The sequence below is a fragment of the Oceanicella sp. SM1341 genome, from assembly GCF_003448965.1.
In the GTDB taxonomy this organism is placed as follows: Bacteria; Pseudomonadota; Alphaproteobacteria; order Rhodobacterales; family Rhodobacteraceae; genus Paroceanicella.
Genome location: NZ_QRGC01000002.1, coordinates 115,344 through 226,932, shown reverse-complemented (window position 1 = coordinate 226,932; position 111,589 = coordinate 115,344). Strand labels below are relative to the sequence as shown.

Annotated in this window: 103 protein-coding genes, 2 tRNA genes and 3 pseudogenes (2 of these 108 only partly in view); 46 read left to right on the top strand and 62 right to left on the bottom strand. The window is 71.1% G+C overall.

The features are described from left to right. From D3P35_RS03010 to D3P35_RS03000, 3 genes are all read left to right on the top strand, one after another. Positions 1–1,981, top strand: the 3' portion of a protein-coding gene (locus D3P35_RS03010; protein ID WP_118132973.1) for an arylsulfatase. It extends 371 nt beyond the left edge of the window; 1,981 of the gene's 2,352 nt are visible here — the last part of the coding sequence; its start codon lies off the left edge, out of view; the stop codon is at positions 1,979–1,981. Between the two features lie 437 nt (positions 1,982–2,418). After that, entirely contained in the window at positions 2,419–2,946 is a 528-nt protein-coding gene (locus D3P35_RS03005) for a cytochrome c (protein WP_118132972.1), read from the top strand. Positions 2,947–2,969: 23 nt separating this feature from the next. Then, the gene (locus D3P35_RS03000) at positions 2,970–3,830 is read left to right on the top strand and encodes a DUF305 domain-containing protein (protein ID WP_118132971.1); all 861 of its coding nucleotides are present in this window, start codon (positions 2,970–2,972) and stop codon (positions 3,828–3,830) included. A 76-nt stretch (positions 3,831–3,906) separates the two neighbouring features. On the opposite strand, the gene D3P35_RS02995 is transcribed toward D3P35_RS03000, so the two are convergent. After that, complete coding sequence (locus tag D3P35_RS02995; protein ID WP_370029939.1) at positions 3,907–4,356, bottom strand: cytochrome c; 450 nt, start codon at positions 4,354–4,356, stop codon at positions 3,907–3,909. A 116-nt stretch (positions 4,357–4,472) separates the two neighbouring features. On the opposite strand from D3P35_RS02995, the gene D3P35_RS02990 reads away from it, so the two are divergent. The 3 genes from D3P35_RS02990 (at position 4,473) to D3P35_RS26035 (ending at position 6,800) form a co-directional block, all read left to right on the top strand. Beyond that, positions 4,473–4,832, top strand: a complete 360-nt coding sequence (locus tag D3P35_RS02990; RefSeq protein WP_118132970.1) for a hypothetical protein — start codon at positions 4,473–4,475, stop codon at positions 4,830–4,832. Between the two features lie 73 nt (positions 4,833–4,905). Beyond that, entirely contained in the window at positions 4,906–6,399 is a 1,494-nt protein-coding gene (locus D3P35_RS02985) for a multicopper oxidase family protein (protein WP_118132969.1), read from the top strand. Positions 6,400–6,509: 110 nt separating this feature from the next. Continuing rightward, positions 6,510–6,800 (top strand): hypothetical protein, encoded by a 291-nt coding sequence (locus D3P35_RS26035; protein WP_157982016.1) that lies wholly within the window; start codon positions 6,510–6,512, stop codon positions 6,798–6,800. An 89-nt stretch (positions 6,801–6,889) separates the two neighbouring features. Here the strand turns inward: D3P35_RS26035 and D3P35_RS02980 are convergent, their stop codons facing one another. The 3 genes from D3P35_RS02980 to D3P35_RS02970 all read right to left on the bottom strand — a co-directional run bounded on the left by D3P35_RS02980 (position 6,890) and on the right by D3P35_RS02970 (position 7,826). Continuing rightward, positions 6,890–7,201, bottom strand: coding sequence for a type II toxin-antitoxin system RelE/ParE family toxin (locus tag D3P35_RS02980; RefSeq protein WP_118132968.1), 312 nt, complete (start codon positions 7,199–7,201; stop codon positions 6,890–6,892). A 4-nt stretch (positions 7,202–7,205) separates the two neighbouring features. Further along, positions 7,206–7,460 (bottom strand): addiction module antitoxin, encoded by a 255-nt coding sequence (locus D3P35_RS02975; RefSeq protein ID WP_114511840.1) that lies wholly within the window; start codon positions 7,458–7,460, stop codon positions 7,206–7,208. Positions 7,461–7,535: 75 nt separating this feature from the next. After that, positions 7,536–7,826 (bottom strand): XRE family transcriptional regulator, encoded by a 291-nt coding sequence (locus tag D3P35_RS02970; protein ID WP_118132967.1) that lies wholly within the window; start codon positions 7,824–7,826, stop codon positions 7,536–7,538. Between the two features lie 173 nt (positions 7,827–7,999). Here D3P35_RS02970 and D3P35_RS26955 point away from each other — a divergent pair. Continuing rightward, positions 8,000–8,998: pseudogene (locus D3P35_RS26955) on the top strand (recombinase family protein); the annotation flags it as partial. Here the strand turns inward: D3P35_RS26955 and D3P35_RS02960 are convergent. After that, a pseudogene (locus D3P35_RS02960) lies at positions 8,987–9,342 on the bottom strand (transposase); the annotation flags it as partial. The pseudogenes D3P35_RS26955 and D3P35_RS02960 overlap by 12 nt on opposite strands. A 64-nt stretch (positions 9,343–9,406) precedes the next feature. Between D3P35_RS02960 and D3P35_RS26670 the strand changes: the two are divergent. The 4 genes and pseudogenes from D3P35_RS26670 to D3P35_RS26665 all read left to right on the top strand — a co-directional run. Beyond that, positions 9,407–9,616, top strand: a pseudogene (locus tag D3P35_RS26670) (recombinase family protein); the annotation flags it as partial. Between the two features lie 6 nt (positions 9,617–9,622). After that, complete coding sequence (locus tag D3P35_RS02955; protein WP_370030015.1) at positions 9,623–10,450, top strand: recombinase family protein; 828 nt, start codon at positions 9,623–9,625, stop codon at positions 10,448–10,450. Next, complete coding sequence (locus D3P35_RS02950) at positions 10,450–10,833, top strand: hypothetical protein (RefSeq protein ID WP_118132966.1); 384 nt, start codon at positions 10,450–10,452, stop codon at positions 10,831–10,833. Before D3P35_RS02955 ends, D3P35_RS02950 begins: the two co-directional genes overlap by 1 nt. Before the next feature lie 311 nt (positions 10,834–11,144). Continuing rightward, positions 11,145–11,372, top strand: coding sequence for a hypothetical protein (locus D3P35_RS26665; protein WP_232830349.1), 228 nt, complete (start codon positions 11,145–11,147; stop codon positions 11,370–11,372). On the opposite strand, the gene D3P35_RS26660 is transcribed toward D3P35_RS26665, so the two are convergent. Both D3P35_RS26660 and D3P35_RS02940 read right to left on the bottom strand, forming a co-directional pair. Next, positions 11,369–11,773 (bottom strand): metallophosphoesterase, encoded by a 405-nt coding sequence (locus D3P35_RS26660; protein WP_232830348.1) that lies wholly within the window; start codon positions 11,771–11,773, stop codon positions 11,369–11,371. The two genes, D3P35_RS26665 and D3P35_RS26660, sit on opposite strands and share 4 nt — an antisense overlap. 457 nt (positions 11,774–12,230) lie before the next feature. After that, positions 12,231–12,320, bottom strand: a tRNA-Ser gene (locus D3P35_RS02940). Between the two features lie 267 nt (positions 12,321–12,587). Here D3P35_RS02940 and D3P35_RS02935 point away from each other — a divergent pair. From D3P35_RS02935 to D3P35_RS26495, 5 genes are all read left to right on the top strand, one after another. Then, positions 12,588–13,721, top strand: coding sequence for a TRAP transporter substrate-binding protein (locus D3P35_RS02935; RefSeq protein WP_118132965.1), 1,134 nt, complete (start codon positions 12,588–12,590; stop codon positions 13,719–13,721). Between the two features lie 128 nt (positions 13,722–13,849). Continuing rightward, positions 13,850–14,416, top strand: a complete 567-nt coding sequence (locus D3P35_RS02930) for a TRAP transporter small permease subunit (protein WP_118132964.1) — start codon at positions 13,850–13,852, stop codon at positions 14,414–14,416. 39 nt (positions 14,417–14,455) lie between these two features. Beyond that, positions 14,456–15,874: a TRAP transporter large permease subunit gene (locus D3P35_RS02925; RefSeq protein ID WP_118132963.1), complete on the top strand. Its 1,419-nt coding sequence runs from the start codon at positions 14,456–14,458 to the stop codon at positions 15,872–15,874. Further along, positions 15,864–17,213 carry an amidase gene (locus tag D3P35_RS02920; RefSeq protein WP_118132962.1) on the top strand — a complete coding sequence of 450 codons (1,350 nt, stop codon included), beginning with the start codon at positions 15,864–15,866 and terminating at the stop codon, positions 17,211–17,213. Before D3P35_RS02925 ends, D3P35_RS02920 begins: the two co-directional genes overlap by 11 nt. Then, on the top strand, positions 17,210–17,371 hold the full coding sequence (locus D3P35_RS26495) for a hypothetical protein (RefSeq protein WP_198670442.1): 162 nt from the start codon (positions 17,210–17,212) through the stop codon (positions 17,369–17,371). Before D3P35_RS02920 ends, D3P35_RS26495 begins: the two co-directional genes overlap by 4 nt. A 4-nt stretch (positions 17,372–17,375) precedes the next feature. Here the strand turns inward: D3P35_RS26495 and D3P35_RS02915 are convergent, their stop codons facing one another. Continuing rightward, positions 17,376–18,614 (bottom strand): FAD-binding oxidoreductase, encoded by a 1,239-nt coding sequence (locus D3P35_RS02915; protein WP_118132961.1) that lies wholly within the window; start codon positions 18,612–18,614, stop codon positions 17,376–17,378. A 215-nt stretch (positions 18,615–18,829) separates the two neighbouring features. Between D3P35_RS02915 and D3P35_RS02910 the strand changes: the two genes are divergently transcribed. From D3P35_RS02910 to D3P35_RS02895, 4 genes are all read left to right on the top strand, one after another. Continuing rightward, positions 18,830–19,291, top strand: a complete 462-nt coding sequence (locus D3P35_RS02910; RefSeq protein ID WP_157982015.1) for a MarR family winged helix-turn-helix transcriptional regulator — start codon at positions 18,830–18,832, stop codon at positions 19,289–19,291. Continuing rightward, positions 19,284–20,960, top strand: coding sequence for an MFS transporter (locus tag D3P35_RS02905; RefSeq protein ID WP_198670441.1), 1,677 nt, complete (start codon positions 19,284–19,286; stop codon positions 20,958–20,960). Before D3P35_RS02910 ends, D3P35_RS02905 begins: the two co-directional genes overlap by 8 nt. A gap of 18 nt (positions 20,961–20,978) precedes the next feature. Further along, positions 20,979–22,079, top strand: a complete 1,101-nt coding sequence (locus D3P35_RS02900; protein WP_118132959.1) for an HlyD family secretion protein — start codon at positions 20,979–20,981, stop codon at positions 22,077–22,079. Positions 22,080–22,191: 112 nt separating this feature from the next. After that, positions 22,192–22,650: a MaoC family dehydratase gene (locus D3P35_RS02895; RefSeq protein ID WP_118132958.1), complete on the top strand. Its 459-nt coding sequence runs from the start codon at positions 22,192–22,194 to the stop codon at positions 22,648–22,650. A gap of 90 nt (positions 22,651–22,740) precedes the next feature. Here D3P35_RS02895 and D3P35_RS02890 read toward each other — a convergent pair whose 3' ends face one another. After that, complete coding sequence (locus D3P35_RS02890; RefSeq protein ID WP_118132957.1) at positions 22,741–23,442, bottom strand: response regulator; 702 nt, start codon at positions 23,440–23,442, stop codon at positions 22,741–22,743. Positions 23,443–23,743: 301 nt separating this feature from the next. Between D3P35_RS02890 and D3P35_RS02885 the strand changes: the two genes are divergently transcribed. Beyond that, positions 23,744–24,805 carry a hybrid sensor histidine kinase/response regulator gene (locus tag D3P35_RS02885; protein ID WP_118132956.1) on the top strand — a complete coding sequence of 354 codons (1,062 nt, stop codon included), beginning with the start codon at positions 23,744–23,746 and terminating at the stop codon, positions 24,803–24,805. Here D3P35_RS02885 and D3P35_RS02880 read toward each other — a convergent pair. From D3P35_RS02880 to D3P35_RS02850, 7 genes are all read right to left on the bottom strand, one after another. Beyond that, positions 24,798–25,889, bottom strand: coding sequence for a DUF1513 domain-containing protein (locus tag D3P35_RS02880; protein WP_118132955.1), 1,092 nt, complete (start codon positions 25,887–25,889; stop codon positions 24,798–24,800). The genes D3P35_RS02885 and D3P35_RS02880 overlap by 8 nt on opposite strands. A 1-nt stretch (position 25,890) precedes the next feature. Next, positions 25,891–26,925 carry an imelysin family protein gene (locus tag D3P35_RS02875; protein WP_118132954.1) on the bottom strand — a complete coding sequence of 345 codons (1,035 nt, stop codon included), beginning with the start codon at positions 26,923–26,925 and terminating at the stop codon, positions 25,891–25,893. Further along, entirely contained in the window at positions 26,925–28,433 is a 1,509-nt protein-coding gene (locus D3P35_RS02870; RefSeq protein WP_118132953.1) for a di-heme oxidoredictase family protein, read from the bottom strand. The genes D3P35_RS02875 and D3P35_RS02870 overlap by 1 nt, the downstream gene beginning before the upstream one ends. 27 nt (positions 28,434–28,460) lie before the next feature. Next, positions 28,461–28,946, bottom strand: a complete 486-nt coding sequence (gene bfr / locus D3P35_RS02865) for a bacterioferritin (protein WP_118132952.1) — start codon at positions 28,944–28,946, stop codon at positions 28,461–28,463. Further along, positions 28,846–29,187, bottom strand: a complete 342-nt coding sequence (locus D3P35_RS02860; RefSeq protein WP_118132951.1) for a bacterioferritin-associated ferredoxin — start codon at positions 29,185–29,187, stop codon at positions 28,846–28,848. Before D3P35_RS02860 ends, bfr begins: the two co-directional genes overlap by 101 nt. 30 nt (positions 29,188–29,217) lie before the next feature. Continuing rightward, positions 29,218–30,462: an imelysin family protein gene (locus D3P35_RS02855; RefSeq protein ID WP_118132950.1), complete on the bottom strand. Its 1,245-nt coding sequence runs from the start codon at positions 30,460–30,462 to the stop codon at positions 29,218–29,220. Between the two features lie 146 nt (positions 30,463–30,608). Next, positions 30,609–31,214, bottom strand: coding sequence for a histidine phosphatase family protein (locus D3P35_RS02850; protein ID WP_118132949.1), 606 nt, complete (start codon positions 31,212–31,214; stop codon positions 30,609–30,611). Positions 31,215–31,363: 149 nt separating this feature from the next. On the opposite strand from D3P35_RS02850, the gene glpK reads away from it, so the two are divergent. Continuing rightward, on the top strand, positions 31,364–32,866 hold the full coding sequence (glpK, locus tag D3P35_RS02845) for a glycerol kinase GlpK (RefSeq protein WP_118132948.1): 1,503 nt from the start codon (positions 31,364–31,366) through the stop codon (positions 32,864–32,866). A gap of 467 nt (positions 32,867–33,333) precedes the next feature. Here glpK and putA read toward each other — a convergent pair whose 3' ends face one another. Then, positions 33,334–36,897, bottom strand: a complete 3,564-nt coding sequence (putA, locus tag D3P35_RS02840) for a bifunctional proline dehydrogenase/L-glutamate gamma-semialdehyde dehydrogenase PutA (protein WP_118132947.1) — start codon at positions 36,895–36,897, stop codon at positions 33,334–33,336. A 135-nt stretch (positions 36,898–37,032) separates the two neighbouring features. Between putA and D3P35_RS02835 the strand changes: the two genes are divergently transcribed. After that, positions 37,033–37,488, top strand: coding sequence for an Lrp/AsnC family transcriptional regulator (locus D3P35_RS02835; RefSeq protein ID WP_118132946.1), 456 nt, complete (start codon positions 37,033–37,035; stop codon positions 37,486–37,488). Here D3P35_RS02835 and D3P35_RS02830 read toward each other — a convergent pair. After that, positions 37,485–39,158 carry an iron ABC transporter permease gene (locus D3P35_RS02830; protein WP_118132945.1) on the bottom strand — a complete coding sequence of 558 codons (1,674 nt, stop codon included), beginning with the start codon at positions 39,156–39,158 and terminating at the stop codon, positions 37,485–37,487. The genes D3P35_RS02835 and D3P35_RS02830 overlap by 4 nt on opposite strands. Before the next feature lie 94 nt (positions 39,159–39,252). Here D3P35_RS02830 and D3P35_RS02825 point away from each other — a divergent pair, with 94 nt between their 5' ends. After that, positions 39,253–39,795, top strand: coding sequence for a flavin reductase family protein (locus D3P35_RS02825; protein WP_118132944.1), 543 nt, complete (start codon positions 39,253–39,255; stop codon positions 39,793–39,795). 4 nt (positions 39,796–39,799) lie between these two features. Here D3P35_RS02825 and D3P35_RS02820 read toward each other — a convergent pair whose 3' ends face one another. The 5 genes from D3P35_RS02820 to D3P35_RS02800 all read right to left on the bottom strand — a co-directional run bounded on the left by D3P35_RS02820 (position 39,800) and on the right by D3P35_RS02800 (position 43,514). Next, complete coding sequence (locus D3P35_RS02820) at positions 39,800–40,099, bottom strand: putative quinol monooxygenase (protein WP_118132943.1); 300 nt, start codon at positions 40,097–40,099, stop codon at positions 39,800–39,802. 7 nt (positions 40,100–40,106) lie between these two features. After that, on the bottom strand, positions 40,107–40,868 hold the full coding sequence (locus D3P35_RS02815; protein ID WP_118132942.1) for an SDR family NAD(P)-dependent oxidoreductase: 762 nt from the start codon (positions 40,866–40,868) through the stop codon (positions 40,107–40,109). 13 nt (positions 40,869–40,881) lie between these two features. Continuing rightward, complete coding sequence (locus tag D3P35_RS02810; protein ID WP_118132941.1) at positions 40,882–41,871, bottom strand: acetamidase/formamidase family protein; 990 nt, start codon at positions 41,869–41,871, stop codon at positions 40,882–40,884. A 37-nt stretch (positions 41,872–41,908) separates the two neighbouring features. Continuing rightward, positions 41,909–42,331 carry a MarR family winged helix-turn-helix transcriptional regulator gene (locus D3P35_RS02805; protein WP_118132940.1) on the bottom strand — a complete coding sequence of 141 codons (423 nt, stop codon included), beginning with the start codon at positions 42,329–42,331 and terminating at the stop codon, positions 41,909–41,911. A gap of 142 nt (positions 42,332–42,473) precedes the next feature. Then, positions 42,474–43,514 carry a substrate-binding domain-containing protein gene (locus D3P35_RS02800; protein WP_232830347.1) on the bottom strand — a complete coding sequence of 347 codons (1,041 nt, stop codon included), beginning with the start codon at positions 43,512–43,514 and terminating at the stop codon, positions 42,474–42,476. A gap of 264 nt (positions 43,515–43,778) precedes the next feature. Between D3P35_RS02800 and D3P35_RS02795 the strand changes: the two genes are divergently transcribed. Then, the gene (locus D3P35_RS02795; protein ID WP_232830346.1) at positions 43,779–45,230 is read left to right on the top strand and encodes an amidase; all 1,452 of its coding nucleotides are present in this window, start codon (positions 43,779–43,781) and stop codon (positions 45,228–45,230) included. 18 nt (positions 45,231–45,248) lie between these two features. Next, positions 45,249–45,950, top strand: coding sequence for a cysteine hydrolase family protein (locus tag D3P35_RS02790; protein ID WP_118132939.1), 702 nt, complete (start codon positions 45,249–45,251; stop codon positions 45,948–45,950). A 222-nt stretch (positions 45,951–46,172) separates the two neighbouring features. On the opposite strand, the gene D3P35_RS02785 is transcribed toward D3P35_RS02790, so the two are convergent. The 23 genes from D3P35_RS02785 to D3P35_RS02675 all read right to left on the bottom strand — a co-directional run bounded on the left by D3P35_RS02785 (position 46,173) and on the right by D3P35_RS02675 (position 70,209). Next, positions 46,173–47,012 (bottom strand): urease accessory protein UreD, encoded by an 840-nt coding sequence (locus D3P35_RS02785; protein WP_118132938.1) that lies wholly within the window; start codon positions 47,010–47,012, stop codon positions 46,173–46,175. Positions 47,013–47,398: 386 nt separating this feature from the next. Then, on the bottom strand, positions 47,399–48,019 hold the full coding sequence (ureG, locus tag D3P35_RS02780; RefSeq protein WP_118132937.1) for an urease accessory protein UreG: 621 nt from the start codon (positions 48,017–48,019) through the stop codon (positions 47,399–47,401). Then, entirely contained in the window at positions 48,016–49,716 is a 1,701-nt protein-coding gene (gene ureC, locus D3P35_RS02775) for an urease subunit alpha (RefSeq protein ID WP_118132936.1), read from the bottom strand. The genes ureG and ureC overlap by 4 nt, the downstream gene beginning before the upstream one ends. After that, positions 49,713–50,390 carry an urease subunit beta gene (gene ureB, locus D3P35_RS02770; protein WP_118132935.1) on the bottom strand — a complete coding sequence of 226 codons (678 nt, stop codon included), beginning with the start codon at positions 50,388–50,390 and terminating at the stop codon, positions 49,713–49,715. Before ureB ends, ureC begins: the two co-directional genes overlap by 4 nt. 11 nt (positions 50,391–50,401) lie before the next feature. After that, positions 50,402–51,082, bottom strand: a complete 681-nt coding sequence (locus D3P35_RS02765) for an urease accessory protein UreF (RefSeq protein WP_118132934.1) — start codon at positions 51,080–51,082, stop codon at positions 50,402–50,404. Then, positions 51,079–51,552, bottom strand: coding sequence for an urease accessory protein UreE (locus D3P35_RS02760; protein ID WP_118132933.1), 474 nt, complete (start codon positions 51,550–51,552; stop codon positions 51,079–51,081). The genes D3P35_RS02765 and D3P35_RS02760 overlap by 4 nt, the downstream gene beginning before the upstream one ends. Then, entirely contained in the window at positions 51,533–53,053 is a 1,521-nt protein-coding gene (locus D3P35_RS02755; protein ID WP_232830345.1) for an amidase, read from the bottom strand. The genes D3P35_RS02760 and D3P35_RS02755 overlap by 20 nt, the downstream gene beginning before the upstream one ends. Before the next feature lie 11 nt (positions 53,054–53,064). Then, positions 53,065–54,579, bottom strand: coding sequence for an amidase (locus D3P35_RS02750; RefSeq protein WP_118132932.1), 1,515 nt, complete (start codon positions 54,577–54,579; stop codon positions 53,065–53,067). A gap of 95 nt (positions 54,580–54,674) precedes the next feature. Then, the gene (locus tag D3P35_RS02745) at positions 54,675–55,385 is read right to left on the bottom strand and encodes an ABC transporter ATP-binding protein (RefSeq protein ID WP_118132931.1); all 711 of its coding nucleotides are present in this window, start codon (positions 55,383–55,385) and stop codon (positions 54,675–54,677) included. Then, positions 55,372–56,112: an ABC transporter ATP-binding protein gene (locus D3P35_RS02740; protein ID WP_118132930.1), complete on the bottom strand. Its 741-nt coding sequence runs from the start codon at positions 56,110–56,112 to the stop codon at positions 55,372–55,374. The genes D3P35_RS02745 and D3P35_RS02740 overlap by 14 nt, the downstream gene beginning before the upstream one ends. Beyond that, on the bottom strand, positions 56,105–57,151 hold the full coding sequence (locus D3P35_RS02735; protein ID WP_118132929.1) for an urea ABC transporter: 1,047 nt from the start codon (positions 57,149–57,151) through the stop codon (positions 56,105–56,107). The genes D3P35_RS02740 and D3P35_RS02735 overlap by 8 nt, the downstream gene beginning before the upstream one ends. 12 nt (positions 57,152–57,163) lie before the next feature. Continuing rightward, on the bottom strand, positions 57,164–58,030 hold the full coding sequence (locus D3P35_RS02730; RefSeq protein ID WP_118132928.1) for a branched-chain amino acid ABC transporter permease: 867 nt from the start codon (positions 58,028–58,030) through the stop codon (positions 57,164–57,166). Positions 58,031–58,041: 11 nt separating this feature from the next. After that, complete coding sequence (locus D3P35_RS02725) at positions 58,042–59,280, bottom strand: transporter substrate-binding protein (protein ID WP_118132927.1); 1,239 nt, start codon at positions 59,278–59,280, stop codon at positions 58,042–58,044. 326 nt (positions 59,281–59,606) lie between these two features. Continuing rightward, positions 59,607–61,184 carry a sodium:alanine symporter family protein gene (locus D3P35_RS02720; RefSeq protein WP_118132926.1) on the bottom strand — a complete coding sequence of 526 codons (1,578 nt, stop codon included), beginning with the start codon at positions 61,182–61,184 and terminating at the stop codon, positions 59,607–59,609. A 26-nt stretch (positions 61,185–61,210) separates the two neighbouring features. Next, positions 61,211–61,642, bottom strand: coding sequence for a universal stress protein (locus D3P35_RS02715; RefSeq protein ID WP_118132925.1), 432 nt, complete (start codon positions 61,640–61,642; stop codon positions 61,211–61,213). Between the two features lie 327 nt (positions 61,643–61,969). After that, on the bottom strand, positions 61,970–62,815 hold the full coding sequence (locus D3P35_RS02710; RefSeq protein ID WP_118132924.1) for a hypothetical protein: 846 nt from the start codon (positions 62,813–62,815) through the stop codon (positions 61,970–61,972). A 100-nt stretch (positions 62,816–62,915) separates the two neighbouring features. Continuing rightward, a complete protein-coding gene (locus D3P35_RS02705; RefSeq protein WP_118132923.1) occupies positions 62,916–63,860 on the bottom strand; it encodes an RDD family protein in 945 nt (314 codons plus the stop codon). Continuing rightward, complete coding sequence (locus tag D3P35_RS02700; RefSeq protein WP_118132922.1) at positions 63,857–64,876, bottom strand: stage II sporulation protein M; 1,020 nt, start codon at positions 64,874–64,876, stop codon at positions 63,857–63,859. Before D3P35_RS02700 ends, D3P35_RS02705 begins: the two co-directional genes overlap by 4 nt. Next, positions 64,873–66,405, bottom strand: a complete 1,533-nt coding sequence (locus D3P35_RS02695) for a DUF58 domain-containing protein (RefSeq protein ID WP_118132921.1) — start codon at positions 66,403–66,405, stop codon at positions 64,873–64,875. Before D3P35_RS02695 ends, D3P35_RS02700 begins: the two co-directional genes overlap by 4 nt. Continuing rightward, positions 66,402–67,358, bottom strand: coding sequence for a MoxR family ATPase (locus tag D3P35_RS02690; protein ID WP_118132920.1), 957 nt, complete (start codon positions 67,356–67,358; stop codon positions 66,402–66,404). The genes D3P35_RS02695 and D3P35_RS02690 overlap by 4 nt, the downstream gene beginning before the upstream one ends. Continuing rightward, positions 67,327–68,607, bottom strand: coding sequence for a hypothetical protein (locus D3P35_RS02685; RefSeq protein WP_118132919.1), 1,281 nt, complete (start codon positions 68,605–68,607; stop codon positions 67,327–67,329). Before D3P35_RS02685 ends, D3P35_RS02690 begins: the two co-directional genes overlap by 32 nt. Next, positions 68,604–69,332, bottom strand: a complete 729-nt coding sequence (locus D3P35_RS02680) for a DUF4129 domain-containing protein (protein WP_157982014.1) — start codon at positions 69,330–69,332, stop codon at positions 68,604–68,606. The genes D3P35_RS02685 and D3P35_RS02680 overlap by 4 nt, the downstream gene beginning before the upstream one ends. A 178-nt stretch (positions 69,333–69,510) precedes the next feature. After that, on the bottom strand, positions 69,511–70,209 hold the full coding sequence (locus tag D3P35_RS02675) for a fumarylacetoacetate hydrolase family protein (protein ID WP_118132917.1): 699 nt from the start codon (positions 70,207–70,209) through the stop codon (positions 69,511–69,513). A gap of 133 nt (positions 70,210–70,342) precedes the next feature. Between D3P35_RS02675 and D3P35_RS02670 the strand changes: the two genes are divergently transcribed. From D3P35_RS02670 to D3P35_RS02640, 7 genes are all read left to right on the top strand, one after another. Beyond that, entirely contained in the window at positions 70,343–71,980 is a 1,638-nt protein-coding gene (locus D3P35_RS02670; RefSeq protein ID WP_118133144.1) for a thiamine pyrophosphate-binding protein, read from the top strand. Between the two features lie 62 nt (positions 71,981–72,042). After that, complete coding sequence (locus tag D3P35_RS02665) at positions 72,043–72,738, top strand: DUF1045 domain-containing protein (RefSeq protein ID WP_118132916.1); 696 nt, start codon at positions 72,043–72,045, stop codon at positions 72,736–72,738. A 55-nt stretch (positions 72,739–72,793) separates the two neighbouring features. Further along, positions 72,794–72,870 (top strand) — tRNA-Arg (locus D3P35_RS02660). Positions 72,871–73,802: 932 nt separating this feature from the next. Continuing rightward, positions 73,803–74,546, top strand: coding sequence for a 2-dehydro-3-deoxy-D-gluconate 5-dehydrogenase KduD (gene kduD / locus D3P35_RS02655; protein ID WP_118132915.1), 744 nt, complete (start codon positions 73,803–73,805; stop codon positions 74,544–74,546). A 120-nt stretch (positions 74,547–74,666) separates the two neighbouring features. Further along, positions 74,667–75,335, top strand: a complete 669-nt coding sequence (locus D3P35_RS02650; protein WP_118132914.1) for a GntR family transcriptional regulator — start codon at positions 74,667–74,669, stop codon at positions 75,333–75,335. Positions 75,336–75,793: 458 nt separating this feature from the next. Continuing rightward, the gene (locus tag D3P35_RS02645) at positions 75,794–77,116 is read left to right on the top strand and encodes an NtaA/DmoA family FMN-dependent monooxygenase (RefSeq protein ID WP_118132913.1); all 1,323 of its coding nucleotides are present in this window, start codon (positions 75,794–75,796) and stop codon (positions 77,114–77,116) included. A 36-nt stretch (positions 77,117–77,152) separates the two neighbouring features. Next, positions 77,153–77,944, top strand: coding sequence for a class II aldolase/adducin family protein (locus tag D3P35_RS02640; protein WP_232830344.1), 792 nt, complete (start codon positions 77,153–77,155; stop codon positions 77,942–77,944). A 179-nt stretch (positions 77,945–78,123) separates the two neighbouring features. On the opposite strand, the gene D3P35_RS02635 is transcribed toward D3P35_RS02640, so the two are convergent. Then, the gene (locus D3P35_RS02635; protein ID WP_118132912.1) at positions 78,124–78,663 is read right to left on the bottom strand and encodes a flavin reductase; all 540 of its coding nucleotides are present in this window, start codon (positions 78,661–78,663) and stop codon (positions 78,124–78,126) included. 126 nt (positions 78,664–78,789) lie between these two features. Between D3P35_RS02635 and D3P35_RS02630 the strand changes: the two genes are divergently transcribed. Beyond that, positions 78,790–80,280, top strand: coding sequence for a 4-hydroxyphenylacetate 3-hydroxylase family protein (locus D3P35_RS02630; RefSeq protein WP_198670440.1), 1,491 nt, complete (start codon positions 78,790–78,792; stop codon positions 80,278–80,280). A gap of 2 nt (positions 80,281–80,282) precedes the next feature. Then, positions 80,283–81,542, top strand: a complete 1,260-nt coding sequence (locus D3P35_RS02625) for a M20/M25/M40 family metallo-hydrolase (protein ID WP_118132910.1) — start codon at positions 80,283–80,285, stop codon at positions 81,540–81,542. 82 nt (positions 81,543–81,624) lie between these two features. On the opposite strand, the gene D3P35_RS02620 is transcribed toward D3P35_RS02625, so the two are convergent. From D3P35_RS02620 to D3P35_RS02595, 6 genes are all read right to left on the bottom strand, one after another. Then, a complete protein-coding gene (locus D3P35_RS02620; protein ID WP_118132909.1) occupies positions 81,625–82,275 on the bottom strand; it encodes a DUF1028 domain-containing protein in 651 nt (216 codons plus the stop codon). A 23-nt stretch (positions 82,276–82,298) separates the two neighbouring features. Next, positions 82,299–83,096: an ABC transporter permease gene (locus D3P35_RS02615; protein WP_118132908.1), complete on the bottom strand. Its 798-nt coding sequence runs from the start codon at positions 83,094–83,096 to the stop codon at positions 82,299–82,301. After that, positions 83,093–83,950: an ABC transporter permease gene (locus D3P35_RS02610; protein ID WP_118132907.1), complete on the bottom strand. Its 858-nt coding sequence runs from the start codon at positions 83,948–83,950 to the stop codon at positions 83,093–83,095. Before D3P35_RS02610 ends, D3P35_RS02615 begins: the two co-directional genes overlap by 4 nt. Continuing rightward, positions 83,947–85,050: an ABC transporter ATP-binding protein gene (locus tag D3P35_RS02605; protein ID WP_198670439.1), complete on the bottom strand. Its 1,104-nt coding sequence runs from the start codon at positions 85,048–85,050 to the stop codon at positions 83,947–83,949. The genes D3P35_RS02610 and D3P35_RS02605 overlap by 4 nt, the downstream gene beginning before the upstream one ends. A gap of 13 nt (positions 85,051–85,063) precedes the next feature. Continuing rightward, a complete protein-coding gene (locus D3P35_RS02600) occupies positions 85,064–86,080 on the bottom strand; it encodes an extracellular solute-binding protein (protein WP_157982013.1) in 1,017 nt (338 codons plus the stop codon). A gap of 246 nt (positions 86,081–86,326) precedes the next feature. Further along, entirely contained in the window at positions 86,327–87,328 is a 1,002-nt protein-coding gene (locus D3P35_RS02595; protein WP_198670438.1) for an aromatic ring-hydroxylating dioxygenase subunit alpha, read from the bottom strand. 157 nt (positions 87,329–87,485) lie between these two features. On the opposite strand from D3P35_RS02595, the gene D3P35_RS02590 reads away from it, so the two are divergent. After that, positions 87,486–89,198: a dihydroxy-acid dehydratase gene (locus tag D3P35_RS02590; RefSeq protein ID WP_118132904.1), complete on the top strand. Its 1,713-nt coding sequence runs from the start codon at positions 87,486–87,488 to the stop codon at positions 89,196–89,198. 71 nt (positions 89,199–89,269) lie between these two features. Here D3P35_RS02590 and D3P35_RS02585 read toward each other — a convergent pair whose 3' ends face one another. Continuing rightward, the gene (locus D3P35_RS02585; protein ID WP_157982012.1) at positions 89,270–90,037 is read right to left on the bottom strand and encodes a LuxR family transcriptional regulator; all 768 of its coding nucleotides are present in this window, start codon (positions 90,035–90,037) and stop codon (positions 89,270–89,272) included. A gap of 340 nt (positions 90,038–90,377) precedes the next feature. Here D3P35_RS02585 and D3P35_RS02580 point away from each other — a divergent pair, with 340 nt between their 5' ends. The 4 genes from D3P35_RS02580 (at position 90,378) to D3P35_RS02560 (ending at position 94,831) form a co-directional block, all read left to right on the top strand. Next, entirely contained in the window at positions 90,378–91,601 is a 1,224-nt protein-coding gene (locus D3P35_RS02580; protein ID WP_198670437.1) for an acyl-CoA dehydrogenase family protein, read from the top strand. Between the two features lie 31 nt (positions 91,602–91,632). Then, complete coding sequence (locus D3P35_RS02575) at positions 91,633–92,439, top strand: alpha/beta fold hydrolase (RefSeq protein WP_118132902.1); 807 nt, start codon at positions 91,633–91,635, stop codon at positions 92,437–92,439. A 121-nt stretch (positions 92,440–92,560) separates the two neighbouring features. Continuing rightward, entirely contained in the window at positions 92,561–93,007 is a 447-nt protein-coding gene (locus D3P35_RS02570) for a cupin domain-containing protein (RefSeq protein WP_118132901.1), read from the top strand. A 540-nt stretch (positions 93,008–93,547) separates the two neighbouring features. Next, positions 93,548–94,831: a nitrate/nitrite transporter gene (locus D3P35_RS02560; RefSeq protein WP_118132900.1), complete on the top strand. Its 1,284-nt coding sequence runs from the start codon at positions 93,548–93,550 to the stop codon at positions 94,829–94,831. A gap of 58 nt (positions 94,832–94,889) precedes the next feature. On the opposite strand, the gene D3P35_RS02555 is transcribed toward D3P35_RS02560, so the two are convergent. Together D3P35_RS02555 and ggt are read right to left on the bottom strand one after the other, a co-directional pair. After that, positions 94,890–96,077 carry a CaiB/BaiF CoA-transferase family protein gene (locus D3P35_RS02555; protein ID WP_118132899.1) on the bottom strand — a complete coding sequence of 396 codons (1,188 nt, stop codon included), beginning with the start codon at positions 96,075–96,077 and terminating at the stop codon, positions 94,890–94,892. Position 96,078: 1 nt separating this feature from the next. Next, positions 96,079–97,788 carry a gamma-glutamyltransferase gene (ggt, locus tag D3P35_RS02550; RefSeq protein ID WP_118132898.1) on the bottom strand — a complete coding sequence of 570 codons (1,710 nt, stop codon included), beginning with the start codon at positions 97,786–97,788 and terminating at the stop codon, positions 96,079–96,081. Between the two features lie 217 nt (positions 97,789–98,005). Between ggt and D3P35_RS02545 the strand changes: the two genes are divergently transcribed. The 4 genes from D3P35_RS02545 (at position 98,006) to D3P35_RS02530 (ending at position 101,983) form a co-directional block, all read left to right on the top strand. After that, positions 98,006–99,121, top strand: coding sequence for a C4-dicarboxylate TRAP transporter substrate-binding protein (locus D3P35_RS02545; RefSeq protein ID WP_157982011.1), 1,116 nt, complete (start codon positions 98,006–98,008; stop codon positions 99,119–99,121). Positions 99,122–99,192: 71 nt separating this feature from the next. Continuing rightward, positions 99,193–99,711, top strand: a complete 519-nt coding sequence (locus D3P35_RS02540) for a TRAP transporter small permease (protein WP_157982010.1) — start codon at positions 99,193–99,195, stop codon at positions 99,709–99,711. A 12-nt stretch (positions 99,712–99,723) separates the two neighbouring features. Continuing rightward, positions 99,724–101,016 carry a TRAP transporter large permease gene (locus D3P35_RS02535; protein WP_118132895.1) on the top strand — a complete coding sequence of 431 codons (1,293 nt, stop codon included), beginning with the start codon at positions 99,724–99,726 and terminating at the stop codon, positions 101,014–101,016. A gap of 115 nt (positions 101,017–101,131) precedes the next feature. Then, entirely contained in the window at positions 101,132–101,983 is an 852-nt protein-coding gene (locus tag D3P35_RS02530; RefSeq protein ID WP_198670436.1) for a helix-turn-helix domain-containing protein, read from the top strand. 10 nt (positions 101,984–101,993) lie between these two features. Here the strand turns inward: D3P35_RS02530 and D3P35_RS26925 are convergent, their stop codons facing one another. The 3 genes from D3P35_RS26925 to D3P35_RS02515 form a co-directional block, all read right to left on the bottom strand. Beyond that, on the bottom strand, positions 101,994–103,694 hold the full coding sequence (locus tag D3P35_RS26925) for a GMC oxidoreductase (RefSeq protein ID WP_157982009.1): 1,701 nt from the start codon (positions 103,692–103,694) through the stop codon (positions 101,994–101,996). Positions 103,695–104,048: 354 nt separating this feature from the next. After that, the gene (locus D3P35_RS02520; protein ID WP_118132892.1) at positions 104,049–105,539 is read right to left on the bottom strand and encodes an efflux transporter outer membrane subunit; all 1,491 of its coding nucleotides are present in this window, start codon (positions 105,537–105,539) and stop codon (positions 104,049–104,051) included. Further along, positions 105,539–105,976, bottom strand: a complete 438-nt coding sequence (locus tag D3P35_RS02515; RefSeq protein ID WP_118132891.1) for an efflux RND transporter permease subunit — start codon at positions 105,974–105,976, stop codon at positions 105,539–105,541. The genes D3P35_RS02520 and D3P35_RS02515 overlap by 1 nt, the downstream gene beginning before the upstream one ends. 565 nt (positions 105,977–106,541) lie before the next feature. Here D3P35_RS02515 and D3P35_RS02510 point away from each other — a divergent pair. Further along, a complete protein-coding gene (locus D3P35_RS02510) occupies positions 106,542–107,231 on the top strand; it encodes a TetR/AcrR family transcriptional regulator (RefSeq protein WP_118132890.1) in 690 nt (229 codons plus the stop codon). Positions 107,232–107,358: 127 nt separating this feature from the next. Here D3P35_RS02510 and ilvA read toward each other — a convergent pair whose 3' ends face one another. Next, on the bottom strand, positions 107,359–108,606 hold the full coding sequence (gene ilvA, locus D3P35_RS02505; RefSeq protein WP_118132889.1) for a threonine ammonia-lyase IlvA: 1,248 nt from the start codon (positions 108,604–108,606) through the stop codon (positions 107,359–107,361). Between the two features lie 371 nt (positions 108,607–108,977). Beyond that, positions 108,978–109,508 carry a DUF1697 domain-containing protein gene (locus D3P35_RS02500; protein ID WP_157982008.1) on the bottom strand — a complete coding sequence of 177 codons (531 nt, stop codon included), beginning with the start codon at positions 109,506–109,508 and terminating at the stop codon, positions 108,978–108,980. Positions 109,509–109,653: 145 nt separating this feature from the next. On the opposite strand from D3P35_RS02500, the gene D3P35_RS02495 reads away from it, so the two are divergent. Beyond that, positions 109,654–110,880 (top strand): argininosuccinate synthase, encoded by a 1,227-nt coding sequence (locus D3P35_RS02495; RefSeq protein ID WP_118133140.1) that lies wholly within the window; start codon positions 109,654–109,656, stop codon positions 110,878–110,880. 432 nt (positions 110,881–111,312) lie between these two features. Here the strand turns inward: D3P35_RS02495 and chrA are convergent, their stop codons facing one another. Beyond that, on the bottom strand, positions 111,313–111,589 hold the end of the coding sequence (gene chrA / locus D3P35_RS02490; RefSeq protein ID WP_232830343.1) for a chromate efflux transporter. It continues 1,070 nt past the right edge of the window; 277 of the gene's 1,347 nt are visible here — the last part of the coding sequence; its start codon lies beyond the right edge, outside the window; it ends in the stop codon at positions 111,313–111,315.

Below are 111,589 nucleotides of genomic sequence, written 5' to 3'. Positions count from 1 at the left end.
CAACCACAATGTCGCGGGCACCGGCGTGATCACCGAGCTCGCCACCGGCTACGACGGCTACACGGGCGTCATCCCGAAGGATACTGCCACCGTCTCGGAGATCCTGCGCCAGAACGGCTATGCCACCGCCTGGATCGGCAAGAACCACAACACGCCGATCTACGAGACCTCCGCCGCGGGCCCCTTCGATCACTGGCCGAACGGGCTGGGCTTCGACTACTTCTACGGCTTCATGGCCGGCGACACGAACCAGCTTCGGCCCTACCTCTTCGAGAACCAGACCCCGATCGGCACGCCGACGGCAGCGGACTACTACCTCAGCGTCGACCTGGCGGACCGCACGATCGACTGGCTGAAGACGCTCGAGGCGATCCAGCCGGCGAAACCCTGGTTTGCCTATCTCGCCCCGGCGGCCACCCACGCGCCTCACCAGGCGCCGAGGGAGCTGATCGAGAAATACGCCGGCAAGTTCGCCATGGGCTGGGACGCCTACCGCGAGCAGACCTTCGAGCGGCAGAAGGCGCAGGGGATCATCCCCGCGGATACCGAGCTGACGCCCCGCCCCGCGAGCCTGCCCGCCTGGGACAGCCTCGACGCTGACCAGAAGCGCCTCTACGAGCGGATGATGGAGGTGTTCGCCGCCTTCGGCGAACAGGTGGACCACGAGGTCGGCCGCGTGCTCGACTATGTCGGGAGCCTGCCCGACGCGGACAACACGCTGATCATCTACATCGTCGGCGACAACGGCGCCTCTGCCGAGGGCGGCTTCGACGGCACGCTCAACGAGAACGCGTTCTTCAACGCCTATCTGATGAAGACCGGGGAGATGATCGACCGGATCGACGAGATCGGGACGGAGATGCATTTCAATCACTTCCCCGCCGGCTGGGCCTGGGCGATGGACACGCCCTTCCAGTGGACCAAGCAGGTGGCGAGCCACCTGGGCGGCGTGCGCAACCCGATGGTGGTGCGCTGGCCGGCGAAACAGGGCCCGGGCGGCGAGACGCGCACCCAGTTCCTGCACGTGATCGACATCGCGCCGACGATCCTCGACGCGGCGGGCATCGCGCAGCCGCGCTCGGTCAACGGCACGACGCAGGTGCCGATCCAGGGCAGAAGCTTCCTCCCGACCCTCGCCGACCCGGAAGCGCCCGAGGTCCGCACCAGCCAGTATTTCGAGATGTTCGCCAATCGCGGCATGTACCAGGGCGGATGGTGGGCCGCCTCGCTCTCCTTCGAGCCCTGGCAGCCCGAGCGCGGCGAGTGGGACCCGTTCACCGCGAAATGGGAGCTCTACAACCTCGAGGAGGACTTTTCCCAGGCCAGGGACCTGGCCGGGGAGAACCCCGGGAAGCTCGAGCAGCTCAAGGCGCTGTGGTGGGCACAGGCGGCCGCCAACAAGGCCCTGCCGCTGGACTGGCGCGGGGCCGAGCGCTTCAGCGCCGAATTCACCGGCAAGCCGAACCTCGCCGGAGACCGCACCAGCTTCACCTATGCCGGGCCGCTGGCCGGCCTGCCGGAATCCTCGGCCCCCGATCTCAAGAACAAGTCCTTCTCCGTCAGCGCGAGGCTCGACATCGGCGAGGGGGCGAACGGGATGATCTTCACCCAGGGCGGCAACACCGGCGGCTGGGCCTTCTACCTCAGGGACGGGCTGCTGAAGGCCGCGCACAACTTCATCGACGTCGAGCTCTACACGGTCGAGGCCGGGGCCCCGCTGGCAGCCGGCACCCATGAGGTGGCGATGACCTTCGCCTATGCGGGCGGCGAGGAGATGGGCGGGGGCGGCACGCTGACCCTCTCCGTGGATGGCCAGGAGGTCGGCAGGGGCGAGATCGGGCGCACGACCCCGTTCAAGTACTCGCTTTCCGAGAACCAGGACATCGGCTCCGACACCGGAACGCCGGTCACCTACGACTACCGGACGCCGCTGACCTTCGAGGGCCGGCTCGAGGAGGTGGTGGTCGATCTCCGGCCCTGAGACCGGCGAGGGCAGGCCGCCGGTCCCGGTCGCCGGCCTGCCCCCCGGGGGGACCGGGAGCCCGATGTCGAGTATCGGCCCCGGCCAGCGCCCCGGGCCCGGTCTCGCGAAGGCCCGATCGGCACGAGGCAGGCGAGCCGGTGCCGGGCAGGCTCCCCGGGGGTGCGGCCGGCGGAGGGGGCGATGCCGCGTTGCGCACCGAGAGCGGCGATGCGCCCGCCCGGGGCGGCGCGGATCGCCGTGCAGGAACTCGCGCCCGCCGCACGCCGAGCGGCCCCGGGCCCCATCCGTCACCGCCCCCCGGCCGCTTCCCGAGGTTTCGGGGAACCCTCAGCGCAATTGATTGTTCGCCAGAGACACCCCCGAAGACGAGGGCGCCCTCCCGAAGGCGCGTCCGGACGTCAGCCAGTGCCGACGGGCGGAAGAGAGAGGGATGCATGACGAAGACATTCGGAGCCGGCCTCGCGCTGGGGATCATCGGAACGATCCTTCTCGCTGTCGCCGGCTGGCTTACCGTGGCCTACAGCGGCGCCTACAATGTCGCTGCCTCGGACCGGCACGCCGATGCGGTCCGCTGGACGCTCGACACGACGATGCACCGCTCGGTCGCGAGCCGCGCCGATGGCGCCGGGCTTCCGGAGAGCTTCCCGGAGGATCTCGTCGCGGAAGGGGCGCAGCACTACGCGCACAGCTGCGCGCATTGCCACGGCACCCCGGGGGGCGATCCGGCGGACTGGTCACGCGGCATGCGCCCCGAGCCGCCGCAACTGACCGAGGCGGCCGGCGGGTGGAGCCCCGCGGAGATCCGGTGGATCATCACCAACGGGATCGGGATGAGCGGCATGCCGGCGTTCGGTCCGACCCATGCCCCGGGGGAAATCGTCGCGCTGACGGCGTTCGTGACGTCGCTTCCCGGACTGACGGCGGAGGATTACGCGAGACTTTCCGACGCCGCCGACCCATAGACAAAGAACAGGAATTCCGAGACATGTCCTATGTGCGCTTCGGCCTGATGATCCTCACCTCGACCGTGGTGATGTTCATCCTCATGTATCTCAACACCTACGCTTGGGAGCACGTCTTCTTCTCCGAGACGCGAACCTACATGGCGATCATGATGGGGGCGACGATGGCCGTCGTCATGCTCGCCTTCATGCTCGGCATGTACTCGAACAAGCGCCTCAACATCGCGATCTTCCTCGGTTCGATCATCGTTTTCGCCGGGTCGCTCTGGCTGGTCCGCAGCCAGGTCACGGTCTCCGGCCCCAGCTACATGAGCGCGATGATCCCGCACCACTCGATCGCGATCATGACCTCCGAACGGGCGCAGATCCGCGACCCGCGCGTGCGCAAGCTGGCCGACGAGATCATCGCGGCGCAGCGGCGCGAGATCGCCGAGATGCGCTACCTGATCGACGACACCTCCGAGGGCCAGGTGGCGCAGAGCGTGTACCAGGACCCGCCGGCCGAACCCGGCAGCGTGCAGGATGCGCTTTCGAACACCCTCATCAGCCGGCTCGACCTGGCGCCGATCCCCGCGGCCGAAGCCGACCGGGTGCTGGAAACCGCCGCCCCCTGCACCTTCAACCGCAGCCCGGAGACCGACCCGATCCTCCGGGCCGGCGAAAGCGGCGCGGGCGCGGTGAAGCTCAACGGCGTCCTCGTGGCCCTCGATGCGGCCGGTGAGCCGCAGGGGGGCGGGGCCGCGTTCTCGGCTCCCGGCACCACCGTCACCGTCCGACCGCTCGGCGACGACGCCACCTGGCGCCGGAACGCGGAGCTGGTGTTCGAGCTCGATGAGGGGCTCCGCGTGGGCTACAGCGGCTTCTACTCCTGCGGAGCGGGATGACGACCGGGGGAGCGGGTCTTCCCCGGTCGCCGGTGCGGCGCCCCGGCTTTGGCCTGCCGATCTCCCGGCGGGGTGGTCAGTCCGCCCGCGACACGCTCTCCTGGTAGCGGCGCTCGCGCTCCGGCCAGGTGCTCCTGATATAGGCGAGGACGGCGCGGATCTCCGCATCGCTCAGCACGTCTCCGAAGCCCGGCATGTCGCTTTCGTACCCGCCGCCCACGATGGCGGCCGTGCCCTCCCTGACGATCCGGAACAGGACCTCGTCGGGATGGTGCCAGGTGTGGCCGCTCGCGTCATGCGGTGGCGCGGGCAGCCGGCCCGAGGGCAGGGGCGAGCGCCAGTCGGGCTGCCCCTCGAGCTCGGCTCCGTGGCAGGCGGCGCACTGATCCGCATAGATCTGCCGGCCCTGCGCAATGACGTCTTCGGAGGCCGCGGCGGTGGCGGCAAGCCATCCCGCGATGATCGCGAGGATCAGGGCTCCGGCGAACACTCCGCTCCGGCGCGTGCTGGCGAGGATGTCCGGCAATGCGCAGATCTCCTTTGCTGAACGAGGCCCGACCGCTTCGCGCCGGGGTGACGTCTTGCCCGAGGCGCCCGCCGCGGACAATGGACATTCTCGTGAGCAGCACCTAACCTTGGGGCATGCTCGCGCGCATCCTCAACATCCTTGCCGCACTCGCGATCGCCGTGGTCACGACGATCGGCGCGGCGCATGCTGCGCGCATGGGTGGCCTGCAGGCGGATCACGCGTTCCATCACGGCGAGACGATGCACGCGTCGCCCGGAGGTCATCCGCCCTGTGACGGCGGCGAGGACCATGGATCGACCGATGCCGGACTCTGCGAGTTCGCCTGCGCGGGCCTCTCGTTCCTGCTGACGATGCCGGCTGTCGAGGCCGGCCGCGCGTTCCGACCCGCCGGCCACGGCCTTCCGCCCGGGGCTGCCCGTTCCGGCCGCTCGCCCGGACTGAACGAGCGCCCTCCCCAGCTCCGTCTCCTCTGAGCGCGCCCGGGCAGACGCCCGCGGCGTCCCGTCGGCATTGATGAGCGGGACTGCATGTCCCCAGGAGACGACCATGGATACCCTTTCGCGACGCGGCTTTCTTGCCGCAGGTGCCGCAGCCATCGCTGCGGCCCGGATGCCCGGCCCTGCCTTCGCGCAGGGCGGGGCCCCGATATCCCTTTCGGCTTCGACCCGCACCCTCGACATCGACGGGCGCGCCGCGACCGTCTTCGGTCTTGCGGGTCCCGGCGGACAGGGACTGGTGCTCGACCCCGGCCAGCGGTTCCGGATCGACCTTGCCAACGATCTCGACATCGAGACGATCATCCACTGGCATGGACAGGTTCCCCCCAACGCGCAGGACGGCGTGCCGGACATGCCGATGCCACTGCTCGCACCGGGCGAGACCCGGTCCTACGACTTCGAGCCGCGGCAGGGCACCCACTGGATGCACAGCCACGTGCCGTTTCAGGAGATGCAGCTTCTCGCCGCGCCCCTGATCGTGCGCTCGCCGGAAGACCTGGTCGCCGACCGGCAGGAGGTCGTGATGTTCCTGCACGACTTCTCGTTCAGCCCCCCGGAGGAGGTCATGGCCGGGATCACCGGAGGGCACGGCAGCGCAGGGCATGGCGCGAGCCCGCATCATGGCGGCACAGCGCCCGCGCAGGCGATGCCCATGCAGGGCATGAACCACGGGGCGATGGATCACGGGGCGATGGGTCACGGGGCCACGGGCGGCATGGCCATGGACCTGAACGACCACGACTGGGACGCCTATCTGGCCAACGACCGCACGCTTTCGGACCCGGAGGTGATCACGGTCGATCGTGGCGGCCGCATCCGGCTCCGGGTCATCAACGCCGCGGCGGCCACGGTGTTCTGGATCGACAGCGGGGCGGTCGGGGCGCGGCTCGTCGCCGTGGACGGCAATGCGGTGCGGCCGCTTCCGGGCCGGCGGTTCGGTCTCGCGATGGGACAGCGGCTGGACCTCGAGATCGACCTGCCGAACGAAGGCGGCGCCTGGCCGATCCTGGCCCTGCGCGAAGGCGCCCGGGAGCGCACCGGCCTGATCCTCGCGACGCGGGGGGCCGAGATCCGGCGCCTCGATGCCGTGGCGGAGGCCGAGGCGCCCGCTTTCGACACCGATCTGGCACAGGAGGCGCGCCTCGTCGCGCCGGACGCCCTGCCCGAACGGCCGGTGGATCGCAGCCGGATGCTGATGCTGGGCGGCTCGATGCAGCCCTATCTCTGGACGATCGACGGGGCCGTCTGGGGCCGGCACCAGCCGGTCACGGCGCGCAGCGGCGAGCGCGTCGTGCTGTCGTTTCACAACATGTCGATGATGGCCCATCCGATGCACCTGCACGGCCATGTGTTCCGGGTCGTCGGCCTGAACGGGCGACGCATCGCCGGTGCGCTGCGCGACACGGTGCATGTTCCGCCGATGTCGATGGTCGACGTGGCCCTCGACGCCGGCGAGGCGGCGCGCTGGATGCTGCACTGCCATCACATGCCACATCTTTCGACCGGCATGATGACCGAGTTCCTCGTCACGGCATCGGCCTGACCCTGCTCGGGGCGTCCCCTCCGGCCGCCCCGACGCAGCGGCAGTGCGCGCCCCGGCCGTCTCGCGGGAGCCGGTGGGGACGCGCCCTGAAAGAACGGGAGGCCGACAGGATGAACCGGAAGGACACCGGCCCGGAGCGGGATCCGGCGAGAGAACGCGGGCGTGACATGCCCGCGCAGGCCGGTGTGGAGCCGCTGCCGTACAACCCACGAGACCAACGGAAAAATCCGGCCGGATCGGCAGTGCGTTTTCGCGGGGGGGAAGTGGCGGAGGGAACGGAGCGCCTGAAAACTCTGCTGGAAGTAGCGGCCAGGATCTATTCTGAACTCGGCGAATCCAAGAAGGTTCTGTTCAACACCCGTGCCTACGCTTGCTTACGCTGCTTGAAAAGCAGAGCATGATCAAAACGGATACAAACCAAGAGCATTGTGTCCGCCGTTGCCGGTTCAAGGCCTTGGAGACTGGTCTGCACGACACTGTCTGCCGAACGTTATCCGAAGAAGTCCTCCTTGAAACGATCAATCTGATGCATCCGCTCGTGAAGGATTGTGACGATGCCGATATCGCCATTCGACAGGTGCCGCCAGTACACGAAATGCCGCTCGTACCGGAAGAAATATCCCTCCACTCCGAATTCGGCCGGCACAGCCCGCGAATGGACACCGCGCGTTTCGATCTGCTCGAATGCGGAAAACAAGCCGGTGATATAGGTCTCGGCCTGCGCCTCGCCCCACGTGTCACGGGTGTATCGATAGATCTCGTCGAGCCGAATGGACGCCGCCTCCTGGATCCGGATCGCCATGCGATCAGGTCCGGTTCCGGGCGATCACCTCGGCGGCGGTCAGCGGCTTGTAGCTCTCCTCGGGCGCAGCAAAGGCGCGGTTAAGCTCAGCCTTCAGCCGATCGAACGCCTCACGCTCGACGCGCTCTTTGTCGCGACGGATCAGATCTCGGATGTACTCGCTGACGTTCTCGTAGGCGCCGTCCTCGCCGACATTGGTCGCGACGAACTCGCTGAGCGCGCCGCTGACGCGCACGGTCATGGTGGTGGTCCGAGACATGGCGCTCTCCCTCAATCGTTTGTGTTCAAGATAACCAATAACGAACACAAAGCAAGGGCCCGCTCGCTGTGCCGCCTATCCGTCGCCGTCTTCCAGAACCAGACGATCCGTCATTGTCAGCAGCAAAACCAGCACAGCATCCGAATGTCGCGCAAGTGACACCAGCTGCTCCCCGCTCGGCCCGCGCTCGCCCGCGAACCAGTACTTCACCGTCCGCTCGCTGGCCCCCGTCCACCTCATGGCGGACTTGATCGCCCGGTGGGTCGATCCGAGCTCCGCATGCAATGCCATGGCGACGGCGGCGCGGTAATCGGCCGGAACGTCCTCTGGGGGCACAAATGTGCCCATCTTCGCCCGCAACTTCATATGTTTCTCCGCTAAATGTCTGGGGAGACATGAAAAGCGGCAGTCGGAGCTTTGGCATGGGCGGGAGTTAGGAAGCCAGACGCCTTGGGCAGCGCGCGTGGAGTTTTCGGGAGGCGGGCGTGGCTCGGACAAGAACACCGATATCCGGAGGGCCGGCCGAGGCGCCCGAGCGCATCCTGGCGGCGCAATACGTCAGGATGTCCACCGAGCATCAGCAGTACCCGACACAGAACCAGTCAAAGACCATCCGCGAATACGCCGAACGGCGCGGCATCGAGATCATCAAGACCTACTCGGACGATGCGAAAAGCGGTCTGATCATCGGCGGCCGAAGGGCATTGCAGCAGATGATCTCCGACGTCGAGTCGGGCGCGGCCGAGTACCGCGTGATCCTGGTTTACGACGTCACCCGCTGGGGACGATTTCAGGACGCGGACGAGGCGGCCTACTACGAGTATCGATGTCGCAAGGCCGGGATGCAGGTCGCCTATTGCGCCGAGCAGTTCGAGAACGACGGATCGCCGACCTCCACAATCGTGAGCAGCGTCAAGCGGGCCATGGCTGGCGAATACAGTCGGGAGCTCTCGGTCAAGGTCTTTGCGGGCAATGCCGCCTGATCGAGCTCGGCTACCGTCAGGGCGGCCCCGCCGGTTTCGGGTTGCGCGGAGCGCTGCTGAACGAGCGTGGCGAGGTGAAGGCCGAACTCAAGCGCGGTCAACACATAAGCCTTCAGACCGACCGCGTGATCCTGGTCCCCGGCCCCGAAGAGGAACAGCGGGTCGTCCAGCGCATATACGAGATGTTCGTGAATGAGGGGCGGCCGGAGCGCGAGATCGCGGAGATCCTAAACGCCAAAGGACATCTCACGGATCTCGACCGGCCGTGGACCCGGGCGACTGTCCATCAGGTGCTGACCAACGAAAAGTACGTCGGCAACAACGTCTTCAACAAGGTGTCGTTCAAGCTGAAGCAGCGTCGTGTCGTGAACCTGCGGGATATGTGGATCCGTGCCGATGGCGCCTATCAGGCCATCGTCGACGAGGCGATGTTCCTACGCGCCCGGGAGATCGTGGATGCGCGCAGCCGCCTTTTCGGATGAGGAACTGCTCGACGCCCTGCGCGCGATCCTGAAACGGCAGGGCCAGCTGTCCGGTCTGATCATCGACGAGGAGAACCTGGCACGCCCGGCGCTGGCTCACCCCGTGCGTCGCGACGACGCGGGCCACCGCTTCCCGTCTCACGCCGGGCGCTACCATTTTTTTGCTGCGACATCCTTTAGAATGGCGTTGTCGAGCATCGCCTCAGCGAGCAGCCTCTTCAGCTTGCCGTTCTCGTCCTCCAGCGCCTTCAGCCGCCGGGCATCCGAGACCTCGAGCCCGCCATAGCGCGCCTTGAACTTGTAGAACGTCGCCGAGCTGACCCCGTGCTTGCGGCAGACATCGCCCGTCGCCATCCCGGCCTCCTGCTCCTTCAGCATCGCGATGATCTGCTCTTCCGTGAACCTTGATCGCTTCATCGTCTGTCTCCTTGATGGAGCGGACTCTACCCAAAAATGAAGGAAGAAGCGGGGCTCAGATCAGATCGACCGCCTCAGCCGCGCGCTGATGGATTTCTCCAAGCTGGTGGAGATCTTCGACCGCCACGGGGTGACCTTCGTCTCTGTCACGCAGTAGTTCAACACGACCACGTCGATGGGCCGGCTGACGCTGAACATCCTGCTCAGTTTCGCCCAGTTCGAGCGCGAGGTCATCGGCGAGCGGATCCGCGACAAGGTTGCCGCCTCGAAGAAGAAGGGCATGTGGATGGGCGGCTACGTGCCGCTCGGCTATGACGTGGTCGACCGCAAGCTGATCGTGAACGAGGCCGAGGCGACGCAGGTCCACACCATGTTCGAGCTCTTCGCGCAGTCCGATTCCACCGCCGCCGTGATCAGGGAGCTGAAGGCCCGCGGCATCCGATCCAAGCGCGGTCGGCCCATCGATCGCGGGGCGCTCTATAAGCTGCTGCACAACCGGATCTACCGCGGCGAGATTACCCACAAGGGCGAGACCTATCCCGGCATGCACGACGCGATCATCGATGCGGATTTGTGGGACGCCGTACATGCCGTGCCGTCCGGCAACCGCAACCAGCGCGCCGGGCGCACGCGGAGCACCGAACCGGCGCTGCTGCGCGGGCTGATCTTCACCGAGACCGGCGCCGCGATGACCCCGCATCACACCAAGAAGGGCGATAGGCGCTACTGCTACTATGTCTCGATGGACGTGATCCAGAAGCGGCCGACAGCCGAGTTGCGCGGGCCCCAGCGGCTCCCCGCGGCCATGGTGGAGGAAGCGGTCATCGGCGAGATCCGGCGGCTGCTGCGCACGCCGGAAATCATTGCGCGCACCGCGCGGGCCCTGAAGAGGGAGCGGCCCGACCTCGACGAGGGCGCCGTCACCGCGGCGCTCACGCAGTTCGACGATCTGTGGAAGGTGCTGATCCCGGCGGAGCAGGCCCGCGTCGTCCAGTTGCTCGTGACCCGCGTGACGGTGGGCGAGGGCGGCCTCGACATCGATCTGCGCCAGAACAGCCTCGGCGCGCTGGCGAGCCTGATGACGCCCGCGCGGGAGGACGTTGCCTGATGCCCGCGAACGACACACTCCGCGTCCACGTCCCGCTCACGGTCAGAAAACGCGGCGGCCGGCCGCGTATACTGCCGCCGCGGGACATTGAGGCGTCCGACCCGCCGCCGGGACAGCATCCCCCCGTGCTGCGCGCCATCAGCCGGGCATGGGCGTGGCGACAGCGGATGGAGCGCGGCGAGGTCACCACCATCGCCGATCTCGCCGCCGAGGAAGGCCTCTCCGACCGCTACGTCAGCCGCCTCCTGCGCTTGGCATGGCTGGCACCGAATGTTCTCGAGCGACTGGTCGTGCGCCGCGAACCCTGCGTGATCAGGCTCTTTGAGCTTTGCTTCGTCGCGTGCTTGCCGTGGGACGAGCAGCTGGTGCGGGTGTTCGACTGAGGCGAAGGATCAGTCAGGGATCTGGTGAAGCCGAACCCGGTCTGGAGAAAGCAACGTCTCATCCGGGTGCAGTTCGTATGTGACCAGCGGCCACCGGCGGAATAGTCGAGGCACAGCGCGTTCGGAGCCTGCAGGATCGGATCGCCGTTGAGCCAGTAGTGACCGAAGAAGACGGGGCGTTCGTGGGCGGGATAGGTCTGCGCCATCAAGGTTCCCGGTAGCGGGACATCGGGCAGATCATCCGGAACAGGCACCGAGATTGCGATGTCACGCCAGGTCCGGGCCCCTGCATTCCACCATTGCAGCCGAACGTGATCGCGGTGAGTGCCGTCCTTGTCGCGGAATGCAAACCCTTCGGGAAGCTTGTGCTCGGACCCTTTCGTGATTTCCTCGGCAAGGTGGAAAAGTTCTTCGGAAGGATCAGCCGCGCGTATCAACTGCTCTTCGGACAGGAAGCCATTGTCGGTGAGCGCCCGCACGCGGTCGATCGTGGGGTCTACCCAGCAGGCATGCACGGCGCGGAATCCCTTAGCTTCTAGAAACAGTGGGAGGCTGCGCATCCACGCCGCGCCTCGTCGGTCTCGCCGGCGCCGACGGGAAGCTCCGCCAGGAAGCTTGCGTGCTGGCGCAGGTTCTTCTCCGAATGAGCGCGGAGGGGCTGCCCGGTCTCGGGGTGGGCCGTGTGGAAGTGAAGGGCATTCAGCTCGTGGTTGCCCATGATCGCGCGGGCCTTGCCGCTGTCGATCAGGTCTCGCACCAGGTGAATGACGGCCCGGTTCTCCGGTCCGCGGTCGATGAAGTCGCCCAGAAAGACGATGATCCGCTCCGGGTCGGGATGGATCCAGCCCGCCGGTCTCCGCCGCCATCCGAGGGCATCGAGCGCCCCCCGTAGTTTGGCGATCTGCCCGTGGATGTCGGGAAAGATATCGACTGTTCCCATGCACTCTCCTGAAAATCGTTTCATATGCTGATGGCGGGTTCGCAAATGCCGTTAGTCACCGCCCCGCGCTGTGTAACGCTAACGAACTCAAGTCCTTTTGTCGTCGGGGTTTTCCGGTTGTCGCCATGTGCGGATGCCGCCACCGCTATGTGCCATTCGGCCACCAACCCCATCGGCTACGCCTCCCCCACGTTCGGTCTCCGTTCCGCTCGATAGGGATGGAAACAGGGCGCGCAGTTTTGGCGGCGTCGCGAGTCATGCCTTTGGAAAGGCGAAGAAAATTTCGACCGAACCGAAATCGGCGCGGTTCGCCCAACAAGAGACGAGAGGCCATTCAGAGATGAAAATCGTTCTGCGCCCGCGTCTCAGCGGCTCGCACCCACACGGCAAACCCTTTTGAAAACAGGAGAAATTCCGCCTCGATCGGGCAGCATGAACGGGTTCGCAACGGTGACGGTGGCGGACAGGAAGGGATTCGAACCCTCGAGACGGTTCCCCGCCTACTCCCTTAGCAGGGGAGCGCCTTCGACCACTCGGCCACCTGTCCGCGGACGGCTCTACTTGGTGAACGCCCGCGATGCAACCGGAAATTCCGTCGCGCCGCCGCATGGCGCGTGCGCCCGCCGGAGCGACTGCGCGTCACACGCGTAAAACGACTCACCCGCCGCGCCGCAAAAATAAAAAGTAAGACCTTATGACCATAAATCGGGACGATTTTCTGACACAAACCGGCTTGCCCGAATGAAGTCATTGAATGATACTGGGTTATGTCGCTCCGGGTGCGTAGATGCCCGAGCCAATATGGGAGGATAGCATGAACAAACACGAGACTTCCGTCTCGCGCAGGTCTTTCCTGCGCAAGGGCGCAGCGGCCGGCGGCATCGCGGCCACCGGAGCGCTCGCGGCACCTGCCGTGCTCGCCCAGGCACCCATGGTGGTGAAGATGCAGACGTCCTGGCCCGCCTCGGACATCTGGATGGATTTCGCCCGACAGTACACCGAGCGCGTGGAGGCCATGTCCGGCGGGCGGCTGAAGGTCGACCTGCTGCCGGCGGGCGCCGTTGTCGCCGCCTTCCAGGTGCTCGATGCCTGCAACGACGGCGTGATCGACGCGGCGCATTCCGTGCCCGTCTACTGGTACGGCAAGCACAAGGCCGCCTCGCTCTTCGGCACCGGGCCGGTGTTCGGCGGCTCGGCCACCACCATGCTGGCATGGTTCAACGCCGGCGGCGGGGCGGAGTATTACCGCGAGCTCACCCAGGACATCCTCGGGCTCAACGTGATCGGCTTCCTCGGCTTCCCGATGTTCGCCCAGCCGCTGGGCTGGTTCAAGAACGAGGTCAACACCGTCGACGACATCAAGGGGCTGAAGTACCGCACCGTGGGCCTCGCGGCGGACCTCATGCAGAGCATGGGCATGTCGGTGGCCCAGCTTCCCGGCGGCGAGATCGTGCCGGCGATGGAGCGCGGCGTGATCGACGCCTTCGAGTTCAACAACCCCTCCTCGGACATGCGCTTCGGCGCGCAGGACGTGGCGAAGAACTACTACCTCTCCTCCTACCACCAGGCCTCGGAGAGCTTCGAGTTCATCTTCAACCGCGACTTCTTCGAGGACCTCGACCCCGACCTGCAGGCCATCCTGAAATACGGCGTCGAGGCGGCCTCCACCGCCAACACCGCCATCGCGATGGACAATTACTCCGCCGACCTGCGCAAGCTGCAGGAAGACAGCGGCGTGACCGTGCACCGCACCTCCAAGGACATCCTCGACGCGCAGATCACCGCCTGGGACGGGCTGATCACCCAGCTCGAGGAGGACGAGTTCATGAAGAAGGTGCTCGACAGCCAGCGCGAATGGGTGGAGCGGGTGACCTATTACGAGCTGATGAACGCGCCCGACTACGCCCTCGCCTACAACCATCACTTCCCCGGCAAGCTCGCGATGTGAGCCCTCCGGCCCGCGGGGCCGGAGAGGGAAGGGATTTCCGGCGGCCGGGGCATTGCTTGCCCCCCGGCCGCCGGGCCGCCGCGCCCGGTTTCCGGCGCGTTCCACGCAAGGGAGGGAGCGGTTCTCGCATGGTGGGTTTCATCCGTTTTGCCGACAAGCTTTCGGCCTGGTTCGGCCGGACCTTCGCCTGGCTGATCATCCTGATGACCTTCGGGGTGAGCTACGAAGTGGTGGTGCGCTATGTCTTCAACGCCCCCACCACCTGGGCGCTCGACGTCTCCTTCATCATGTACGGCACGCTGTTCATGATGGGCGGGGCCTATACCCTGTCGCGCGGCGGCCATGTGCGGGGCGATTTCATCTACCGGCTCTGGCCGGTGCGGGTGCAGGCCGGCGTGGACCTCGTGCTCTACATCCTGTTCTTCTTCCCGGGTGTCACGGCGCTGATCCTCTCGGGGTGGAAGTACTCCTCCCGCTCCTGGGGCTACACCGAGGTGAGCGTGAACAGCCCCGCCGGCATCCCGATCTTCCAGTTCAAGACCGTGATCGTGGCCGCGGGCCTGCTGCTGTTCATCCAGGGCATCGCGCAGGTGTGCCGCTGCATTCTCGCGATGCGCACCGGCGCCTGGATGCCCGCCGAGGCGGACGTGCAGGAGACAGAGGAACTGCTCCTGCACCAGGGCGATGCCGCCTGACCCCCCTTCCAGATCACTAGCCCCGGACGGAGCCCCGACGTGACCAACCCCGAAATCGCCCTCCTGATGCTGGGCCTGTTCATCCTGCTGGTATTCCTGGGCTTTCCCATCGCCTTCACGCTGATGGCCATGGGCATAGGCTTCGGCTACTACGCCTATTACGACGCCGGGCGCATGTGGCGCAGCTTCAACCGCCTCACCGAGGATGCCGGCACCTGGGACCAGTGGTCGCTATGGCTCGAGGGGTTCTACAACAACCGCATCTTCGATCTGTTCATCAACCAGACCTACACGGTGATGTCGAACGAGGTGCTCACCGCCGTGCCGCTGTTCCTGTTCATGGGCTACATCGTGGAGCGCGCGAACATCGTGGACCGGCTGTTCACCACGCTCAACATCGCGGCGAAGAACGCGCCGGGCTCGATGGGGGTGGCGGCGCTGATCACCTGCGCGCTCTTCGCCACCGCCACCGGCATCGTGGGCGCGGTGGTGACGCTGATGGGGCTGCTCGCGCTGCCGGCGATGCTGAAGGCGCGCTACGAGCCCTCCTTCGCCTCCGGCATCATCTGCGCCGGCGGCACGCTGGGCATCCTCATCCCGCCCTCGATCATGCTCATCGTCTATGCCGCGGCCTCCGGCGTGTCGATCGTGCGGCTCTACGCGGGCGCGCTGCTGCCGGGGCTGGTGCTGGTGGGGCTCTACCTTCTCTATGTGATCGGCCGGTCGATCCTGCAGCCCTCCGTGGCGCCGCGGCCCACGAAGGAGGAAGTGCCGGACGTGCCCTTCGGCAAGCTCGTGTTCATGCTGGTCACCTCCTTCTTCCCGCTCGCGGTGCTGATCCTCGCGGTGCTCGGCTCCATCCTCTTCGGCCTCGCCACGCCCACCGAGGCTGCGGCCATCGGCGCGCTCGGCGGCATGGTGCTCGCGGTGCTCTACCGGGCGATGACCTTCCAGCGCCTGCGCGAGAGCGTCTACCTCACGGTGCGTACCACGGCGATGGTGTGCTGGCTGTTCGTGGGCTCCTACACCTTCTCCTCGGTGTTCTCCTACCTCGGCGGCGAGCAGGTGATCTCGGAGTTCGTGGAGGGGCTCGACCTCACGCCGCTGCAGTTCCTGCTCATGGCGCAGCTGATCATCTTCCTGCTCGGCTGGCCGCTGGAATGGTCGGAGATCATCATCATCTTCGTGCCGATCTTCCTGCCGCTGCTGGCGATGTTCGACATCGACCCGCTGTTCTTCGGCATCCTCGTGGCCCTGAACCTGCAGACCTCCTTCCTCACCCCGCCGATGGCGATGTCGGCCTATTACCTCAAGGGCATCGCCCCGCCGGAGGTGCAGCTCACCCAGATCTTCAAGGGCGTGATGCCCTTCCTGCTGATGGTGTTCATCTCGATGGCCGTGGTCTACATCTTCCCCGCCGTGGTGTTCCACCTGCCGGAGGTGTTCTATGGACGGTGACGCGATGCCGGCGCCCGACCTGTTCACCCTGCGCGAGCGCCTCGCCTCCGGCGCGCTCGAGGCCGCGGCCCTCACCCGCGCCTGCCTCGACGAGATCGCGGCGCGCGACGGGGCGCTGCGCGCCTTCGCCCGGGTCGACCCCGCCCATGCCCTCGCCCAGGCCGAGACGCTCGACCGCAGGCGCCGCGCCGGCCTGCCCCTCGGGCCGCTGCACGGCCTGCCGGTGGCGGTGAAGGACGTGATCGACACCGCCGGGATGGAGACCACGAACGGCACCGGGCTCGACGCCGGGCGCATGCCCGGGCGCGACGCCTTCGTGGTGGCGCGGCTGAAGGCCGCCGGCGCGGTGATCCTCGGCAAGACGGTGACGGCCGAGCTCGCCTTCCGCCACCCCGGCGAGACGCGCAACCCCGCAGCCCCCGGCCGCACGCCCGGCGGCTCCTCCTCCGGCTCGGCGGCGGCGGTGGCGGCAGGCATGGTGCCGCTCGCCCTCGGCACCCAGACCGCGGGCTCGGTGCTGCGCCCGGCCTCCTACTGCGGGGTGACCGGGTTCAAGCCCAGCTTCGGCGCCATCCCCCGCACGGGCGTGCTGGCCCAGGCGCCCAGCCTCGACACCATCGGCGTCTTCGCGCGCAGCACGGCGGAGGCGGCGCTGCTGGCCGAGGCGCTCTTCGGCCATGACCCGGACGACCCCGCCACCGCGCCCGCCCCCTTCCCCCGCCTGCTGGAAGGCGCGCTGAGCCGGCCGCCGCTGGCCCCGGTCTTCGCCTGCATCGGCGCGCCGCTCATCGCCGGGGCCGACCCGGAGATGCGCGCCGCCATCTCCGAGCTCGCGACAGCCCTGGGCGACCAGGCCTTCGCCGTGGACCTGCCGGACGAGTTCGCCGAAGGGATCGTGGCGCGCGAGCGCATCAACCTCGCCGAGATGGCGAAATGCTACCACCGCTACGAGCAGCGCGGCGGCGCCATCCTCTCGCTGCAGATGCGCGAGGCGCTGGCCGCCGGCGCGCGCATGCCGGCGCGGGACTATCTCGCCGCGCTCGACTGGCGACAGGTGCTGAACGCCGGGCTGGAGAAGCTGTTCGAGCGCTGCGACGCGCTGCTGCTGCCCGCCGCCCCGGGCCCGGCGCCGGAGGGGCTGAACCACACCGGCTCGGCCGAGTTCAACGCGCTCTGGACGCTGTGCGGCCTGCCGGCCATCAGCCTGCCGCTGCTCGAGACGGCGGAGGGTCTGCCGCTGGGGGTGCAGCTCGTGGGCCGGCGCGGCGAGGACGCGCGCCTGCTGCGCACCGCCCGCTGGCTGGAAAGCTTCGTCCTGACCGGGGAGACCGAGAGATGACCGACCGCCTTCTGGCCAGTTTCGCCTTCGCCGTGTTCCTCGGCTTCCTCGGCATCCTGTTCTGGTTCGTCCCGCAATGGGACCTCGGAATCGTGCTGGCCCTCACCCTGGCGCTGGCCTTCTGGGACCTGTTCTTCCACGACCGCGGAAAGGGCTGAGCCCTCAGCCCAGCCGGGCGGGGGAGAAGGGCAAGGGGTCGGTGAAGGGCGTCTCGCCGCCGATCAGCTCGGCCAGCAGCCGGCCGGTGGTGGGGCCCAGGGTGAAGCCCTGGTGGCCGTGGCCGAAGTGGAACCACAGGCCGTCGTGGCGGGGGGCTGCCCCCACCACGGGCAGCATGTCGGGCATGCAGGGGCGGGTGCCCATCCAAGCGGCGTTCTCCACCGGGGCGCCGAGGGTGAGCAGCTCGCCCGCCAGCCGCTCGGCCCGGCGCAGCTGCACCGGGTTCGCCGAGGGCTCCGAGCCTGCCAGCTCGGCTCCGGTGGTGATGCGCAGCCCCTTGGCCATCGGGGCCATCACGTAGCCGTGGGCGGCGTCGAGCAGCGGCAGGTTGAGCCGAATCGGCGCGCGGTAATGCATGTGGTAGCCGCGCTTGCGCAGCATCGGCACCCGGTAGCCCATCGGCCCCAGCAGCGCGGGCGACCAGGGCCCCAGCGCCACCACGGCGAGCTTCGCCTGCAGCGGGCCGTCGATGGTCTCCACCTTCCAGCCGCCGCCCGGCGCGGGCGCGAGGCTGGAGGCGTCGCCTTCCGCGAAATGGCCGCGGCGGGCGGCGAAGAGCCCGGCATAGGCCGCCACCAGCCCGCCGGGGTCGGACACTGTCCAGGGGTCGCGCCAGTGCACCGCCCCTACCCCGCCGGAGCGCAGCGCCGGCTCGGCCGCGCGCAGCCCTTCCGCGTCGAGCACCGAGACATGCAGGCCGAAGCGCGCCGCCAGCCCCTCGGCCAGCCCGGCGGCGGCGGTGAAGGCGGACTCGTCGCGGTAGAGCTCGCGGAAGCCCTCGCGGGTCACCAGCGCCTCGGCGCCGGCCTCCGCGATCAGCGCGCCATGCTCGGCCGTGGCCCGGGAGATCAGGCCGGAATAGGCATCGGTGGCGCGGGCGTGGCGCGCCGGGCCCGAGTGCCACCAGTAGCGCAGCAGCGGCCCGAGATGCCCGGGCAGCGCGCCGGCGTCGTAATGCACGGAATTGTCGCGCCCGCGCGCGATGCGCAGCAGCGCCGCCATGCCGCGCGGCATGGCGTAGGGCTCCATCGCCTCGGCCTGGATGATGCCGGCATTGCCGTAACTCGTCTCGCGCCCGGGGGGCCGCCGGTCCACGATGGCCACGTCATGCCCGCGCCTCTGCAACTGCAGTGCCGCGCCGAGCCCGGCCATCCCGGCGCCCAGAACAAGGATGTCAGCCATCACGGTCTCCCCTTCGTGTGCGAGGGCCAGAGGACCCCAAACCGGCCCCCCTTGCAAGCGCCGGCTGCGCCCCGGGGGCCCGCTGCGCGCCATGCATGGCCGGCATGCGATCGGTCAGCCATGCTGACACTTGTCAGGTTCGCGATATTGCCCTATCTATTCGTGCCGACATAGTTAGCACACTACCTTATTCCATCACGCACCGGACCCGCCCCATGAGCACGCAGCGCAACGAGATCTCGTCGGACTTCCTCGAGGCCCTCACCCGGCTGAGCCGGAAGCTGCGCACGCAGTTCAACGCGCGGGTGCTGGCGCACGGGCTCACCTATCCGCGGGCTCGGGCGCTGCTGCGCCTCGCGCGGCGGCCGGGCATGACCCAGAGCGAGCTCGCCTGCGAGCTGGAGCTGGAAAAGCCCACCCTGGTGCGCCTGCTCGACCGGATGGAGGAGCTCGACCTCATCCGCCGCGAGGCAGACCCGAAGGACCGCCGCGCCAAGCTCATCATCCTCACCGACCACGGGCAGGCCCAGGCCGAGCTGGTGAAGGGGCTGGGCGCCGAGCTGCGCCACGACTACTTCGCCGAAGCCGACATCCCGGCCCTGCGCGACGCCGTGCGCCTGATGGAGGCGGTCTCGGCGCGCATCGACACCCACGCCCAGGAGGCCTCCGATGAGTGAGGCCGCCACACGCCTGCCCGCCACGGAGCCGGAAGCTCCCGCGGCCGGGGCGCAGGCCGCCCGGGCGGAGCCCGGGCAGGACCCCGCCCCGCCTCCGGCCTCCGGCCTCACCAAGCCGCCGCTGACGGCGGTGGCCTACATGCTCGCCGCGGTGGTGATCGCGGTCACGCAGGGGCTGGGGCTGAGCCTGCTTTCCACCAACGTGCAGCAGATCGCCGGCCCGCTGGGCGCCACCACGCAGGAGGCGACCTGGCTTTCGGCCGCCTATCTCGCGCCCAACGTCAGCCTCACGCTGCTGCTGTTCAAGCTGCGCGCGCAATACGGCATCCGCAATTTCGCCGAGGTGGCGATCGCGGTGTATCTCGGCGTCAGCGTGGCGCACATGTGGGCCGACAGTTTCCAGTCCGCGCTGGTGCTGAGCTTCTTTGCCGGGGTCGCGGCCTCGCCGCTCTCCTCGCTCGCCTTCCTCTACATGCTCGAGCCGCTGGCGCCGGCCCGCAAGCTCAACATCGGGCTGTGCCTCGCGCTCACGGCGCTGTTCTGCTCCACGCCGGTGGCGGGGCTGATCTCGCCGCCGCTGCTCGACCGGTTCGGCGTGCAGGGCATCTACCTCGTCGAACTCGGGCTCGCCATGGTGAGCGCCGGGCTGATCTACCTGCTGCCGCTCGCCTCGCCGCCGCGGGCCAGGGTGCTGAGCTGGCTCGACTTCATCAGCTACGGCTTCGTCGCGGTGGCGCTCGGCTCCATCGCCGTGGTCTGCACCATGGGCCGGAGCTACTGGTGGGCCGAGGCGCCCTGGCTGGGCTGGCTGCTGGCGGCGGGCATCGCCTGCGCCACCGTCTGCGCCCTGATCGAACTGAACCGCCAGAACCCGCTGCTCGACATCCGCTGGCTGGCTTCGCCCGAGATGCTCCACTTCGCCGGGGTGCTGCTGCTGTTCCGGCTCATCCTCTCCGAGCAGTCCAGCGGCGCGGTGGCCTTCTTCCGCGCCATGGGGCTGCAGACCGGGCAGATGGCCGGCTTCTACTGGGTGGTGCTCGGCTCGATGGTGGCCGCCGGCATCGGCTGCGCGCTGATCCTGAAGCCGGAGCGCTACTCGCGCATCCATGCGCTCGCGCTGCTGCTGCTGGCGCTCGGCTCCTGGCTCGACAGCCATGCCACGGTGCAGACGCGGCCGGAGCAGATGTACCTCAGCCAGCTGCTGATCGGCTTCTCCTCAGGGCTCTACCTGCCGCCCTCCATGGCGGTGGGGCTGATGTCGGCGCTCAGGCGCGGGCCCAACTACCTGCTGAGCTTCATCATCGTGTTCCTCACCACGCAGAAGGTGGGCGCCACGGTGGGCTCTGCGTTGTTCGGCAGCTTCGTGACGCTGCGCGAACAATACCACTCGCATTCCCTCGTTCAGCACCTCACCTCGGGCGACCCGCTGGTCACGCAGCGCATCGGGCAATATGCCGCCGCCCTGCGCGCGGCCGTGCCGGACCCGGCGCTGCGCTCGGCGGAGGGGGTTTCGACCCTCGCCCGGCGCACCACCGAACAGGCCTATGCACTGGCCTACGGGGATGCCTTCCTTGCCACCGCCTGGCTCGCGAGTTTCGCGCTGGCCTGCCTGCTGCTGCACGAGGCCTGGCGCTTCGTGCAGCGCCGCAGCGCCGCGGCCATGGCCTGATCCGCAGATGTGAGACAGATGTCCAAGTTATTCCGCACCGCATCGACCTATGTCGCGCTCATCCTGGGCGTGGCGGGCGTGTTCGTCATCCTCTTCGCCTTCGGGCTTCCCCCCTTCGCGGGCTCCGTGGAGCGCACGGAAGACGCCTACGTGCGCGGCAAGGTGACCTTCATCAGCCCGCAGCTCGCCGGTTACATCGACGAGGTGCCGGTCCAGGATTACCAGCACGTGAAGAAGGGCGATCTCATCGCCCGGATCGACGACCGGATCTTCCGCCAGCGCGTGGCCCAGGCCCGGGCAACGCTGGAGAGCCAGGAGGCCGCGCTGGCCAATTCCGAGCAGTCCCGCCTCTCGGCCCAGGCTCAGGTGGAAGCGGCCCGGGCGCAGCTCGAGAGCTCGAAGCAGGATCGCGAGACCGCGGAGGCCGCCTGGAAGCGCTTCCAGGCCCTGCGGGACAAGGGCGTGGTGACCCAGACCACCGCCGATGACAGCCGCACCGCCTGGGTGCAGGCCCGTTCGGCCGAGCATCAGGCCGAAGCGGCGCTCGAGGTCGCCCGGCAGGACCTCGCCGCCATCGCGGTGAACAGGCAGTCGCTGCAGGCGGCGGTGGACGGGGCGCGCGCCTCGGTGAAGCTGGCCGAGATCGACCTGGAGAACACCCGCATCACCGCCCCGCAGGACGGCACCCTGGGCGAGATCAGCGCCCGGGTGGGGCAGTATGTCTCCGCCGGCTCGCAGATCGGCTCGCTGGTGCCCGAGGACATCTGGGTGGTGGCCGCCTTCAAGGAGACCCAGCTTGCCGGGATGACCGTGGGCCAGTCGGTCACCTTCACCGTCGACGCGCTGAACGATGCCGAGCTGCACGGGCGCATCGAGCGCTTCTCTCCGGCCACGGGATCGGAATTCAGCGTGCTCAGGGCCGACAACGCCACCGGCAACTTCACCAAGATCGCCCAGCGGCTGCCGGTGCGCATTGCCATCGACGCCGACCAGCCGCTGGCGCGGCGCCTGGTTCCCGGCATGTCCGTGGTGGCGCGGATCGACACGGCGGCGGCCGGCGCGGTCGCCGCGGCCGAGCAGCCGGCGGGGGCGATCAGCTTCGCGCCGCTGCCGCAGTAGGCCTCGGCCACGCGACGCGGCCTGTCGCCCGGCGGCCGGCAGCCGGCGCATTGACCGCGCCGCGCTGCGGGCGAAGATGGGGCGTCGATTCCCCCGAGCAAGGAGGCCGTCTATGCCGGACAATGCCCTCGCGCCGCTCTATCTCGACGATCTGTCGGTCGGTCAGCGGTTTCTCTCCGGAACCTTCACCCTGAGCGAGGACTGCCTGAAGGGCTTTGCGCGGGCCTACGACCCCCAGCCCTTTCATCTCGACGACATCGCCGCCCGGGCAACACTGTTCGGCGGGCTGGCGGCCAGCGGCTGGCAAACGGCGGCGATCACGATGAAACTGCTGGTGGAGGGGGCCTCGCAGCTGGCGGGCGGCATCATCGGGGCCGGCGCCGAGATCCGCTGGCCGAGGCCGACACGGGCCGGAGACACGCTGCAGGTGGAAAGCGAGGTGGTGAGGATCATCGCGCCACGCGCCCGCCCGCGCCAGGGCGTCGTCGTCATGCGGAACCGGACACGGAATCAGGACAGGGAAATCGTGCAGGTGATGACGGCGAGGCTGATCGTCTTCAGCAGATCCTGACCCCGGCCGCCGCAGGCCGGGCCCTGGCCCGGGGGCATTCTCTCCCAGCGGCTCCGCAGACCCGGCGTGAGGAGCGGACCATGCGCGAAGTCAGCGCCGTTCGGCCGGCCCGGCGCCGCTGTCCTGCGCCACGCTGCGGATCTCCTCCAGGTAGGCGAACAGTTCCCGGCAATTTTCCGACAGCAGGTCGAAATCGGCCGAGGCATGCGGATGGCGCTCGCTTGCGAGCGAGATGTGGCGGAGCATGCGCGACAGCGGTGCGCGCAATTCGCCCACGCATTCGTTTGCGAAGGGTTCCAGCACTTCGCGCAGTTTCACCGCCTGGTCCGGCTGATCGGGGCGCGGGGGTTCGAGGGCGCGGCTGAGCGCGCGCTCCACGGCCTCCCGGAAGGTGGTGCCGTCGAGCCCGTCCTTCTGCAGATAATCCGAACAGCCGGCGGCGATGGCGCGCTTCTGCATGCCGGAGCTGCTCTGCCCCGAGAGCAGGATGATCGGCACCGGTTCCTCGTGCGCGGGGCGGAAGGTCTCGATCGCGACGAGCCCCTCACCGTCGGGCAGGAAATTGTCGAGCAGCACGAGGTCGAACGCGTCCTGCGCCATGTGGCTGCGCGCCTCGCGCAGCGAGGTCGCCTCGGTGATCTCGAGGTCGAGCTGGGCGGATTGCGCCAGCGCGTGCAGGCGGCGCCGGTCGAAACGGCTGTCCTCCACCAGGAGGCAGCGCTTGCGGGGCAGCCGCGCTTCGGAACGCTCCCTGGCGGCGGCGAGCGCGCTGTCGAGGTCGGAATGCAGCATCGTTTTCTCCTCCTTCTCTGGGGCGCCCGACCCGCCCGGCCATCGGGGGCGGACCGACGCACCACGGGAGCGGGCGTCATCGGATAACCTGTCATGCTTTCGATTAAGAGGCGGTAAATGCTGACAATTTTCAGCAGTTCCGCGACGCCGGACATGGCGCCGTGCCGTCAACGCTTTGGAAACGAAAGCTGCGCACCCTCTGGGGCGGTTCGCATCGCAGGGGAGAGACGAACATGGACAGGATCATCGTCACGGGGCCGGCGGGGCCGAATCTCGGGCAGTCCGACCGCGGGTGCCGCGCATGACCCCGGCCACCGCGGCCGAAGCCTGTGCAGGCACCCTGCCTGCCGGCGCCCCGTCGATTCTGCTCGTCGATCCGCAGAGCGGCGAGAGCGGCCCGCAGCAGGGCGGCCTCGCGCTGGTTCCCGCCGGGCTCGAGCTTGCCGGCGGCGTGACGGAAGCGCTTCGCATCGCGGCAGAAACGCATCCGGACTGCATCCTGCTGCCGCCCGGCGCCTCTGCCATCGGGCTCGCGGAGACCCTGCGCCGCAGCTTCCCCGGCACGCCGGTCTTCGAGATGCTGCCCCTCGCAGCCGGGGACGGGGGCGATGCCGCCGCCGCGGCCGTCGCGGCCGAGCGGGCTGCCTGCCGCCGGGAGCTGGAGGAATTCATCCAGATCGCGGTGCACGACCTGCGCGCGCCGCTGCGTGCCTGCCTCACCATCCCCTCCTGGATCCGGGACGACCTGGAGGCCGCGAATCAGGACTTCGCGCCGATCGCCGATGACGTTGAGATGCTGCTCACGCAGGCCACGCGCATGTCGGCGTTGCTCGAGGCGCTCTCCACCTATGCGCGCGTGGGGCATGGCGAACGGCCGGACGATACGGTCGACCTCGCCACCCTCGCCGCCGCACTGGCGCGACAGCCCGGGGCGCCGGCCGACCTGCACCTGGACATCGCCCCCGGATTGCCGGCGCTCGCCCTGCGCCGGCAGGACATGGAGATCCTGCTGCGCCAGCTGTTGCTGAACGCGGAACGGCACAGCGGCCGGCCGGCGCCCAGGGTGGAACTCGCGGCACGCGCGCTGCCCGGAGGCGGGCTGGAACTGAGCGTGACGGACAACGGCCAGGGCGTGGCGGAGCAGTATCGCGAACGGGTGTTCCGGCCGGGCACCACCCTGAGGCCGCGCGACGAGGTGGAGGGCAGCGGAATGGGCCTCGCCATCGTGCGCCGCATCGCCCGCTACTGGGGAGGCGAGGCGGTGATGGATGCGGCGCCCGACGGCCAGGGCGCCCGCGTCACGGTGACCCTGCCGCGCGGATCACCGGTCTTCGCGGGGGGCGTGGCCGGCGTGGTCAGGTGAGCCGCACCACGTGATTGTCCCATTGCGCGGCGTGGGTGCGGCCTCCGTGCGGGCGGGCCTCGGCGTCGATCAGGCAGGTGCCGCCCTGCCCGTCGCTGAGCATGAAGCCGCCGGGTGCGGTGGCAAGGCCGCAGACATCCGGCTGGCGGTGCAGCCCGACCAGATCGCCGGAGGCACTGTCGAAGGCGATGAGCTGGCCGCCACGCGGCGAGGTGATGGCCACGATGCGCCCGGTGGCGTCGAAGGCGACACTGCCCGCATAGCCCTGCATCCGCCGCTGAACCGGGTCGGGGGCGGCGAGCAGGCGCAGGCTGTCGGCCCCGGGGTCGAGCAGGGCGAGCAGCGGCGGCACTTCGGTTACCGCGCCCTGCCATTGCATCGCCGCCGCCACCAGCCCCTCGGCGGTGAGGGCGAGGTGGCGCATGGAGTTGAGGTGCAGCGCCTCGGGCAGCGCCCAGTCCTGCAGCAGGCTGCCATCCTCGAGCGAGATCAGCGCGAGCGAGGAGCGCATGGTGGGCAGGTTGAGCTTGGCGCGGCCGGTGTCCGGGTGGGTCTGGATGCCACCGTTGGCGACGATCAGCAGCCGGCCGCCGGGCATGAGCATCGCGTCATGCGGGCCCACGCCGCCGGAGGAGAACTCGCCGAGCCGGGTGTAGCCGGCGGAAGCGTCCCAGATGCCGATGCGGCCCTCGCCGGCGTCGTAATCGTTTTCCGGGGTGTAGAGCAGGCCGCCATCGGCGGAAAACGTGCCGTGGCCGTAGAAATGCCGGCCCTCCGGCGCCTCGAGCCGCGCCAGGGTGCGGCCCTCGGCGCAGTCGATCACCAGGGCGAAGGTGCCGGGCCGGCGGGCGAAGGCGATGGCCTCGGGGCGGGAGGGGTGCGCCGCGCCGGCATGGCCGCGCCCGGGCAGCGGGACGTGGAACAGCGCCGCGCCCTCGGCCGAGAGACCGTAGAGGCCGTAGCTTCCATCCGGCTCCCGCGCGGCGGCGAGATAGGCGGGGCCCGCGGCGGCGGCCCAGCCGGTTGTGCCGGTGAGGGAGAGGGCGGCCGCCCCCGCGAGGAAGTGACGCCGTCCCAGTTCCATCTCAGTCTCCGTCCAGCGCGTTGAAGCCCTCACGCACTCCGAGCTCCGGCGCGATGGCCATGGAGAGGGCGATGTAGAGCTGGTTGTAGTCGGTCTGCAGCGCCTCCACCCGGAAGCGCGACATCGGGTCGGCCACCGCCTCGGTGAGCGGCGGGGCGATGCGGCTCAGGTCGTCGCGCACCCGGGCGAAGGCGGCGCGGGCGGCCTCGGCGTTTTCGGGCGGCAAGGCGGGCACGAAGACCGCCTCGGTCATCCGCTCCGCCGCGTCGAGCGACAGGCGGATGTTGCGCAGCGGCCGGTCAGAGCGCCAGGCCTCGGCGCGGGTGGGGCGCGGACGGTCGAAGCTGCCCAGCGGGTTGCCCAGCCGCAGGTCCCGCGTGAACTGCACGCCGCCGAGCAGCGCCTTGTAGAATTCCTGCACCGCGGAGAGCGGCTCGGGATAGGCGAGGTTGTCTGCCGCCCCGGCCTCCAGCAGCCAGCCGGACCAGGGGTCTTCCCAGCGGTCGACCAGCGCCGCGGCGAGCCGGTGCAGATCGATGCTCACCGCCTGCAGCAGCCGGCAGCGGTAGGGGCCGGCGCCGAGGGTGAGCCCGGTCTCGTCGTAGAGCAGGTAGTCGAGCGCGAAGAGGCCGCGCGCCGCGATGGAGACGTGTCCGAACGCCTCCGGGTCGTCCACCACCGGGTCCTCCGCCTCGGCGAGCCCGGCGAGGTTGCGCGCGGTGAAGCCCTTGCGGTCGGGCCAGAAGGCGATGGCGAAGGCACGCTCCTCCTCCTCCGTGGGGCCGAAGCGCAGGTGGCTCACGCCCTCCCACGCGTCGAAACTGGCCTGGTAGGCGGAGCGCATCGCCGCCTCGTCGCAGCCGCGCGCGGCGGCCTCCAGCCCGGCGGTCTCGGCCTCGAAGGCCCCGAACCCGGGCAGGATCACCTGGTCGAGCGCGCGCTCGGCGATGGCGCGGGGCGCCGCCTCCTGCGCGCCGGCGGCGAGCGGCGCGAGCAGGGTGGCGGCGAGGGAGAGGGCGCCGAGGCAGGATCGCATCACAGGGACTCCAGGAAGGCGATGATCGCGTCGCGGTCGGGCTTCTGCAGGCCGGCGAAGGCGTCGCGCGCCGCCTGCGCCTCGCCGCCATGCCAGAGGATGGCCTCGGCCAGGCTGCGGGCCCGGCCATCATGCAGGTAGAAGTCGCGCACCGACACCCATTTCGTGAGGCCGATGCCCCAGAGCGGCGGCGTGCGCCACTCGCGCCCTGTGGCGCGGCCCTCGGGGCGGTTGTCGGCCAGGCCCTCGCCCATGTCGTGCAGCAGCAGGTCGGTGTAGGGCCAGATGAGCTGGAAGCTCTGCTCCGGCTGGTCCTTCAGCCGGGCGGTGACGAATTTCGGCACGTGGCAGGAGGTGCAGCCCGAGGCATAGAACAGCTCCTTGCCGTGCAGCACCGTGGGGTCGTCGAGGTCGCGGCGCTGGGGCACCGCGAGGTTGCGGCTGTAGAAGGTCACCAGGTCGAGGGACTGCTCGTCGACCTCGAACTCCGGCGAGGCGCCGTCGGGGGCGGCGCGGCAGGCCTCCTGCGCGGCAGTGCAGTCGCCGGAGGCGGAGGGGTTGATCGGGGTGGAGAGGCCGAGATCGCCGGAGAACGCGTCGGCCGATTGCTGGCGGATGGTGGGCACGCCGGCCTTGTGGCCGAAGCGGCCGAGCATCGGGCGGTCGAACTCCTTCGACCAGACGATGTTCGGGCGGCCGGAAATGCCGTCGCCATCCGCGTCGTCGGGGTCGGCATGGGCGAGGATGTCGGCCTCGGGGATCGCCTCGAGCAGGCCCAGCCCGATCATCTGCAGCGTGAGCCGCGGCGAGATCATCGCGTCCTCCGCCAGCGGGCCGTAGGCGAGGTCGGAGATCGAGTAGGTGGGTTTCTGCAGGGTCACCACCTCGCCGCCCGGCAGGGTGACGGGGATGTCCTCGTACTCCATCTGCATCTGCCCCTCGGCGGGCACGCCGGCGACGGAGAAATTCTGCAGCTGGCCGCCATAGACCGGGTCCGGCGCGGTGGCGAGATAGCCCTCGATCTGGTCGGTGAGCGGCGAGGTGGCCGGCACCGAGATGCGCAGGAACAGCGAAACGGTGGGCTCATCCTCGCGGATCGGGCGGCGGCCGCGGCCGTCCTTCAGGTGGCAGTTCTGGCAGCCGCGGGCGTTGTAGAGCGGGCCCAGCCCGTCGGAACTGGTGGTGGAGGAGGGCGAGGAGACCCAGAGCTTGCGGAACAGGCCGTTGCCGACCTTGAAGTCCATCTCGCGCTCGAAGCTCATGTTGGCCGAGCTTTGCGAGAACACGTCCGGGCTCACGGCGAAATCGGTGGTGGCCGCCCCGCCCTGGTTGAGCTCGAAGGGCTCGGCCTTCGAGAAATCATCGGTCGGGGCGGTGACGGCGGCGATGCGCTCCGCCTCCGCCGCCGTGCGGGGGATGACATCGAGATGGATGTCCCCCGGCAGCGGGTCGGCGAAGGCGGGCAGGGCAGCGGCGGTCAGGAGCAGGCCGGTCAGGAATGTCTTCATGTCGATCGGCCGCCCCCGGCGGCCTCCTCAGTCCGCTTCGTCGGCGGGCGTGGCGTTGAGCTGGCCGTAGTTCTGCTCGCCAATCTGGGCGTAGAGGTCGAGCTGGGTCTCGAGGTAGTCGATGTGACCCTCCTCGTCGGCCAGCAGCTCCTCGAACAGCTCCTTGGAGACGTAGTCGCCCACCTTCACGCAGTATTCGCGGGCTTCCTTGTAGAGCGCCCAGGCGTCATGCTCGGCAGCGAGATCGCACTCCAGCGTCTCCTTGATGTTCTGGCCGATTCGCAGCGGATCGAGGGTCTGCAGGTTCGGGTGCCCCTCCAGAAAGATGATGCGATCCATCAGCTTGTCCGCATGGTGCATCTCCTCGATGCTCTCCGTGCGCGACTTCTTCGCCAGCCGGCCGTAGCCCCAGTCAGCCTGAAGTCGGTAGTGCAGCCAGTACTGGTTGATGGCCGTGAGTTCGCTTTTCAGCGCGCGATTCAGGTACTCGATGACCTTTTGGTCGCCCTTCATTCCGGAACGTCCCCTGTCTGTTCGTGCGCAGGTTGCGCAGGTGGATCGGGACGCCGATATTATCATTGTCGCGCATGTTTGCCACAAAAAGCGAAATGCACCCCCCGCACTGCGGCGCCTTGCCGAGCGCGCGATAGATCTTGCCCGGGGTAATCACGGTGTCGGGGTCCGCGGCGCGCATCCAGTCGATGGCGTTCGAGATGTCCGTGTCACTGATGACGGCGCAGGAGCAGATGATCACGCCGGGCCTCCTCGGGGATGTTCGGATGGGTTACTGGAAAACCGCCGACGGGTTGTCGAGACTGTCGGAGCCCTCGATCTGGATGTCGGTGCCGAGAACGGCGACGGCCTTCTCGATGCTGCGGGTCTGGGCGACGAGATGGTCGACCACGTCCATGATCAGCGCCTCGCCCTCCTCGTTGCCGCGGGCGAGCATCTGGTCATAGGCGAGCCCGTCCTCGGCGCGGGCCTTGAGCTTGCCGAGCGAATCCACCGTGGCGTCGAGCGCCGCGGTCACGGCGGCGTCGGCCTCGGGGTCCGCCTCGGCGACGAGGGCGGAGAGCGACGGGCCGGAGACCTTCGAGCCGTCCACCCGGGTGTAGCTGCCGGTGTAGACGTTGCGGATGCCCAGGCCGTCGTAATAATGGCTGTTGTGGGTGTTGTCGGAGAAGCAGTCATGCTCCTCCTCCGGGTCGTTGAGCATCAGGCCAAGGCGGATGCGCTCACCCGCCAGCTCGCCGTAGGAGAGGCTGCCCATGCCGGTGAGCATGGCCTGGATGCCGGCGTCGGGGTCGGCCATCAGGGTTTCGCGGGCCTCGCCGCCCTCGCTCCACTGCGCGGCCATCCACTCGAGGTCGGAGACCAGCAGGTCGGTCGCCACCTTCAGGTATTCGGCTCGGCGGTCGCAGTTGCCGCCGGTGCAGGCGTCGCCCTGTGCGTAATCGGTCCAGGGGCGGTTGCCGGCGCCGGCCTCGGTGCCGTTCAGGTCCTGGCCCCAGAGCAGGAATTCCACCGCGTGGTAGCCGGTGGCGACATTGGCCTCGATCTCGTCCGCCTCCTGCAGGGTGTCCTGCAGCAGTGCCGGGGTGATCTCGGATGCATCCACCTCTTCGCCCGAGAGCGTGAAGCTCTCGTTCGCGATCACGTTCAGCACGGCGTATTCGTTCTCGTCGCTCGCCCCCTGGCCCTCGACATAGTCGATCAGCCCCTCGTCGAGCGGCCAGGCGTTGACCTTGCCTTCCCACTCGTCGACGATGGCATTGCCGAAACGGTAGGCCTCGGTCTGCTGATAGGGCACGCGGGCGGCCAGCCAGGCCTCGCGCGCGGCGGTGAGCGTGTCCTCGGAGGGAGAGGCGATCAGCGTGTCCACCGCCTGCTGCAGCGCCTTCGCCGTCGTCACGGAGTCGCCGTACCCGGCCTCGGCGATATCGGCGTAGGTCCCCAGGACCTCCGTCTTGTCCACGGCGAGGGCAGGGGCAGCAACCAGAATGGCGATTGCGGTGAAGGGCAGCTTCATGCGCGTCTCCCGACTAAAACAGTAGGTCTTCGGGAGGAAACTTGAGCAAAGGGCTCGGGAAAGTCAATTCCTACTAATTCACTTTTGTATTGACCCCGCGGCAGCCCCGCGGGGGTGTCCCGCTAACGACATGAAATCGCGTGGCCTTAGCGCGCGCGGGTGGTCGGAGCCGGAGGCGGGGTTTCCAGCCTCTGCCAGCCGTGCAGCAGCGCCCTGCCCCGCCGGGTGAAGCTGAAATAGCATCCGCCGCCCGCCGGCTGGTCGTGATTCCGTGCGATCGCCTGTCCGGACAGGGCGCAGGCGAGCAGGGTTCCCACCGCGCCGTGGCCCACCAGCAGCACGTCGCCCTCGGGCGCCTCGGCCAGGGCCGCCGCCGTCTCGCGCAGGATGCGGGCCTGGGCCCGGGCCGCGGGCTCCCAGCCGCGCACCGCCTCGTCGGGCCGGGCGAAGAAGGCATCCGCCATGCGCTCGAACTCCGGCGGCGGCAGGAAGCCGGTGGCCGAGCGGTCGTTCTCGTGCATGGCCGGGCGGATGCGCGGGGCAAGGCCGCGCGGGGCACCGATGCACTGCGCCGTCTCCACCGCCTTGCGCTCTGCGCTCGAGAAGATGCTGCGCGCGCCGGCAAACCAGGGCGCGTGCGCCGCCGCCTCCGCCCGGGCGCGGCCGATGTCGCTCAGGCCCCAGTCCGGCACCGGGATCTCGGGGTCCAGCCGCACCTGCGGGTGGCTGAGGTAGCGCACGATGCTGTCCATGCGCGCAAGGTGCCGCCGCCCGCGCGCCCCGGCAAGCGCCGCGCTGTCGCGGCCCCCCGGGTGGCATTGCCGGCGAATGCCGCTACCATCACCCCCGGAGGACCCCCGCCCCGCGGCGCGGACACCGGCAGCAAGACCAGGGAGAGTTCATGACCCACCACATCCTCGCCATCGACCAGGGCACCACCTCGAGCCGGGCGATCCTGTTCGACGGGTCCATGCAGCGCGTCGCCACCGGGCAGGAGGAGTTTCCCCAGCATTTCCCGGCCTCGGGCTGGGTGGAGCATGACCCGGCGGACATCTGGGGCACCACCGCCGCCACCTGCCGCTCGGCCATCGAGCGCGCCGGCATCGGCCCGAAGGACATCGCCGCCATCGGCATCACCAACCAGCGCGAGACCGTGGTGGTGTGGGAGAAGGACACCGGCCGCCCGCTGCACAACGCCATCGTCTGGCAGGACCGCCGCACCGCCGAGACCTGCGCCCGCCTGCGCGCCGAGGGGCTGGAGCCGGTGGTGACCGAGCGCACCGGCCTGCTGGTCGACCCCTATTTCTCCGGCACCAAGCTCGCCTGGATCCTCGACGAGGTGGAGGGCTCGCGGGAGCGGGCGCGGCGCGGCGAGATCCTGTTCGGCACGGTCGACACCTATCTGATCTGGCGGATGACCGGCCGGGCCGAGCATGTGACCGACGCCACCAACGCCTCGCGCACCATGCTCTACAACATCCACGAGGGCCGCTGGGACGAGGAGGTCTGCCGCGCCCTCGACATCCCCATGCAGATGCTCCCCGAGGTGCGCGACTGCGACGCCGAGTTCGGCATGACCCGGCCCGATCTCTTCGGCCGGCCCATCCCCATCCGCGGCGTTGCGGGCGACCAGCAGGCCGCCACGCTGGGCCAGGCCTGTTTCCGCCCCGGCATGATGAAGAGCACCTACGGCACCGGCTGTTTCGCCCTGCTCAACACCGGCGGCACCCCGGCGAAATCGGCCCACCGGCTGCTCACCACCGTGGCCTACCAGCTCGGCGGCACCCCCACCTACGCGCTGGAGGGCTCGATCTTCATCGCCGGCGCCGTGGTGCAATGGCTGCGCGACGGGCTCGGCATCATCCGCCACGTGAGCGAAACCCAGGGCCTCGCCGAGCGTGCCGACCCCGGCCAGCGCCTTTACCTCGTGCCCGCCTTCACCGGCCTCGGCGCCCCGCACTGGGACGCGGAGGCCCGCGGCGCGCTCTTCGGCCTCACCCGAAACGCGGGGCCGGCCGAGATCGCCCGCGCCGCGCTCGAGAGCGTCGCCTACCAGACCCGCGACCTCTGGGAGGCGATGCAGGCCGACTGGCCGGGCGAGGGCGCGGCCGAGCTCTCCGCCCTGCGGGTGGACGGCGGCATGTCCGCCTCGGACTGGACGATGCAGTTCCTCGCCGACATGCTCGGCGCCCCGGTCGACCGGCCCGAGGTGCTGGAGACGACCGCCCTCGGCGCCGCCTGGCTCGCCGGCCAGGCCTCCGGCCTCTACCCCGGGCAGGAGGGTTTCGCCGAGGCCTGGGCCCTCGAGCGCCGCTTCGAGCCCGCCATCGGTGCCGATGAGCGCGCCACCCTGAAGGCCGGCTGGGACGACGCCGTGCGCCGCACCCTCACCACCCCCGCCTGACGGCCTGCGGCAGGGCTGTTCAGGCAGCGCGGGGAGCCGGCGACAGCGCGGGGGAAAAACGCCGGACGGGGGCATCGAGCCCCCGACCGGCGTGTCGCCGCGTGCCGCGTCTCCGGCGCGGGGCCGGAGGCGGCGCGCCGGGCAGGACTGCCTGGCTGGCGCAGGGCGCCGGGAGGCACGGGCCCGCAGAGACCGGCGCCGGGCCAGCCTGCGCGAGGCCGGCGGAAGCGCTCCCTTTCCGCAGGGCGAGAGGACGCCATCCCGGCGGGCCTCGCCAGACGCGCTTCCGCCCGTTTCCACAAAGCCCGTTCATGAAGTGCCGGCGAACGCCCGGAACCACGACCCGCCATCGATACCGCGCGCCACAGCCGGGGCACAGCCCCGGCCCGGCCCAAACGGCAAGGGAGGGGGCCGCGAGGCCCCCGACCGTCCGGCGGGAGCGCTCCGTCTCTGCCCGGCGCGCGGGCTCAGCCGGCGTGGGCCATCAGCTCGGCATTCCCGCCCGAGGCCGTGGTGTCGATGCTCAGCGTGCGCTCGGCGCAATAGGCCGCCGGGCGGTCCACCCCGCCCACCAGCGGCACCAGGGGGCCCTCCTTCGCCGAGAGCGCCGCGCGCAGGGCGGCGAGCCCCGGGCTGCCGTGGCGCAGCGCGGCGACGTCGAAGGGGGCGGCGGTGACGCTGGCCATGTCGGGCACCCCGTCGACCGCCACCAGCGGCGCGCCGGCGGCGAGCAGGGGCGCGAGCGCGGCCCGCGCGCCGGGCGCCACCGCGAGCACGCGGTTGCCGGTTCCCAGCGCGAGGATCGCCTGGGCGAGCAGGCTCTCCGGGTCGGGGCCCAGCACCAGCGCCCGGCCGCGCGGCGCGAGGCGGAGCTGGTTCGCTTCGCCCGTCGGCCCGGCGAGGTCGATCGGCCCGCAGTCGAGCCCGCCCACTGAGGTGAGCGCCGGGGCCCCGCGGCCGCGCAGCGCCGCGCGCAGCTTCGCCACCGGGTCGGTCCAGCCCTGCGGCGGCAGGCCCCGCGCCGCCTCGGCCACGTCGACCGCGGCCGCGCCCTCCGCCACCGGCGCCGCGGGCACCGGGCGCAGGCTGAGGCGGAAGGCGTCGAGGTAGTTCGGCCCGCCCGCCTTCGGCCCGGTGCCCGAGAGCCCCTCGCCGCCGAAGGGCTGCACCCCCACCACCGCGCCGATCTGGTTGCGGTTCACGTAGAGATTGCCGACATGGGCGGCGTCCACCACGTCCTGCACCCGGCCGTCGATGCGGGTGTGCAGGCCCATGGTGAGCCCGTAGCCGGCGGCGTTCACCTCGGCCACCACGGCCTCCATGCGCTCGGCCTCGAAGGGGGCGATGTGCAGCACCGGGCCGAAGATCTCGCGCTCCAGCGTGCCGATGCCCTCGACCCGCACCAGCGCGGGGCGGGTGAAGCAGCCCCCGGCCGGCACCGGCAGGGCATGCAGCAGCCGGCCCTCGGCCTCCATCCTCGCCACCCAGTCCTCGATGCCCGCCTTCGCCTCGGCGTCGATCACCGGGCCCACGTCGGTGGAGAGCGCCCAGGGGTCGCCGACCACCAGCGCGTCCATCGCGCCGGTGAGCATCTCGGTGAGCCCGCCCAGCACCTCGCGCTGCACGTAGAGCACGCGCAGGGCCGAGCAGCGCTGCCCGGCGCTCTGGAAGGCGCTGGCGATGATGTCGCGCACCGCCTGCTCCGGCAGGGCGGTGCTGTCGACGATCATCGCGTTCAGCCCGCCGGTCTCGGCGATGAGCAGCGCCTCGGGGGCGGTCTGCGCGAGCTGGCGGTCGATGATGCGGGCCACCTCGGTGGAGCCGGTGAAGCACACGCCGCCGAGGCGCGCATCGGCGGTGAGGGCGGCGCCCACGTCGCCCGCGCCCTGCACCAGCAGAGCCACGTCCTCCGGCAGGCCGGCGCCGCGCATCAGCGCCACGGCACGGTATGCGGTGAGCGGGGTCTGCTCGGCCGGCTTGGCCACCACCGCGTTGCCGGTGGCGAGCGCCGCCGCGATCTGGCCGGTGAAGATGGCGAGCGGGAAGTTCCAGGGCGAGATGCAGGCGATCACGCCGCGCGCCCGGGTGCCCTGCTCCGCCGCGGCGGCGCCATTGGCGTAGTAGCGCAGGAAATCCACCGCCTCGCGGATCTCGGCGATGCCGTCGGCCAGGGTCTTGCCGGCCTCGCGGGCGAGGAGGGCGAGCAGCTCCGGCGTATGCGCCTCGTAGGCGTCGGCCACGGCGCGCAGCACCGCGGCGCGGGTGGCGACGGGCGTCTCCGCCCAGCCCGGCGCGGCGGCGGCGGCGCGGGCGATCACGTCGGCCACCGCGTCGGGCGCGGTTTCGGCCACGGTGCCCACCACATCGCCGGGCACGGCGGGGTTCACCACCTCGCGGCCGTTGCCCGCGTCCCAGCGGTGGGGCGCGGCGAAGGGCGCGCGGCCGGCCTCCAGCGAAGCGAGGGTGAGCGGGTCGGTCAGGTCGAGCCCGGCGGAATTCACCCGATCCGGGCCGTAGATGCCGGCGGGGGCGGGAATGCGCGGGTTGGGCGCGCAGCCCTGCGCCTCGGCGGTGGCGAGCGGGTCGGCCGCGATCACCTCGGCGGCCACGTCCTCGTCGACGATCTGGTGCACGAAGGAGGAGTTCGCGCCGTTTTCCAGCAGCCGGCGCACGAGATAGGCCAGCAGGTCGCGGTGGGCGCCCACCGGGGCGTAGATGCGACAGCGCGTGTGCTCGGCCCGGTGCACGATGCCGTGCAGCACCTCGCCCATGCCGTGCAGGCGCTGAAACTCGAAATGGTCGCGCCCGGGGCCGGCCATGTGCAGGATGGCGGCAATGGTATGCGCGTTATGCGTGGCGAATTGCGGGTAGATGCGGTCGGTCATCGAGAGCAGCTTGCGCGCGCAGGCGATGTAGCTCACGTCGGTGTGCTCCTTGCGGGTGAACACCGGGTATCCGGGCAGGCCCAGCACCTGGGCGCGCTTCACCTCCGTATCCCAGTAGGCGCCCTTCACCAGCCGCACCATGATGCGCCGGTCGAGCCGCTGCGCGAGGGCATAAAGCCAGTCGATCGCGTGGCGCGCCCGCGGCCCGTAGGCCTGCACCACCACGCCGAAGCCTTCCCACCCGGCGAGCGAGGGGTCGGCCAGCACCGTCTCGATCACGTCGAGCGAGAGGTCGAGCCGGTCGGCCTCCTCGGCGTCGATGTTCAGGCCGATGCGCGCCTGGGCCGCGGCACGGCACAGGTCGAGCAGCCGGGCCGAGAGCACCGGCAGCATCGCCTCCGCCTGGGCCACCTCGTAGCGCGGGTGCAGGGCGGAGAGCTTCACCGAGATGCCGGGGTTGGTGCGGATGTCCTCCTTCGCCGCCTTCGCGATGGCGGCGATGGCGTCGGAATAGGAGCGGTGGTAGCGCAGGGCGTCGGCCTCGGTGCGGGCCGCCTCGCCCAGCATGTCGAAGGAATGGGTGTAGCCCTTCTCCACGTCGGCGCGGCCGCGCTTCAGCGCTGCCTGGATGGTCTGGCCCAGCACGAACTGGTCGCCCATCTCGCGCATGGCGCGGGCCACGGCGGTGCGGATCACCGGCTCGCCAAGCCGGCGCACCACGCCGCGCAGCGCGCCCACCACGCCCACGCTCTCCTCCTCCAGCACCCGGCCGGTGAGCATCAGCGCCCAGGTGGAGGCATTCACCATCACCGAGCCGGAATCGCCGATATGCGCGCCCCAGTCATGCGGGGCGATCTTGTCGGCGATCAGGTCGTCGATGGTCTCGGCGTCGGGCACGCGCAGCAGCGCCTCGGCGAGGCACATCAGCGCCACGCCCTCGCGGGTGGAGAGGCCGTATTCCGCCAGGAACATCTCCATCATGCCGGTGTCGTCGGCGCCACGGGTGCGGCGCACCAGGTCGGCACCGCGCGCGGCGATATCGGCCCGCTCCTGCCCGGAAAGGGCGGCGAGGGCGATCAGGTCGCGCACGGTGGTGGCCTCGTCGGGGCAGAGGGAGGCACGGAGGGTCTGGCGGATCTCGGTCATGCGGGGAGGCTCCTCGGGGGTGGCAGGCTCGGGCACGAGATTATCAGGTTAACACGAGGTTGCCCGGCCATAGAAAGCCCGAAGGCAGGCCGAACGGTCTTTATTTCCGCCCTCCGGCAAGCCATACTGCCTGCCATGGACGAACCCGAATTCCATCTGGACCGGATTGACCGGCAAATCCTTGGCGCGCTTCAGAAAAATGCGCGGCTGAGCATGGCGCAGCTCGGCGCGGCGGTGGGCCTGTCGAAGACCCCTGTGCAGGCGCGGGTGCGGCGGCTGGAGGCGGCGGGGATCATCCGCGGCTACGCGGCGCTGGTCGACCCCGCGCGCATGGGGCTGGGGCATATCGCCTTCGTGCAGGTGACGCTGTCGGACACCCGTTCGGCGGCGCTGGAGGCCTTCAACGCCAGGGTGCGCGAGGTGCCGCAGATCGTGGGCTGCCACATGATCGCCGGCGGGTTCGACTACCTGCTGAAGGTGCGCACGAAGGACATCACCGGCTACCGGCGGCTGATGGGCGAGGTGATCTCGGCGCTGCCGCATGTCTCCCACACCACCACCTTCGTCGCGATGGAGACCGTGCGCGATTAGCCCTGCCGCTTCTGCAGCCCCAGTAGCACCACCGGCAGCAGGCCCAGCGCCACGATGGCGAGCGCCGAGGGGGCCGCGGCGGAGAGTTGCTCGCTCTTGGCCTGCATGTGGGTGTGGGTGGCCAGCGTGTCGAAGTTGAACGGGCGCAGGATGAGCGTGGCCGGCAGTTCCTTCGCCGTGTCGACGAACACCACCATGCCGGCGGCGAGGATTGAGGAGCGGATCATCGGCAGGTGCACGTCGCGCAGCGCCCCGCCCCGCGTGCGGCCGAGCGAGCGTGCGGCCATGTCCATCGACGGCGTCACCCGGCCCATCGCGCTCTCCATCGCGCCCTGCGCCACGGCGAAGAAGCGCACGAGATAGGCAAACACCACCGCCGCGGTGGAGCCGGTGAGGATCAGCCCGGGGTCATGGCCGGTGAGCGCCTCGATACCGTCGGCCACCCGGTGGTCGAGGGCCGCGAAGGGGATGAGCACCCCCACCGCGATCACCGCGCCCGGGGCAGCATAGCCCACCTGCGTGACCGGGGCGAGCAGCCGCGGCAGCCGGCTGGCGGAATTGCGCGCGCCGTAGACCATGAACAGCCCCGCCGCCACCGCGATCACCGCGGTGAGGAGCGAGAGCCAGACCGTGTTGAGCCCCGCCCGCCAGAGGGCGGCGCGCTGCCAGACGGCGGGGTCGTCCATCGCATGGCTCAGCATCACGCCCACGGGCAGCAGGAAGCCGAGCGCGAAGGGCGCGAGGCAGGCGAGGAACGCGAGCCAGCGCGCCACCGGCCCCAGCCGCGCGCGCTCCACCGGGCGGTAGCGCTTGGACATGTTGTGGTAGCGCCGCTTCGCGCGCGAGCGCCGCTCCACCAGCATCAGCCCGAGAATGAGGGCGAGCATCACGCAGGCGATCTGCGCCGCGCCGCCGGCATTGTAGGCCTCGAGCCAGATCGAGAAGATGCCGGTGGTGAGCGTCTGCACGGCGAAGAAATCCACCGCGCCGAAATCGTTGAGCGTCTCCATCGCGGCCACGGCAGCGCCGATGAAGATCGCCGGGCGCGCCAGCGGCACCGCCACCCGCCAGAAGCTGCCCCAGGGCCCCTGCCCCAGCGCTCGCGACACTTCCAGCGCCGAGACCGACTGCTCGCGGAAGGCCGCGCGCGCCAGCAGGTAGACGTAAGGGTAATAACCCAGGCTCAGCACCGTGGCGGCGGCCCAGAAGGAGCGGATCTCGGGAAACCAGTAGTCCCGCGCCGAGCGCCAGCCGAACAGCTCGCGCAGCGCGCCCTGCACGGGCCCGGCGTATTCCAGCAGGTCCACGAGCGCATAGGCGCCGATATAGGCCGGCACGGCGAGCGGGGCAAAGAGCAGCGGCTCCAGCCAGCGCCGGCCGGGAAAGGCGCACATGGTGGTGAGCCAGGCACAGCCGGTGCCGATCACGGCCGTGGCCCCGCCCACGCAGATCACCAGCCCCAGCGAATTCGCGAGGTAGCGCGGCAGCACGGTGGAGACGAGATGCGGCCAGATGTTCTCGGTGGGAAACAGCGCGATCAGCGCCACGGCGATGAGCGGGGCCACCACCAGTGCGGCGATGGCGAGGGCGCCCAGCGTCCAGCGGTCCCACCCGGCCCGGAAGAACCGCGGGCCATGAGCAACGCTTTCCTGAGCGATCCGATCAGCCATATGTCCGCATAGGCGAGGGCGGCCGCCCTGTCCAGCCACAGCGTGGCGCGGCGGCCCCGGCGCGCTAGGCTGTGGGGCGAGAGAGGAGACGGTGATGGAAGAGCTTCCCCTTCACAAGGCCTTCATGTGGCTCGAGCCGGGGCCGGTGGTGCTGGTCAGCACCCATGACGGCACCCGGGCCAACGTGATGACCGTGACCTGGACCATGGTGCGCAGCTTCGCCGCCGAGTTCGCCCTCACCACCGGCGCGTGGAACCATTCCTTCGCCGCGCTGAAGGCGCAGCGCGAGTGCGTGCTGGCCATCCCGGGCGCCGATCTCATCGACACCGTGCTGGGCGTGGGCACCTGCTCGGGGCGGGAGACGGACAAGTTCGCCCGTTTCCCGCTCACGCCCCTGCCGGCCTCGCAGGTGGGCGCGCCGCTGATTGCCGAATGCCTCGCCAACATCGAGTGCCGGGTGGTGGAGATCGTCGAGCGGCTCGACCTCGTGCTGCTGGAGGGCGTCGCGGCCTGGGTCACGCCCGCCCGCGCCGACCACCGGCTGCTGCACGCGAAGGGCGACGGCAGTTTCACCGCCGACGGCGAGGCCTTCGAGCGCCGCGAGGCGATGCGCCCGCGCCTGCCCCCCGGGGTGTGAGCCCTCACGCCTTCGCGGAATATTCCCGGCAGGTCTCCAGGATCACGTCGCCCTCGATCAGCTCCGGGCCGAGGGCGAAGAAGCGCGCCGTGGCGGGCGAGCCGTTGTGCCGCTCCATCGCCGCCTCGTTCGCGAAGCGCTCGTAGGTGGTGAAGACCGCGGGGTCGGCCAGCGACTGGGAGAGGTAGAAGCCCAGCGTCTCCGGCTCCTCCGCCGCCACATGGGCGGCGACATCGAGCAGGGCGGCGCGCATGGCCTCCTCCTGCCCGGGCTTCGCGCGGATGATCGCGGTGATGGTGATCATGGCCGCCTCAGAGCTGGATGCCGCGGGTGAGCGCGCCGTCCACCACCAGGTTGGTGCCGGTGGTGAAGGAGGAGGCGGGCGAGGAGAGGAACACCACCGCGCGGGCCACCTCGTCGGGCCGGCCCATCCGGCCGGTGGGGTTGAGCGCCAGCGCCTTCGCGAAGAGCTCGGGGTTGTTGAGCTCCACGTTCTCCCAGACGCCGCCCTTGAAATAGGTGTTGCCGGGCGAGACGGTGTTGCAGCGGATCATCTTCGGCGCCAGTTCCAGCGCCATGCGCTGCATGTAATGCACCAGCGCCGCCTTGAAGGCGCCATAGGCGGGGCCGGTGAAATCCGCCTCGCGCCCCGACACGCTGGAGACCGCGCAGATCGAGCCCGCGGCGGATTTCTCCAGCTGCGGCAGGGCGGCGTTCACCAGCCGCACGGTGTGCATCATGTCGGTGGAAAAGCCCGCCTCCCAGGCGGCCTCGTCGTCGCCGAGTGCGAGGGCCGAGACATTCGCCACGAGAATGTCGATGCCGCCCATGGAGGCGGCGCTCTCGGCCACCCAGGCCTCCAGCGCGCCCTTGTCCGACACGTCCACCGAAGTGCCCTTGATCAGCCCGAGGCTGCCGGAGAGCGCGGTTTCCGCCGCGGCCACCTCCTCCGGGTTGCGGGCGCAGAAGGCCACGTTGGCGCCTTCCGCGGCGAAGATGTCGACGCAGTGCCGGCCGATGCCCTTGCTGCCGCCGGTCACCAGCACGTTCATGCCGCTCAGTCCGAGATCCATGTGTGAGCCCCCCTCAGGCCAGGTAGGTTTTGAGCATCGAGGCGCCGAGCGTGTATTTCGGGTCGACCATGTTGCCCACCCGCACGCGCCCGGCCTGCGTGCAGAGGAAATACGCCTCCGTCTCGTCGTAGCCGTAATCGTCGACCATCCAGCGGATGAGGTCGCGGTAGGCCATGCGGGCCGCGTCCTCCATCGGGCGGGCGGAGCCCACGCTCATGATGAAGCGCTCGTTCTCCAGCCGCACGCCGGGGATCTGCCAGCCCTTGATCAGGTCGACCTGGATCACGGTGGTGGAGTTCATCTCCACCGCCACGCCGCAGAGCTCGCCATCACCCTGCGTGCCGTGGCAATCGCCGAGGTAGAGATAGGCGTCGGCGTGCAGCACGGGGAAGTAGACCACGGCGCCGGGGGCCACGTCGGGCAGGTCCATGTTGCCGCCCCAGTAGTCGGGCTGCAGCGAGCTCACCGCCTCCATGGCCGGGCTCACGCCCAGGGTGCCGATGAAGGGCTCGTAGGGCAGCGTCACGCGGTCGGAGAACTTCACCCCGCCCTCGCGCGTCACCTCCATCTTCTTCACCGCCTCGGGCAGCGGCGCGTTGAGCATCGCGGTCTGCGCCGTGGCGACGAGGCCGCCGAACTCCGGCAGCAGCGCGGTGGTGCCGGCGGGCTGGGGGCCGCGCGGGTCGATGGAGAGGATGCGCACGGCCAGCGTGTCGCCCGGCTCGGCGCCCTCAACGGCCACGGGGCCGTTCTGGGGGTTCACGAAGGGCATCTTCAGCACCTTCGAGGGCAGGTCGGCCTCGGTCTTCACCGCGCCGCCGAACGCGTCGAGCGTCTCGACCTCGAGCACCGCGCCGGGCGCGACGCGCAGCACCGGCTCCACGAAGGGCCCGTAGACATAGCGGTACGGGCCCTGCTCCGCCTCGGTGATGGTGTGGCGCGCACGCGCCTCGCCCGCGGCCACGCCGCGGCGGGCCATGATCGACCCCTCGAACCAGTCCATGCCGTATCTCCCCCTCAGGATACCGGCGGGGTGGGTCTCAGCGCTCCTTCAGCTCCAGAAGGAGGGTGCGCAGCGCTGCCACGTCCGCCTCGTCGAAAATCTCGGAAATATGCTTCTCATGCGCCTTCGACACGCCGGAGAGCCGGCGGTACTGCGCCTCGCCGGCCGGGGCCATGGCCACCTTCACCCGGCGGCGGTCCCGCTCGTCGGGCATGCGGAACACCAGCGTGTCGGACACCATGCGGTCGATGATCTTGGTGAGCGTGGCGGGCTCGACCAGCACCAGCGCCGCGAGCTCTCCCATGGAGAGGGCGCCGTTCTGGTCCAGCGCCTCGAGGATGCGGAACTGCTCGATGGCGATGCCGCCGGGGCGCAGCCGCTCCGCGAGGTCTTCCTCCAGGCGTCGGTTCACGCTTGCAATGATGTAGCCGAGCTGCTCGGTCAGCCTGGGGCCCGCCATGTGTCCTCCTCAAAATGATCCCGCGGACGATATTGTTGCCGTTTTGTGTTTCTCGGGTTCAAATAGGGTAGTGCCGGATACCGATCAAGCAAAATCGCGCGCCCGCCGGACGGGCGGACGCGGCGTCGCGGAGGAGGCGGGCTCAGACCGTGGCGCGCACCACGAATTCCGTACCATCCGCCTCGGCGATATGGATGGGCGGGCGGCGGCGCGCGCCGGGCAGGCCGAGCATGGCCATGGCATCGGCCCGGCCGAAGCGGTTGGAGGTGAGCCGGGCCATCTCGCCGCCATGCACCCGCCCCACCGAGCGGGCCAGCGCCGCGGCGAGGTGCACCCCGTCGTAGCAGCCCAGCGAGTAGACATTCACCGGCGGGCGGGTGTTGCCGAAGCCGCGCTCGTAGGCCGCCACCATCTTCTCGCGGCCCTGGCTGCGCAGGCTGTCGAAATAGGTGTGCACGGCGTAGAGGTTTTCCGCGTTTTCCGGCGCCACGCCCCAGAGCAGCGATTCGTCGAAGGCGAGGCTGAGGCGCAGCATGTTGCGCGCCATGCCGCTTTCGCCGAAGGCCCGGTTGAAGGCCACCGCCTCCTCGCCCAGCAGCACGGTGATGACCACGTCGGGGCGGATGGCGCGGATCTGGTCGAGCACGTAGGAATAGTCGCGTTCGCCGAAGGGCAGCAGCGCGTCGCCCACCATGCGGCCGCCGGCCTCGGTCACCGCCGCCTCGGCGGTGCCATGCGCAACGCGCGGCCAGATGTAGTCGTTGCCCACGAAGAAGAAGCGCCGGGCGCCGCGCTGCTCGGCCAGCCAGCCGATTCCCGGGCCCAGCACCTCCCAGTCGGTGATGCCGGTGGCCACGGTGCCGGGGCCGCAATAGCCGCCCTCGTACTGGCAGGTGTAGATGTAGGGCACGTTGCCGCCCAGGCCCTGGCGCACCGCGGGGCGCAGGTTGCTCGGCTGCATGCCGATGACCGCGTCGACCCCCTGCTCGGCCGAGAGGCGGCGCGCGGCGCGGGCGGCGGATTCGGGCGTGGTGCCGGCGTTCGCGGGCACCAGCTCCACCTCGCGGCCGAACACGCCGCCGGCGGCGTTCAGCTCCGCCGTGGCCAGGATGGCGCTGGCCTCGCAGCCCGGGGTCCACAGCCCCATGGGCCCCGTATGGGACAGGATCAGACCAAGTTTCATCGCCGCCTCCCTGTTGGCGGGTGTGACGTGGTGGGGCCGCTGCAGCGCAAACACGCGCCTCACGGCCCGTTTCCCGGTGACACGAAGCTGGCGGGGCTCGGGTTTTCCCTCTCGCCTGCGGGCCGTGCCGGCCCGCGGAGCGCCCCTGCCTGGTGCATTGCATCATTGTGACGCTCACAAGATTTCCCTTGCCTTGCAATATTTTTTTATTCAACCTTTTCCAAATCTACCAATTTTCAGAGACCAGCAGAAGAGTGCCCGCCCGTGAACATCTCCGCCAAGCCGCCTGCCGCCCGGGGCGCCGCCCTGCCCGACCTCGACCTGATGGAGGTCTCGGCGATGATCGCCGCCCGCGTCGTCGGGCCGGTGGAGGTGACCGAGGCGGTGCTCGACCGGATCGAGGCGGTGGACGGCACGCTCGGCTCCTACATCACCGTGATGGCCGACCACGCGCGTGAGCGCGCCGCCATCGCCGAGGCCGAGATCGCCGCCGGCCTGCGCCGCGGCCCGCTGCACGGCGTGCCCGTGGCGGTGAAGGACCTCTGCGAGACCGCCTCCGCCCCCACTTCCGCCGGCATGCAGATCCACAAGGGCGTGGTGACCGGGCGCGATTCCACCGTGGTCTCGCGGCTCGAGCGCGCCGGGGCGGTGCTGCTGGGCAAGCTCGCGATGACCGAGGGCGCCTATTCCGGCCACCATCCGAAGATGCCCACGCCGCTCAACCCCTGGAACCGCGAGGCCTGGGCCGGCTCCTCCTCCTCCGGCTCGGGGGCGGCCACGGCGGCGGGCCTGTGCTACGGCTCGCTCGGCTCCGACACCGGCGGCTCCATCCGCTTTCCCTCCTCGGCAAACGGCCTCACCGGGCTGAAGGGCACCTGGGGGCGGGTGAGCCGCCACGGCGTCTTCGCGCTGGCCGACAGTCTCGACCACGTGGGCCCCATGGCCCGCTCCGCGCGCGACGCCGCCGCGATGATGGGCGTGCTCGCCGGGGCCGACCCGATGGACCCCACCGCCCTGCAGGCCCCGGTGCCGGACTATCTCGCCGCCTGCGCGGGCAACATCCGCGGGTTGCGCATCGGGCTCGACGAGGAGCAGGTGTTCGGCACCACCGACGCCCAGACCTCCGCCGCCCTGCAGGAGGCCGTCGCCGTGCTGCGCGAGCTCGGCGCGCACATCGTGCCGGTGAGACTGCCCGTGGCGCCCGAGCTCACCGAGCAATGGACCGTGCTCTGCGGCATCGAGGTGGCCATCGCCCATGCCGAGACCTATCCCGCCCGCAAGGCCGAGTATGGCCCGCATCTCGCCGGGCTGATCGACCTCGGCCTGTCGGTGAGCGGCGACGCGGTGGGCCGGGCCATGCAGTGGCGCCTGGTCTACAACGGTGCCGTGGCCGCGGCGATGCAGGGGGTCGACATGCTGGTGCTGCCGGTGACCGCCGGCCGCCTGCCGCCGCTCGACAACCCCTACGGCGCCCCCGCCGCCGACCCGGAGAACCCCGATCTGGGCGACCTGCTGAAGTTCACCGCGCCGGCTGATCTCACCGGCTGTCCCTCGCTCACCCTGCCCGGCGGGTTCGACGAGGCGGGCGTGCCGATCGGCTTCCAGCTCATGGGCCCGGCGCTCTCCGAGGCCGCGCTGCTGCGCGCCGGCCACGCCTTCCAGACCCTGACGGACTGGCACACCCGCCGCCCCGACCTCTCGGGCTTCACCGCCTGAACCCTCCAGGAGACACCGATGCACAAGATCGACATTCCGCGGGAGATCCTCGAGCGCTCGCGTGCCCTGCGCGGCGAGGCCCCGGTGATGATGCCCGAGATCGACCCCGCCCGCACCGCGCATGTGGTGATTGACCTGCAGGACGGGTTCATGGCCGAGGGCGCGCCGGTGGAAGTGCCCGTGGCGCGCGACATCGTGGGCAACGTGAACCGCATCACCAGGGCGCTGCGCGCGGCCGGCGGCACCATCGTCTACACCCGCTTCACCTCCGACCCCGAGAGCTGGAGCGCCTGGTACACCCGCGGCTACATGACCCCCGAGCGCGCCGAGGAGCACCGCGAGGCCTTCGCCCCCGGCGCGCCCTACCACAAGCTGTGGGACGCGCTGGACGTGGCGGAGGGCGACATCATCGTCGACAAGACCCGCTTCTCGGCCTTCACGCCGGGCACCTGCGACATGCACGAGCAGCTCCGCGCCCGGGGCATCGACACGCTGATCATCACCGGCACCCTGTCGAACTGCTGCTGCGAGAGCACCGCGCGCGACGGCATCCAGTTCGACTACGGGGTGGTCTTCGTGGCCGACGCCAACGCCACCCATACCGACGCGGAGCATAATGCCGTCCTTTCCAACATGATCACCCTGTTCGCCGACGTGCAGGACACCGGACAGGTGCTTGCCGCCATCGAGGCCGGGGCCCGGCGCGCCAGCGCCGCCTGAGGCCGGGGGGTTCCCTCACCCCGATCCCTGGCCCCGCCGTCTCCCGGCGGCGGGGCACCCTGCCACCCCGACCGCACCTCGAGCGGGGTGGAACTCCCCCTCCGCCCTCTCCCGGGGCGGAGGGCTTTTCCGCGGCGGCGGCGCGCCCCGCTCTCGCTGCGCACCCCTCCCTTGCGATCTTGCGCGCCCGGGGTTTCCCGCCGGAGCGGCACGGCTCTGCCTTCAGCCCTCCAGCGCCGCGCCGATCCGCTCCTGCAGCCGGGCCTTTGCCGCCACCAGCGCGCCGCCATCGCGCGCCACCAGCCGCAGCCCGAGCCCGGCGCCGCCGCGCAGCTCGGCCGAGGCGGCGTAGGCGCCCCCGACCTCCACCGGCCCGGGGGGAAACGCCGCTCGCACCCGCGCCAGCCGGGCTTCGGGCCCGATGACGGTGAAGGCGCCGAAGGCTCCCGCCCCGCCGCGCATCCGCGCCAGCGCGCGGAGCCCCGCCTCTGCCACCGCCTGCGTCTCGCGCAGGATCACCGCGCCGCACGGCCGGCGCAGCACGGTGGTGGAGCGCCAGGCGCCGCCCGCTGCCTCGGCCGCGGGAAACTGGCGGCAGAAGCCGTCGAAGAGCAGCAGCAGCCCCTCCGCGGCCACCGTGGCGTCGAGCCGCTGCGCCACCCGCGCGCCGGAGGTGAGCACCCAGGGCTCGGGGACGAGCTCGAGCCGCGCGCCCGGACCCACCGCGATGTCCCAGCCCGCCCGCGGCGTGGCGCCGCCGGCATGCACCAGCGTGGCCCCGGCGCTGATGATGCGCACCGCGGCGCCGGGCCGGGCCTCGAGCCGGCTCTCCCAGCAGTCCCCCGGCAGCAGGGCGGCCGCGGCGGCCTGCGGCAGAACGGTGAGCAGCCCCGGCGCCTCGCCCAGCCGGAAGCCGCGCGGCAGCGACCAGGGCCAGCTCACCCGCCGCCGCTCGATGCGCGTGCGCCCGTCCGCCCCCGGGGCGAAGCCGAGGTCGAGCTGGCAGGGCCCCGCCGCCTCCGGAGCAGCGGGAGGCGCCGATGTGCCCCCCGCCCGGGACATCCCGGAGCCTCCGTGAAGCGGGACCGGCCCGCCGCAATAGACGCCGACCGACCGGGGGGCACTGGCCCCCTGCACATCGGCCCCCGCCGCAGCCACCCCCCGGCCGGCCAATGGGGCTTCCCGTCGCGCGGCCTGCCCGGCAGGGAGCCCGGCACCACCCGCCACGGCCGCCGCGCCGGCGCAGGCAGGGCGCGCGCGATCACGCCCCGTGCCGTCCTGCGATGCCCTCACCACCTGCGCCCTGCCGGGAGAGGCCGCTTCTCCACGGCAACGCTCCGCCGCCGCACGCGGCTCCGCGCCGGCCGCGGGCCGGGCAGAGGGCACGGGGGCACGGGCGCGCGGATCACCCTCGCCGACCTGCCCTTCGCTTTCCGGCGGCCCTGCCGTCATGGAGCGACCGCGGTGAACAGCACGTCGCGGCGCAGCCGCGCGATGACCTCGGCCACCCCCGCGCCGCGCCGGCAGTCCGACGCGATCACCGGCCGGCCCTCGCGCGCGGCCTGCGCCGTGGCCAGCATGGCGGGGAAATCGACGCCGACATGCGGCGCGAGATCGGTCTTGTTGATGACGAGCAGGTCGCATTGCAGCACGCCCGGCCCGCGCTTGCGGGGGATGTCGTCGCCCCCCGCGACGTCGATCACGAAGAGCCAGTAGTCGACGAGGTCGAGCGAGAAGGTGGAGGCGAGATTGTCGCCGCCGCTCTCGATCAGGATCAGCTCCAGCCCGGGGAACTGCCGCTCCAGCCGGTCGGCGGCGGCCATGTTCAGCGTCGGGTCCTCGCGGATGACGGTGTGCGGGCAGGCCCCGGCCTGCACCGCGAGGATGCGCTCAGGGGCGAGGCGCCCGCCGCGGCGCAGGCGCTCGGCGTCCTCGTCGGTCGCGAGGTCGTTGGTGATGACCGCGACCTCGGTGCCGTCGGCGGCGAAGGCCTCGAGCATGCGCTCGATCAGCGCCGTCTTGCCCGAGCCCACCGGCCCGCCGATGCCGATCCGTGCCGCCCCGCTCATCGCAGGAAATACCGCCGGGCGAGCGGGACTTCCGCCGCCGGCTCGCAGGTGAGCAGTCGCCCGTCGGCCCGCACCTCGAAGGTGCGCGGGTCGACCTCGATCGCCGGCAGGGCGGCGTTGCGCACCATGTCGGACTTGCGCAGGGACCGCACGGAGGCGATGGGCACGAAGGGTTTCGCGACGCCCAGCCGCCCGGCCACACCGTCCATCGCGAGCCGGCTCACGAAGGTGACGCCGAGCCGGTGTTTCGCGGTGCCGAGCGCGCCCCACATCGGCCGGTGGATCATCGGCTCGGAGCCCACGAAGCTGCCGTTGCCGTCGCCCATCGTCGCCCAGACGATGGTGCCCGACGTGATCACCGTCGCGGGCTTGGCGCCGAAACTCGCCAGCGGCCAGAGCACGAGATCGGCCATCCTGCCCGGCGCGATGGAGCCGACATGCGCGTCGATCCCCGCGGCGATCGCGGGGTTGATGGTGAGCTTGGCGATGTAGCGCAGGATGCGCTCGTTGTCGGCGCGCGCGGTGCGCTCCTCGGGCAGGCGGCCGGTGCGGTCCTTCATCACGCTCGCGAGCTGCCAGCATTTCGCCACGTTCTCGGCGAGGCGGCCCATGCCTTGCGTGTCGGTCGCGAAGATCGAGATCGCGCCCATGTCATGGAGGAAATCCTCCGCCGCCATGCTCTGGGGGCGGATGCGCGCCTCGGCGAAGGCCACGTCCTCGATGAGATCGAAGCTCATCATGTGGGCGAGCATGGTCATCGGCAGGCCTTCCTCCAGCGCCGCCGCGGTGAAGGGGTTGGTCGGGTTGGTCGAGGAGGGCAGCACGTTCGGGTGGCCGTTCACCACGAGGATGTCCGGCGCGTGGCCGCCGCCGGCGCCCTCGGTGTGGTACATGTGGATGGTCCGCCCGCCGATGGCGGCGAGCGTGTCCTCGCAGAAGCCGAACTCGTTGATGGTGTCGGTGTGCAGGTGGACGGAGAAATCGGCGGCGTCGGCGGCGCGCAGGCTGCCGTCGATCACCGCCGGCGAGGCGCCGAAATCCTCGTGGATCTTCACGCCCAGCGCGCCGCCGGCCACGCTCTCGGTGACCGCGGCGGGGTCCGAGGCGCCGCGGCCGAGGAAGCCGAAGTTGAGCGGGAATTCGTCCGCCGCCTGGATGAGCCGGCCGAGCGTGTGGGGCCCCGAGCAGCTCACGTCGAAGTTGGGGCCCGGCGACATGCCGATCATCGTCGTCGTGCCCCCCGCGAGCGCGTGCCAGGCCTGCTGGGGCGAGAGGAAATGCGCGTGCGCCTCGATCGCGCCGGGGGTGACGACATGGTGGTCGCCATGCACCACGGTGGTGTTCGGCCCGGTGACGAGATCGGGGTGGACGCCGTCCATGATGTCGGGGTTGCCGGCCTTGCCCACGGCCACGATCCGGTCGCGGCGGATGCCGATATCGCCCTTCACGATGCCGAGCAGCGGGTCGATGATGATGGCGTTCTGGATCACCATGTCGAGGGCGCCGGAGGCGTCGGTGCCGGTGGTGCGGAAACCCTCGCCGTCGCGCATGGCCTTGCCGGCGCCGGTGGTGAGCTCGTCGCCGTAGACCGTGTGGTCATGCTCGATCTCGGCCAGCAGCGAGGTGTCGGCGAGGCGGAACATGTCGCCCGTCGTCGGACCGTAGAGGGCGGCGTATTGCGCGCGGGAGATCTTCATGCGCCATACCCCTTCTCGGCCAGCGCCCTGAGCCCGGCCGCGCGGGTCTCCTCCGCCCCGCCCTCGGCGAGGCCGGCGAAACCGTGGATGCGCCGCAGGCCGCCGAAGGGCACGAGGGTGACGGTGCGCGCCACCCCGGGGTCGAAGCGCTCGCCGCCGCCCGAGGGCCGGTCGAGGCGCATGCCCCAGGCGGCGGCGCGGTCGAACTTCAGCGCCGGGTTCGTCTCGGCGAAATGCGCGTGGGCGCGCACCTGGATGGTGCGGTCGCCCTCGTTCAGCACCTCGATCTCGCGGCGCGGGCGGCCGGCGTTGAGCTCGATCTCGCCTTCCGCGGGGATGATCTCGCCGGGGGCGGGGCCCGGCTCCGCTGCCGGGGGGATGGGGTCGAACACGGTGACGAGCTTGGTGCCCTCGGCCATCGACACCTCGACCGAGAAGGTCCTGAGCATCTGCGGCACGCCGGGCTCGACCTCCTCCGGGCCAAGGAGCGTTCCGGCGAGGCTCACGAGGCCCGGGTGGTCGAGGCCGCGGCGCGCGGCGGTCAGGATCTCGTCCGCGAGCAGCGCCACCGCTTCCGGGTGGCTGAGGCGGATGCCGAGGCCGCGGTAGCGCCGGGCGAGCTCGGCGGCGGTGAAGATGGTGAGCCGCTCCATCTCGGTGGGGGTGAGGTGCATGGCCTGCTCCTTCAGTTCACGAACAGCCGGTCCGGGGCCGGGCGCAGCAGCGCCACGTCCGAGACCGCCGGAAAGCCCTCGGGCAGCGCGCCTTCGGGCGGCGGGCCGGCGGCGGCGCGGGCGATGCGCGGCTCCAGCCCGGCGATGAGCGCCTGCGCCCCGATGGCGCCCAGCGCCCCGAGCCGCACCGCGGCCGAGGCGAGCCCGCGCGCCGCGCCGAGCCCCGAGAGGGCCAGCGCCGTGGGCAGGTCGAGCCCCGCCGCCCGCCAGAGCGCGCCCTGCATGACCGGCAGGTGCGCCCGGAGCCGCCCCGTGGCGGCCGCCTCGCGCAGGGCGGCGGCGGAGGGCAGCGCCATGGCGGCGGTGGCGGTGAGCAGCGCCATCCCCGCCTCGTGCGAGGCGCGGCGCGGCGCCTCGGCCCAGTGGCATTCGTCGACCCGCGCCGCCCAGTCCGCCAGCGCGGCTGCACCGGAGGCGCGCCAGCCGCCGGCCAGCGCCGGGGCGTCGAAGGGCACCCAGCGCAGGTCGATCTCGGAGCCGATCCAGTCGCCGAGGGCCCGACGGTCGGTCCGCCCGTCGCGCAGGGCGGTCTCCAGCCCCCAGGAAAAGGCGAAGCCGCCGCCGGGAAAGCCGCTGTCGCCCAGCCGCAGCGCGAGGAGCAGCGCCGGGAGCTCCCCCGCCCCGCCGCTCACGCGCCGTCTCCGAGCACCTCGAAGGGGGCATAGGCCGCGACATCGCGCAGGCGTTCGAGACAGGCCTCGCGCGGGCCGTCGAGCACCACCTCAAGCACGTCGCCGGCGAAATTCACCTTCCAGTGCAGGTTGCCGCAGCAATGGCCGAGGCGCAGCGCCGCCTCCACCGAGGCGGGGCGCAGGCGCAGCCGCGGGCCGCTGTCGATGCGCGCCACGATGGCGAGCCCCTCGGAGAGATGCAGCACCGCGCCATCGGAGAGGCGGGCCGGGCGGTCGAGGGCGATGGCGCAGTCGCGCCCCCGATCGGTCAGCGCGCGCAGGCGGCGGCGCGCCGCCTCCGCCGCGGGGATGGCGATGACCTCCACCTCGCCGCGATGCTCCATCGCGTGCAGGCGCTCATGCAGGCCCGCATCCCGGGCATGGCCGAGGATGCCGGTGAGCAGCAGGGGCTCAGAGGCTCTTCCAGTCATGGCTCGCCTCGAATGCGCCGGCGGCGCGGTAGATCGCCGGCTCGTTGAACTTCTCCGCCACGAGCTGCAGCCCCACCGGCAGGCCCTTCGAGGTCATGCCGCAGGGCAGGCTCATCGCCGGGTGGCCGGTGTAATCGTAGGGCGAGGTGTTGCCGAGCATGGTCCAGGCATGGGTGAGGAAATCCATCCGCGACGTGCCCGGAGCGGGCAGCTCGGGCGCCGCATGCGCGGTGGTGGGCATCAGCAGGAGGTCGTATTTCGCGAAGACCTCGGCGTATTTCCGGGCGTAGAGCGGGCGCAGGTTCTGGCCCTTGGCATAGATGCGCCCGCCGAACTTCTGCATCACCCAGGTGCCGAAGACGGTCATCGCGTTCACCGTGTCGGGAAACTCGTCCGCCCGCCGGGCGATGGCATTGTACTTCTCGATCAGCGAGGGCGGGTAGAAGCCCGACGCGCCGGAGCCCAGCCCCTGGCCGAAGGTGAACTGCCGCACCATGCCTTCCGCGATCATCGGCATGAAGAAGGTGGCGATCTCGTCATGCGCGGGCAGCGAGATCTCCTCGACCACGGCGCCGAGGGCGGCGAGCTTCTCCGCCGCGCCGCGCACGCAGGCGTCGACCTCCGAGTCGCTCTCCGGGCGGCCGAAGCCTTCCTTCACGATGCCGATCTTCAGCCCCTCGGCGCCCTTTTCCACGAAGTCGGAATAGGGGTGGGTGGTGACCACGCCCTGGCGCATGTCCCAGCCGTCGGGGCCGGCGATGGCCTCGAGCATCGCGGCGTTGTCGGCCACGGTGCGGGTCATCGGGCCGGTGTGGTCGATGGTGACCTCCATCGACATGATGCCGGAATAGGGCACCAGCGAATGCGTGGGCTTCAGCCCGACGATGCCGCAGAAGGAGGCCGGCATGCGGATGGAGCCGCCCTGGTCGCCGCCGATGGCAAGATCGGCCTCGCCCGTGGCCACCAGCGCGCCGGAGCCCGAGGAGGAGCCGCCGGCGGAATGGGCGGGGTTCACCGGGTTCAGCACATGGCCGAAATCGCCGGTGTGGCTGGAGCCGGAGAGGCAGAAATACTCGCAATGCGCCTTGCCGAGCACCGTCGCGCCCGCGTCGAGCAGCCGGGTGACGACCGTGGCGTCGACCTCGGGCACATAGCCCTCCATCAGCCCCGCGCCGTTCATGCAGCGCATGCCGGCCACGAGAACATTGTCCTTCAGCACCACGGTCTTGCCCTTGAGCGGGCCCTCGGGAGCGCCGGGGATCTCCGACTTCACGTACCAGGCATTGAGCGGGTTTTCCGCCGGGCCCGGCTGATAGCCGGGGGTGCGCGGGTAGCGCACCTCCGGCAGGTTATCGGGCAGGCGCATGGTGGCATTGGCCGCGTCGACGAAACCGCCCAGCGCCTCCTTCAGGAAGGCCGTGTCGCCGGCCGAGTAGGCAGCGCCGAAGGAGGCGCCGATATCGGCGATCTCCGCCTCGGTGGGGTGAATGGGCATGACCATCGCGTGTCTCCTCAGAAGCTCTTCCAGTCGCCGAGCCCCTCGAAGGCATCGGCGGCCTGGTAGAGCGTGGCCTCGTCCCAGAACTTGCCGACGAGCTGCAGGCCCACCGGCAGGCCGTCGACCATGCCGCAGGGGATCGAGAGCGCCGGGTGGTGGGAGATGTCGAAGGGCGAGGTATTGGCCAGCATCTCGAAGGCGCGGGTCACGTATTCCTCGCGGCTGGCGTCGGGGCCGGGAAGGGGCGTGGCCTTCATCGGGGTGGTGGGCATCAGCAGCATGTCGTAATCGGCGAGCACCGCGTCATAGGCGGCGCGCAGCGTGGCGCAGAGGTTCACCGCCTTGCCGTAGAAGCGCTTGCCATAGGCCTGGTCCACGTAGGCGCCGAAGAGCATGCAGAGCTTGAGGGTTTCGGAGAGCTCGTCCGCCCGCTCGCGCCAGCCGCGGTGGAAGTCCATCAGGCCGGTGACGTAGAGATCCTGGCGGGAGACACCGTAGCCGTCACCCAGCATCATGGTCTGGGTCAGGCCCTCGAGGCCGATGGGCGCCCAGAGCGCGGCGCCGAAGAGATGCATCGGTATCGACACCTCCTCGACCGTGGCGCCGAGCCCCTTGAAGCGCTCCGCCGCCTCGCGGACCTTTGCGTCCACCGCCGCCTCGCTCACCGCATGGCCGAAGCCTTCCTTCAGCACGCCGATCTTCAGGCCCGACGCACCCTTGCCGAGCGCCTCGGTGTAGGGGGCGGTCTTCGCGCCGATCTGGCGGCTGTCATAGCCGTCGGGCCCGGCGAGGACCTCGAGCAGCAGGGCGTTGTCGGCCACGGTGGAGGTGATCGGGCCGGTATGGTCGATGTAGATCTCGATGGGCATCACGCCGGTGTAGGGCACGAGGCCGTGGGTGCCCTTCATGCCCACCGTGCCGCAATAGGAGGACGGCATGCGGATCGAGCCGCCCTGGTCGCCGCCGATCGCCATGTCGACCGCGCCGGCGCCCACCAGCGCCGCGGAACCCGAGGAGGAGCCACCCGCCGAGAACCCCATCTTGTGGGGGTTGTGCACCGGCCCCTGCGCGCCGGTGTGGCTGCCGCCCGAGAGGCAGAAACACTCGCACTGCGCCTTGCCGAGGATGGTCGCGCCCGCGTCGAGCATCCGCGTGACGATGGTCGCGTCCACGTCGGGCACGTAGCCCTCGAGGGTCGAGGAACCGTTCATCATCGGCACGCCGGCGAGCATCACGTTGTCCTTCAGCGCCACGGTCTTGCCCTTGAGCTTGCCGGTGGCCGCCCCCTCGACCGTGCTCTGCACGTACCAGGCGTTGAGCGGGTTGTCGGCCGCCGCGGGGCGGGTGCCGGGGGTGCGGGGATACTTCACCACCGGCAGGGCGTCGGGCGTGCGGTCGACGAGGTTGTAGGCCTCGACATAGCCCGCCATCAGCCCCTTGAAGGAGGAGACGTCCTCGGGGCTGAGGTTGAGCCCGAGGCTCTCGGCGATATCGGCGAGCTGGGTGTCGGTGGGTGCCTTGACGGCCATGGTGTTACTCCCTTCTGGTGGCCTGCGCGCGGGCAAGCCGTATCCGGCCCGCCCGGGACGGGGCGGGGTGACGATGAGCCGCGAGGCCGGGGGCCTCAGGCGGCGAAGCCCATGAATTCGCTCACCGCCTGCGGGTCGGTCAGCCGGTCGCGGGGGATCTCGCTGTCGAGCACCCCGTTGGCGATGGCATAGACCCGGTCGGAGAGACCGGTGATGAAATCGAGGTTCTGCTCCACGAGGACGATGGTGATGTCCTGCCGGGCGGTGAGCACCTTCAGCGTGTCGGAGATCTCGTCGATGATCGAAGGCTGGATGCCCTCGGTCGGCTCGTCGAGCAGCATCAGCTTGGGGCGGCGGCACAGGCAGCGGGCGAGCGCGAGGAGCTGCTGCTCGCCGCCCGAAAGGGCGCCGCCGCGGCGGTCCATCAGGCGCTTGAGGCGGGGGAAGAGCTCGAGGATCTCGGCCAGCACCGGGCCCGCCTCGGCCCGCTGGGCGGCGATGCCGACCATCAGGTTGTCCTCCACCGAGAGGTTGGGGAAGATCTCCCGCCCCTGCGGCACGAGGCCGAGCCCGGCGCGGGCGCGCGCGTTGACCGAGAGGGGGCGGATGTCCGCCCCGTCGAAGGAGATCTCCCCGCCGGTCACCCTCACGTAGCCCATGATGGCGCGCAGCAGCGTGGTCTTGCCCATGCCGTTGTGCCCGAGGATGCCGACGACCTCGCCCGCCTCGGCGCGGAAATCGACCCGGTGCAGCGCGGGCACCACCCCGTAGGAGGCTTTCAGCGAGCGGACTTCAAGCAGCGACATCGGCCTGTTTCCCCAGGTAGATTTCCTGAACCGCGCGGTCGCGCATGATCTCGTCGATCGGCGCCTCGCGGAAGATGGCGCCGCGGTTGAACACGGTCACCTGTTTCGCGATCTGGCGGATGAAGGCCATGTCATGCTCGACCACGATCACCGAGGCGTTGCGCGACAGCTCCAGCACCAGCCGCGCGAGGCGGTCACGCTCGTCGCCGGTCATGCCGGCCGCGGGCTCGTCGAGCAGCACGAGGGAGGGCTCGCCCGCCAGCACCATCGCGAGCTCCACGAGCTGGCGCTGGCCATGGGCGAGCAGGCCCACCTCGCGCTTCGCAAGGTCGGTGACGCCGCATTTCTCCAGCATCTCCTCGGCCTTCTGCCGGGCCATGGGCGCGAGATGCTTGCGCCGGGCCGAGAGCCGCACATTCTCGTAGGCCGAGAGGCCGTTGAACAGGTTCGGCACCTGGGTCTTGATGCCGATGCCGAGCTTCACGATGTCATGCGTGAGCCAGCCGGTGATGGGCTGGCCGCGAAACTCGACCACGCCCTCGGTGGGGGTGAGCTGCCCGGTGAGGCACTTGAAGAAGGTGCTCTTGCCCGCGCCGTTGGGGCCGAGCAGGCAGCGCAGCTCGCCCTCGTTGAGCGCGAAATCCACGTGGTCCACCGCGGTCACGCCGCCGAAGCGCATGGTGAGGCCGGTGGTGCGGATCACCTTGTGATCGTCTGCATCAGACATCGGAAGTGACCTCCTTTGCGGGCGGGGCGGCGCGCTCGCGGCGGCGGAACATCTCCCAGCCGGTGAGCGCCCAGTGCTTCACCGAGGGCACCAGCCCGCGCGGCAGGGCGAGCACGAGCACCATCAGGATCGCGCCCAGGATGACGAAGTTGTTGAGGAACTGCAGGGTGCCGAGCTTGAGCGACAGCCATTGCAGCAGGATCACCCCCAGGATCGGCCCCGCCAGCGTGCCCACGCCGCCCGCCATCACCCAGATCAGCGCCTTGGCGGACATCTCGAGGCTGAAGGCGTTGGGGTCGATGAAGGTCTGGTAGGTGGCCCACATCGCCCCCGCCATGCCGGCGATGCCGGAGCCGATGGCGAAGATGATCACCTTGTGGCGGCGCACGTCGTAGCCCAGCAGCGAGGAGCGGGTCTCGTTCTCGCGGATGCCCACCGAGACGCGGCCGAAATCCGAGGCGATGAGCACGCGCAGGCCGATATAGACCACGATGAGCAGGAACATGAAGAACTTGAACATCTGCGCGGGGTCGAGCCAGGCGTCGGGGTCGCCCGGCATGTTGAGGATCGGGATGGAGGGGATGCCGTTGAACCCGCCCAGTCGCGCATCGCCGATGGAATATTCCGGGCCGGCGGTGTGGTTGATGATCTTCCAGAAGATCAGCGTCACCACCATGGTCACCACGCCGAGATAGACGTCCGACAGCCGGCCGTAGAACATGAAGTAGCCCAGCGCCGCGCCGAAGGCCGCCGGCAGCACGAAGCTCAGGATGAAGGGAAAGGTGGTCTCGCCGATGTTGATCGAGGAGACGGCGAAGGTGTAGGCGCCGAGCCCGAAGAAGCAGGACTGGCCGAAGCTCAGGATGCCCCCGAACCCCCAGATGTAGGCCAGCGACAGCGCGTAGACCGAGAGCACCACGTATTGCGTGACCTGCATGATGGCGAAGAGATCGAACCAGATCGGCGCGCCGAACATGATCAGGAGCCCGATGAGCACCATGATGTAGAAGCCCGGGTCCTTGGCGACGGGTTTTTCCATGTGTGGCGGTCCTCAGAGAGAGCGGGTGAAGATGCGGCCCGTGATGCCCTGCGGCAGCAGGCGCAGCAGCACGAGGGCGGCGAGCAGCAGGGCGGCGTCGCCGTAGACGGGCCCGGTGAGGATGGTCATGCCCTGGGAGATCGAGCCCAGCAGGGTGGAGGCCGAGAGCGTGCCGGCGATCATCGAGGCCCCGCCGGTGATGACGGTGATGAAGCTCTGGCCGACGAAGTTCACCCCCATGGTGGGCACCACGCCGGTGAGCGGCGCCAGCAGCCCGCCGGCAAGCCCGGTGACCGCCGAGCCGATGCCGAATGTGGCCATGTAGACCCAGGTGGTGCGGATGCCGAGCGCCTCGGCCATCGCGGGGTTCTGCATGGTGGCCCGGGCGATGAGGCCGGCGCGGGTGAACTTCATCACCCCCCAGATCGCCACCATGAACAGCGCCGCGAAGAAGATGAGCACGAAATTGTAGGCCGGGATGGAATAGGCCCCGATGTCCACCGCGCCGAGCGGGGTGGAGACGCCCTCCACCGTGTTGCCGAAGATGAGGGTGACCCCGCCGATCATCAGCAGGCTCAGCCCCCATGTGGCCAGCAGGCTGTCGAGGATGCGGCCGTAGAGGAAGCGGATCACCAGCCGCTCCACCAGCACCCCGAACAGCCCCACGCACAGCGGCGCCAGCACCAGCATGGCAAACCAGATGTTCACCCCGGCCTTGGTCGACATGATCACCGTGTAGCCGCCCAGCATGAGGAACTCGCCATGGGCGAAGTTGATCACCCGCATCATGCCGAAGATGATGCCCAGCCCCGCGGCCAGCAGCACCAGCCAGGAGATGGCGCGGAGGATCTCGATCACGACGATGATCGTGTAGTCCATGGGAGTGCTCCTCAGTTCAGGCTGATCTCGTGGTGCACGTTGGCGTCCGGATCTTCCTCGAGGTTGCAGACCATCTGGGTGTCGGCGGGCGGCACCTGCTCGTACTTCTCCTTGATGATGAACTCGTGGTCCTTCAGGTCGGCGATGTAGACGTCGCGGATGGCGTGGTGGGTGAGCGGGTCGATCGACACCTTGCCGGCGGGCATGTCGTAGGTCTTGCCGCTCTCCAGCACCTCGAGGATCGGCTCGCGGTCGAGCGTGCCGGCCTCGCGCACCGCGTCGGCCCAGATCATCACGCCCTCCCAGGTCACCTCGGCAAGCTCGGAGAGCACCGGGGTGTTGGAGGGATAGGCCGCGGCGATCTTCTCCTTCCAGGCGATGTTGGCGGGCGTGTCGATGGTGGGGTAGTAGCCGAAGGAGGTGATGATGCCGTCGCCCTCCTCGGGCGTCATGATGATCGGCTCCGAGCCGCCGGCGCCGAAGGTGGTCGAGGCCATCGGGATGCGGCTCTTCATGCCGGCGGCGGCCCACTGGCGGTAGAAGCCGAAATGCCCGGTGCCCACCATGGCCGAGAGCACGATGTCCGGTGCGGCGGCCTGGATCTTGGCGATGGTCGAGCCGAACTGCGTGACGTCGAGGGGGAAGAACTCGGTCTCCACCACCTCGCCGCCGTTCTCCTCCACGTAGCGCTTGAACCAGGCGGCGGTGATGTGGCCGTAGTTGTAGTCGGCCGCCACGGTGTAGACCTTCTTGCCCCAGAGGTTCATCACGTAGGGGATGAGCTTCTCCACCGTCTGCGCGGGCGTGGTGCCGAGGGTGATCTCGTTGCGGTCGCACACCCCGCCCTCGTAGAGCGTGTTGTAGAAGTAGAGCGTCTTGAAGCGGTGGAAGATCGGGCGGATGGTCTCGCGGCTGGCGGAGGTGATGCCGCCGTGCACCACGGCCACCTTGTCCTTCAGCGCCAGCTGCGTGGCATACTGCGAATAGAGCGACATGTTGGACTGCGGGTCGTAGATCACCGGTTTCACCTGCCGGCCCAGCAGGCCGCCGGTGTCGTTGATCTCCTTGAGCGCCAGCTCGAAGATCTGGCTCATAGGGATGCCGCTGGTGTCGAGCCCGCCGGAGAGGTCGTGCAGCCCGCCCACCAGGATCGCGTCATCCTGGGCAAGCCCCGCGAAGGGCAGCGCCACGCTGCCGGCCGCAACGGCGGCGGAGGACTGGAGAAAACGGCGGCGGCTCAGCTTGGTCATGTCGGTGGGCCCTTTCGAAATGGGAGATCCGTTCGGGCCAAACTGGAATGTGCAACGCTTGAAGCGTCAAAGAATTTTGACGGCGGGCGACCGGAAAGCGGCGAAATCCGACGTCATGATGAAAATATGGGCTGATGGCACGGAGTGCGCCCATAAAGCGCGCATGCAACTATCCGAAATTTCTAATATCGAAAACGATGCATTAACCATTTGCCCATGCATCGCGAATCACGGCTCCGTCCGCAATCCTTTCCCGGCGGGCACGGCTCCGGCCCGGGGCCTGCGCCCGGTATGCCCGCCCCGTGTCGCCGGGGCGGGCAGCAGGCTCAATGCTTGAATTTCCGGATTTCGCCGGACTTCAGCCGCGCCATGTAGGAGTGCATCTCCCGCTTCACGATCGGCATCAGGAAGTAGAGGCCGATGATGTTCACCACCGCCATGGCGAAGATCGCCGCGTCGGAGAAGTCGATCACCGGGCCGAGGCTCATCGCCGCGCCGAGGATCACGAACAGGCAGAAGAGCAGCTTGTAGACCAGTTCCGCCGCCTTGCCCTCGCCGAAGAGATAGGTCCAGGCCTTCAGCCCGTAGTAGGACCACGAGATCATCGTGGAGAAGGCGAAGAGCACCACGGCAATGGCGAGCACGTAGGGAAACCAGCTGATGGTGGTGCCGAAGGCGAGCGAGGTGAGCTCGACGCCGGAGGAGCCGTCCGCCGTGGCGATGGAGCCGGCCGCCTCGTCCCAGATGTAGAGCCCGGTTTCCGGGTCCTGGTTCAGCACGCCGGTGATGACGATCACGAGCGCGGTCATGGTGCAGATCACCACCGTGTCGATGAAGGGCTCGAGCAGCGAGACATAGCCCTCGGTGATCGGCTCCTTGGTGCGCACCGCCGAGTGGGCGATGGCCGCCGAGCCCACGCCGGCCTCGTTGGAGAAGGCCGCGCGCCGGAAGCCCTGGATCAGCGCCCCCGCGAGCCCGCCGGCGATACCGAGCCCGGTGAAGGCGCCCTCGAAGATCTGCCCGAAGGCCCAGGGGATCTGGCTCGCGTTGCCGATCAGGATGATCACCGCCGCGCCCACGTAGATCACCGCCATGAAGGGCACGATCTTCTCGGTGACCTGCGCGATGGACTTGATGCCGCCCACGATCACCCCGAAGACGATCAGCGCCATCACCACCCCGGTGATCCAGCCGTTGCCGGAGAGGAAGCTGCCCTCGCCGCCGGTGATGTTGACCAGCTGCGCATGCGCCTGGTTGGCCTGGAACATGTTGCCGCCGCCCCAGGAACCGAGGATGCAGAAGATGGCGAAGAGCACCGCCAGCACCCGGCCCAGCATGGCGTAGCCGCGCTCCTGCATGCCCTTGGTGAGATAGTACATCGGCCCGCCGGAGACGGTGCCGTCGGCGTATTCGTTGCGGAACTTCACGCCCAGGGTGCACTCGGTGAACTTGGAGGCCATGCCCAGAAGCCCGGCGAGGATCATCCAGAAGGTGGCCCCCGGCCCGCCGATGCCCACGGCCACCGCCACGCCGGCGATGTTGCCCAGCCCCACCGTGCCCGAGAGCGCGGTGGCGAGCGCCTGGAAATGGCTCACCTCGCCCGCGTCGTTGGGGTCGGAGTAGTCGCCCTTCACCAGGGCGATGGCATGGCCGAAGGCGCGGAACTGCACGAAGCCGAAATAGAGGGTGAAGATCGTGGCGCCCACCACCAGCCACAGCACGATCCACGGGAAGCTCGTGCCCGGCAGCGGGGCGAAGATGAAGCTCACGAAAGGCCCGGTGACCGTTCCGACCACGGCGCTGATGGTGGCGTCGATACCGCCCGCATCCTCCTGCGCGAAGGCGGCGGGGGCCACGAGAAACGAGAGCAGCGCCGCGAGGGACGCGAGAAATGTCTTGATCATGCCTGTATCTCCGGCGTCTGGGCGCGTCATGGAACGATGACCGTGGGCACCGGCGCGGCCTGCGCCAGCCCGAGCGAAACGGTTCCGAAAACCCGCGCGCTCATCGAGGAGGAGGTGGTGCGCCCGACGAAGATCATCGTCGCGCCGGTCGATTTCGCCGTATCGATCACGAGGTCGACCACGGAACCGTAGCGGATCTCGCCCGAGGCCGGGATCTCCCGCTCCGCGAGGGTCTTGAGCACCGGGTCGATCACCGCGCCCTGGGCACGGGCCAGTTCGTTCCGTCGTCGGACGTGACGCTGTTCGAGTTCCTCCGGTGTCAGGAAACTGTAGGGAGACCATTCGAGAACATGAACGAGGTGAAGCTTCGCTCCGGCCTTGGCTGCACGCTCTGCGGCATAGTCGACGACATTCATGTCATCGCCCGCGAAAGCGACGACAAAAGTCTCCTGCGTCATCAGGACAAACTCCTTCCCTGCTTCAGATTTCGGTGGTCCTCATTGATTTTACTTAATTTCGACTGATCTGGCGCCTGTTCGAGCCGAGCTGTCAACCAATTGATAAGAATCTGGAGGAATTCTGTAGGATTTCGGGAAAACTGAGGGCGAATCGAAACGCCCCGGCCTGTCCGGCCGGGGCGTCGCGTGCCGCGCGGGGCGGCGTGATGTCGGGCCGGGGGGCGGAGGGCCCGCCGTTATGTCGGGCCGGGGGCCCGAGGGCCCGCCGTGATGTCGGGCCGGGGGCCCGAGGGCCCCCGGGGGCCCGAGGGCCCCCGGGGGCATGTCTCAGAACACCTCGAGCAGGCTTTCGGTCGCCATGCCTTCCTTCACCTCGCGCAAGCGCGCGTAGGCGAGCGAGATCACCACGCAGTAGAAGGCGGTGGCCACGGCCTCGACCACGGCGCTGGCGAGCAGGTAGATCGCCGCCGGGGCGCCGGTCATCAGCCCGGCCGAGCCCATCATCATCAGCGAGCCGCCGAGCAGCAGCGACAGGCCGGCCTCGAGCACGAGCGAGAACACCATCACCACGATGAAGGTGAGCACGCCCAGCCCCACCAGCGGCCAGCGATACTCCTTGGTGAGCCGCTGGCTGCGGCCGAAGGCGCCGAAGCCGGCGCGCTCCAGCACGATGGCCGGCACCGTGACGCAGAGCACCGCGGCCAGCCAGATGCCGGGGACGAGCAGGAAGGTCATCAGCACCATGATCGCGATCGAGGCGGCAAAGCCCATCACCAGCAGCGGCAGGATGTTGGCGAGCGTGCCGTTCACGTAGCGGCCGATCTCCAGCGGCCGGCCCAGCCGGGTGTCGAAGGCCGCCTGCACCACCAGCGCGGTGACCACGGTGGGCACCAGCACGCCGACGATGAAGTTGAGCGCGATGCCGAAGCCGATCGCCCCGCTCTCCATCATCGCCTCGGGGTTTCCGGGCTCGCCCATCACCATCATCGGGCTCAGCACGGCGTACTGGATCACCGCGCCCACCAGCACCGGCACCAGCGCCAGCAGCACCAGGGCCACGAAGCGGCGGGAGAGGATGCCGAAGGCCTCGCCGATGATGCCGCCCACGCCGAGTGGCGGGCGGGCCTCCGGTGCGGGGGGCGGCGGGGGCGGTGTGTCTGGCATGTCGGTCATGCGGGGTCTCCCTCAGGTCCGTGTGCGGCGGCGGCGCGGGCGTGGCCACCGCTCTCCCCGGGCAACATAGCATCGTGGCGGCGCGGTCCAACCGCGCGGCTCACGCTCCCGCCCCGGGGCGCGGGGAATGGCGGTCGGCGCGCACCCGGCCGAAAAGGCGCCCGCGCTCCAGTTCGGCGCGCTGGGCGGCGTAGAAGGCGCGCAGGAAGTCCTCGGCGCGCTCCGGCTCCACCCGGCCGGCGTATTCGATGCGGCTGCGGATGCGCTCGGCCACGGCCTGCACCTGTGCCGCCCGCGCCGCCGCGGCCTTCTCGCCCCGGGCGGTCTGCGCGCGCAGCAGGCGCTCGAGCGTCTGCAGCTCATAGTCGCCGTAATGGCCGAGGTGATGCGGCAGGAAGGCGAACTCCGCCGCCTCCTCGGGCTGCGTGGCGGCCGAGACGGTGGCGGCGGCCGCGATGTCGGGCAGCAGGCGCAGCGGCGGCTGCACCACCACGCAGGTGCCCGCGATCAGGTCGCCGATGCGCTGGTGCTCGCGGTTGAACAGCGGCACCGCGAGCAGCACCGCGATCCAGGTGCCCAGCGCGAGATAACCGATGGCGTCCATGTCGCGCACGGCGAGCATCGCGGTGCCGGGGGCGAAGATCTCCATTTCCTTCATCAGGTTGCGCGCGGCCACGGCATGGGCGTCGAGCCCGCGGCCGTCGGTGGCGATCACCCTGATGCCGGTCATCCGCTTGCCCAGGGTCTGGCCGTTCCAGAACAGCTCGGTGACGATGTAGTAGGGCGCGCGGATGAAGAAGAACAGCGCCGCCCCGACCCCCAGCAGCAGCGATTCCGGTGCCTCGAGCCCAAGGAACAGGATCAGCATCACCGCCACCAGCACCAGCAGCGTGACCACGATGTCGATGACCTGGGCCGCGAGCCGCGCGCCAAGCCCCGCCACCTCGAGCCGGATGGGCACGCCCTCGGGCGGCACGAAGTCGCGCAGCAGCCGCGGGCCGCGGCCCCGGGCCGGCCTGCGCGCCGGACGCCGGGCGGCGCTCATGCCCGGCCCCCGCGGCCGCCGAGCAGGAACCAGCCCGCCCAGAGCGCGCCGATGCCCCAGCCGATCGCGAGCCGGGTGTGCATGTCGGTGATGAGCTGGCGGCCGAAGCCCTCCAGCAGCGCGGCCACCACCAGCATCATCGCCGCGAGCAGCGCGAGCTTCACCGCGTCGCGCCCCTGCCGGCGCAGCGCGTCGCCCCGGGTGAAGGGCCCGGGGAAGAGCACCGCCTCGCCCAGCCGCAGCCCGGCGGCGGCCGCCACCAGGATGGCGCCGATCTCGGTCACCCCGTGGATGGAGAGCCAGCCCGCCACCTCGGCGCCCAGGCCACGGTCGGCGTGCAGCGCCACGAAGGCGCCCAGCGACAGCCCGTTGTAGAGGCAGAGCAGCAGCGTGGGCACGCCGGCCAGCGCGCCCAGCGAGAAGCAGAAGATGGCGATGCGCGCATTGTGCGAGAACAGGAACGAGGCGAAGGCGGCCAGCCCGTCGAGCGGGCCGTCATGTTCGCCCTCCAGCACCTCGCGCAGCTGGCCCACCGGGCTGTCGGGACCGCGCGGGTCGCCGCCGCCGGAGGGCACGAGGGTGTAGTACCAGTTCGCGTCCTGGAAATAGAGCAGCCAGCCCACCAGCGCGCCGAGGAAGGTGACGAGGAGGACGAGGCCGAGATGCGGCGCCGAGCGGCGCATGGCCGGCGGCACCCCGCGCAGGAAGCGCCCGGCGAGGCCGGAGAGCGTCTCCTGCGGCGCGTAGACCGCGAGGCAGGCGCGGGCGCAGAGCGCCTCGAGATAGTCGCGCAGCGCCGCGTCGAGCGAGATCTCCCGCGCCACCGAGAGCGCGCTCACCGCCTCGCGGTAGAGCCGGGCGAGGTCGCGCGCCTCCTCGAAGGACAGCGCGCGCATGCCCTGGCGCTCGGCGCGCTCGAGGATGCTCTCCAGCCGCCGCCAGCCCGGCTCGCGCTCGGCCCGGAAGCGGGTGGAACGCAGGGCAGCGGTATCGGGGGCGGTCTGCGGGGCGCTCATATCACCTCCCGGGCCTTGAGATCGAGATAGGTCGAGACCAGCCGCGCGGTGAGCTGGCCGGGCGCCACGTCGAGCACGGTGATGCCCAGCCGGGCGAGGCGCTCCAGCACCACCCGGCGCTCGGCGCGCATCTGCGCCGCCGCCACGCCGCGGGCGAGATCGTCGAGGCTTTCCGGCCGGGCCTCGGCGGCGCGGGCCACCGCGGGGTCGCCGATCGCGACGAAGATCATCGCGTGGCGCCGGCTCAGCGTGCCCAGCGTCTCCACCAGCAGCTCGGCGGTGGTGGGGTCGGTGAAATCGGAGAAGACCACGATCAGGCTGCGCCGCGGGATGCGGGCGGAGAGCCGGGAGAGGGCGAGCGTGTGGTTCGCCTCCACCGAGGCATAGCTCAGCTCGGCCGTGCGCCGGCGCAGCATGGCAAAGCCGCTGCGCCCCGCCGCCGGCGGCACGAAGAGCCGCGGCTGCGCGTCATAGGCGAAGAGGCCGGTGCGGTCGCCGCCCAGCGCCGCCGCCCAGGCCACGGCCAGCGCCGCGTTCACCGCGTGGTCGATCTTGGGCAGGCCCTCCACCTCGGCGCGCATCTGGTAGCCGTTGTCGAGGGCGAGGATGACGTTGTGGTTGCGCTCGGCGCGGGTTTCCTTGGCCAGCAGGCTGCGGTGGCGGGCCGAGCGCTTCCAGTCGATGTCGCGGATGTCCATGCCGGCGGTGAAGTCGCGCAGCTGGTGGAACTCCGAGCCGTCGCCGCGCGCGAAGGTCTCCTTCAGCCCGTGCAGGGCCGAGCGCACCGTGACGTCGATCCGCCCGGAGGAAACCGGGCGGATGTTCGGCACCGCGGCGATGGCAAGGTCGGTGGCAAGGCGCGGGGTGAACTCGAACAGGCCGAAGCGGCTTGCCCAGGTGAGCCAGAGCGCGTCGATCCGCCAGATGCCGCGGGCGCGGGCGCGCAGGCGCACCTCGGCCAGGTAGCCGCCGCCGGTCTCCGCGCGGCTCTCGATCACCTCCGGCCCCTCGAGGCCCTCGGGCCAGTCCACCCGCGCGCGGGGGGCGGAGGCGGGGCCGGGCGCGTAGCGCAGGGTGAGGGGGGCGGTTTCGCCCACGAAGACCTCCGCCGGCAGGGCCGCCTCCACCCGGGCGCGGCCGCGCAGCGACAGGCCGAGGTCGAGCAGCGCCAGCGCGCCGGTGGCCGCCCAGACCAGCGTGGCGATGTCCTCGCCCGCGGGGCTCGCGGCGAGGGCCACGGCCGAGACCGCGAAGGCCCCTGCCCCGAGCAGCAGCAGCCGGCGCGCGGGCCGCAGGCCGAGGCGCCAGCGCGGCCAGAGCCGCCGGCCGGCGCGCAGCCGCAGCCCGGCCAGCAGCAGCCCCGCCGCCAGCAGCGCGCCGAGGCCCGAGGCCCAGGCCCCGTTGCCCGACACATCCGCCCCGAGCACCGCCGCCAGCACGCCCAGCGCCAGCACGGCGGCAGCGGCGATCAGCCAGCCTCCGGCGCGGGGCCTGCGGGGCACGGCGGTTTCGGGGCGGGTATCGCTCACCGCGGCGCCTCGACCTGGTCGAGCAGGTTGGCGAGCACGTCGTCCGGGCCGCGGCCCTCGATCTCGGCGGAGGGGCCGAGCACGATGCGGTGGCGCAGCGCCGGGCCGCAGAGCCGCTTCACGTCGTCGGGGATGGCATAGTCCCGCCCCTCGAGTGCCGCGAGCGCGCGGGTGGCGGCGGCGATGGCGTCGGCCGCGCGGGTGGAGGCGCCGTGGCTCAGCTCCGGCGCGCCGCGCGTGGCGCGCGCGATGGCGAGGATGTAGCGCAGGATGCTGTCGTCGAGCCGGATGGCGTCGACACAGGCGCGGCCGGCGGCGATCTCCTCCGGCCCGGCCACGGGCGCGATGGCCTCCACCCGTGCCTCGTTGCCCAGCGGCTGGTCGGCGTGGCGGCGCAGGATGTCGAACTCGGTCGCCTCGTCGGGGAAATCGACCAGCAGCTTGAACAGGAACCGGTCGAGCTGGGCCTCGGGCAGCGGGTAGGTGCCCTGCTGCTCGATGGGATTCTGCGTGGCGATCACGGTGAACCAGCGGCCGAGGTCGCGGTCCTTGCCGTCGATGGTGGCGCGCTGCTCGGACATGGCCTGCAGCAGGGCCGCCTGGGTCTTGGGCGGGGCGCGGTTGATCTCGTCGGCCAGCAGGATGTCGGTGAAGACCGGGCCCTTCACCAGCCGGAAGCTGCTGGTGCCGAAGTCGAAGAGGTTGGCGCCCAGCACGTCGCCCGGCATCAGGTCGGGGGTGAACTGGATGCGGCCGAAGCGCAGCGAGAGCGCCGCGGCGAAGCTGCGCGCCAGCAGGGTTTTCGCGGTGCCCGGCGGGCCCTCGAGCAGCACGTGCCCGCGCGAGAACAGGGCGACGAGCATCAGCTCCACCGTCTCCTCCTGGCCGCGCACGGCCCGGCCGATCTCGCCGCGGATCGCGTCAGCGAGGCCGGATAGCTGCTCCAAGTTCATGCCTGATCTCCTCGATGATGGTCTCGAATGCCCCGAGCCGGGCCAGCGCCTCGGCCGGGGCGGGCCGCCCGGGAAGGGCGGTGATGGCCTGCAGGGCCTCGCCCAGCTGCCGGGCGAGCCCGGGATCGTGCCGCGCCACCCGGGCGCGGACCTGTTCGCCCGCGTCGCCCGCGCCGCGGTGCGGGCCGATGATCTGAGCCGCCAGCGCCTGCATGCGGGCGGCGGCATGGGCGCGCAGCAGGTCGCCGTCATGGCCCGAGAGGCGCATGAGCCGGGCCTGCGCGGCGAGCCCGGTGCCGCGGCCGAAGCGCCGGGCCCGGCGCAGCGGCGGGCCGCCGCGCACCGCGCCGCGCCACAGGGTGAGTGCGAGCAGCACCCCCGCCGCCGCCCAGAGCAGCGAGAAGGGCCAGGCGAAGTAGCGCGCGAGATCGGCCCAGCCGCGGTGGCGCAGCTCCTCGCCCGACCATTCGCTGATCCAGAGCGAGGTGCTGTAGTCGACCAGCACCGTGCCGTCGCCCGCGGCCTCGGCGAAGAACCAGCGCGCGAAGGCGGCATTGTCGCCGAGCGCGAGGCCGGTGTTGCTGAGCAGGTCGGGGTCGGAGAGCAGCAGGAAGGTGCTCTCCCCGCCCTCGCAGCGGCCCAGCAGCATGCCGCGCGCGGAGCCGATGAGCGGCTCGCATTGCGGCGCCTCCACGAGCTGCGGCGCGTAGACCTGCAGGTCGAAATCCTGCTCGGGCACCGTGAAGCCCACGAAGCCCGCCTCTGCCCGGCGCAGGCTGAGCGGCATGCCGAGCGCCGCGGCGAAGCGGGCCGAGACCGCCGCCGTGTCGTTCGCGAAGGCGGGGTGCATGCGGCCGCGCTCGGCCACCTCGCCGCGCCATTTCGGCAGGATGAGCAGCGTGGGCAGGGCGAGCTTGCGCTGCAGCACGTAGCTGTTCATGTCCACGAGGTCCTGCGCGCGGCGGGCGGCCTGCCGGTCGGCCGGGGGGGGCGCGGTGGTGAACGGATCGGTGTCGTAGAGCGGCAGGATGCGCAGCCCGATGCCGTCGGGGTCGAGATAGGTGCCGCCCGAGAAGGTGCGGGCGTCGATGCCGCCCTGCTCCAGCCAGCTCGCCAGCCCGTCGAAGCCCATGGCCGAGCGCGGCAGCGCCCGTTCGGGGCGCGCGAGCCAGGCCCAGGCCGCCACCAGCGCCACGATCACGCCGAGCAGCAGGGCGATGTCGCCGCCGGGAATGCGCCGGCCGCTCATGCCCGCCCCTCTGCCGCCGGCCCGAGGATCAGGCGGGTGCGCGCGGCACAAGCCTCCAGCAACTCGGCCGACACCTCGCGCCCGCCGAAGCGCACGCTCTCCTGCACGCGCATGAGAGTGGCGAGCTCGCGCGTGGTGTCGTGCCCGGGGGGCAGGCTGCGCAGCACGTCACGCGCGGTCTGGCCGCGGCCGATGCGCAAGCCCTCCGCCGCCGCGGCATGGCCGAGCGCGAGGGCAAAGAGCCGGGCCAGCGCCTCGCGCCGGTCGGCAAGCGCGAGGATCTGCGCCAGCGAGGCGGAAGGGCCGGGCCCGACCGCCTCAGGCGCGGCAGAAGCACCGGGCGCGGGCGCCGCCTGCCCCGGACGCCGGGCGGCCACGCGGCCGCCGCCGTAGAACACCGTGAGCCCGAGCACCGCGAGGATGACTGCCGCCGCCGCCGCCACCAGCGACCAGCGCACGGCGGGGGGCATCTCGGCATAGCGCTCCTCGGCCTGGCCGGGGGCCGGCTCCTCCGCCTGCTCGTCCTCGGCGGGGGCCGGGGCGTCGGGGTCGAACCAGCTGCCCCCGGTCTGCGCCCCCGCACCCGAGACGGCGCGGCGGTAGGCCTCGCCCCCCGCCCCCACCGGCGCCTGCAGCGGCACGGGCGCGGCCGCCTCCTGCCCGGCGAGGGGCAGCGCCGGCAGCAGGGCCAGCAGCAGCACAGCGGGATGCAGGGCGGGTTTCACGGGGGAGAAAGGCCTTTTCGCGGAATTGCCGGCAGCGGGAACAATGGAGGGCAGACCCTAAGCATGCCCTCCGGGCGATGCAACCGCAGCGCGAACATGCCCCGGGCAAGGCCCGGCCGGTGCCGGCGGAGCGGGCGGCGCACCGGCCGCTCTCCGCCGGCGCGCCTGCGGCAGCCGGTCAGCCGCGCGGGCCGATCAGCGTGGTGAGCTCGCCCAGCGCCGGGATCTCGACGACGCAGGTGTCTCCCGGCACGAGGGAGCCGACACCCGCCGGGGTGCCGGTGTAGATCAGGTCGCCCGGCGCCAGCGCCACGCTCTGCGACAGGATCGAGATCACCTCCGGGATGCTCCAGATCATCTCCGAGAGGTCGCCCTCCTGCTTCGTCTCGCCGTTGACCATGAGGCGGATCGGCCCCTGCTCCGGGTGGCCCACGGCCGACACCGGGTGCACCGTGCCGCAGACCGCCGAGCGGTCGAAGCCCTTCGCGAGGTCCCAGGGCCGGCCCATGTCCTTGGCCACGGCCTGCATGTCGCGGCGGGTGAGGTCGTTGCCGATGGCGTAGCCGAAGACATGCTCCAGCGCCTGCGCCTCGGGGATGTCGGCGCCGCCGGTGCCGATGGCCACCACCAGCTCGGCCTCGAAATGCAGCTTTTCGGTCTGCGGCGGGTAGGGCAGCGTCGCGCCGTCCTGGGCCAGCGCGTCACCGGGCTTGGAGAAGAAGAACGGCGGCTCGCGGTCGGGGTCCTTGCCCATCTCGCGGGCATGGGCGGCATAGTTGCGGCCCACGCAGTAGATGCGCCGCACCGGGAAGAGCGCGTCGGAATGGGCCACCGGCAGGGCCGGCGTGGCCGCGGGGGGGAAAACGTAGTCGGTCATCGGGAATCCTTCTCCTCACGATCACGCCAGCGATACGCCCGCGCGCGCCCGGGGTCGAGCCCCCGGCACGCCCTGTTGCCGCCGCCGGATGACATGCTATGCCTGCGGCACCGAAAGGAAAGCGGGGGTGATCATGAAAACCGGCGGCCGGCTCATCGTCGAGGGACTGGAGGCGCAGGGCGTCGACAGGGTGTTCTGCGTTCCGGGCGAGAGCTATCTCGCCGTGCTGGACGCGCTGGTGGACAGCGGCATCCGCCCGGTGCTCGCCCGCCAGGAGGGCGGTGCCGCGATGATGGCGGAGGCCGACGGCAAGCTCACCGGCCGGCCGGGCATCTGCTTCGTCACCCGCGGGCCCGGCGCCACCAACGCCGCCTCCGGCGTGCACGTGGCCCAGCAGGACGCGACACCGATGATCCTCTTCGTCGGCCAGATCGGCCGGCGCATGCGCGGCCGCGACGCCTTCCAGGAGGTCGATTACCGGCAGTTCTTCGGTGGCATGGCCAAGTGGGTGGAGGAGATCGACCACGCCGACCGCATCCCCGAGGTGCTCTCCCACGCCTTCCACGTGGCGATGAGCGGCCGGCCCGGCCCGGTGGTGATCGCCCTGCCCGAGGACATGCTCTCCGGCGAGGCCCCCGCCCTCGCCCCCGCGCCGCGGGTGGAGGTGGCCGCCCCCGCCCCCGCGCCCGCCGACATCGCGACGCTCGCGGAGCTGCTCGCCCGGGCCGAGCGCCCGGTGCTGGTGGCCGGCGGTTCGCGCTGGGCGCCGGAGGATGCCGCGGCGCTGGCCGCCTTCGCCGAGGCCTGCGACCTGCCGGTGGCCTGTTCCTTCCGCCGGCAGATGCTGCTCGACAACACCCACCCGAACTATGCCGGCGACATCGGCCTCGGCCCCTCCCCGGCCCTCGCGAAGCGCATCCGCGAGGCGGACCTGCTGATCCTGCTCGGGGCGCGTTTCTCGGAAAACCCCTCGCAGGGCTTCTCGCTGCTCGGCATCCCGGCGCCGGAGCAGGCGCTGGTGCACATCCACCCCGGGCCGGAGGAGCTGGGCCGCATCTACGCGCCCCGCCTCGCGATCAACGCGACACCGGGGCAGTTCCTCGCCGCCGCGGCCGGCCTGTCGCGCCCGGCAAGCGGTGCCGCCGCCGAGGCCAACGCCGAGTGGCACGCCTGGTCCGACACCCCGCCCGAGACACCCGGCGCGGTGCAGATGGGCGCCGTGATCGCGCATCTCAACGCCGGGATGCCCGACGCCTGCATCACCAACGGCGCGGGCAACTACGCCACCTGGGCGCATCGCTTCTTCCGCTACCGCGGCTGGGGCAGCCAGCTCGCGCCCACCTCCGGCTCGATGGGCTACGGCCTGCCGGCCGCCATCGCCGGCAAGCTGCGCATGCCCGGGCGCGAGGTGGTGGCCTTCGCCGGCGACGGCTGCCTGCAGATGACCATGCAGGAGTTCGGCACCGCCTGCCAGGAGGGCGCCGCCCTGCTGCTCATCGTGGTGGACAACGGCATCTACGGCACCATCCGCATGCACCAGGAGCGCGAATACCCCGCCCGGGTGAGCGCCACCACGCTGCAGAACCCGGATTTCGCCGCCATTGCCCGGGCCTACGGCGCCTTCGGCGCAAGGGTGGAGCGCACGGAAGACTTCGCCCCCGCCCTCGCCGAGGCGCGGGCCAGCGGCGGCCCGGCACTCCTGCACCTGCTCACCTCGCCCGAGGCGATCACGCCCGCGCGCACCCTCACCCAGATCCGCGAAAAGCGCTGAGCCCGTCGCGAAACCGTCATCCGGGGCTGCGATATCCCCCGGCGAGCAGCAGGAGACACGCGATGAAGCGCTACGGCATCTACTACGCGCCCCCGGCGGGCAGCGCCCTTGCCCGGTTCGGCGCCGGCTGGCTGGGCTGGGACGCCGAGGCCCGGCAGCCCGCGCGGCTGGCCTCCCTGCCCCCCCTGCCGCTCGACCAAGAGGCGGTGACCGCCACGCCCCGGCGCTACGGCTTCCACGGCACGCTGAAGCCGCCCTTCGCCCTCGCGCCCGGCACCGACGCGGCCGGGCTCATCGCCGCACTCGAAGCGCTGGCCGCCCGCACCGCGCCCTTCGAGATCGCGCCCTTCGCCCCATCGCTGGAACACGGCTTCCTGTCGCTGCGCCCCTCGGCGCCCTCGGCGGAGCTGGAGGCGCTGGCCACCGCCTGCGTGCGCGAGCTCGACGCCTTCCGCGCACCGCCCTCCGAGGCCGAGCTCGCCCGCCGCCGCAAGGCCGGCCTCTCCGCCACGCACGAGGCACTGCTCGCGCGCTGGGGCTACCCTTACGTGATGGAGGAATTCCGCTTCCACCTCACGCTCTCGGGCCATCTCGGCACCGCCGATGCCGCGGCCCTGCGCGACGCGCTCGCCCCGCTGCTCGGCCCGCTCACCGCGCCGCAGCGCAGCACGCCGGAGCCGGTGCACGAGCTCTGCCTGTTCGGCGATCCCGGCGACGGCCCCTTCCACCTGCTGCGCCGTTTCCCGCTGCGCGGCTGAGCGCCACAAAGAACCATTTGCACCGCCCCCCCGCATCGACTATACGACCCCCGATGCACCCGTAGCTCAGCTGGATAGAGCGCTGCCCTCCGAAGGCAGAGGCCACAGGTTCGAATCCTGTCGGGTGCACCAGTCTTCTCAAGAACTTGCCAACCCTCGCACCGGGGCGACTCCCTTCCCTTGCCGGGACAGGCCCGGGAAGCGATCCGCCCGGCTGCCGGCGCCGGGTGCCCCGCGGGAACATGCCACCCGGCGTCCTGTCCTGGAAAGGCCGGTCGCCGAAGGCCGCGGCCTCCGACCGGCCGGGGCGAAACGAGCGCAGAGGGCAGCCTCCCGGCCACCGGGAAGGCGCGTCCGTCCCCGCTCGGCTCGACGGTCCGGAGGGTCCGGGCTTGTCCCTATCCGCGCCCGGAACACCTGCCGACCCGTGTCGCGCCACGGCGCGTCCTGGCGCACCATCATGCGGGCCCCCCATCGTCATCACGTTCGGGCCACCGGCAGGCCTGGTCGACGCCTTCAGGACCTCGATGCGCCGCACGCTCCGCCGCGGATCGATCTCCCGCATGGCGCTTCGCCCTCCGGGAAGGTCATGCCGAGTGCCTCACCCGACAGGACGAAGACGACGAGCGGTTCCGCGACGGCCGGAACGAGCACGTCGTCTTCCGTCGCGGGCCGCACGCAGATCCGGGCATCGAGATCCCGCCGGGCATTTCCGCTGCCCTGGGCGAGCTTTCTCCCGGGAGATGATTTTCCGGCCCCGTACCGGATCTGCGCGATATGTCCATGACGGGAACTCCCGGTCGAACGCTGCCTGCCGGAGACCGCCCGCACTCGCCCTCCCCCGCCGCCCGGCCGATCCGCCGATCGGGCGCGTGAAACCTCATCGCCTTCATCGAGAGGCACCCCGCCTGCCCGGCGCGCTGTTCTGCCTGGCCGGCAGGGCAGCCGGCGCCGAGATGCATTTCCGGAGCCGGCATCGGCGCTTGCACCTTCATCCGGGCGCCGGCCGGCGATAACGTGGGCCACACGGACATGGAATTCATACAACCCTCGGAGATGGCCTGATGCACAGCCTGTTTTCCCTCAAGGGCCGCAAGGCCCTCGTCACCGGCGCGAATGCGGGCATCGGGCAGGCGATCGCCCGGGTTCTCGCCGCCGAAGGGGCGGAAGTGGTCTGCGCCGGCCGCCGCTCCTGCGCCGAAACGGTGGAGGCCATCCGCGCCGCCGGCGGCACGGCCGAAGAGATCACCCTCGATTTCGCCGACCCGATGGCGGCGCAGGGCGTCTTTGCCGGGGCGGGCTTCGACTGCCTGGTGAACAACGCCGGCATCATCCGCCGGGCCGACAGCGCCGAGTTCACCGAGGCAGACTGGGACGCGGTGATGGACGTGAACCTCAAGGCGGTGTTCTTCACCGCCCAGGCCTTCGGGCGCGAGCTGCTGGCCAGCGGGCGCGGCGGCTCGGTGGTCAACATCGCCTCGCTGCTCTCCTTCCAGGGCGGCATCCGCGTGCCCTCCTACACCGCGTCGAAACACGGGGTGGCCGGGCTCACCAAGATCCTCGCCAATGAATGGGCGCCGCACGGCATCACGGTAAACGCGGTCGCGCCGGGCTATATCGCCACCGCCAACACCGAGGCTCTGCGCGAGGACCCCGAGCGCTCCCGCGCCATCCTCGAGCGCATTCCCGCCGGGCGCTGGGGCGCGCCGGAGGACATCGGCGGCACGGTCGCCTTCCTCTGCTCCCCCGCCGCGCGCTACGTGAACGGCGCGGTGATCAACGTCGACGGCGGCTGGCTCGCCCGCTGACACGGGCGCCCGGGGCGGTCGGCACAGGCCGCCTCTGCCGCCTGTCCGGACGTGACGCTTGACAGTCCGCTGTCAGGGTGCATTCTGTATACAGACTTATTCGGGAGATAGGGAACCCGCATGGACATTGCCGCTGCAGCGATGAAGCCGGCACAGCGTGGCGTTTCGCTCGCCGAGCAGATCTACCGGAACCTGCGCTCGGGCATCATTTCCGGGCAGATCCCCGCCGGGGTGCGCCTGCGCGAGGTGGAGCTGGCGGAGATGCTGGGCGCGAGCCGCACGCCGCTGCGCGAGGCGCTGTCGCGGCTCGCGGGCGACGGGCTGCTCACCCCGCTCTCCAAGGGCGGCGTGGAGGTGGTCGATGTCGAGAGCGAGCGCGACGACATCCACGCCATCCGCGTGGGGCTGGAATGCGTGGCCGTGCGCCTCGCGGCCGAGCGCATCACCGAGGCGGAGCTGGAGGAGCTCTTCGCCCTGATCGTCGAGCGCGAGGAGATGCCCGCCGCCGACACGGAGGGCCGCTCGCGCAACAACGCCCGCCTGCACGAGCTGATCCGCGAGGCGGCGCGCAACCCGCGCCTGCTCACCATGATCGGCCATTACCAGGAATTCTTCCTCGACGCCGGCCGGCTGGCGCTGCTCGACGCCGAGGCCAGCACCCGCGCCGTGCGCCAGCACCGCGAGATCGCCGAGGCCCTGCGCGCGCGAAACCCCGATGCCGCCGAGACCGCGCTGCGCGACCATCTCGAGCATGCCTATGACAGCCTGAAGCAGAAGCGCCGCGGCTGATCGCCCGGGCCGGCCCGCGGGGCCGGTTCCCGGCAAGCCCCCCGAAGCCCCCTGCATCCCGGACCGGGCGCCCCCGCAGCGCCCGGAACGATGCCCCGTGTCCGGACGCGGGCCGGACACCCGTGCCCGCCCGGGCAGGAGATGAGACACCCCCGCCCCGCCGGGGCGAGATCAGACAAGAGCGCCCCTCCGGGGTGACATCAAGCAAAAGCGCCCCTCCGGGGGTGACACCAAACAAGGGCGCCCCTCCGGGGGCGATGCCAAGCAAGAGCGCCCCTCCGGGGACGATGCCAGACGAGTGCGCCCCTGCGGGGGCGATGCCGACGAAAACGCCCCTCCGGGGCGACGCCAAGCAGAAGCGCCCCTCCGGGGCGACGCCAAGCAGAAGCGCCCCTCCGGGGCGACGCCACAAAAAAGCGCCCCTCCGGGCGCTGGCCGACAGGAAGGACCTCCCCCCGATGCCCCAGCGGAGCAAGATGCACCTGGTCGCCTACATGCGCACCAACTCCACCGCCAGCTACGCCGGCGGCTGGCGGCACCCCTCGGCGCCGCTGGACGACGTCTGGTCGCCCGAGCGCTACCAGTACCTCGCCCGGCTGCTGGAGGGCGCCTGTTTCGACGCCGGTTTCTTCGCCGACAACCTCGGCCTGCCCGACCTCTACAAGGGCCGCATCGACGACTACATCGGCCGCGGCGGCCAGGCGAGCCTGCTCGACCCGATGATCGCCCTGCCGATCATGGCCGCCGCCACCTCGCGGCTCGGCCTCGGCGCCACGCTCTCCACCACCTTCAACGAGCCCTACCACCTGGCCCGCAGCCTCGGCTCGCTCGACCTGGTGAGCGGCGGGCGCGCGGCCTGGAACGTGGTCACCTCCACCATGGATTGCGAGGCGCAGAACTTCGGCCTCGCGGCCATGCCCGACAAGGCCACCCGCTATGCCCGCGGCGACGACGTGCTCGAGGCCTGCACCCGGCTCTGGGACAGCTGGGAGGAGGGCGCGCTGGTGATGGACCGCGAGAGCGGCGTCTTCGCCGACCCCGCGCGCATCCACCCGGCAAACCACGCGGGCCCGCATGTCTCCACCCGCGGGCCGCTGGGCATCCCGCGCAGCCCGCAGGGCCGGCCGGTGCTGATGCAGGCCGGCTCCTCGCCCCGCGGGCGGGAGTTCGCGGCCCGCTGGGCCGAGCTGGTCTTCGCCTCCCCCGCCACGCGCGAGGCCGGCATCGCCTTCCGCGCCGACCTGCACGAGCGCCTCGGCCGCGCCGGCCGCCGGCCGGAAGACTGCAAGGTGCTCGTCTCGCTCTCCCTCGTGCTGGGCGAGACCGAGGCCATCGCGCGTGACCGCGCCGCCTATCTCGACAGCCTGGTCGCCCCCGAGCTGGTGCTCGCCTCCAACTCCTCGCTCATGGGCATCGACCTCGACGCGAAGCTGCGCGCCGAGGCGGCGGGCGAGGAGGCACTGGCCGAGGTGGGCAACCAGGGCGTGCAGGGCACGCTCGACCGCATGACCCAGACCGTGGCGGCCCGCAAGCAAAGCTTCGCCGAGACCGTGCGCCGCCCGCGCGACCTGTTCACCGGCACCGCCGCCGGCATCGCGGACGTGATGGAGGACTGGTTCACCTCCGGCGCCTGCGACGGCTTCGTGCTGCCGCCCACGGTCTACCCCCAGACCTTCGAGGACGTGGCACGCCTGCTCGTTCCCGAACTGCAGAAACGCGGGCTGTTCCGGCGCGAGTACGCTGGCCGCACCCTGCGCGAAAACCTGGCCAACCCGGGCTGAGCCCCGGGCCCCGCCACCCCTGAAAGGAGACACCCCATGGCCATGACCGACCAGATCGAAGACACCATGCTCAAGGACCCCCCGCCCGCCGCCTACAGCTGCGACACCGAGTGGAAGGCGCGGGTCGACCTCGCCGCCTGCTACCGCCTGCTGGCGCATTTCGGCATGGCCGACACGGTGTATGGCCACGCCACCGTGCGCGTGCCCGGCAGCCAGCACGAGTTCCTCATCAACCCCTACGGCATGATGTTCGAGGAGGTCACCGCCTCCTCCCTCGTGAAGATCGACCATACCGGCCTGCCGGTGGGCAACGTGGCGCCGGTGAATGCCGCGGGCTTCGTGATCCACTCCGCCATCCACCAGGCCCGGCCGGAGGTGGATTGCGTGATCCACACCCACACCCGCGCCGGCGTGGCGGTGTCCTGCCTCAAGGAAGGGCTGCTGCCGATCAACCAGTTCGCCCTCGAGTTCAGCGAGCAGATCCGCTACCACGATTACGAGGGCATCGCGCTCGACCTCGCCGAGCAGGAGCGCCTGGTGGCCGACCTCGGCACCTCGCATTCGCTGGTGCTGCGCAACCACGGCATGCTCACCGCGGCGAAGACCATCCCCGGCGCCTTCTACCTGTTCTACTACCTCGAGCAGGCCGCCAAGGTGCAGATGGACGTGATGGCCTCCGGCGGCGAGATCATCGTGCCGCCGGTGGAGGTGCAGAAGCACACCGCCAGCCAGTATTGCTCCGCCTTCGACCCCGACCAGACCGGCCTGCGCGGCTGGCCCGCCATGCTGCGCCTGCTCGACCGGCGCAACCCCGGCTACGACCAGTGAGCCCCTCCGGGGGGCCGCGCCAGGCGAGCCCCTCCGGGGGCTGTGACAGGTGAGCCCCTCCGGGGACTACGACAAGTGAGCCCCTCCGGGGCTACGATGCGCGCCCCCGGACCCCTTCCCAACCGGCCACGGCCGGCCCCGCGCGGGCGGCACCCCTCCGGTGCCGTCCGCTTGCCGGTTCAGGCCGCCGGCGCGCCCTCCAGCGTGTGGTAGCGACGTGAGAAATAGAGCAGCGCATCCCGCGGGCCGCCGAGGCGGATCGCCTCCAGCTCGACGAAGAACACCTCGTGGCTGCCCACTTCCTGCGTGGCCGTGATCCGGCCCTCTAGGTTCATCGCCGCCGCCTCGAGCAGCGGCGCGCCGGTGACGCCCGCGGCCCAGTCCGCGTGGTCGAACCGCTCGGCATGGCCGATGCCGCGCTGGCCGGCGAACAGCTCGCCCAGCCCCCGCGACGCCGGGCACAGCGTGTTCACGCACAGCACGCCGTTCTGCCGCAGCGCCGCGTGCTGCCGGCTGGCGCGGTTCATGCACACCAGCAGCGTCGGCGGCGTGTCGGACACCGAGCACACCGCCGAGGCGGTGAAGCCCACCCGCCCCGCCGGCCCGTCCGAGGTGATCACGTGCACCGCCGCGGCGATGCGCGACATCGCCTCGCGGAAGTGCAGCACGGCAGGCGCGCGCCCGGGCGCTTCGGGACAAGTTTCGGGAACTTCGGACATTTTCGCTCCTGCGGGGATCAAATCTCGGGGGCAGCGCAAAAGCGCTTGAATTCTGCATACAGAATGCAGAATGATGGCTGCACGGTCAATATCCGGCCGGACCAGAATTCCATCCGAGGTGCTGCCATGGGGCTGATGACACGCGAGCAATACATTGAGAGCCTGGACGACGGGCGGCAGGTCTGGGTGAGCGGCCGCAAGGTCGACCGGGTCGCGACCGACGCGGCGCTCGCGCCGATGGTCGAGGCCGTGGCGCAGATCTACGACATGCAGACCAGGCCGGAGTTCGCCGACCTGCTCACCTTCGAGCGGCCCGACGGCATCCGCGGCTCGCGCTTCTACAAGATCCCGGAAACCCCGGAAGACCTGATGCTGCGGCGCAAGATGACCTCGGCCATCCTCGGCGAGGTCTCCCCCACCATGGACCGGTTCGGCGACGAGACCGTGACCCCGCTCTTCGTGATGTGCGACCGCGCCGACATCTGCGACAGCTTCGATGAGCGCTACGCCCGCAACGCCGCCCGCTGGCTCGACCGGCTGCAGCGCGAGAACCTGTTCATGACCTCGGGCAACACCGACCCGAAGGGCGACCGCTCGCTGCAGCCCTACCAGCAGCATGACCCCGACCTCTACCTGCGCGTGGTCGAGGAGCGGGAGGACGGCATCGTCATCTCCGGCGCCAAGTTCGAGACCGGCGCGCCCTATGCGCATGTGGCACTGGTCAAGCCCACGGTGGGCAACTGGATCGAGGAAAACGCCGATTACGCGGTGGCCGCCATCGTGCCGCTGAACGCGCCGGGCGTGCGCATGCACTGCCGCATGCCGCTCACCGCCAACGGGGCGGGCAATGCCAACACCTACGACCACCCGCTCTCCGGCCGGTTCGACGAGCTCGACACGCTGATGGTGTTCGACCATGTCTTCGTGCCCTGGGACGACGTGCTGTTCTCGCGCCAGCCGAAGATGGCGGCGATGATGCGGGCCGAGTTCTCCCGCTGGGCGGCGCAGGGCTACCTGGTGCGCTGCCTCTCGAAGGCCGAGCTGCTGGTGGGCGCGGCCCTGCTGGTGGCCGAGCAGAGCGGCACGGTGAAAATCCCGCCGGTGCGCTCGAAGATCGCCCAGCTGATGATGCACAAGCAGGCCATCGAGGCCTTCGTCATCGCCTCCGAGGCCTCCTGCCAGCCCTCGCCGGGCGGCTACACCATGCCCGAGCAGGCGATCCAGAACGCCGGCCGGGTGTTCTGCTCGCAGAGCTACCACCACATGGTGCAGATCCTGCGCGAGGTGGTGGGCGGCCAGCCGGTGATGCTGCCGGACGAGGCGATGCTCACCGGCGCGGAAACCCGCGGCGACATCGAGAAATTCTTCGCCGGCGCCGGTTTCGACGCCCGCACCCGCATCCGCGCCATGCATCTTGCGCGTGAGCTCACCGGCTCCTCCTATGCCGGGCGCACCCAGGCCTACCAGCTCTTCGCCGAAACCCCGGTCTTCGCGCAGGAAAACGCGCTCTTCGCCAGCTACGACCGCGAGGGCGCGCTGGAGAAGGCCCGGCTCTGGGCCGGCCTCGCCGAGGAGCCGACGGCCGCGGCCGAGCCCGCGCTGGCCGCGGGGCGCTGAGCATGGCCGACCTTGCCCATGACACCGCGCAGGACAGCGCCGCCCTGCGCGACGCGGCCCGGGCCGCGGCCGGCCGGGCCAGCGCCATCCACGCAGCGCTCAAAGGCCCCGTCGCCGCGCATGAGCCCGCGGCCCGCGCCCTGCTGCAACGCCTCGTGAACCTGCCCTCGGGCAGCTACGAGGCGCAGATGGTCGACACGGTGGGCGACCATCTCGTGGCCGAATGGCAGGCGCTCGGCTTCGCCGACGCGCCGCTGCCGGTGGAGGGGCGCGGCCGCATCCGCCGGCTCTCGCGCCGCATTCCCGGCGGCCGCGGCGGGCGCATCCTGATCCTCGGGCATCTCGACACGGTCTGGGCCTCGGCCGACAGCGCCGGCTGGAGCTACTCGGAGAGCGCCGACGGCCTCGCCCACGGCCCCGGCGTGGGCGACATGAAGGGCGGGCTCAGCATGGCCTGGCTCGCGGTCTCGGCCCTGCTCGACACCGACCTGCCCCTGCCCGGGGAAATCGCCGTGCTGCTGGTGCCCGACGAGGAGCTGGGCTCCCCCGGCTCGCGCAGCGTGATCGAGGCCGAGGCCTCGGCCAGCCGCGCGGTGCTTGTCCTCGAGCCCTCGCGCCCCGGCGGCGAGGTGGTGATGGGCCGCGGCGCAGTGGGCGCGATGGAGATCCGCGCCACCGGCCGCACCGCCCATGTGGGCGTGAACCCGGAGGAGGGGATCTCCGCGCTGGTGCCGATGGCAGGGCTCGTCGCCGCCATCACCGCGCTCGGCAAGAGCGATGGCACCGCGGCCTCGGTGGGCGTGCTGCGCTCGGGCGCCGCGCGCCAGGTGGTGCCGGAGACGGCGGAAATGCATGTCGACCTGCGCGCCCCCGGCCAGCAGGAAGCGGCAGCGCTGGAAGCCGGCATCCGCGGCCTCGTGACCGAGGCGGAGCGCACCCACCCCGGCGTGCGCTTCGAGGTGAGCGGCGGGGTCACCCGGCCCGCCTTCCCGCCGCGCATGGGCCGCACGCTCTACGCGCTCTACACCGCCGGGGCGGAGCGCGCGGGCGAGACGATCGGCGCGGTCGTCACCCGCGGCGGGTCCGACGGCAGTTTCGGCGCCGCCCTCGGCGTGCCGACGCTGGACGGGCTGGGCCCGGTCTGCTTCGACACCTGCTCGCGGCGCGAGCGCATCATCCTCGGCTCGCTCGCCGGGCGCGCGGCACTGTTCGCCGCGCTCATCGCCCAGCTCGCCGCCGAGCCGGAGCTGGCGCTCGCCTGACACCTGCCCGCGCGGCAGGCAGCAAAAAGCCCCGGGGCCGGTCTCATCCGGCCCCGGGGCTTCGTGGTCTCACGCGCCTCGATCAGAGCGGCGCGAGGGCGCGCTTCTCGTAGGCCCGGGCCTCCGGCGCATAGAGCGCCCAGAGCCGGCCGAGGGCGGCGATGGGATCGGCGTCATGGTCGATGCGCAGGTCGGCGAAGGGGAAGCTCTCCCCCGCCACGATCTTCAGCGCGGCCGAGAGCACGGGTTTCACCTCGCCCCCCGCGGCATCGCCCGCGCGCAGCGCGGCGAGCAGGCGCTCGGCGAGCGGCGCGGGGCTGCCGGCCGGCGGCTCGGCCTCGAAGGCCGCGACCATCGCCGGGGCCACCCCCTCCCCCGCCAGGATGTTGCCGACCGCGACACAGCCGCGCCCCACGGCACAGGAGACCGCCCCCGCCACCCGCGCGCCGGTGGCATGGGCCGTCCGCCCGTCGGGGGTGAGCACGGCAAGCTGGCGCACCTCGGCATAGGGGCGCTGCATCAGCCGCTCGAGCACCGCCTCCGGCCCGTGGCCCCTGGCGAGCAGCCCGAGCGCCTCGCGGCCGAGGCGCGGGTCGGTCCAGTATTGCGTGAGGGCGGCGCCGGCGCCCGCCTCCACGAAGAGGCAGCGCGCCCCCACCGCCGGGCTGGAGGTGGTGATGGCGCCGCCGATCATGCCCGTCTCCGGGCAGGTTCCGATGATGGAATAGGTCATGAAAGTGTCCGTTCGGGCCGGGCTCAGCGGCCGGCGAAGATCTTGTCGAACCCGGCGAAGCGCTGCAGCAGCACCACCAGCACCACGCTCTGCAGGATGAGGATGGTGGCCATGGCCGAGACCGTGGGGTCGTTGAAATCCCGGATGTAGGAATACGCCTGCACCGAGAGCACGTTGGTCTGCATGTCGGTGAGGAAGACCACGGTGGAGAAATTGTCGATCGCCTCGACGAAGACGAAGATGCCCCCCGCCAGCATGCCGGGCCTGAGCTGCGGCAGCGTGATGGTGAGGAAGGTGCGGAAACGCCCGGCGCCGAGATTGCGCGCCGCTTCCTCGAGCGCGAGGTCCGCCCCCTCGAGCGTGGCGACGATGGCGCGGATGGCAAAGGGCAGCGTGATCACCACCAGCGCGAGCGAGATCTTCCAGAAGCCGGTGTAGAGCCCGGTCCATGAGAAGAAGTTGAGGAAGGCGACACCGATCACCACCCCCGGCACCGCCAGCGGCGAGAGCGCCAGCGCGCTCAGCAGGCCCCGGCCCGGAAAGCGCCGCCGCACCATGGCGAGCGCCGTGGGCACGGCGATGGCGAGGCTCACCGGGGTCACCAGCGCGGTGACCAGCAGCGTGTTCACCAGCGCGTCGCGAAACTGCGGATGGCCGAAGAAATTGCCGAACCATTTCAGCGTGATCGCCTGGGGCGGGAAGGCGATGCGGCTGCTCGGGCTCAGGGCGGAGTAGATGATCACCACCGTCGGCACCACGAGGAACAGCAGCACCAGCGCCGCCCAGGCCGGCACCAGCATGGAATACGGACGGGCTTTCATCGGCGGGTCCCCCCGAAACGGCGTGACAGCGAGCCGCGGATCACGCTCAGCGCGAGGATCGGCAGCAGGGCGAAGACCAGGAAGATCACCGCCATGGCCGCGGCGGCGGGCATGTCGAAGCTGCTCTGGATCTTGTCGTAGATGAGGTTGGCGAACATCTGCACCCGGCCGCCGCCCAGCAGCAGCGGGAAGAGGAACGAGCTGATCGCGAGGGTGAAGGCCAGCAGCGCCGCACTCACCAGCCCCGGCACGCTGAGCGGCAGGGTGACGGTGCGAAACGCCGCCCAGCGCGTGGCGCCATGGCTGCGTGCCGCCTCCTCGAGGGCGGCAGGGATGTTGCGGATCGCCCCCATCAGCGTGAGCACGAAGAACGGCAGCACGAAATGCACGATGGAGATCACCACGCCCAGCCGGTTGTTCACCAGCCGCAGCGGGTCGGCGCCCAGCGCCTGCAGCAGGGCGTTCACCGGCCCTGTGGTGCCCAGCACCAGCATCCAGGCATAGGCCCGGGTGATGCCGCCGGAGAGGAAGGTGACGATGAGGGTGAAGAACACCGCGTTGCGCAGCAGCCGCGAGGGCGAGCGCGCCATCAGGTAGGCCAGCGGATAGCCCATCACGATGGTGAGCGCGGTGATCTGCAGCGACATCACCAGCGTGGTCCACAGCGCGCGGCGGGCCAGCGGCGAGGCGAAGGTCTCCGTGTAGTTCACCAGCGAGCGCGGCCCCTCGAACATCGCGGTTCCGGGGATCTGGTGCAGCAGGCTGGTGTCGGCAAAGCGCAGCAGGGCGAAGAAGAACAGCCCCAGCGTGAGCAGGATCGGCCAGATCAGCCAGATGACCGGAACCTGCCTCATGCCGCGGCCTCCAGCACGGTGAGGCTGCGCGGGTCGAACTGCAGCGACACCTCCTCGCCCACCGGGCGGGTGGGCCGGCCCGCTGCGCGCTGCTCGGAGACCCGCACCACCTGGCCATCGGCGAGGGTGACCTCGTAGAGCACCCTTCCGCCGAGATTGGTGCCGTAGCCGATGCGCCCCAGCACGCCCGGCGTGCCGGCGGCGGTAAGGCCGATGGCCTCGGCCCGCACGGCCACGCTGCAGGCCCCGGTGCGGCCGGGCACGGCGCCCACGGGCGGCTCCTCCGCCGCGAGCCGTGTGCCCCCGATGGTGAGCGCGCCCTCGGAAAGCGCCGCGTCGAGAATGTTCTCCACCCCCATGAACTCCGCCACGAAGCGGGTGCGCGGGTGGTCGTAGAGCTCGGCCGGCGGCGAGAGCTGCTCGATGCGCCCGTCATGCACCACGGCGATGCGGTCGGCGAGGATCATCGCCTCCTGCTGGTCATGGGTGACGATGACGGTGGCGAGGCCGAGGCTCTCCTGCAGCTTGCGCAGCTCGATCTGCATCGCCTCGCGCAGGTTCTGGTCGAGCGCGCCGAAGGGCTCGTCGAGCAGAAGCAGGTCGGGGCGGGTGGCGATGGCACGCGCGAGCGCCGTGCGCTGCTGCTGCCCGCCCGAGAGCTCGGAGGGGTAGCGCTTGCCGAACTGCTCGAGCCGCACGAGGCGCAGCGCGTCCCACACCCGGGTTTCGCGCTCGGCCCGCGGCACCTTGCGCAGCTTCAGCCCGTAGCCGACATTCTCGGCCACGGTCATGTGCGGGAACAGCGCGTAGGACTGGAACACCATGGCGGCATTGCGCTTTTCCGGCGCGAGCCGGGTGATGTCGCGGCCGTTGAGCGTGACGGAGCCGCTGTCGGGCTCGGCGAAGCCGGCGATCATGCGCAGGATGGTGGTCTTGCCGCAGCCCGAGGGGCCGAGCAGGGCGAGGATGCCGCCCTCGGCAAGATCCAGCGACACGCCGCGCACCGCGATCGCGTCACCGTAGGATTTCACCAGGTCGGAGATGCGCAGGGCGGTTGCCCGCTCCTGCACAGGGGTTTCGGGGGCCAGCTGGTCGGTCACGGCGCGGGAAGGCTCACTGCGCGACGGACATCTGGAACGTCTCGTTCCAGCTGTCGTAGTTGGCGTTCACCTTGTCCTCGTCGTAGCTCACCGTGTCGCCGGGCTTCGGGTACTGGGAGGCCAGCGCCTCGGGCACCGCGGCGTCGACGTTCACCGGCATGTTCTGCAGGTTTTCCGCCACGATCTGCTGGGCTTCCGGGCTGACCGCGTAGTTGATGAACTGCGCGGCGAGGTCTTCCTTGCCGTTCTTCACCAGGGTCATCACGTCGTACATCATCGGCGCGGGCTTCGGCGAGATCATCTTCACCTCCACGCCCTCGTTGCGCACGGTCTTGGCGCCGGAGGGCGGCGAGACCAGCACGCTCACCTCGCCGGTGGCCAGCGCCTGGCGGGCCTGGGCGTCGGAGGTATACCAGAAGGCCACGTTCGGGCTCAGCTCGCCGAGCTTCTCGATGCCCGGCTCCACGTCGTCGATCGAGCCGCCGGCGAGCTCGGCCGCCACCAGCACGATGCGGCCCTGGTAGGTCGAGGGGGCCGGCACGGCGAGCATGTTGGCGAATTTCGGGTCCCACAGGTCTTCCCAGGAGGTGATCTCGCCCTCCACCATGTCCGGGCGCCAGACGATGCCGAGCGGGTAGGCATAGGCCGCCACCCAGCCGTCGGTGAACGAGCCCTCCACCATGTGCCCGGTGTTGGGCATGCTCTCGAGCGGCATCTGCGCGAACAGCCCGTCGTCCTTCACCGCGCGGTTCGCCACCGAGGAAGTGGTGAACCACACGTCCACGCCCGGGTTGCCGCGCTGCGCCTGCAGCTTGGCCAGCGATTCACCGCTGTTGGCCTGCGAGAGCAGGTTCACCCCGACACCGGTCTTCTCGGTGAAATCCGCGGCGATCTGCTCGAAGGCGAGCTGCCAGGTGGTGCCCCAGATCATCACGGTGATGCTCTGGTCCTGGGCGAGGGCCGGCATGCCGGTGAGCCCGAGGGCGGCGGTGGCGGCGAGCAGGGTGCGGCGGGTCAGTCTTGCAGGCATGGGGCATCTCCGGCTGGTTTCTGAATGCTGCATACAGAACACAGACTTTGAATCGGCCTGTCAATCGCTAGTGACGCGTCGGGGCGCCTGCCAGCCCGAAAACTGCGCGCAAAGTGTCACATGCTGAAATCTTGGACAGTGCGCGGCGGCGAATGCCGCTTCCGCCCGCAATGAAAAAGCCCCCCGGCGCGGGGCGACGGGGGGCGGTGAAGAGCGGGGAAGGGGCCGGGCGAGGTCGCGGGTGGGCTATTGCGCCCCCACGCCCCGCAGCAGTTCCTGGAAATAGGCCACGCCCTGTTCGTGGCGCGGCGAGAGCGGGCCGGCGCGGTAGCCGCCGCTCTCGTAGTTCTTCTGGGTCTCGAGGCAGACCTCGAAATCCTCGCGCACCACGGCGAGATTGTCCTCGACGATCTTGTCGCGCGCGGCCGCCCCCTCCTCCGAGGTGTCCTCGAAGTAGAAATTGTAGATCAGCTCGGTGCGCCGGTGGTCGATGGGGTTGATGCGCGAGGTGTTGATGCCGCCGGCAAACAGCGACAGCGTCCAGTTCGGCCACATCCACATCCACTTGCCGCGGTAGAACAGCCCGGGGCGCGGCGGGGCGGACATGCGCACCATCCCCTCCAGCGCCACGGTCTCGAACCTCTCGAACTCGATGGCGCGGTGGAACTCGGGGTGGATGCCGGGGATGTGGTAGCCCTCGACGAAATTGTCGGTGTAGAGCTTCCAGTTCGCGTCGAACACCAGCCGCTCCTCGCGCATCCAGCGATAGCTCTCGACGGGCTCGTCGGCGATCTCATCCGCCAGGGCGCCGAGCTGGGCCTCGAAGGGGCCGGAGGGGGCGAGCGCCACGAAGAGCAGCCCGCGCCACACGTGCAGCGAGATCTCCTCCAGCGCCCAGTCCTCCATGCGGAAATCGGCGTCATCGCCCCACCAGGGCACGTTGAGCAGCGAGCCGTCCTCGCCCCAGACCCACTGGTGATAGGGGCAGCGGATGGTGGAGCAGCGCCCCGAGCCCTCGGGCAGCAGCCGCGCGCCGCGGTGGCGGCACACGTTGCGGAAGGCGCGCAGGCCGCTGCGGGTCCTCACCACGAACACCTTGTTGCCGGCGATCTCGGTGGCGATGTAGTCGCCCCGCTGGGCCAGCCGCTCGGCCGCGCCGATGAGCTGCCAGCTCGCCGAGAAGATGCGCGCCACGTCCTGGGCGTGGATCTCGGGGGATATGTAGTTGATGGGGTTGAGGTTCTGCACGGGACGGCTCCTCCTTTCACCTGAGCTCACAGAAGAGCAAGCGGCAGGCCCCGTCAAGCGCGCCGGCCCTCACGCGAAGTTTCCCGCGCCCCGCGCGAAAGCGCTTGGAGGATGCGCGCCCGCCTGCCGATAGTTGCGGCTCGCGAAGGAGACCCCCATGACAGACAGCCCCCGCCGGCACGGCTACGACATCGGCCTCACCAATTACGGCGACACGGAGTTCTCGCGCTTCCTGCGCCGCGGCTTCGCCCGCTCCACCGGCATCTCGGAGAGCATGCTGGAGAAGCCCATCGTCGGCATCGCGATGACCCCCTCGGGCTTCAACAACTGCCACCGCCACATGCCCGAGCTGGTCGACGCGGTGTCGCGCGGGGTGCTGGCGGCGGGGGCCCTGCCCCTGCCCTTCCCCACCATCTCGCTGGGCGAGGTGAACCTCAGCCCCACCTCGATGATGTTCCGCAACCTCATGGCCATGGACACGGAGGAGATGATCCGCGCCCAGCCGATGGACGCCGTGGTGCTGATCGGCGGCTGCGACAAGACCGTGCCGGCGCAGCTCATGGGCGCGGTCTCGGCCGGGCGGCCCTTCGTGCAGCTGGTCACCGGGCCGATGACCACGGCGCGGCACCGGGGCGAGCGCCTGGGCGCCTGCACCGACTGCCGGCGCTTCTGGGGAGAATTCCGCGCCGGGCGGGTGGACGCGGAGGAGATCGCCGAGGTCGAGACCCGGCTCTCCGCCACCACCGGCACCTGCGCGGTGATGGGCACCGCCTCCACCATGGCCGCCATCGCCGAGATCCTCGGCGTGGCGCCGGCGGGCTCGGCCGCCATCCCGGCGGTGGATTCGGCGCGGCTCGCGATGGCGGAGCGCTGCGGCGAGATCGCGGTGGGGCTCATCGGCCGCCCGATCGCGCCGGCGCAGGTCGTCACCCGGAAATCGGTGGAGAACGCCTTCCGCGGGCTGATGGCGCTCGGTGGCTCCACCAACGCGATCATCCACCTCACCGCGGTGGCCGCGCGCGCCGGCATCCGCGTCAGCCAGCAGCGCCTCAACGAGATCTCCGACGAGACCCCCACCATCGTGAACCTCAAGCCCGTGGGCGAGGGCTACATGGAAGACCTGCACGCCGCCGGCGGCATCGTGGCGGTGCTGCACGAGCTGCGCCACCTGCTGCATCTCGACACGCTCACCGTGGAGGGCCGCTCGCTGGGCGAGCTGCTGGCCACGCCGCCGCGCTGGGTCGACCGTACCTGCATCCGCCCGGCGGATGACCCGGTGTCGCCGGTGGGCGGGCTGATCGCGCTCGGCGGCTCGCTGGCGCCCGACGGCGCCATCTTCAAGCGCGCCGCCGCCACGCCGGAGCTGTTCGAGACCGAGGGCCGCGCCGTTGTGTTCGAGGGGCTGGAAGACCTCGCCACCCGCATCGACGACCCGGAGCTGGACGTGACGGCCGAGGACATCCTGGTGCTGAAGAACGCCGGCCCCGTGGCCACCGGCATGCCGGAGGCGGGCTACCTGCCCATCCCGCGCAAGCTGGCGCGGCAGGGGGTGAAGGACATGGTGCGGATCTCCGACGCCCGGATGTCCGGCACCGCCTTCGGCACCATCGTGCTGCACATCTCGCCCGAGGCCGGGGTGGGCGGCCCGCTCGCCGCGGTGCGCAACGGCGACCGCATCCGCCTCTCGGTGGCGCAGAAGCGCATCGACCTGCTGGTGCCCGAGGCGGAGGTGGCCCGCCGCCTGCAGGGCTTCACGCCGCCTGCCCCGCCCGAGCGCGGCTACCGCGCGCTCTACGCCCGGTCGGTGACACAGGCGGAGGAGGGCTGCGACTTCGACTTCCTCGTGCCCCCGCCGCGCGAGGAGAGCTGAGCCGCGGTTGCAGGCAGGCCCGACGCCAGCGGGGAGGCGGGGGGGGGGGGCGGCAGCGGGGCGCCCCCGCCTCAGGCCTGCGCCATCGGCTCGCGGCCGCGGCGCATCAGGCAGCCCACCAGCTCGGTGCGGTTGCGCGCGCCGAACCGGCGGCAGAGATTGGCCACGTGCTCCTTCACCGTGTGTTCGGAAATGCGCATGTCGCGGGCGATCTGCTTGTTCGAGCCGCCTTCGCAGAGCCGCACCGCCACCTCGGCCGAGCGCGGCGGCAGGCCCAGCGCCTCGGCCGAGAGCGCCGGCGGCGCCTCCTCCAGCCGGCCGGTCTCGGCCATCACGGTGAGGGCGATGGACCCCGCCCGGCACACCAGCCCCACCCGCTCCGCCAGCTCCGCCTGGCACACCCGGCGCTCGTGCGAGGCGGCATAGAGCACGCCGATCAGCCGGTCGCCCACGCAGAGCGGGCCGCAGAGCGACTGGCTGAAGCCCCAGCGGCGCAGGTGGTCGCGGATCGGGCTGCGCCGCCAGTGCCCGTCGCCCAGCAGGGTGCGGCCGTCCACCACCCGGGGCGTCTCGCGCATCGAGGAGATCAGTGGGTCGTCGGCGCTCAGCTCGGCATCGTATTCCAGCAGGAAGCGCTCCGGCGCGCGGGCGGAGTAGATCAGCGGCTTGCGCGCCGGCGCGTCGAGGTAGAGGCCCAGCGCCAGCGGGCAGGCCGCGCCGCCCAGCGCCTCCAGCACCGCATCGCCCAGGCCGCGCGGCGTGCGCGCCGCCGCCACGCTCAGCGCCCCGTGCGCCAGCACGGTTTGCGCACCGGCGTCGATGACTTCGCTGGTGATCATCGCCATACCCCCTGCAAAGGCCAGCTTCCGGGCCGGTTCCCGGGGCAGGGCCGGCGGCAGGCCACCACCGCGCCCGCGCAGGCAGGCGGCGCGGCGATGTCGGGCAGCGGGACCAGCGGCCTCGGGACAGACCGCATTTTCGAAAATTATTCGTCACAAATCGCCGCTTGGCAATCCCCCCATCCGCGGGGATTGCCGGAAATTGCCGCCTTGGGAAGCATGCAGGGCAATGGCGCACCGCAACACGGCACCGCGGCGCGCCCTTCTGCCCATCCATGCGGCAGGCGCGAGGGCGATGCCGCCCTTTCGCCCGCGGCCCAGACAGACCGAGGACCCCGCCATGACCACCATGTTCTCCGCCCCCGAGGCCGACCCGCTCTCCCCCGCCGCCTACCACGCGCGGCTCGACGAGATCCTGCCGCTGGTGGAGGCCCGCGCCGAGGCGGCCGAGGCCCAGGGCCATCTCACCGACGACGTGGTGGCCGCGATGCGCGCCGCCGGCCTCTACACCATGCTGTTCCCGAAGGAGGTGGGCGGCGCCGAGCTGCTGCCCATCGACGCGATGCGCATCACCGAGCGCCTCGCCTATGCGCACGGCTCCGCCGCCTGGTGCGTGATGGGCGGCAACATGGAAGGCGCCACCATGGCGATCTACATCGCGCAGGAGGGCATCGACACGGTGTTCGCCAACGGCCCCGACATCACCATCTCCGGAAACGGCGTGCCGCGCGGCTATGCCCGGCCCGTGGAGGGCGGCTGGATGATCAAGGGCAACTGGTCCTACGGCTCGGGCATCCATCACGCCGAATGGGTGCACTCGGGCTGCTTCGTGACCGACCAGGAAGGCAACATGCAGTTCGGCGAGAACGGCGCGCCGAAGATCATCGTGTGCCACCACCCGCGAAGCACCATCAAGCTGCTGGGCAACTGGGACGTGCTGGGGCTCAAGGCCACCGGCTCCTACGACTACGTGCTCGACGGCATGGAGGAGCTCTTCCTGCCCGCCCACATGGCCTATGACTTCGACATCGGCGCGCCGGTGCGCGGGGCGGCGCAGGGGGCGCTGGGGCTCGCGGGCTACTCGGCCTGGGCGCATACCGGCTGGGCCATCGGCGTGGGCCGGCGCATGCTCGACGAGCTGAAGAAGGTGATCGTGAACCGGGTGGACGCCTTCGGCAAATCCTCCGACAGCGCCTCCTTCCGCTTCCAGTTCGCCCAGGCGGAGGCGAAGTTCCGCGCCGCCGCCGCCCTCGCCCACGAGGCATGGGAGGACATCTCGGCCACCTATGCGAAGGGCGAGCCGCATTCCCAGGAGCAGCTCACCCTGGTCAAGCTCGCCCTGCGCCACATCCATGACGTGGCCTCCGAGACCGGCACCTTCGCCTATCGCCAGGGCCGGGGTGCCGCCCTGCGCAACACGGTGATGCAGCGCACCTGGCGCGACATCCACGCCGGCACCCAGCACATCCTGATGGCCGACCAGATGGTGGAGGAATGCGGCCGCGGCCTGCTGGGCATCGCCCCGCCCGAGGCGCCCTGGACCGTGTTCGGCATCGCCGGCTGACCCCTCCCTCACGCCTCCGAGGAGCCCGACGATGACAGACCTTGCCACCCCCGCCCTGCCCGGGCTCGAAGGCTTCGCGCGCCGCACCCGCCGCATCGGCGGCGTGGAGACCGTGTGGTACGAGGCGGGCGACGGGCCGCCGCTGGTGTTCCTGCACGGCACCGGCACCTTCACCGGCTTCGAGATGGCCCGGGCCTGGACCGGCAGCCACCGGGTGATCCTGCCCCATCACCCCGGCTTCGGCGAAAGCGCGGATGATCCGGCCGCCGTGGCCATCGAGGATTACGTGCTGCACTACCTCGCCTTCTTCGACACGCTGGAGCTGGGCGCGCTGGCGCTGGCGGGCTTCTCGGTGGGCGGCTGGATGGCGGCGGAGATCGCGCTGCGCCAGCCGGCGCGCATCCGCGCGCTGGTGCTGGCCGCGCCGGGCGGGCTGGCCGTGCCGGGCGCGGCCCCGGCCGATCTCTCCGGCGTGGGGCCCGACGAGGTGCCGGGCTACCTCGCGCATGACCCCGCCGTGGCGCTGCGCTACTTCCCCGACGGGCCGGACCCCGCCTTCGGCGCGCAGCTCGGGCGGGAGATGGGTGCCCTCGGCCGGCTGCTCGCCGCGGCGCCGGGCGGCTCGGCCCGGCTGGCGCGCTGGCGCCACCGGCTCACCATGCCGCTCCTGCTCGTCTGGGGCGCGGAGGACCGGATGATCCCCGCCGCCCAGGCGCCGGCCTGGGCCGAGGGCCTGCCGGCCGCTCAGACCCTGCTCGTGCCCGGCGCCGGGCATCTGGTGTTCGAGGAAAGGCCCGACACCGCCACCCGCGTGGCCGATTTCCTCGCCGCCGGCTGAGGGCCCGCCCACGGCCCCGTCCACGCGGAGGGCTTGCCCTCCGGCCCGCGACGCGGCACGCCTTTGCCGCCGGCCCCCGTGCCGGCACCCGACTGACCGACTTTTCCGAGAGGATAGAATGATGAACCCCATGCCAGCCGGCATCACCGCCCCAGAGGAAGCCTATGACGGCGAGGTGTGGAACATCCTCGGCCAGACCTACACGCTCAAGCAGGTCTCCGAGGATTCCATGTCCTGGCACGCGCATTTCCCGGATGGCACCTTCGTGCCGCCGCACATCCACTTCACCCAGGAGGAGTTCGTCTACGTGCTCACCGGCGAGCTGACCTTCTGGCTCGACGGCGAGGAGTTCAAGGCCGGGCCGGGAAGCCTCGCCCGCCTGCCGCGCAACGTGCCGCACGGCATCTTCAACCGCTCGGGCGCCGACGTGACCTGCTTCTTCTGGGTCACGCCCACGCGCGAGCTGCTCGATGCCTTCCGCAAGATGAACAACGTGCCCGAGCCGGGCGAGGTGGTGCGCATCGCCTCCGAGCACGAGCTCGAGTTCCTGCCGCCCCCGGCCGCCTGATCCCGCACGCGGCGCCCCCCGCCGGTGCGCCGCGGCCCGGCCGGCCTTCCCGCGCGCCCGGACGGCACGCCCGCGCCCCGGGCGGCGGTACCTGACACCGGATCGCCCCCGCGGGGACGACCCTCCTCCACCCCCGGGCGGCAATGCGGACCCGCCCCCGGGCGGCAATGCCCGACCCTCCGCCCCCCGGGCGGAGAGCCCGACCGTCACCTCCGGGTGGCAAATTCCGGCCACCTCCGGGCGGCAATGCCTTCCCGGCCGCCCCCCGGCGCGGCACCGCCTTTCCGGCCGCCCCGAGCGGCACCGTCGCTCCCGCCGCCCGATAGGGATGGCACCCCCGAATACCCGGCCGCCCGCTTCCGGGCGGCGCATGCTCCCGCACCGCGGCCCGGCCCCCGGGCGACAGCGCTTCCTGCCGGGCCGCCCACCCGGAGGGCCCGGCCGTGCCGTGGCCCGCCCGGGCCCGCGGCGGCACGGCCCAACCCCGGGAAACCCCGCGCGCAAGACGCGGCCCCCGCCTTTCCGACAGGGAACACCGACATGACATGGGACACTCTCGCCGAGCCCGACCGCAAGCGCATCCGCTCCTGGCAATGGGGCATGCTGCTGCTCGCCCTCGCCTGCGAGCTCTTCCTCGCCGCCGACTGGTACGGGCTCGCCGCCGTGGTGCCCTTCATCTCGCCCGACCTCGGGCTGAACGAGGAGCAGGCCGGCGCGGCCGTGGGCATCTTCGCGCTGTCCTACGGCGTGGGCATGCTGGTGTGGTCCTTCGCCACGCTGGGCCTCTCGGCGCGGCGCATGCTGCTGATCGGGCTGCTGGGCACCGGCCTGGGCATGGTGCTGCAGGTCTTCGTGCAGAATTACATGCAGCTCCTCACCCTGCGCCTCGTCATCGGCTTCTTCGACGCGGCGATCTTCCTGGGCAACATGAAGCTGATCTTCGGCTGGTTCCCGCTGCGCCGGCACGGCTTCATGGTGGGGCTCATCCTCGCGGCCTACAGCCTCGCCATCACGCTGGTCTTCGCGCTCGGCGTGCCGCTCACCATCTCCTCGGGCTGGCGCTGCTTCTTCGGCGCGCTCGCGGCCGGCACGCTGATCATCGCGCTGCTCGACATGCTGCTGGCGCGCAACTCCCCCGAAGAGATCGGCTTCCCCGGCTTCCGCTGGCAGGACGAGGCCCCCGCCGACCCCGCCCATGTGCCGCTGCGCTCGGTCTTCGGCAGCCCCTGGCTCTACATCGGCGGCTTCGGCATCGCGGCCTGCACCTTCGCCATCGCCGGCACCGCCACCTGGGTCATCCCCGGCTGGATCACCACCCAGGGCATGGCCCCGGCCGACGCGCCGCTGATCGGCACGCTGATGGGCCTCTCGCAGGTGGTGTTCCTGATCGTCGGCGGGCTGATGGCCGACGTGATGTCCAAGACCGCGATCATCATCGGCTCGGCGGTGCTGGCGGTGCTGGTGGCCATCGGCTTCACCGTGAGCATGAACATGCCGGTGAGCTTCGGCTTCATGCTGGGCCTCGCGGGGCTGAGCGGGCTCGCGGTGATCGGCGGCGGCGCGATCTTCGCGCTGATGAGCGAGCGATTCTCCGCCGCGCTGGCGCCGGCCGCGGTGGGCTATGCCGAGATCTTCGGCATCCTCTCGAGCGCGCTCGCACCCGCGCTGATGGGGCTGATCATCCACCGCAGCGGCGGCAGCTTCACCTCGGCCTTCGTCGCCTTCATCGTGATCGAGGTGCTGTTCCTCGGCGCGCTCGTCTGGCTCACCCGCAGCGCCGCGACCCGCCGGGCCACGGCCGGGCCGCTGGTGAGCGCCGAGTGAGCCGCCCGGCCCGCTGACGCCTCCCCCGGGGCCGGCCAGCGCGCCGGCCCCGGGCAGATCACGCCCCGCCCGCCCCACGCCCCGACATGAGGCGGGCAATCTCCTCCTCCGCATATCCCAGCCCGCGCAGCACCGCGGCGGTGTCCGCGCCCAGCGCGGGCGGCGGCATGTGCCGCCCCCCGGCCGCACCGCCGAGCCGCAGCGGCGAGGCGACCGAGCGCACCCGGCCCTCCAGCCCGTCATCGGCCGCGAAGAAGCCCTGCGCGGCCAGCTGCGGATCCTCCAGCAGCTCCGCGAGCCGCGCCACCTTCGCATGCGGCACGTCGAGCCGCGCGCAGGCCGCGCACCAGGCGGCGGTGCTGCGCGCGGGCGTGGCGGCGGCCAGCAGGGCGTAGAGCTCCCCCGCCCGGCGGTTCCGCGCGCCCGCATCGGCGAACCAGGGCGCCGCGCAGACATCGGCGCGGCCGATCTCCTCCAGCATCCGCCGCCAGTGCGTGGCATTGTAGGGCAGGATGGCCACCCAGCCGTCGGCAGTGGCATAGGGCCTGCGGGCGGGGTCGAGCACCCGGGCATAGCCGGGGGCGCCGTCCTCCGCCCAGGTGGCGGCGCCGAGATGCTCGTTGAACAGGAAGGCCACCAGCGCCTCGAACATCGGAAGTTCCAGCGCCGCCCCGGCCCCGCTGCGCTCGCGGCGCAGCAGCGCCGCGGTCACGGCCTGGGCCACGTGCAGCGCGCCGAGCTTGTCGGCCAGGATGGTGGGGGCATAGGCCGGGGTGCCGCCGCTCTCCAGCGGCAGGCCGGCAAGGCCGGAGGCGGCCTGGATGATGTCGTCGTAGGCCGGCCGGTCCGCATCCGGCCCGGCCGAGCCGAAGCCCGGCGCCGCGCAGTGCACCAGACGCGGGTGACGGGCCGAGAGCGCCTCCGGCGCCAGCCCCAGCCGGGCGGCGGCGGCGGGGCGCATGTTGTGCACCAGCGCGTCGGCGCTGCCGAGCAGCCACTCCAGCGCCTCCCGCCCGCCGGTGCTCTTGAGGTCCAGCACCACCGAGCGCTTGTTGCGGTTGTTGGCGGCGAAGAGCGCGCCCATGCCACCCGGGCCCGGCGCCCCGGCGGAGCGGGCGAGATCGCCCCCCGGGGCCTCCACCTTGATGACCTCCGCGCCCTGGTCGGCGAGGATGCGGGTGGCCAGCGGCCCGAGCACGATGGTGGTGAGGTCGATCACCCGCAGGCCGGCGAGCAGGTCGAGCATGTCAGCCCTGCCCCGGGGCGGGGCGGTCGCGGAACGGGTCGGGCCAGAAGCTCACGCCCGGGCGGGCGAGGCCGCCGCCGATCGCCATCACCGTGCCGTCGGCCCGCCAGCAGGCCGCGCCTTCCATCGACCCGTCGGCATGGAAGCGGATCAGGCCCATGCCGCCGCCCACATGCGCCACCTCGCGCAGCTCATGGCCCAGTGCTCCGAGCGCCGCGCGCAGGCTGGCGGGGAAGCCGGCCTCCACCTCAACCACCTGGCCCTGGGTGAACACCCGCGGCGCCTCCACCGCCTCCTGCACGCTCATGCCGTGGTCCACGAGGTTCATGACCGCCTGGAACACGCAGGCCGGGATGCGGTGGGCGCCGGGCAGGCCGAGGGCGAAGGCCGGCCGCCCCTCCTTCAGCGCGATCATCGCCGAGATGCCCGAGGTGATGCGCTTGCCCGGCTCCAGCGACAGCGCCAGCCCCGGGTGGGGGTCGAACAGGTACATGTAGTTGTTGGGAATGATGCCGGTGCCGGGCAGCATCAGCCTCGCGCCGAACAGGCTGTTGATGGTCTGGGTCGAGCTCACGATGTTGCCCTCGCCGTCGGCGATGGTGACATGGGTGGTGTTGTCGGACTCGCGCGAGAGCACCTCGGCCTCGAAGGCGGAGGCCCGCGCGGGGTCGATCTGCGGCCGGCGGGCGTCGCCGTAGGCCTTCGAGAGGAGCCGCGCCACCGGCACGTCGACGAAGGCCGGGTCGGCGGTGGCGGCACGGCGGTCCGAGGCGGCGATCTTGAGCGCCTCCAGCGCCAGGTGCACGGTCTCCGGCGTGCCGAAGCCGGAGGCGGAAATGTCGAACCCCTCCATGAGGTTGAGCATCTGCACCACGTGCACCCCGCCCGAGCAGGGGGGCGGCGGGCCGATGAGCTCGTGGCCGCGATAGGTGCCGCGCACCGGCGCGCGGTGCTCGGTGCGGTAGGCGGCGAGATCGGCCCGGCTCACGTAGCCGCCGGCCTCGGTGATGTGATCGGCGATGGCCGCGCCGAGGCTGCCGCCGTAGAGCGCCTCCGGCCCCTCGGCGGCGATGCGGCGCAGGGTGGCGGCATAGTCCGTCTGCACCAGGATTTCGCCCGCCGCGAGCGGCCGGCCCAGCGGCAGGAACAGCTTCGAGATCCCGGCGTCCAGCGCGAGATCGGCCGCCAGTTCCGCGATGGTGGTGGCGAGGTAGGGGGTCACCTCGAAGCCCAGCGCGGCGTGGCGGATGGCCGGCTCCAGCACCCGGGCCAGCGGCAGGCGGCCATAGCCCTCCAGCAGCTCGCACCAGGCGCGCAGGTTGCCCGGCACGGCGATGGCGCGGATCCCGACCCGGTTTGCCCGGCCCTCGGTCTCCATGTAGTCCGGCCAGCTGTCGGACACCGGGGTGTAGCTGTCCGGCCGGCAGGCGGCGGGCGCGGTGCACAGCCCGTCGATCACCGTCTCGCGCCCGTCGGCCATGCGCACCACCGACGCGCCGCCGCCGAAGATGCCCACCATCATCGGCTCGACCACGGTGAGGGTGAAGAGGGCGGCCACCGTGGCGTCCGCCGCATTGCCGCCCGCGGCCATGATCTCCACCGCCGCGGCCGAGGCCAGCGGGTGGTTGGTCACCGCCACGCCCCGGCTGCCCCGGGCCGGAGCCTTCTCGCAGGTCACGGCCAGGGCACGGCCTTCCGCTTGCGTGTTCATCGTCTCTCGCTCTCTCGCATATGTATGGTTCATCTAATGAACCCAAGGTGCGATCAATAAGAAAACCCCGCTCCCATCCTGTCAAGCCTTGCCACGAGCCGGCGTATACTTCATCGAATCCACGTTGACAGACGGGATATCTCGGGTCAGGTTCAAAGTAACAGAACCAAAGGTTCATCTAATGAACCAAACAACAGGAAGAGAGAAGGATCCCCGGATGTCCCTGCGCAGATTCCTCCCCGCCCTCGCCCCCGGCCTGCTGGCAGCGGGGCTTTCCGCCCCCGGCGCCCTCGCCGATACCACCCTCACCTACGGCAGCTCGCTGCCGGCGCCGCACATCGTGCACACCGCCGGGCTGGAGCCGTTCTTCGCCCGGGTGGAGGCGGCGACGGGCGGCGACACGGGCTGGGAGCTGTCCCCCGGCGGGGCCATGGGCGGGGTGAAGGAGGCCTTCTCCATGGTCGCCGACAACGTCACCGACGCCGGCCTGCTGCTCGACATCTACGCCCGCCAGGAACTGCCGGTAACCTCGATGTTCTCGGACATGATCACCCTGCCGGACGATTTCATCGTCTTCGCCGCGGCGGCCAACGAGATGCAGCTCGTCGCCTGCGAGGAATGCATCGCCGAGCGGTCGGCGCGCGACGTGGTCTCGCTCGCCTACTACGGGCCCGACCCCTACCTGATCATGTGCCGCGACGACACGCGCAGCCTCGCCGACCTGCAGAACAAGAAGACCCGCGCCTCCGGCCGGCTGGGCGTGCTGATGCAGGATTTCGGCGCCACCACGGTCACCATCCCCTCCTCGGAGGTGTATGAATCGCTCCAGCGCGGCCAGGCGGACTGCACGGTGGCCTCCACGGCCTGGCTCGAGTCCTACGCGCTCAAGGACGTGGTGAAGACGGTGATCGACCTGCCCACCGGCAGCTATTTCAACGCCGGGCTGATGCTGATGAACAAGCCGGTGTTCGACGGGCTCTCCGAAGCCGGGCAGCAGGCCATCCGGGCCAATCTCGCCGAGCTGGTGGTGGACGTGCTCTTCGCCTACCGCGACGAGGGCAGGGCGGCGCTGGACAGCGCGGTGGCCGCGGGCGTCACCCTCGTGGAGCCGGACGAGGAGATGCTGGAGCGCATCGGGGCCTTCCGCGCCGGCGAGATCGAGAACACCATCGCCGCCGCCGACGCGGCCGGCGTGCCCGGCGCGCGGCAGCGCATCGAGACCTACATGGCGCTGGTGGAGAAATGGCGCGGCCTCCTCGCCGGGATCGGCGACGACAAGCAGGCCTTCGTCGACGCGCTGAACCGCGAGGTGTTCGACAAGGCGCGGTTCTGAGGCCCGCACCCGCCCGCGCGCCCGCCCCCTGCCGGCGGGCGCCCCCTCCCCCCCGTTTCCGGAACACCGCCATGCTCTTCGCCCATCGCTGGCTCGGCCGGCTGAACATGCTCGTGATCGCGCTCGCCCTGCTCGCCGCGGCGCTGATGATGCTGCAGGTCTCGCTCGACGTGATCTGCAAGTACCTCTTCAACCGCCCGGTTCCGCTGACGCTGGAAGCGGTGGCGAGCTTCTACATGGTGGCGCTGATCTTCCTGCCGCTGGGGCTGGTGACGCGCGAGCGCGGCCATATCGGGGTGGACCTGTTCACCCGCCGGCTGTCGGCCCGGGCGCAGGCCGGGCTGGACGCCTTCGCCGGGCTGCTGGGCGTGGTGCTGGCCGGCCTGCTGGTGTGGTTCACCGGCGGCGAGGCCCTGCACCAGACCCGCATCGGCGAAACCTGGGAGACGGCGCTCGGCTACGTGGAGATCTGGCCGGCGCGCTGGCTGGTGCCGGCCGGCTGCCTGACCATGTGCGCCTGGTTCGCGCTGCTCACCCTCGACGACCTGCGCTTCGCCGCCACCGGCCGGCGCGCCCTCCCCCATCCCTGATCGAGGCCGGACATGATCGCCGCAATCGCCATTCTCATCCTGCTCGTGCTGCTCGCCATCCGGGTGCCCATCGGCATCGCGCTCTCCACCGTGTCCATCGGCGGGATCATCGCGCTGCGCGGCACCCGGCCGGCCTTCTCGGTGCTCGGCTCGCTGCCCTTCGACTTCGCGGCCTCCTGGTCGCTCTCGGCGGTGCCGATGTTCCTGCTGATGGGCGCCATCGCCTATCACACCGGGCTCACCCGCTCGCTCTACCAGGCGGCGCGGCTGTGGTTCAACCCGCTGCCCGGCGGGCTGGCGGTGGCCTCGAACTTCGCCTCCGCCGGCTTCGCGGCCGCCTCCGGCTCCAGCCTCGCCACCGCGGCGGCCATGGGGCGGCTCGCCATCCCGGAGATGCTGCGCTTCGGCTACGACAAGGGGCTGGCCACCGGCACCATCGCCGCCGCCGGCACGCTGGGCGCCTTCATCCCGCCTTCCATCGCCTTCGTGCTCTACGGCTGGTACACGCAGCAGCCGGTGGGCACGCTGCTGGTGGCCGGCATCGTGCCCGGCCTGCTCACCGCCGGGGCCTATTGCACCATGATCATCCTGCGCTGCCGGGCCAACCCCGCGCTCGCACCGCGGGCGGAGGTGCCCGGCGGCCGGGCGGAGAAGTTCCGCGCCCTGCGCGACATCTGGCCGATGCCGGTGCTGGTGCTCTGCGTGGTGGGCGGCATCTTCTCCGGCCTCACCACCGCCACCGAGGCCGGCGCCACCGGGGCGTTCTTCGCCCTGGTCATCGCGCTGCTGATGGGCCGGCTCAGCCGCGCCGCCCTGCTCACCGCCTTCATGGAGGCGATCCGCACCACCGCCTCCATCTTCTTCATCGCCATCGGCGCGATGCTGCTCACCCGCTTCCTGGCCATGGCCGGCGTGCCGCGGATGATGGGCGACCTGGTGGAGAGCTGGAATCTCGGCGTGTTCGGCGTCATCGCGGTGATGGTGCTGGTCTACCTGGTGCTGGGCATGTTCCTCGACCCGATCGGGATCATCCTGCTCACCCTGCCGGTGTTCCTGCCGATGTTCGAGAAGCTCGACATAAACCTCATCTGGGTGGGCGTGCTGGTGGTGAAGATGATCGAGGTCGGGCTGCTCACGCCGCCGGTGGGCATGAACGCCTTCGTGGTGAAGAACATCGTCGGCGACGCGGTCGAGCTGAACACCATCTTCCGCGGCCTGAGCTGGTTTCTCGTCTGCGAGGTGGTGGTGGTGGCGCTGCTGGTGGCTGTGCCGGGCCTGTCGCTCTGGCTGCCGGGGCTGATGTGAGCCGGGGCCGCCTTGCCCCCGGCGCGCCCGCTCCGCTATGCTCGCGCCCGCGCCCCGGGCGGGGCGGCCGGCCGCCGGAGGCCGCGGAGCGATGCGGGGAGGACCGGCGCCAGCCATGACACGCGGCAAGCCACAGATCGCACGCGGCAAGACCGACACGGCCACCGTTTACCAGCCGGTCACCGCCTCGCTGCGGGTGCTCGAGGTGCTGGAGGCGCTGAACGCCATCGGCCCCGCCGGGCTCACCGCCATCCAGAAGCGCACCGGCATTCCCAAGGCCACCACCCTGCGCATGCTCGAGACCCTGCAGAGCGCCGGCTTCGCCACCTACGACCCCGGCAGCCGCGAGTTCGCCGTCGGCATCCGCGCGCTCGCCCTCTCCACCGGCTACAACGCCGAGGACGAGATCGTGATGATCGCCGGGCCGGTGATGGCGGAGCTGCGCAAGTCGCTCGGCTGGCCCTCCGACATCGTGGTGAGCCAGAACGACCAGCTGGTGATCGCCAACACCAACGCGCGCGACGCGGTGTTCTCCGTGGTGCGGCGGCGCGGGCCCGGCTCGCAGCTTCCCTTCACCATCTCGGCCACCGGGCGGGCCTGGCTGGCCTTCGCCACCGACGCCTTCCGCCAGCGGGTGCTGCGCTTCGAGCGCCCCCACCCGGAGGAGAGCCGCGAGCTGATGGAGAACCGCGAGAAGCTCGAGGCGCTGATCGCCGAGACCCGCCGGCGCGGCTACGGCCTGCAGTCCGGGGAGTTCTTCGACACCGAGGCCGGCGCCGGCGTGCCGGTGATCGTGGGCGGGGTGCTGCGCTGCTGCCTCAACATCATCGTGGCGCGCAACGCCGTGACGCTGGAGCAGATCGAGCGCCAGTACGTGCCCCTCCTGCAGGAGGCCGCGCGCGAGATCGAGGCCCGTGCCGCCCGCGCCGGGCTGGCCATCGGCGCGCCGGACATCAGCCGCTACTGACCGCCCCGGCTCAGGACCGGCCCTCCGGCCGGTGCACCAGCGCATCGGCCGAGGCGGCCCGCCCCGCCGCGACGGTCGGCCGGGCCATGAGATGATGCGCGAGCCGCACGCCCAGCGCCACGGCCGGGAAGGTGGGATGCGCCCGCCCGCTCGCGGGCAGCACCGAGGGCGCGGCGACAAAGAGGTTGCCCACCCCGTGCACCTGCAGGTTGCGGTCCACCACGCCGGTGCGGGGGCTCGCGGACATCCGCGTGCAACCGATCTGGTGATAGCCGTCCGAGGCCTGGGCGCGCACCTGCGCCGCGCGCTGCGGCGCGGGCTGGTGCCAGCTCACCTCGCCTGCCCCGGCGGCGCGCATCCAGCCGGCCAGCACCTCGTGCGAGCGCAGGACGGAGGAGACATCCTGCGCGCCGAAGCGCAGGTCCACCCGCGCCAGCGGCAGGCCGTCGCCGTCGCGGCGCGCGGAGAGGGTGACGCGGCTCTCCGGGTCGGGGGCGTGTTCGGCGTGGTAGCGCAGGGCGTAGATGCCGCGCGGATTGTAGAACTGGAAGAACGGATGGCTCTTCTGCGCGGCCATGCGCATGCGCGCGATGCTCACCAGCCCGGCAAAGGTGGACAGCGGCTGGCGCAGAACATTGCCCATGTGCAGCGCCGGCTGCAGGCCGAATGCATAGGGCGTGCTGCGGTGGCCCGGGTGGTAATGGGGCATGTAATCGGCGGTGCGGTGGCGCAGGGCCAGCGCGAGATGCACCGCCGAGAGCGCGCCCGAGAGGTAGTAGGGGTCGTCCAGCGGCATGTTCATCAGGGCGAAATAGGCATTGAGCAGCCCCTCGCGCCGCTGCACCCGCGGCGAGATCACGAGGCAGTGCCGGGCCGAGGCCCCGTCCGGCGTGGCGTTCACGAGAAAGCGCCGGGCCATGTCCGGCCGCTCGAAGCGCACCCGCGCCGCCGAGCCGGAGAGATGGCCCATGTAGTAGCGCCCCAGCGGGCCCGGCGCCCCGCCCAGCAGGCCCGGGTGGTCGCGCTGCATGAGCAGGAGCAGGCGCGTGGCCTGCACGCCGCCGCAGGCCAGCACCACCCGGCGCGGCCGCAGGCTCAGCCGCCGCCCGGCCGAGATGGCCCGCAGCCCGGTGATCCGGCCGCTGCCCGGCGCGAAGTCCAGCCCCAGGACCCGGGTGTCGAGGCACAGGGTGAGCGCCGGGCTGGTCTCGATCTCCTCGCGGTGCAGCCGCGAGGTGTTGGCCACCCGGCAATAGCGGATGAGCTGGTCGAGATGTACTTCGGCGGTGGGGTCGTGGTCGGGGTCATGAGCGTCGAAATTGCCGTGCACGCCGAGGATCTCCCCCGCGGCCGCGTGCCAGCTCGCCAGTTCCTCGATGTCGATCGGCGCGCCGGAGAGCGGCACATGCGCCCGCGGCGAGAGGTCGATCTCGTCGAGCGGCGTGCAGCCGCCGCCCCATGCGGTGGAGGTGCCGCCCAGCCCCTGCCGGGTGACCAGCGCACCGCGGCCGTGGGTGGCCTCGTCGGCAAGGTCGAGCTCGAACGGCCCGCCCTCCCGACCTTCTGCAACCCGGCCGCCGGCCTCCAGCACCACCACCCTGTGCCCGCCCCGGGCAAGCGTGAGCGCCACGCCGAGCCCGACAGGCCCGGCACCGACAACGCAAACATCAATATCGGCGTTTTCGCCAAAGCAATACTCTTCTGAAATCACGGCGCAGATTCCGGGCGAATGATTATGGGAAATTATTCGGGGAAAACTGTTTGAAGCAATATTTTACAAATTTATGCCAACGCTACGGCCAGACGAGACTTAACTTTGAGTCTCATAGAAACAGAAAATCGTTTCGTGTTGAAGTGCAGAATCTCGCAGATGCGCGCCAGAGTCGCGCCATCACGAAACCATCGGGTAAAATGGCCCGCTGCGTCAAGACGTTATACCATTCGATTGAGACTGCAGCCGCGCGGCCATCGCCCCGGCCCTGCCGGTGACGAAGCGCCGGGGGACGGCGCAGGCGGTGCGCGCCCGGCGCGGCGGTCGGCCGGCCGGTGCGCGCGGTGCCGGCTCTCAGGGCTGATAGGCGAGGCGCGGGCCGGTGTAGGTGTCCACGATCTCGGGTTTCGAGGCGTCCACCTGCCCGTCCCAGCCGCCGCCCAGCGCCTTGTTGAGCGAGATGTAGTAGGTGGCGATGTTGATCTGGCTCTGCAGCAGCGTGTCCTCGGCCGAGTAGAGCGAGCGCTCGGCGTCCAGCACGTCGAGGAAGCTCGAGGAGCCGGTCTGGTAGAGCGAGCGCGACAGCGAGGCGGCGCGGCGATAGGCCCGGGCCGAATCGTCGAGCCGCTCGTAGCGCTGCTGCTCGCGGGTGAGGCCGTAGAGCGCGTTCTCCACGTCCTCGAGCGCGGTGAGGATGGCGGAGCGGAACAGGATGTAGGACTGGTCGCGCTGCGCCTGGGCGATCTCGACCCCGGCCGCGAGCTGGCCGGCGTTGAAGATCGGCACGGTGAGCGAGGGCCCGACCGACCAGGCCACCGACGAGGCCTCGAACAGGTTGCCCAGCGTGGAGGCCGAGGTGGCGATGCTGCCCGAGAGGCTGATATTCGGCCAGCGCGCCGCCTCCGCCACGCCGATGAGCGCGGTGGACTGGGCGAGCTGGCGCTCGGCCACCCGGATGTCGGGCCGGGCCATCAGCACCTGGGCGGGCACGCCGGCGGGCATCGGCAGGCGGGGCTCGGGGATCGGCTTCGTCTCGGCCATGCTGCCCATCAGCGCCGCCGGCGGCTGGCCGGTGAGGATGCTCAGCCGGTGCACCGCCTCGGCGAAGGAGATCTGCAGCGTGGGGATGGCGGCCTCGGTGCTGGCGGCCTGGCCGGTGGCATTGGCCACGTCGAGCGCCGAGGAGGCACCGGCCTCGAACTGCGCCCGGGTGAGGGCGGCGGTCTCGCGCTGCGAGCGGGCGGTGCGCTCGGCGAGGTTGATGCGGGCCTGGAAGCCGCGGGCCTGCACGTAATAGGTCGCTACGTCGCCCACCAGGGTGAGCAGGGTGGCGCGCAGCTCCTCGTTGGCGGCGTCGAGCCCGTAGCGCGCCGCCTCGATGGTGCGGCGGTTGGCGCCGAAGAGGTCGAGCTCCCATGCCGCGTCGAACCCGGCCTGGAAGGAGGAGTTGGAGCCCTGCCCGGCGGTGGTGTTGGAGCCGCCGTCCTGGCGGGTGGCGGAGGCGCTGCCGTCCACCTGCGGGGCCAGCGCGCCGCCGGCCTGGCGCAGGGTGGCGCGGGCCTCGCGGATGGCGGCCCGGGCGCCGGCCACGTCGAGGTTGCCGGCCACGGCCTGCGAGATCATCGCGTCGAGCATCGGGTCGTCCATCCGGGTCCACCAGCGGGAGAGCTCGGCCGGGCGCGGGGTGGTGGCGGGATCGGCGTTGAACCGGTCCGGCACGTCGACCTTCGGGGTGTCGTAATCGGGGCCCACCACGCAGCCGGCGAGCGCCGTGCAGGCGAGGAGCATCATCAGGGCGCGCCGCGGGCGGGCGGCGGGGGAAACAACCGGGGTCACAGAATTCATCACGTCCACTCAACAGGATGGGGCTGGCGCGCCGGGGGGCCGGCGCGCCGCGGGTCTCGGATCGGTCCGGCCGGCACCTCGCTCGGGGCCTTTGCCGGGGGCGGGCGCCGCCCGAACAGGCGCAGCGCCGCGGCAGGGGGCAGGAGCCCGAAGCGCACGCCGGGGGCCGTGGCCGCGATCGTGCCGCCCATGGCCCCGGTCCCGATGGCGTGCCGCACACCGGAGCCTGCTCCGCCGGCAATGGCGAGCGGCGCGATGCCGGAAATGACGGCCATCGGGGTCATCACGGGGAACCGCAGCCGCCGGCGCGCGGCATCCGGTGTCGCCGCGATGAGCCCACCCCCGGCATCAGGCCGCGCAATGGCGAATTCCACGGTGAGGATGGCGCTCCCGGCCGCGCGGCCGGGCACCGTCGGGAGCCCCACCCCGGGCTGCACATCGTTGTTCTGTCAGAAGAATTTTGCGGCTGCAAGCGCGCCCTGCGCCCCGATGGGCACCAGGCGCACCACCGCGGGCGGACTGCCCCGGCTCTCGCGAAGCGCCAGGGCCCGCCGGGCCATCGCCGGAGCCGGGACGGCGCAGGGCGCTTCCGCCCGGTCGCCCGGGAGCCCCGCCGCGCAGGAAGGCCGGGCCACCCGCGACGTGCCGGCGCTCCCGCCGCCGCACGGGTTGCCCGGCTCGCGTCCGGCGCGCGGTCGGCCGCAAGCCGGCCTCGGGTGCGGAGCTGACGCTGCCCGCGGGGGCGGTCTTCTCCTCCGCCTCGGCGGCGTCCGGGGACACCCCCTCCCGGCGGCCCACCGGCGGCAGCGCGCCAGGCGCCGCCCGGAAGCGGCAGGTCGGCACGGCCGGTGTCGACGGTTGGAAGAAAGCCGGCATCTCGTGCCTCATATTTACAAAACTGCGAATTACCCATATTGTCGACAGTCGAACGATGTCAACACCCGTGAAGTGCAAACGCTGCCGCGCGGGCGGTCCGTCGCCGCGAAGGGGGAGGAAAACGGCATGGCCGATCAGCACGATGCATCCCCGGTCACGAAACCGTGCGCCGGGGCGGAGGCCGGCGCCCCCCGCCGCAGGGGCCGCCCGAAGGTCACCCCCGACCCCGAGCTTGCGGCGCGAATCGTCGGGGAGGCGCGGGCGCTCTTCCTCGAGAGCGGCTATGGCGGCACCACCATGGACGAGATCGCCGCGCGCTGCCGGGTGTCCAAGCGCACGCTCTACCGGCTGTTCCCGACCAAGACGGAGCTGTTCCGCGCCATCATCGAGGCGCACCGCCCGAGCATGCTGGCCCTGCCGGGAGATTACGCGGGCCTGCCGCTGGAGCGCGCGCTCGAGCGCATCCTGCGCGTGGGCATCGACCCGGAGGAGGACCGCGAGCGTATCGCGGTGCTGCGCCTCGTGGTGCTGGAGGTGCAGAACGCGCCGGAGCTGGGCGAGATCGTGCGCGACCATGGCGCCGAGCCGTCGCGCCGGGCGCTGGCGGGCTGGCTCGCCGACCGCCAGGCGGAGGGGGAGCTGCGCGCGCTCGACCCCCACATGCTCGCCGGCATGCTGATGAACATGGTCTTCGGGGTCACGAAGGGCGGCTGTGTCGGCCCGCCGGGCACGGAGGGCTGGCCGGAGGCGGAGGAGCGCGACCGCCACATCCGCATCTGCATCGACCTGCTCCTCAACGGCGCGCGCCCGCGCTGAGCCCGGCAGCCGGGCGCGCAAGGGGCAGCGCCCCCGGCCCCGGCGCAGGGCGCCCGGCCTCACGGCAGGCATCGCCCTCCGGCCTCACGGCGCAGGCGGGGCAGCTGCGCATTCCGGGCAGGCCCCCTCAGACGATCAGGCTCATCAGCGTGTCGTTGCCGGTGATGTCCTCGTAGACGATGCCGTTCTCCTCCATCCGGGCGTAGAGCCCGGGGAAGCCGGCGGGGTCCTTCGTCTCGATGCCGAGCAGGATGGAGCCGAAGTTGCGCGCCGATTTCTTCAGGTACTCGAAGCGGGCGATGTCGTCGTCCGGGCCGAGCAGGCCGAGGAAATCCTTCAGCGCGCCGGGGCGCTGGGGCAGGCGCAGGATGAAGTATTTCTTGCGGCCCTCGTGGCGCATGGCGCGTTCCTTCACCTCCGGCAGGCGCTCGAAGTCGAAGTTGCCGCCCGAGACCACGCAGACCACGGTGCGGCCGCGCAGCACGTCCGGCGGCAGGTCGGCCAACGCGTCGATGGAGAGGGCGCCGGCGGGCTCCAGCACCACGCCCTCGACGTTGAGCATCTCGACCATGGTGCGGCACAGGTGCCCCTCGGCCACGCGGATCACCTGCGCCGGCGAGGCGCCGTGCAGCGCGGCGAAGGGCCGCTCGCCGATGCGCGCCACGGCGGCCCCGTCCACGAAGCTCGAGACCTTCGGCAGGGTGACCGGGTGTCCGGCGTTCAGCGCCTCGTAGAGGCTCGCCGCCGTCTCCGGCTCGACGAAGCGGAAACCGGCGGAGGCGCCCTTCGCGGCGAAGTATTTCGTCACCCCCGCCGCGAGCCCGCCGCCCCCCACCGGCAGCATCACCAGATCGGGCTCGGGCAGGGCGGCGAGGATCTCCACCGCCACCGTGGCCTGGCCGAGGATGGTGTCATCCGCGTCGAAGGGCGGCACGAAGACCGCCTCGTTCGCCGCGGCATGCTCCTGTGCGGCCTTCAGGCTCGCGTCGAAGAAATCCCCGGTGAGCACCACCTCGACGAACTCCCCGCCGAAGACGCGGGTCTTCATGATCTTCTGCTCCGGCGTGGTGACCGGCATGAAAACCGTGCCGTGGCGGCCGAAATGCCGGCAGGCCCAGGCGAAGCCCTGCGCGTGGTTGCCCGCCGAGGCGCAGACGAAGCGCGCCTGCTCCGGGTTGCGCTGCAGCGCCATGGACAGGAAGGTGAAGGCGCCGCGCAGCTTGTAGCTGCGCACCGGCGAGAGGTCTTCGCGCTTGAGCCAGATATCGGCGCCGTAGCGCTCGGAGAGGAAGGCGTTGCGCTGCAGCGGCGTGGGCTCCATCACCGCGGCAAGGGCTGCGGCGGCCTGCTCGGCGGCGGCGGCGAATTCGGTCATGCGCTTGTCCTCTCACGGCGGTATTCGGGGCGGTCTTCGGGGCGATGTCAGGCGCCGGCGTCAGGCTGGCCTCCCGGGGGCGGACCCCGGGCCGCTGCCCGGCGCGGGGCAGCGCGCACAGGCATAGGCCAGCCGCGCGGCCAATTCCAGCCCGGCCGAGCCTGCGCCCGCCATGGTTAGCGATTGCTGAACCTTGATCTGCTGAAGCCAACTCTCCCGGGCCCCTATCGGGCAGGCCGGGGCGCGCGGTCGTGAACGGGCCCGGTCCCGGCGTCCCCGGTGCCGGGCTTCGGGGGCAAAGCACGGCATGGGTTCGTGGTCCTGCAGCGCGGGCAAGGTCCGGTCGCGGACTGCGGCGGCAAGGCCCGGCCTCAGATCTCCCGGGCCAGCGCCGCGATGGCCTCGAGGCTGCGCAGGTTGCGCGCCGTGGCCACGCCCGGCAGCCGCCGGCCCAGCGCCGCCGCCAGCTTCGAGCGCCCCAGTCCCGAGGGGGCGTGCAGCCACACCCCGCGCGGCGCCGCGGCGAGGCGCTCGTCACCCGCGCGCAGCGGCGCGAAGGCGGAGAGGTCTGGCACCGGCCCGTCGAGCACGAAGAGATGCAGGCCAGCCGGCTGCGCCGCCGCTTCCGGGAAGGGGTTTTCCGCCAGCATCCACTCCAGCTCGGCGGCGGGCAGCACCACCAGCTCGGCCGTCACGCCGGTGGCGGCCTCAAGGGCGCTGCGGATGCGCGCGGCGAGCGCCTCCGGCGTGCCGCGCGCGCGGAACACCGCGTTGCCGCTCTGCACATGGGTGCGCACCGGGCCGAGGCCGGCGCCCTCCAGCGCCGCGCGCAGCTCCGCCATGGCCAGCCGCCGCGTGCCGCCCACGTTCATCCCCCGGAACAGCGCCACCTGCACGTCCATCGCGTCCTCCCCGCCGAGGCCGCCAGACTGGCACGGGCCGGGCCACCTGGCCAACCCCGCCGGCCCCGCGCCCCTTGCCCGGAAGGCCCGGAGGGCGTAAGGCTGCCCGCAAACCGTCCGTCCCGAACCCATGGAGCGCCCGCGCATGTCCGCCCCCAAGAAAGTCGTCCTCGCCTATTCCGGCGGTCTCGACACCTCGATCATCCTGAAATGGCTGCAGTCCGAGTATGGCTGCGAGGTCGTCACCTTCACCGCCGATCTCGGCCAGGGCGAGGAGCTGGAGCCGGCGCGCAAGAAGGCCGAGCTGCTCGGCATCAAGCCGGAGAACATCTACATCGAGGACGTGCGCGAGGAATTCGTGCGGGACTTCGTGTTCCCGATGTTCCGCGCCAACGCGCTCTACGAGGGGCTCTACCTGCTCGGCACCTCCATCGCCCGGCCGCTGATCTCCAAGCGTCTCGTCGAGATCGCCGCCGAGACCGGCGCCGATGCCGTGGCCCATGGCGCCACCGGCAAGGGCAACGACCAGGTGCGCTTCGAGCTCTCCGCCTATGCGCTCAACCCCGAGATCAAGGTCATCGCGCCCTGGCGCGAGTGGGACCTCACCTCCCGCACCCGGCTGATCGAGTACGCCGAGCAGAACCAGGTGCCGGTGCCGAAGGACAAGCGCGGCGAGGCGCCCTTCTCGGTCGACGCGAACCTGCTGCACACCTCCTCGGAGGGCAAGGTGCTCGAGGATCCCGCGCAGGAGGCGCCGGACTACGTCTACCAGCGCACCGTGGACCCCGAGAAGGCCCCCGACACGCCCGAGTACATCGAGATCGGCTTCGAGAAGGGCGACGCGGTGAGCCTCAACGGCGAGGCGCTCTCGCCCGCCGCCATGCTCACCCGGCTCAACGAGCTCGGCGGCAAGCACGGTGTCGGCCGGCTCGACCTCGTGGAGGGCCGCTACGTGGGCATGAAGTCCCGCGGCATCTACGAGACGCCGGGCGGCACGGTGCTGCTCGCCGCCCACCGGGGCATCGAGTCGATCACCCTCGACCGGGGTGCGGCGCACCTGAAGGACGAGCTGATGCCGCGCTACGCCGAGCTCATCTACAACGGCTACTGGTTCAGCCCCGAGCGCGAGATGCTGCAGGCGCTGATCGACAAGAGCCAGGAGCATGTCTCCGGCACCGTCCGGGTGAAGCTCTACAAGGGCTCGGCCAATGTCGTGGGCCGCTGGTCGGAGGCGAGCCTCTACTCCGAGCAGCACGTGACCTTCGAGGAAGACGCCGGCGCCTACGACCAGAAGGACGCCGCCGGCTTCATCAAGATCAACGCCCTGCGCCTGCGCCTCATCGCGATGCGCGACCGGCGCCTGAAGGGCTGAGCACCGCCGCCTCCGGCCCCGCGCCGGAGACGCGGCACGCGGCGACACGGCGGTCGGGGGCTCGATGCCCCCGTCCGGCGTCCGTCCCCCGCGCCGACGCCGGTGCAGCCTGGCACCGCACACCGGACCTTCCGGCGCCGGACCGGCATCTCCCCCCGCAGGCCGCTCCCGGGAGACCTCCGGGCCAACCGCCCCCGACCCTGCCTGACGACAGGACCATCCGCACGGCACGCTGAAGTTCCGTTCCCCGGCCCAGGCCCGACGGGTCGGCCGCCTCGGATCACGAAGGGGCCGCCCGGGCCTCGCTGCGGCCCCATCGGGCACGCCCGTCCGAAGGCGCCCGGGGCCCAGCCGGGGTGAGGTGCAGCGCCCCTCGCCACCGCGCCCCGGCCCGCTCCCGGCGGCGTGACGCCCGCTACGCCGGCACGGCCCTCACACGAGCCCCAGCGCATGGAGCCCGAGCCCGGCCAGGCCACCCACCGCCACCATCAGCAGCATCGGCGGCCTGCGCCACAGCCCCCAGGCGCCGAGCAGCAGGAAGAGCGCGAGCCGCACCGGCTCCGGCCCATCGGCCGGCCCGGCGGGAAACAGCGCCGCGGTGCCGAGGAAGAGCGCGAGGTTCGCGATCACCCCGACCACCGCGGCCGAGACCCCCGCGAGCGCCCGCCGCGCCGTGGCCGCGCGCTGCATCGCCTCCACGTGCGGGGCG

Bases quoted from the DNA above. Each gene is read 5' to 3' on its own strand.
- D3P35_RS02545 (WP_157982011.1), top strand. From the start codon at position 98,006: ATGTCCCTGCGCAGATTCCTCCCCGCCCTCGCCCCCGGCCTGCTGGCA.
- D3P35_RS02935 (WP_118132965.1), top strand. From the start codon at position 12,588: ATGAACAAACACGAGACTTCCGTCTCGCGCAGGTCTTTCCTGCGCAAG.
- D3P35_RS02705 (WP_118132923.1), bottom strand. From the start codon at position 63,860: ATGAGCGCCGCCCGGCGTCCGGCGCGCAGGCCGGCCCGGGGCCGCGGC.
- D3P35_RS02685 (WP_118132919.1), bottom strand. From the start codon at position 68,607: ATGAGCGGCCGGCGCATTCCCGGCGGCGACATCGCCCTGCTGCTCGGC.
- ureG (WP_118132937.1), bottom strand. From the start codon at position 48,019: ATGAGCGGGGCGGCACGGATCGGCATCGGCGGGCCGGTGGGCTCGGGC.
- D3P35_RS02820 (WP_118132943.1), bottom strand. From the start codon at position 40,099: ATGATCACCATCACCGCGATCATCCGCGCGAAGCCCGGGCAGGAGGAG.
- D3P35_RS02725 (WP_118132927.1), bottom strand. From the start codon at position 59,280: ATGACCAAGCTGAGCCGCCGCCGTTTTCTCCAGTCCTCCGCCGCCGTT.
- D3P35_RS02875 (WP_118132954.1), bottom strand. From the start codon at position 26,925: ATGCGATCCTGCCTCGGCGCCCTCTCCCTCGCCGCCACCCTGCTCGCG.
- D3P35_RS02850 (WP_118132949.1), bottom strand. From the start codon at position 31,214: ATGGACAGCATCGTGCGCTACCTCAGCCACCCGCAGGTGCGGCTGGAC.
- D3P35_RS02805 (WP_118132940.1), bottom strand. From the start codon at position 42,331: ATGGCGGGCCCCAGGCTGACCGAGCAGCTCGGCTACATCATTGCAAGC.
- D3P35_RS02740 (WP_118132930.1), bottom strand. From the start codon at position 56,112: ATGTCTGATGCAGACGATCACAAGGTGATCCGCACCACCGGCCTCACC.
- ureC (WP_118132936.1), bottom strand. From the start codon at position 49,716: ATGAAGATCTCCCGCGCGCAATACGCCGCCCTCTACGGTCCGACGACG.
- D3P35_RS02985 (WP_118132969.1), top strand. From the start codon at position 4,906: ATGGATACCCTTTCGCGACGCGGCTTTCTTGCCGCAGGTGCCGCAGCC.
- D3P35_RS02830 (WP_118132945.1), bottom strand. From the start codon at position 39,158: ATGGCTGATCGGATCGCTCAGGAAAGCGTTGCTCATGGCCCGCGGTTC.
- D3P35_RS02920 (WP_118132962.1), top strand. From the start codon at position 15,864: ATGGACGGTGACGCGATGCCGGCGCCCGACCTGTTCACCCTGCGCGAG.
- D3P35_RS02870 (WP_118132953.1), bottom strand. From the start codon at position 28,433: ATGAAGACATTCCTGACCGGCCTGCTCCTGACCGCCGCTGCCCTGCCC.
- D3P35_RS02670 (WP_118133144.1), top strand. From the start codon at position 70,343: ATGAAAACCGGCGGCCGGCTCATCGTCGAGGGACTGGAGGCGCAGGGC.
- D3P35_RS02645 (WP_118132913.1), top strand. From the start codon at position 75,794: ATGCCCCAGCGGAGCAAGATGCACCTGGTCGCCTACATGCGCACCAAC.
- D3P35_RS26035 (WP_157982016.1), top strand. From the start codon at position 6,510: ATGAACCGGAAGGACACCGGCCCGGAGCGGGATCCGGCGAGAGAACGC.
- D3P35_RS26660 (WP_232830348.1), bottom strand. From the start codon at position 11,773: ATGGGAACAGTCGATATCTTTCCCGACATCCACGGGCAGATCGCCAAA.
- D3P35_RS02760 (WP_118132933.1), bottom strand. From the start codon at position 51,552: ATGACTGGAAGAGCCTCTGAGCCCCTGCTGCTCACCGGCATCCTCGGC.
- D3P35_RS02520 (WP_118132892.1), bottom strand. From the start codon at position 105,539: ATGAATTCTGTGACCCCGGTTGTTTCCCCCGCCGCCCGCCCGCGGCGC.
- D3P35_RS02975 (WP_114511840.1), bottom strand. From the start codon at position 7,460: ATGTCTCGGACCACCACCATGACCGTGCGCGTCAGCGGCGCGCTCAGC.
- D3P35_RS02535 (WP_118132895.1), top strand. From the start codon at position 99,724: ATGATCGCCGCAATCGCCATTCTCATCCTGCTCGTGCTGCTCGCCATC.
- putA (WP_118132947.1), bottom strand. From the start codon at position 36,897: ATGACCGAGATCCGCCAGACCCTCCGTGCCTCCCTCTGCCCCGACGAG.
- D3P35_RS03000 (WP_118132971.1), top strand. From the start codon at position 2,970: ATGTCCTATGTGCGCTTCGGCCTGATGATCCTCACCTCGACCGTGGTG.
- D3P35_RS02730 (WP_118132928.1), bottom strand. From the start codon at position 58,030: ATGGACTACACGATCATCGTCGTGATCGAGATCCTCCGCGCCATCTCC.
- D3P35_RS02910 (WP_157982015.1), top strand. From the start codon at position 18,830: ATGAGCACGCAGCGCAACGAGATCTCGTCGGACTTCCTCGAGGCCCTC.
- D3P35_RS02890 (WP_118132957.1), bottom strand. From the start codon at position 23,442: ATGCTGCATTCCGACCTCGACAGCGCGCTCGCCGCCGCCAGGGAGCGT.
- D3P35_RS02785 (WP_118132938.1), bottom strand. From the start codon at position 47,012: ATGTCCCGGGCGGGGGGCACATCGGCGCCTCCCGCTGCTCCGGAGGCG.
- D3P35_RS02810 (WP_118132941.1), bottom strand. From the start codon at position 41,871: ATGGACTGGTTCGAGGGGTCGATCATGGCCCGCCGCGGCGTGGCCGCG.
- D3P35_RS02630 (WP_198670440.1), top strand. From the start codon at position 78,790: ATGGGGCTGATGACACGCGAGCAATACATTGAGAGCCTGGACGACGGG.
- D3P35_RS02880 (WP_118132955.1), bottom strand. From the start codon at position 25,889: ATGGAACTGGGACGGCGTCACTTCCTCGCGGGGGCGGCCGCCCTCTCC.
- D3P35_RS02675 (WP_118132917.1), bottom strand. From the start codon at position 70,209: ATGACCGACTACGTTTTCCCCCCCGCGGCCACGCCGGCCCTGCCGGTG.
- D3P35_RS02510 (WP_118132890.1), top strand. From the start codon at position 106,542: ATGGCCGATCAGCACGATGCATCCCCGGTCACGAAACCGTGCGCCGGG.
- D3P35_RS02665 (WP_118132916.1), top strand. From the start codon at position 72,043: ATGAAGCGCTACGGCATCTACTACGCGCCCCCGGCGGGCAGCGCCCTT.
- D3P35_RS02495 (WP_118133140.1), top strand. From the start codon at position 109,654: ATGTCCGCCCCCAAGAAAGTCGTCCTCGCCTATTCCGGCGGTCTCGAC.
- D3P35_RS02825 (WP_118132944.1), top strand. From the start codon at position 39,253: ATGGAAGAGCTTCCCCTTCACAAGGCCTTCATGTGGCTCGAGCCGGGG.
- D3P35_RS02930 (WP_118132964.1), top strand. From the start codon at position 13,850: ATGGTGGGTTTCATCCGTTTTGCCGACAAGCTTTCGGCCTGGTTCGGC.
- D3P35_RS02540 (WP_157982010.1), top strand. From the start codon at position 99,193: ATGCTCTTCGCCCATCGCTGGCTCGGCCGGCTGAACATGCTCGTGATC.
- D3P35_RS02755 (WP_232830345.1), bottom strand. From the start codon at position 53,053: ATGGTCATGCCCATTCACCCCACCGAGGCGGAGATCGCCGATATCGGC.
- D3P35_RS02555 (WP_118132899.1), bottom strand. From the start codon at position 96,077: ATGCTCGACCTGCTCGCCGGCCTGCGGGTGATCGACCTCACCACCATC.
- D3P35_RS02580 (WP_198670437.1), top strand. From the start codon at position 90,378: ATGACCACCATGTTCTCCGCCCCCGAGGCCGACCCGCTCTCCCCCGCC.
- D3P35_RS02815 (WP_118132942.1), bottom strand. From the start codon at position 40,868: ATGGATCTCGGACTGAGCGGCATGAACGTGCTGGTGACCGGCGGCAGC.
- D3P35_RS02990 (WP_118132970.1), top strand. From the start codon at position 4,473: ATGCTCGCGCGCATCCTCAACATCCTTGCCGCACTCGCGATCGCCGTG.
- D3P35_RS02800 (WP_232830347.1), bottom strand. From the start codon at position 43,514: ATGAAACTTGGTCTGATCCTGTCCCATACGGGGCCCATGGGGCTGTGG.
- D3P35_RS02500 (WP_157982008.1), bottom strand. From the start codon at position 109,508: ATGGACGTGCAGGTGGCGCTGTTCCGGGGGATGAACGTGGGCGGCACG.
- D3P35_RS02750 (WP_118132932.1), bottom strand. From the start codon at position 54,579: ATGGCCGTCAAGGCACCCACCGACACCCAGCTCGCCGATATCGCCGAG.
- kduD (WP_118132915.1), top strand. From the start codon at position 73,803: ATGCACAGCCTGTTTTCCCTCAAGGGCCGCAAGGCCCTCGTCACCGGC.
- D3P35_RS02560 (WP_118132900.1), top strand. From the start codon at position 93,548: ATGACATGGGACACTCTCGCCGAGCCCGACCGCAAGCGCATCCGCTCC.
- D3P35_RS02530 (WP_198670436.1), top strand. From the start codon at position 101,132: ATGACACGCGGCAAGCCACAGATCGCACGCGGCAAGACCGACACGGCC.
- ilvA (WP_118132889.1), bottom strand. From the start codon at position 108,606: ATGACCGAATTCGCCGCCGCCGCCGAGCAGGCCGCCGCAGCCCTTGCC.
- D3P35_RS02650 (WP_118132914.1), top strand. From the start codon at position 74,667: ATGGACATTGCCGCTGCAGCGATGAAGCCGGCACAGCGTGGCGTTTCG.
- D3P35_RS02700 (WP_118132922.1), bottom strand. From the start codon at position 64,876: ATGAGCGCCCCGCAGACCGCCCCCGATACCGCTGCCCTGCGTTCCACC.
- D3P35_RS02835 (WP_118132946.1), top strand. From the start codon at position 37,033: ATGGACGAACCCGAATTCCATCTGGACCGGATTGACCGGCAAATCCTT.
- D3P35_RS02970 (WP_118132967.1), bottom strand. From the start codon at position 7,826: ATGAAGTTGCGGGCGAAGATGGGCACATTTGTGCCCCCAGAGGACGTT.
- D3P35_RS26495 (WP_198670442.1), top strand. From the start codon at position 17,210: ATGACCGACCGCCTTCTGGCCAGTTTCGCCTTCGCCGTGTTCCTCGGC.
- D3P35_RS02715 (WP_118132925.1), bottom strand. From the start codon at position 61,642: ATGACGCAGGAGACTTTTGTCGTCGCTTTCGCGGGCGATGACATGAAT.
- D3P35_RS02710 (WP_118132924.1), bottom strand. From the start codon at position 62,815: ATGACCGACATGCCAGACACACCGCCCCCGCCGCCCCCCGCACCGGAG.
- D3P35_RS02855 (WP_118132950.1), bottom strand. From the start codon at position 30,462: ATGAAGCTGCCCTTCACCGCAATCGCCATTCTGGTTGCTGCCCCTGCC.
- D3P35_RS02640 (WP_232830344.1), top strand. From the start codon at position 77,153: ATGGCCATGACCGACCAGATCGAAGACACCATGCTCAAGGACCCCCCG.
- D3P35_RS02905 (WP_198670441.1), top strand. From the start codon at position 19,284: ATGAGTGAGGCCGCCACACGCCTGCCCGCCACGGAGCCGGAAGCTCCC.
- D3P35_RS02590 (WP_118132904.1), top strand. From the start codon at position 87,486: ATGACAGACAGCCCCCGCCGGCACGGCTACGACATCGGCCTCACCAAT.
- D3P35_RS02575 (WP_118132902.1), top strand. From the start codon at position 91,633: ATGACAGACCTTGCCACCCCCGCCCTGCCCGGGCTCGAAGGCTTCGCG.
- D3P35_RS03005 (WP_118132972.1), top strand. From the start codon at position 2,419: ATGACGAAGACATTCGGAGCCGGCCTCGCGCTGGGGATCATCGGAACG.
- ureB (WP_118132935.1), bottom strand. From the start codon at position 50,390: ATGCACCTCACCCCCACCGAGATGGAGCGGCTCACCATCTTCACCGCC.
- D3P35_RS02625 (WP_118132910.1), top strand. From the start codon at position 80,283: ATGGCCGACCTTGCCCATGACACCGCGCAGGACAGCGCCGCCCTGCGC.
- D3P35_RS02955 (WP_370030015.1), top strand. From the start codon at position 9,623: ATGTGGATGGGCGGCTACGTGCCGCTCGGCTATGACGTGGTCGACCGC.
- D3P35_RS02635 (WP_118132912.1), bottom strand. From the start codon at position 78,663: ATGTCCGAAGTTCCCGAAACTTGTCCCGAAGCGCCCGGGCGCGCGCCT.
- ggt (WP_118132898.1), bottom strand. From the start codon at position 97,788: ATGAACACGCAAGCGGAAGGCCGTGCCCTGGCCGTGACCTGCGAGAAG.
- D3P35_RS02735 (WP_118132929.1), bottom strand. From the start codon at position 57,151: ATGGAAAAACCCGTCGCCAAGGACCCGGGCTTCTACATCATGGTGCTC.
- D3P35_RS02610 (WP_118132907.1), bottom strand. From the start codon at position 83,950: ATGAGGCAGGTTCCGGTCATCTGGCTGATCTGGCCGATCCTGCTCACG.
- D3P35_RS02895 (WP_118132958.1), top strand. From the start codon at position 22,192: ATGCCGGACAATGCCCTCGCGCCGCTCTATCTCGACGATCTGTCGGTC.
- D3P35_RS02720 (WP_118132926.1), bottom strand. From the start codon at position 61,184: ATGATCAAGACATTTCTCGCGTCCCTCGCGGCGCTGCTCTCGTTTCTC.
- D3P35_RS02950 (WP_118132966.1), top strand. From the start codon at position 10,450: ATGCCCGCGAACGACACACTCCGCGTCCACGTCCCGCTCACGGTCAGA.
- D3P35_RS02570 (WP_118132901.1), top strand. From the start codon at position 92,561: ATGAACCCCATGCCAGCCGGCATCACCGCCCCAGAGGAAGCCTATGAC.
- D3P35_RS02885 (WP_118132956.1), top strand. From the start codon at position 23,744: ATGACCCCGGCCACCGCGGCCGAAGCCTGTGCAGGCACCCTGCCTGCC.
- bfr (WP_118132952.1), bottom strand. From the start codon at position 28,946: ATGAAGGGCGACCAAAAGGTCATCGAGTACCTGAATCGCGCGCTGAAA.
- D3P35_RS02745 (WP_118132931.1), bottom strand. From the start codon at position 55,385: ATGTCGCTGCTTGAAGTCCGCTCGCTGAAAGCCTCCTACGGGGTGGTG.
- D3P35_RS02915 (WP_118132961.1), bottom strand. From the start codon at position 18,614: ATGGCTGACATCCTTGTTCTGGGCGCCGGGATGGCCGGGCTCGGCGCG.
- D3P35_RS02900 (WP_118132959.1), top strand. From the start codon at position 20,979: ATGTCCAAGTTATTCCGCACCGCATCGACCTATGTCGCGCTCATCCTG.
- D3P35_RS02690 (WP_118132920.1), bottom strand. From the start codon at position 67,358: ATGAACTTGGAGCAGCTATCCGGCCTCGCTGACGCGATCCGCGGCGAG.
- D3P35_RS02585 (WP_157982012.1), bottom strand. From the start codon at position 90,037: ATGATCACCAGCGAAGTCATCGACGCCGGTGCGCAAACCGTGCTGGCG.
- D3P35_RS02600 (WP_157982013.1), bottom strand. From the start codon at position 86,080: ATGCCTGCAAGACTGACCCGCCGCACCCTGCTCGCCGCCACCGCCGCC.
- D3P35_RS02790 (WP_118132939.1), top strand. From the start codon at position 45,249: ATGCACAAGATCGACATTCCGCGGGAGATCCTCGAGCGCTCGCGTGCC.
- glpK (WP_118132948.1), top strand. From the start codon at position 31,364: ATGACCCACCACATCCTCGCCATCGACCAGGGCACCACCTCGAGCCGG.
- D3P35_RS02620 (WP_118132909.1), bottom strand. From the start codon at position 82,275: ATGACCTATTCCATCATCGGAACCTGCCCGGAGACGGGCATGATCGGC.
- D3P35_RS02980 (WP_118132968.1), bottom strand. From the start codon at position 7,201: ATGGCGATCCGGATCCAGGAGGCGGCGTCCATTCGGCTCGACGAGATC.
- D3P35_RS02615 (WP_118132908.1), bottom strand. From the start codon at position 83,096: ATGAAAGCCCGTCCGTATTCCATGCTGGTGCCGGCCTGGGCGGCGCTG.